General features: G+C 29.4%; 91 protein-coding genes and 1 tRNA gene. 49 read left to right on the top strand and 43 right to left on the bottom strand.

Annotated elements, in window-relative coordinates:
• The first annotated feature begins 175 nt into the window (after positions 1 to 175).
• The 4 genes from ACKTTQ_RS06380 (at position 176) to ACKTTQ_RS06365 (ending at position 5,020) form a co-directional block, all read left to right on the top strand.
• Positions 176 to 1,705 (top strand): SulP family inorganic anion transporter, encoded by a 1,530-nt coding sequence (locus ACKTTQ_RS06380; protein WP_093869323.1) that lies wholly within the window; start codon positions 176 to 178, stop codon positions 1,703 to 1,705.
• A gap of 2 nt (positions 1,706 to 1,707) precedes the next feature.
• Positions 1,708 to 2,409, top strand: a complete 702-nt coding sequence (locus ACKTTQ_RS06375; RefSeq protein ID WP_093869324.1) for a universal stress protein — start codon at positions 1,708 to 1,710, stop codon at positions 2,407 to 2,409.
• A gap of 105 nt (positions 2,410 to 2,514) precedes the next feature.
• A complete protein-coding gene (locus tag ACKTTQ_RS06370) occupies positions 2,515 to 4,377 on the top strand; it encodes a SulP family inorganic anion transporter (RefSeq protein ID WP_408048707.1) in 1,863 nt (620 codons plus the stop codon).
• A gap of 13 nt (positions 4,378 to 4,390) precedes the next feature.
• Entirely contained in the window at positions 4,391 to 5,020 is a 630-nt protein-coding gene (locus tag ACKTTQ_RS06365; RefSeq protein ID WP_408048706.1) for a carbonic anhydrase family protein, read from the top strand.
• Between the two features lie 175 nt (positions 5,021 to 5,195).
• On the opposite strand, the gene infB is transcribed toward ACKTTQ_RS06365, so the two are convergent.
• From infB to rimP, 3 genes are all read right to left on the bottom strand, one after another.
• Complete coding sequence (gene infB, locus ACKTTQ_RS06360; RefSeq protein WP_093869327.1) at positions 5,196 to 8,147, bottom strand: translation initiation factor IF-2; 2,952 nt, start codon at positions 8,145 to 8,147, stop codon at positions 5,196 to 5,198.
• Between the two features lie 120 nt (positions 8,148 to 8,267).
• Positions 8,268 to 9,524, bottom strand: coding sequence for a transcription termination factor NusA (gene nusA / locus ACKTTQ_RS06355; protein WP_113786441.1), 1,257 nt, complete (start codon positions 9,522 to 9,524; stop codon positions 8,268 to 8,270).
• 13 nt (positions 9,525 to 9,537) lie between these two features.
• The gene (gene rimP / locus ACKTTQ_RS06350) at positions 9,538 to 9,999 is read right to left on the bottom strand and encodes a ribosome assembly cofactor RimP (protein ID WP_093869329.1); all 462 of its coding nucleotides are present in this window, start codon (positions 9,997 to 9,999) and stop codon (positions 9,538 to 9,540) included.
• A gap of 160 nt (positions 10,000 to 10,159) precedes the next feature.
• Between rimP and ACKTTQ_RS06345 the strand changes: the two genes are divergently transcribed.
• The gene (locus ACKTTQ_RS06345; RefSeq protein WP_093869330.1) at positions 10,160 to 10,987 is read left to right on the top strand and encodes a universal stress protein; all 828 of its coding nucleotides are present in this window, start codon (positions 10,160 to 10,162) and stop codon (positions 10,985 to 10,987) included.
• A gap of 36 nt (positions 10,988 to 11,023) precedes the next feature.
• Here the strand turns inward: ACKTTQ_RS06345 and ACKTTQ_RS06340 are convergent.
• A tRNA-Leu gene (locus ACKTTQ_RS06340) sits at positions 11,024 to 11,105 on the bottom strand.
• Between the two features lie 480 nt (positions 11,106 to 11,585).
• On the opposite strand from ACKTTQ_RS06340, the gene ACKTTQ_RS06335 reads away from it, so the two are divergent.
• From ACKTTQ_RS06335 to ACKTTQ_RS06300, 8 genes are all read left to right on the top strand, one after another.
• Complete coding sequence (locus tag ACKTTQ_RS06335; RefSeq protein WP_093869331.1) at positions 11,586 to 12,974, top strand: dipeptidase; 1,389 nt, start codon at positions 11,586 to 11,588, stop codon at positions 12,972 to 12,974.
• Positions 12,975 to 12,982: 8 nt separating this feature from the next.
• Positions 12,983 to 15,310, top strand: a complete 2,328-nt coding sequence (locus ACKTTQ_RS06330) for a S9 family peptidase (RefSeq protein WP_408048705.1) — start codon at positions 12,983 to 12,985, stop codon at positions 15,308 to 15,310.
• Positions 15,311 to 15,425: 115 nt separating this feature from the next.
• On the top strand, positions 15,426 to 15,797 hold the full coding sequence (locus ACKTTQ_RS06325; protein ID WP_176974349.1) for a BlaI/MecI/CopY family transcriptional regulator: 372 nt from the start codon (positions 15,426 to 15,428) through the stop codon (positions 15,795 to 15,797).
• Entirely contained in the window at positions 15,794 to 18,031 is a 2,238-nt protein-coding gene (locus ACKTTQ_RS06320) for a M56 family metallopeptidase (RefSeq protein ID WP_408048704.1), read from the top strand. The genes ACKTTQ_RS06325 and ACKTTQ_RS06320 overlap by 4 nt, the downstream gene beginning before the upstream one ends.
• Positions 18,032 to 18,113: 82 nt before the next feature.
• Positions 18,114 to 19,214, top strand: a complete 1,101-nt coding sequence (locus tag ACKTTQ_RS06315; protein WP_408048703.1) for a DUF4407 domain-containing protein — start codon at positions 18,114 to 18,116, stop codon at positions 19,212 to 19,214.
• 83 nt (positions 19,215 to 19,297) lie between these two features.
• Complete coding sequence (locus ACKTTQ_RS06310) at positions 19,298 to 21,208, top strand: DUF3857 domain-containing protein (RefSeq protein WP_408048702.1); 1,911 nt, start codon at positions 19,298 to 19,300, stop codon at positions 21,206 to 21,208.
• A 9-nt stretch (positions 21,209 to 21,217) separates the two neighbouring features.
• Positions 21,218 to 23,224, top strand: coding sequence for a DUF3857 domain-containing protein (locus ACKTTQ_RS06305; protein WP_408048701.1), 2,007 nt, complete (start codon positions 21,218 to 21,220; stop codon positions 23,222 to 23,224).
• Between the two features lie 151 nt (positions 23,225 to 23,375).
• Positions 23,376 to 24,029 carry a lysoplasmalogenase family protein gene (locus ACKTTQ_RS06300; protein WP_408048700.1) on the top strand — a complete coding sequence of 218 codons (654 nt, stop codon included), beginning with the start codon at positions 23,376 to 23,378 and terminating at the stop codon, positions 24,027 to 24,029.
• Between the two features lie 21 nt (positions 24,030 to 24,050).
• On the opposite strand, the gene ACKTTQ_RS06295 is transcribed toward ACKTTQ_RS06300, so the two are convergent.
• The 6 genes from ACKTTQ_RS06295 to ACKTTQ_RS06270 form a co-directional block, all read right to left on the bottom strand.
• Positions 24,051 to 24,917, bottom strand: a complete 867-nt coding sequence (locus ACKTTQ_RS06295; protein ID WP_408048699.1) for an acyl-CoA thioesterase — start codon at positions 24,915 to 24,917, stop codon at positions 24,051 to 24,053.
• 9 nt (positions 24,918 to 24,926) lie between these two features.
• Positions 24,927 to 26,132, bottom strand: coding sequence for a GNAT family N-acetyltransferase (locus ACKTTQ_RS06290; RefSeq protein WP_408048698.1), 1,206 nt, complete (start codon positions 26,130 to 26,132; stop codon positions 24,927 to 24,929).
• A gap of 62 nt (positions 26,133 to 26,194) precedes the next feature.
• Positions 26,195 to 27,154 carry a hypothetical protein gene (locus ACKTTQ_RS06285; RefSeq protein WP_093869340.1) on the bottom strand — a complete coding sequence of 320 codons (960 nt, stop codon included), beginning with the start codon at positions 27,152 to 27,154 and terminating at the stop codon, positions 26,195 to 26,197.
• A gap of 111 nt (positions 27,155 to 27,265) precedes the next feature.
• The gene (locus ACKTTQ_RS06280; RefSeq protein WP_408048697.1) at positions 27,266 to 30,259 is read right to left on the bottom strand and encodes a leucine--tRNA ligase; all 2,994 of its coding nucleotides are present in this window, start codon (positions 30,257 to 30,259) and stop codon (positions 27,266 to 27,268) included.
• 308 nt (positions 30,260 to 30,567) lie between these two features.
• Positions 30,568 to 30,987, bottom strand: a complete 420-nt coding sequence (locus ACKTTQ_RS06275) for a hypothetical protein (protein ID WP_408048696.1) — start codon at positions 30,985 to 30,987, stop codon at positions 30,568 to 30,570.
• 155 nt (positions 30,988 to 31,142) lie between these two features.
• Positions 31,143 to 32,237, bottom strand: a complete 1,095-nt coding sequence (locus ACKTTQ_RS06270; RefSeq protein ID WP_113786433.1) for a LytR/AlgR family response regulator transcription factor — start codon at positions 32,235 to 32,237, stop codon at positions 31,143 to 31,145.
• 154 nt (positions 32,238 to 32,391) lie between these two features.
• Here ACKTTQ_RS06270 and ACKTTQ_RS06265 point away from each other — a divergent pair, with 154 nt between their 5' ends.
• From ACKTTQ_RS06265 to ACKTTQ_RS06250, 4 genes are all read left to right on the top strand, one after another.
• Positions 32,392 to 32,829, top strand: coding sequence for an OB-fold protein (locus tag ACKTTQ_RS06265; RefSeq protein WP_408048695.1), 438 nt, complete (start codon positions 32,392 to 32,394; stop codon positions 32,827 to 32,829).
• Positions 32,822 to 33,379 carry a YceI family protein gene (locus tag ACKTTQ_RS06260; RefSeq protein WP_408048694.1) on the top strand — a complete coding sequence of 186 codons (558 nt, stop codon included), beginning with the start codon at positions 32,822 to 32,824 and terminating at the stop codon, positions 33,377 to 33,379. The genes ACKTTQ_RS06265 and ACKTTQ_RS06260 overlap by 8 nt, the downstream gene beginning before the upstream one ends.
• Positions 33,360 to 34,271, top strand: coding sequence for a DUF5777 family beta-barrel protein (locus ACKTTQ_RS06255; RefSeq protein ID WP_408048693.1), 912 nt, complete (start codon positions 33,360 to 33,362; stop codon positions 34,269 to 34,271). The genes ACKTTQ_RS06260 and ACKTTQ_RS06255 overlap by 20 nt, the downstream gene beginning before the upstream one ends.
• 553 nt (positions 34,272 to 34,824) lie before the next feature.
• Positions 34,825 to 35,325, top strand: coding sequence for a hypothetical protein (locus ACKTTQ_RS06250; protein ID WP_408048692.1), 501 nt, complete (start codon positions 34,825 to 34,827; stop codon positions 35,323 to 35,325).
• Positions 35,326 to 35,358: 33 nt separating this feature from the next.
• Here ACKTTQ_RS06250 and ACKTTQ_RS06245 read toward each other — a convergent pair whose 3' ends face one another.
• The 8 genes from ACKTTQ_RS06245 to tyrS all read right to left on the bottom strand — a co-directional run bounded on the left by ACKTTQ_RS06245 (position 35,359) and on the right by tyrS (position 44,750).
• Entirely contained in the window at positions 35,359 to 35,901 is a 543-nt protein-coding gene (locus ACKTTQ_RS06245; RefSeq protein WP_408048691.1) for a DUF2911 domain-containing protein, read from the bottom strand.
• 87 nt (positions 35,902 to 35,988) lie between these two features.
• Entirely contained in the window at positions 35,989 to 37,233 is a 1,245-nt protein-coding gene (locus ACKTTQ_RS06240; RefSeq protein ID WP_408048690.1) for a PepSY-associated TM helix domain-containing protein, read from the bottom strand.
• Between the two features lie 8 nt (positions 37,234 to 37,241).
• On the bottom strand, positions 37,242 to 39,593 hold the full coding sequence (locus tag ACKTTQ_RS06235) for a TonB-dependent receptor (protein WP_408048689.1): 2,352 nt from the start codon (positions 39,591 to 39,593) through the stop codon (positions 37,242 to 37,244).
• 5 nt (positions 39,594 to 39,598) lie between these two features.
• On the bottom strand, positions 39,599 to 40,594 hold the full coding sequence (locus ACKTTQ_RS06230; RefSeq protein WP_408048688.1) for a transporter family protein: 996 nt from the start codon (positions 40,592 to 40,594) through the stop codon (positions 39,599 to 39,601).
• On the bottom strand, positions 40,557 to 41,588 hold the full coding sequence (locus ACKTTQ_RS06225; protein ID WP_408048687.1) for a cytochrome-c peroxidase: 1,032 nt from the start codon (positions 41,586 to 41,588) through the stop codon (positions 40,557 to 40,559). Before ACKTTQ_RS06225 ends, ACKTTQ_RS06230 begins: the two co-directional genes overlap by 38 nt.
• A gap of 99 nt (positions 41,589 to 41,687) precedes the next feature.
• On the bottom strand, positions 41,688 to 42,482 hold the full coding sequence (locus ACKTTQ_RS06220; RefSeq protein ID WP_408048686.1) for an MbnP family protein: 795 nt from the start codon (positions 42,480 to 42,482) through the stop codon (positions 41,688 to 41,690).
• A 182-nt stretch (positions 42,483 to 42,664) separates the two neighbouring features.
• Positions 42,665 to 42,982 (bottom strand): hypothetical protein, encoded by a 318-nt coding sequence (locus ACKTTQ_RS06215; RefSeq protein ID WP_143032754.1) that lies wholly within the window; start codon positions 42,980 to 42,982, stop codon positions 42,665 to 42,667.
• Between the two features lie 463 nt (positions 42,983 to 43,445).
• On the bottom strand, positions 43,446 to 44,750 hold the full coding sequence (gene tyrS, locus ACKTTQ_RS06210; protein ID WP_113786422.1) for a tyrosine--tRNA ligase: 1,305 nt from the start codon (positions 44,748 to 44,750) through the stop codon (positions 43,446 to 43,448).
• Between the two features lie 197 nt (positions 44,751 to 44,947).
• On the opposite strand from tyrS, the gene ACKTTQ_RS06205 reads away from it, so the two are divergent.
• A complete protein-coding gene (locus ACKTTQ_RS06205) occupies positions 44,948 to 45,949 on the top strand; it encodes an SDR family oxidoreductase (protein WP_408048685.1) in 1,002 nt (333 codons plus the stop codon).
• Here the strand turns inward: ACKTTQ_RS06205 and ACKTTQ_RS06200 are convergent.
• The 3 genes from ACKTTQ_RS06200 to ACKTTQ_RS06190 are packed head-to-tail and all read right to left on the bottom strand — an operon-like array spanning position 45,940 to position 48,477.
• On the bottom strand, positions 45,940 to 46,419 hold the full coding sequence (locus tag ACKTTQ_RS06200) for a DUF4296 domain-containing protein (RefSeq protein ID WP_299132336.1): 480 nt from the start codon (positions 46,417 to 46,419) through the stop codon (positions 45,940 to 45,942). The two genes, ACKTTQ_RS06205 and ACKTTQ_RS06200, sit on opposite strands and share 10 nt — an antisense overlap.
• Positions 46,419 to 47,753, bottom strand: a complete 1,335-nt coding sequence (locus ACKTTQ_RS06195; RefSeq protein WP_299132339.1) for a dihydroorotase — start codon at positions 47,751 to 47,753, stop codon at positions 46,419 to 46,421. Before ACKTTQ_RS06195 ends, ACKTTQ_RS06200 begins: the two co-directional genes overlap by 1 nt.
• Position 47,754: 1 nt before the next feature.
• Positions 47,755 to 48,477, bottom strand: a complete 723-nt coding sequence (locus ACKTTQ_RS06190; protein ID WP_408048684.1) for a polyprenol monophosphomannose synthase — start codon at positions 48,475 to 48,477, stop codon at positions 47,755 to 47,757.
• A gap of 78 nt (positions 48,478 to 48,555) precedes the next feature.
• On the opposite strand from ACKTTQ_RS06190, the gene ACKTTQ_RS06185 reads away from it, so the two are divergent.
• The 9 genes from ACKTTQ_RS06185 (at position 48,556) to ACKTTQ_RS06145 (ending at position 56,568) form a co-directional block, all read left to right on the top strand.
• Positions 48,556 to 49,197 (top strand): DUF4271 domain-containing protein, encoded by a 642-nt coding sequence (locus tag ACKTTQ_RS06185; RefSeq protein ID WP_408048683.1) that lies wholly within the window; start codon positions 48,556 to 48,558, stop codon positions 49,195 to 49,197.
• An 11-nt stretch (positions 49,198 to 49,208) separates the two neighbouring features.
• The gene (locus tag ACKTTQ_RS06180; protein WP_093869361.1) at positions 49,209 to 49,955 is read left to right on the top strand and encodes a uroporphyrinogen-III synthase; all 747 of its coding nucleotides are present in this window, start codon (positions 49,209 to 49,211) and stop codon (positions 49,953 to 49,955) included.
• A 109-nt stretch (positions 49,956 to 50,064) separates the two neighbouring features.
• Positions 50,065 to 51,060, top strand: coding sequence for an inorganic phosphate transporter (locus ACKTTQ_RS06175; RefSeq protein WP_408048682.1), 996 nt, complete (start codon positions 50,065 to 50,067; stop codon positions 51,058 to 51,060).
• A 60-nt stretch (positions 51,061 to 51,120) separates the two neighbouring features.
• On the top strand, positions 51,121 to 52,002 hold the full coding sequence (locus tag ACKTTQ_RS06170; protein WP_113786415.1) for a sterol desaturase family protein: 882 nt from the start codon (positions 51,121 to 51,123) through the stop codon (positions 52,000 to 52,002).
• Between the two features lie 53 nt (positions 52,003 to 52,055).
• Complete coding sequence (locus tag ACKTTQ_RS06165; RefSeq protein ID WP_093869364.1) at positions 52,056 to 52,694, top strand: TIGR04282 family arsenosugar biosynthesis glycosyltransferase; 639 nt, start codon at positions 52,056 to 52,058, stop codon at positions 52,692 to 52,694.
• Positions 52,672 to 53,490 carry a purine-nucleoside phosphorylase gene (locus ACKTTQ_RS06160; protein WP_093869365.1) on the top strand — a complete coding sequence of 273 codons (819 nt, stop codon included), beginning with the start codon at positions 52,672 to 52,674 and terminating at the stop codon, positions 53,488 to 53,490. Before ACKTTQ_RS06165 ends, ACKTTQ_RS06160 begins: the two co-directional genes overlap by 23 nt.
• Positions 53,490 to 53,921, top strand: a complete 432-nt coding sequence (locus tag ACKTTQ_RS06155) for a DoxX family protein (protein WP_093869366.1) — start codon at positions 53,490 to 53,492, stop codon at positions 53,919 to 53,921. The genes ACKTTQ_RS06160 and ACKTTQ_RS06155 overlap by 1 nt, the downstream gene beginning before the upstream one ends.
• Complete coding sequence (gene arsM / locus ACKTTQ_RS06150; protein ID WP_113786414.1) at positions 53,918 to 54,886, top strand: arsenosugar biosynthesis arsenite methyltransferase ArsM; 969 nt, start codon at positions 53,918 to 53,920, stop codon at positions 54,884 to 54,886. Before ACKTTQ_RS06155 ends, arsM begins: the two co-directional genes overlap by 4 nt.
• A 230-nt stretch (positions 54,887 to 55,116) precedes the next feature.
• Complete coding sequence (locus ACKTTQ_RS06145) at positions 55,117 to 56,568, top strand: FAD-dependent oxidoreductase (RefSeq protein WP_408048681.1); 1,452 nt, start codon at positions 55,117 to 55,119, stop codon at positions 56,566 to 56,568.
• Between the two features lie 57 nt (positions 56,569 to 56,625).
• On the opposite strand, the gene ACKTTQ_RS06140 is transcribed toward ACKTTQ_RS06145, so the two are convergent.
• The 12 genes from ACKTTQ_RS06140 to ACKTTQ_RS06085 all read right to left on the bottom strand — a co-directional run bounded on the left by ACKTTQ_RS06140 (position 56,626) and on the right by ACKTTQ_RS06085 (position 72,345).
• The gene (locus ACKTTQ_RS06140; RefSeq protein WP_408048680.1) at positions 56,626 to 57,531 is read right to left on the bottom strand and encodes a 2OG-Fe dioxygenase family protein; all 906 of its coding nucleotides are present in this window, start codon (positions 57,529 to 57,531) and stop codon (positions 56,626 to 56,628) included.
• Positions 57,497 to 60,259: an AAA domain-containing protein gene (locus ACKTTQ_RS06135; RefSeq protein WP_408048679.1), complete on the bottom strand. Its 2,763-nt coding sequence runs from the start codon at positions 60,257 to 60,259 to the stop codon at positions 57,497 to 57,499. The genes ACKTTQ_RS06140 and ACKTTQ_RS06135 overlap by 35 nt, the downstream gene beginning before the upstream one ends.
• Before the next feature lie 8 nt (positions 60,260 to 60,267).
• The gene (locus ACKTTQ_RS06130; protein ID WP_408048678.1) at positions 60,268 to 62,166 is read right to left on the bottom strand and encodes an AAA family ATPase; all 1,899 of its coding nucleotides are present in this window, start codon (positions 62,164 to 62,166) and stop codon (positions 60,268 to 60,270) included.
• A 516-nt stretch (positions 62,167 to 62,682) separates the two neighbouring features.
• Complete coding sequence (locus ACKTTQ_RS06125; RefSeq protein WP_408048677.1) at positions 62,683 to 64,035, bottom strand: hypothetical protein; 1,353 nt, start codon at positions 64,033 to 64,035, stop codon at positions 62,683 to 62,685.
• 11 nt (positions 64,036 to 64,046) lie between these two features.
• On the bottom strand, positions 64,047 to 65,294 hold the full coding sequence (locus ACKTTQ_RS06120) for a hypothetical protein (RefSeq protein ID WP_408048676.1): 1,248 nt from the start codon (positions 65,292 to 65,294) through the stop codon (positions 64,047 to 64,049).
• A gap of 10 nt (positions 65,295 to 65,304) precedes the next feature.
• A complete protein-coding gene (locus ACKTTQ_RS06115) occupies positions 65,305 to 66,687 on the bottom strand; it encodes a hypothetical protein (protein ID WP_408048675.1) in 1,383 nt (460 codons plus the stop codon).
• 56 nt (positions 66,688 to 66,743) lie between these two features.
• The gene (locus tag ACKTTQ_RS06110) at positions 66,744 to 67,553 is read right to left on the bottom strand and encodes an ABC transporter ATP-binding protein (RefSeq protein ID WP_408048674.1); all 810 of its coding nucleotides are present in this window, start codon (positions 67,551 to 67,553) and stop codon (positions 66,744 to 66,746) included.
• Positions 67,554 to 67,555: 2 nt separating this feature from the next.
• Complete coding sequence (locus ACKTTQ_RS06105; protein WP_113786407.1) at positions 67,556 to 68,527, bottom strand: ABC transporter permease; 972 nt, start codon at positions 68,525 to 68,527, stop codon at positions 67,556 to 67,558.
• Positions 68,527 to 70,074 (bottom strand): phosphate ABC transporter substrate-binding/OmpA family protein, encoded by a 1,548-nt coding sequence (locus ACKTTQ_RS06100; protein WP_408048673.1) that lies wholly within the window; start codon positions 70,072 to 70,074, stop codon positions 68,527 to 68,529. The genes ACKTTQ_RS06105 and ACKTTQ_RS06100 overlap by 1 nt, the downstream gene beginning before the upstream one ends.
• A 21-nt stretch (positions 70,075 to 70,095) precedes the next feature.
• Positions 70,096 to 71,103, bottom strand: coding sequence for a PspA/IM30 family protein (locus ACKTTQ_RS06095; protein ID WP_093869378.1), 1,008 nt, complete (start codon positions 71,101 to 71,103; stop codon positions 70,096 to 70,098).
• A 1-nt stretch (position 71,104) separates the two neighbouring features.
• Complete coding sequence (locus tag ACKTTQ_RS06090) at positions 71,105 to 71,776, bottom strand: hypothetical protein (protein ID WP_299132382.1); 672 nt, start codon at positions 71,774 to 71,776, stop codon at positions 71,105 to 71,107.
• 65 nt (positions 71,777 to 71,841) lie between these two features.
• On the bottom strand, positions 71,842 to 72,345 hold the full coding sequence (locus tag ACKTTQ_RS06085; protein ID WP_408048672.1) for a hypothetical protein: 504 nt from the start codon (positions 72,343 to 72,345) through the stop codon (positions 71,842 to 71,844).
• A 102-nt stretch (positions 72,346 to 72,447) separates the two neighbouring features.
• Here ACKTTQ_RS06085 and ACKTTQ_RS06080 point away from each other — a divergent pair, with 102 nt between their 5' ends.
• Together ACKTTQ_RS06080 and ACKTTQ_RS06075 are read left to right on the top strand one after the other, a co-directional pair.
• Complete coding sequence (locus ACKTTQ_RS06080) at positions 72,448 to 73,161, top strand: DUF6503 family protein (protein ID WP_093869381.1); 714 nt, start codon at positions 72,448 to 72,450, stop codon at positions 73,159 to 73,161.
• 7 nt (positions 73,162 to 73,168) lie between these two features.
• Positions 73,169 to 74,944, top strand: a complete 1,776-nt coding sequence (locus tag ACKTTQ_RS06075) for a chloride channel protein (RefSeq protein ID WP_408048671.1) — start codon at positions 73,169 to 73,171, stop codon at positions 74,942 to 74,944.
• A gap of 10 nt (positions 74,945 to 74,954) precedes the next feature.
• Here ACKTTQ_RS06075 and radA read toward each other — a convergent pair whose 3' ends face one another.
• The 4 genes from radA to panC are packed head-to-tail and all read right to left on the bottom strand — an operon-like array spanning position 74,955 to position 78,545.
• Complete coding sequence (gene radA, locus ACKTTQ_RS06070) at positions 74,955 to 76,316, bottom strand: DNA repair protein RadA (RefSeq protein ID WP_093869383.1); 1,362 nt, start codon at positions 76,314 to 76,316, stop codon at positions 74,955 to 74,957.
• A 35-nt stretch (positions 76,317 to 76,351) separates the two neighbouring features.
• Positions 76,352 to 77,254: a lysylphosphatidylglycerol synthase transmembrane domain-containing protein gene (locus tag ACKTTQ_RS06065; protein WP_408048670.1), complete on the bottom strand. Its 903-nt coding sequence runs from the start codon at positions 77,252 to 77,254 to the stop codon at positions 76,352 to 76,354.
• A gap of 44 nt (positions 77,255 to 77,298) precedes the next feature.
• Positions 77,299 to 77,649 (bottom strand): aspartate 1-decarboxylase, encoded by a 351-nt coding sequence (panD, locus tag ACKTTQ_RS06060; RefSeq protein ID WP_028888691.1) that lies wholly within the window; start codon positions 77,647 to 77,649, stop codon positions 77,299 to 77,301.
• Positions 77,650 to 77,699: 50 nt separating this feature from the next.
• Entirely contained in the window at positions 77,700 to 78,545 is an 846-nt protein-coding gene (gene panC, locus ACKTTQ_RS06055; protein WP_408048669.1) for a pantoate--beta-alanine ligase, read from the bottom strand.
• A 96-nt stretch (positions 78,546 to 78,641) separates the two neighbouring features.
• Between panC and ACKTTQ_RS06050 the strand changes: the two genes are divergently transcribed.
• From ACKTTQ_RS06050 to glmS, 3 genes are read left to right on the top strand one after another with little or no spacing between them, the layout of a single operon-like run.
• A complete protein-coding gene (locus tag ACKTTQ_RS06050) occupies positions 78,642 to 79,460 on the top strand; it encodes a glycogen/starch synthase (protein WP_113786402.1) in 819 nt (272 codons plus the stop codon).
• 2 nt (positions 79,461 to 79,462) lie between these two features.
• Positions 79,463 to 81,157, top strand: coding sequence for a DUF4270 family protein (locus ACKTTQ_RS06045; RefSeq protein ID WP_408048668.1), 1,695 nt, complete (start codon positions 79,463 to 79,465; stop codon positions 81,155 to 81,157).
• 9 nt (positions 81,158 to 81,166) lie between these two features.
• Positions 81,167 to 83,023 carry a glutamine--fructose-6-phosphate transaminase (isomerizing) gene (gene glmS, locus ACKTTQ_RS06040; protein ID WP_408048667.1) on the top strand — a complete coding sequence of 619 codons (1,857 nt, stop codon included), beginning with the start codon at positions 81,167 to 81,169 and terminating at the stop codon, positions 83,021 to 83,023.
• A gap of 39 nt (positions 83,024 to 83,062) precedes the next feature.
• On the opposite strand, the gene ACKTTQ_RS06035 is transcribed toward glmS, so the two are convergent.
• Positions 83,063 to 84,031, bottom strand: a complete 969-nt coding sequence (locus ACKTTQ_RS06035) for an endonuclease/exonuclease/phosphatase family protein (protein ID WP_408048666.1) — start codon at positions 84,029 to 84,031, stop codon at positions 83,063 to 83,065.
• Positions 84,032 to 84,367: 336 nt separating this feature from the next.
• Between ACKTTQ_RS06035 and ACKTTQ_RS06030 the strand changes: the two genes are divergently transcribed.
• Complete coding sequence (locus ACKTTQ_RS06030) at positions 84,368 to 84,691, top strand: hypothetical protein (RefSeq protein WP_093869390.1); 324 nt, start codon at positions 84,368 to 84,370, stop codon at positions 84,689 to 84,691.
• Between the two features lie 47 nt (positions 84,692 to 84,738).
• Here ACKTTQ_RS06030 and ACKTTQ_RS06025 read toward each other — a convergent pair whose 3' ends face one another.
• Positions 84,739 to 85,173: a LexA family protein gene (locus ACKTTQ_RS06025; protein ID WP_408048665.1), complete on the bottom strand. Its 435-nt coding sequence runs from the start codon at positions 85,171 to 85,173 to the stop codon at positions 84,739 to 84,741.
• Position 85,174: 1 nt separating this feature from the next.
• Complete coding sequence (locus ACKTTQ_RS06020) at positions 85,175 to 86,428, bottom strand: Y-family DNA polymerase (RefSeq protein ID WP_093869392.1); 1,254 nt, start codon at positions 86,426 to 86,428, stop codon at positions 85,175 to 85,177.
• 35 nt (positions 86,429 to 86,463) lie between these two features.
• Between ACKTTQ_RS06020 and hflX the strand changes: the two genes are divergently transcribed.
• From hflX to ACKTTQ_RS05985, 7 genes are all read left to right on the top strand, one after another.
• Entirely contained in the window at positions 86,464 to 87,660 is a 1,197-nt protein-coding gene (gene hflX, locus ACKTTQ_RS06015; RefSeq protein WP_093869393.1) for a GTPase HflX, read from the top strand.
• Between the two features lie 331 nt (positions 87,661 to 87,991).
• On the top strand, positions 87,992 to 88,723 hold the full coding sequence (locus ACKTTQ_RS06010; protein ID WP_093869394.1) for an energy transducer TonB: 732 nt from the start codon (positions 87,992 to 87,994) through the stop codon (positions 88,721 to 88,723).
• 311 nt (positions 88,724 to 89,034) lie between these two features.
• Positions 89,035 to 89,778 (top strand): energy transducer TonB, encoded by a 744-nt coding sequence (locus tag ACKTTQ_RS06005; RefSeq protein WP_093869395.1) that lies wholly within the window; start codon positions 89,035 to 89,037, stop codon positions 89,776 to 89,778.
• Positions 89,779 to 89,817: 39 nt separating this feature from the next.
• Positions 89,818 to 92,610 carry a TonB-dependent receptor gene (locus ACKTTQ_RS06000; protein WP_408048664.1) on the top strand — a complete coding sequence of 931 codons (2,793 nt, stop codon included), beginning with the start codon at positions 89,818 to 89,820 and terminating at the stop codon, positions 92,608 to 92,610.
• Positions 92,611 to 92,834: 224 nt separating this feature from the next.
• Positions 92,835 to 93,680, top strand: a complete 846-nt coding sequence (locus tag ACKTTQ_RS05995) for an MBL fold metallo-hydrolase (protein ID WP_093869397.1) — start codon at positions 92,835 to 92,837, stop codon at positions 93,678 to 93,680.
• Between the two features lie 10 nt (positions 93,681 to 93,690).
• Positions 93,691 to 95,370: a S8 family serine peptidase gene (locus tag ACKTTQ_RS05990; RefSeq protein ID WP_408048663.1), complete on the top strand. Its 1,680-nt coding sequence runs from the start codon at positions 93,691 to 93,693 to the stop codon at positions 95,368 to 95,370.
• 71 nt (positions 95,371 to 95,441) lie between these two features.
• Complete coding sequence (locus ACKTTQ_RS05985; RefSeq protein ID WP_408048662.1) at positions 95,442 to 97,289, top strand: M1 family metallopeptidase; 1,848 nt, start codon at positions 95,442 to 95,444, stop codon at positions 97,287 to 97,289.
• Positions 97,290 to 97,346: 57 nt separating this feature from the next.
• Here the strand turns inward: ACKTTQ_RS05985 and ACKTTQ_RS05980 are convergent, their stop codons facing one another.
• Positions 97,347 to 98,186 carry an AraC family transcriptional regulator gene (locus tag ACKTTQ_RS05980; RefSeq protein WP_113786390.1) on the bottom strand — a complete coding sequence of 280 codons (840 nt, stop codon included), beginning with the start codon at positions 98,184 to 98,186 and terminating at the stop codon, positions 97,347 to 97,349.
• A 102-nt stretch (positions 98,187 to 98,288) separates the two neighbouring features.
• Here ACKTTQ_RS05980 and ACKTTQ_RS05975 point away from each other — a divergent pair, with 102 nt between their 5' ends.
• The 5 genes from ACKTTQ_RS05975 to ACKTTQ_RS05955 all read left to right on the top strand — a co-directional run bounded on the left by ACKTTQ_RS05975 (position 98,289) and on the right by ACKTTQ_RS05955 (position 103,564).
• Positions 98,289 to 98,852 (top strand): YceI family protein, encoded by a 564-nt coding sequence (locus ACKTTQ_RS05975; protein WP_093869401.1) that lies wholly within the window; start codon positions 98,289 to 98,291, stop codon positions 98,850 to 98,852.
• Between the two features lie 101 nt (positions 98,853 to 98,953).
• Positions 98,954 to 99,994, top strand: a complete 1,041-nt coding sequence (locus tag ACKTTQ_RS05970; RefSeq protein ID WP_093869402.1) for a helix-turn-helix domain-containing protein — start codon at positions 98,954 to 98,956, stop codon at positions 99,992 to 99,994.
• Positions 99,995 to 100,081: 87 nt separating this feature from the next.
• A complete protein-coding gene (locus tag ACKTTQ_RS05965) occupies positions 100,082 to 100,930 on the top strand; it encodes a hypothetical protein (protein WP_093869403.1) in 849 nt (282 codons plus the stop codon).
• Between the two features lie 15 nt (positions 100,931 to 100,945).
• Positions 100,946 to 101,788, top strand: coding sequence for a hypothetical protein (locus tag ACKTTQ_RS05960; RefSeq protein WP_408048661.1), 843 nt, complete (start codon positions 100,946 to 100,948; stop codon positions 101,786 to 101,788).
• A gap of 81 nt (positions 101,789 to 101,869) precedes the next feature.
• A complete protein-coding gene (locus ACKTTQ_RS05955; protein WP_408048660.1) occupies positions 101,870 to 103,564 on the top strand; it encodes a glutamine--tRNA ligase/YqeY domain fusion protein in 1,695 nt (564 codons plus the stop codon).
• 53 nt (positions 103,565 to 103,617) lie between these two features.
• Here ACKTTQ_RS05955 and ACKTTQ_RS05950 read toward each other — a convergent pair whose 3' ends face one another.
• Positions 103,618 to 105,213, bottom strand: a complete 1,596-nt coding sequence (locus ACKTTQ_RS05950; RefSeq protein WP_408048659.1) for an Ig-like domain-containing protein — start codon at positions 105,211 to 105,213, stop codon at positions 103,618 to 103,620.
• A gap of 53 nt (positions 105,214 to 105,266) precedes the next feature.
• The gene (locus ACKTTQ_RS05945; RefSeq protein WP_408048658.1) at positions 105,267 to 105,959 is read right to left on the bottom strand and encodes a ComF family protein; all 693 of its coding nucleotides are present in this window, start codon (positions 105,957 to 105,959) and stop codon (positions 105,267 to 105,269) included.
• 52 nt (positions 105,960 to 106,011) lie between these two features.
• Here ACKTTQ_RS05945 and ACKTTQ_RS05940 point away from each other — a divergent pair, with 52 nt between their 5' ends.
• The 4 genes from ACKTTQ_RS05940 to ACKTTQ_RS05925 all read left to right on the top strand — a co-directional run bounded on the left by ACKTTQ_RS05940 (position 106,012) and on the right by ACKTTQ_RS05925 (position 110,043).
• Positions 106,012 to 106,572: a class I SAM-dependent methyltransferase gene (locus ACKTTQ_RS05940; RefSeq protein WP_299132476.1), complete on the top strand. Its 561-nt coding sequence runs from the start codon at positions 106,012 to 106,014 to the stop codon at positions 106,570 to 106,572.
• A 50-nt stretch (positions 106,573 to 106,622) separates the two neighbouring features.
• Positions 106,623 to 107,504 carry a hypothetical protein gene (locus ACKTTQ_RS05935; protein WP_408048657.1) on the top strand — a complete coding sequence of 294 codons (882 nt, stop codon included), beginning with the start codon at positions 106,623 to 106,625 and terminating at the stop codon, positions 107,502 to 107,504.
• A 20-nt stretch (positions 107,505 to 107,524) separates the two neighbouring features.
• The gene (locus tag ACKTTQ_RS05930; RefSeq protein WP_093869410.1) at positions 107,525 to 108,403 is read left to right on the top strand and encodes a hypothetical protein; all 879 of its coding nucleotides are present in this window, start codon (positions 107,525 to 107,527) and stop codon (positions 108,401 to 108,403) included.
• A 98-nt stretch (positions 108,404 to 108,501) separates the two neighbouring features.
• Positions 108,502 to 110,043 carry a glycine--tRNA ligase gene (locus ACKTTQ_RS05925; RefSeq protein ID WP_408048656.1) on the top strand — a complete coding sequence of 514 codons (1,542 nt, stop codon included), beginning with the start codon at positions 108,502 to 108,504 and terminating at the stop codon, positions 110,041 to 110,043.
• The last annotated feature ends 499 nt before the right edge of the window (positions 110,044 to 110,542 follow it).

Genomic DNA, 110,542 nt, shown 5'->3' with positions numbered 1-110,542 from the left:
AAAAAAAAAAAAAAAAAACAAAACACTCATTTAAAGTGACTTATTCTTGGTTTTAGCTAGGAAATGCTAATAAATAAAACTGAGTAAAAATCTTTTGATTGAATTAATTTATCTTAAATAATTTATAATTCGTCAATTCTTAAAATATAAAAAGAGTTGACTAAAAAAATATTTCATGTTCAAAACAATTAAAAATGATTTGCCCGCTAGTGTAGTGGTGTTTTTTGTCGCTTTACCTTTATGTTTAGGTATAGCATTAGCTAGTGGAGCTCCTTTATTTGCTGGTCTTATAGCAGGAATAATTGGAGGTACTATTGTAGGAGGCTTAAGTGGGTCTAAAATTGGGGTAAGTGGTCCTGCTGCAGGATTGGCTGCTATTGTATTATCTGCCATTGGTACATTAGGTGGTTACGAAAACTTTCTTGTAGCCGTAGTATTAGGAGGTGTAATACAAGTTTTACTAGGTGTTCTTAAAGCTGGGGTAATTGGTTATTATTTTCCTTCTTCAGTTATTAAAGGAATGCTAACTGGTATAGGAATTATAATTATAATAAAACAAATACCTTTCTTTTTTGGGTATGATAAATCTGCAGAAAGCATATCTCTAGATGCTATCAATTTAGGATCTACATTAATTGGTGTTCTAGGTTTAGCTATATTATTACTTTGGGATAAAGTATTATCAAAAAAAGGAAAAATATTTCAAATAATTCAAGGACCTCTAGTTGCTGTTGTTGTAGGTATTATTTTTTACGTAATCACTCAAGGTAATGATCAAATTGGTATCAATGCTGCTCAATTAGTAAGTGTACCTGTACCTGATAGTTTTGATACTTTTTTAGGTCAATTTAGTTTTCCTAATTTTGATGCAATTACAAATAAAGATGTTTGGGTTATAGCATTTACCATTGCTTTGGTTGCAAGTTTAGAAACCTTATTATGTGTTGAGGCAACTGATAAATTAGATCCAGATAAAAATGTTACTCCTACTAATAGAGAATTACTTGCACAAGGTACTGGAAATATCATTTCTGGTTTAATTGGAGGTTTACCAATTACTCAAGTAATTGTTAGAAGTTCTGCTAATATTCAATCTGGAGGTAAAAGTAAATTATCTGCCATTATTCATGGTTTCCTTTTACTTATTTCAGTAATATTAATCCCTACTCTTTTAAATAAAATACCATTATCAGTTTTAGCTGCAGTTTTATTAATTGTTGGTTTTAAATTAGCAAAACCAGCGTTATTCTTTAAAATCTACAAACAAGGACTAAAACAATTTTTACCTTTTATTGTAACGGTTTTAGGTATTGTTTTTGCTGATTTACTTATTGGAATTGGATTAGGTTTATCGGTTGGTATTGTTGTTATTTTATATAAAAGTTACCAAAACTCTCATTTCTTACATATTGAAGATAAAAGTAATGGTTTACATAAAATAAAAATGTCATTTGCTGAAGAAGTTACTTTCTTTAATAAAGGTGCAATATTAAAAGAATTAGATAGCTTGCCAGAAGACACTTATTTAGAGTTAGATGTAAGAAAAACAAGGTATTTAGATAATGATATTATTGAAATTTTAGAAGACTTTGCTTTTAAAGCTAAAGAGAAAAATATTGATATTAAATTAATTTCTGAACGAGGTGTTGTTGAAAATCCTTCAAGTTTTATTGAATTTTTTAAGTTAAGACCAAAAGCCTCATAAGTATGAATACATCAAAACATAAGATTGTCGTACTATCTAATTTAAAAGATAGTACGGCAACATCTTTGAATACAGCTATTAGCTTAGCAAAGAAAACTAATGCTAGCATTCATTTATTTCACGTAAAAAAACCTAGTGATATAGTAAGTACTGATAATCAATTATCAGCAAACAGAGCTATTAACACTAACTTTACTAAAATTAACAAGGATATAAATGAGTTAGTTTCTACTTATTCAAAAAAGTATAATATCGATATCACTTCTTCCTTTACTTTTGGTAATATTAAAAATGAAATTGATACTTTTTTAGAAAACTCGAATCCAAACATTATTGTAATTGGAAAACGTAGAAATAAAAGTATAGTTGCTTTAGGTGATAAGATTAGTAGACATCTATTAAAGAAAAAAGGCAAAACAATTATTATAGCCTCTTCAGAAAATAATCTTACACCTGAAAATGAAATTTCTTTAGGTATTTATAATGAGTTAGAACAAAGAAGCAATGATTTTATTACTGAAATCATTGAAAATTCTAATAAACCTTTAAAAAACCTTAAAGTAGATAAAAAAGACATTAAATCTTTAGAAACAAAAGACATTAACTTATTACTAGTAGATAGAGAAAATGTAAAACCTAAATCTACAAAATCATTTAATAAACTACTTAGAAAAATAGACATTTCTTTAGTAGTGGCTAATTAAAAATGTTAATTTCAAAATAACCCAAATTAATAAATCGGTTTTGAACACGAGTATTAATAAATTACAGTTTTTTTAGTATATTTATTCCTACTCAACTCGAGAAATATGAAAAAACTATTTTCAAATCTTAAAGGAGATCTCTTTGGAGGGATTACAGCAGGAATTGTAGCATTACCACTAGCCTTAGCTTTTGGTGTTTCTTCAGGACTAGGACCAAGTGCTGGTTTATATGGAGCTATTTTTATTTCCTTTTTTGCAGCTCTGTTTGGAGGAACAGACACACAAATATCTGGACCAACTGCTCCTATGACAGCTGTAAGTATGGTTGTTATTGCTAGTATTCTTGCATCAAATGATGGTGATATAAATAAAGCTTTACCAACTATCTTGATTGTTTTTCTACTTGCAGGTTTCTTCCAAATTGGTTTAGGAATATTAGGTTTGGGTAAATACATCCGCTATATTCCTTATCCCGTTGTGTCTGGTTTTATGACTGCAATTGGAGTTATCATTTTAGTAACACAAGTATTACCTTCTGTAGGGTATTATGCAAAAGAAGATACTCAATTTGTTGAGAAATTTAAACCTTTAGCTGAAGAAATAATATTAGAAAATATTTTAAAAGATGAAGCAGGTGAAGGAGTATTAGTGTTAGAAAATTTTAAAGAAACAATAAATAGAGCTCAGAAAACTACACAAGCTGACATTTTAAAAGAAAGTAAAACATTAGCAGGTAAAGAGGCTTCTGGCGTTTTAGGAACCTTAAAAGTATTACCAAGAGCCTTAAAAAATATTAATTGGTTAGAATTAATTTTAGCTTTAGGTACTATTTTCATTATTTATGGTTTTAAACGAATTACAACTGCAGTTCCTAGTACGTTGGTTGCATTAGTAGTTATGACCTCTATAGCTTTAGGTTTTAGTTTAAACTACAGGCCTATTGAAGAAATACCTGGAGGATTTCCTTTACCAAATCTAGAAATATTTACTAACTTTAATTTAGGTAGCATAACTCCATATATATTTACGGCATTAACACTTTCTTTATTAGGTGCAATTGATTCTTTGTTAACATCAGTTGTAGCTGATAATATGACCAAAACTAAACATAAACCTAATAAAGAATTAATCGGTCAAGGAATTGGTAATACAATTGCTGCTGTTTTTGGAGGAATTCCTGGAGCTGGTGCAACTATTCGTACCGTTGTTAATATTAACTCAGGTGGTAAAACCAAACTATCTGGTATGATAGCAGGTATAATGCTTCTTGTAATTTTATTAGGCTTAGGGCCTATAGCTTCAAAAATACCAGCTGCTGTTTTAGCCGGTATTTTAATAACAGTAGGTATTGGAGTTATGGATTATAAAGGATTGAAAGCAATTCCAAACCTTCCTAAAGATGCTAAAATTGGTCCTTTTAAGGTGAGCTCGGAAGTAATTATTATGATCGTAGTATTACTTTTATCTACCTTTTGGAATTTAGTTTATGCCGTTGGTATTGGTTTAGTAATTGCTTCTTTAATGTTTATGAAAAAAATAGGAGATTTAACGGGTAAATATTCTGATGTTAAACCTTTAAAAGAAGAATCGTGGGCAGATGAAAAAGATTTTCCAAAAAACTTATCTGAAGAAGTATTTATTAAACATATAAAAGGTCCTTTGTTTTTTGGGTCAACTAGTGATTTTCAACAATTAGTTAAGCAAATTCCTAATACAGCATCTACCATTATTATAAGGATGGAAAAAATGCAGTATATAGATCAATCTGGACTTTACGCACTTGAAGATATTTTGGTTGATTTGAAAAAAGATGAGAAAAATGTACTTTTAGTTGATCTACTTGATCAACCCCGCTATATGATGGAACGTATTGATATTATTCCTGATTTAATATCAGAAGAATCAATATTTACAACATTTGAAGATTGTTTAACATGGGTAAAACAAAACGTAAAAGATAAATTTTAAAAAATATTTAAAAATGAGAAATACAGCTATTACAAAAAGCAAACAAGATACGTTAACTCCAAATGGAGTATTACAAGATTTATTAGAAGGAAATAAAAGATATACTGAAAATAACTTAACAGCATCTAATGTAACTGAATTAGTTAAGCAAACAACAAGTGGACAATTTCCTAAAGCAGTTATTTTATCATGCATCGATTCAAGAGTGCCAGTAGAGATGGCTTTTGATCAAACTATAGGTGACGTTTTTGTTGCTCGTGTTGCAGGTAATTTTGAAAATACTGATATTTTAGGTAGTATGGAATACTCATGCGCTGTTGCTGGAAGCAAGTTAGTTTTAGTATTAGGTCATGAAAGCTGTGGAGCTGTTAAAGCTGCTTGTGATGGAGTAGAACTTGGAAATATTACTGCAATGCTTGATAATATTGCTCCAGCTGCTAAAATGGCTTCGGATCAAGTTGAAGGTGTTACTAACTCATCAAATGATGAATTTGTAGCAAAAACTGTAGAAAATAATGTAAAATTAACCATTGAAAGAATCCGTGAAAAAAGTAAGATTTTACAAGAAATGGAAGATAATGGTGAAATTGCAATTGTTGGTGGAGTATACTCTTTAAAAACAGGAGCTGTTACAATGCTTTAAACAATAAATACATATTTCTTTTTATAGAGATTTTAAATTCGAATGGTTTTTCAAATAAAAACCATTCGAATTTTATTTTAAACTAATTATTAGTAAAGAATGACTTTCTTTCAAAGAAAAAGCGACTTCAGTATATTTTACAGAAGTCGCTCTTTTTATTTATGTTAACTTAAAATTATTTAAGTTTCTTTTTAACTGCTATTTCAGTATATGCTTCAATAGTGTCACCTTCTTTGATATCATTATATCCTTTAATTTGAAGACCACAGTCATAACCTTTCTTAACTTCTTTCACATCGTCTTTAAAACGTTTTAATGAAGTTAATAAACCATCATGAACAACTATTCCTTCTCTAATGATACGTATTTTAGCATCTCTTGTTATTTTACCAGACATCACCATACATCCAGCAATATTTCCAACTTTAGAAATTTTATAAACCTCTCTTATTTCAATATTACCAAGAACTTCTTCTTTCATTTCCGGAGATAACATTCCTTCCATTGCGTCTTTCAAGTCATTAATAGCATCATAGATGATAGAATAAGTTCTAATATCTACCTCTTCTCTATCAGCAACTAAACGAGCATTACCTTGAGGACGTACATTAAACCCAACAATAATTGCATCTGAAGCAGTTGCTAATAATACATCAGATTCAGTAATTGCACCTACTCCTTTATGTAAAATATTAACTTGAATTTCTTCAGTTGATAATTTTTGGAATGAATCTGTTAAGGCTTCAACAGAACCATCAACATCACCTTTTAAGATTATATTTAACTCTTTAAAGTCACCTAATGCAATACGACGTCCAATCTCAGCTAACGTTAATGTTTTTTGAGTTCTTACAGATTGCTCACGTTGTAATTGAGATCTCTTAGCAGCAATTTGTTTTGCTTCACGTTCATCATCAAATACATTAAACTTATCACCAGCTTGTGGTGCACCATCAAGACCTAATATTGATATTGGTGTAGATGGTCCAGCTACTTTAACTTTATTTCCTTTATCATCAAACATAGCTCTTACTTTACCACTATGCTTACCTGCTAATAAATAATCTCCAATTTTAAGTGTTCCTGCTTGTACTAAAATAGTAGATACATATCCTCTACCTTTATCTAATAGAGCTTCTACTACAGCACCGTTTGCATTTTTATCAGGGTTAGCTTTTAACTCTAATACTTCAGCTTCTAACAATACCTTTTCTAATAACTCATCAACTCCTTGACCAGTTTTTGCAGAAATTTCTTGTGATTGAATATTACCACCCCAATCCTCAACTAATAAATTCATCGCAGATAATTGCGTTTTAATATTATCAGGATTAGCGTTCTGTTTATCTATTTTATTTATTGCAAAAATGATAGGTACTCCAGCTGCTTGCGCATGCGAGATTGCTTCTTTTGTTTGCGGCATTACATCATCATCAGCTGCTACAACAATAATAACTAAATCGGTAACTTGAGCCCCACGAGCACGCATCGCTGTAAAAGCCTCGTGACCAGGTGTATCTAAAAATGCTATTTTTTGATCTCCAACATTTACTGAATAAGCACCAATATGTTGTGTAATTCCTCCAGATTCTCCATCAATAACATTCGCTTTACGAATATAATCTAATAATGAAGTTTTACCATGATCTACGTGACCCATAACAGTAATGATTGGTGCACGCGTTATTAAATCTTCTGGTTTATCCTCAATTTCTTCAATTGATTCTTCTACCTCAGCTCCAACAAACTCAACTGTATAATTAAATTCTTCTGCTACTATAGATAGTGTTTCTGCATCTAAACGTTGATTCATTGTAACCATCATACCAAGCATCATACAAGATGATATAATGTTTGTTACTGGAACATCCATCATTGTAGCTACTTCACTAACTGTAACAAACTCTGTTACTTTTAGTATTTTACTATCTGCTTGTGCAGCTTCTAACTCTGCTTCACTTTGTTGACGGTGAGCATCTCTTTTATCTCTACGATATTTAGCTCCTTTTCCTTTTTTAGATTTACCTTGAAGTTTTTCAAGAGTTTCTCTAACTTGTTTTTGAATTTGAGCTTCAGTAAGTTCTTCTTTTTGAACAACAGGGCGTCTTCCTCTTTGGCCTCCTCTGTTAGGACCTCCGGTTCTTGCTCCACCTCTATTAGGACCTCCAGTTCTATTTGGTGTTCCTGGTCTGTTAGGACCTCCTCCACGGTTGTTTCCTTGTCCTTGCGTTCTAGTATTTCCAGTTCCAGTACCTCCAGCGTTAGGTTTACTTATCCTCTTACGCTTTTTCTTATCTCCATCTTTAGCTTTAGGATCTGGTTTTTTCTTTTTAGGTCTTTCAAATTGCTTTAAATCAATTTTTTGACCAGTTATTTTAGGACCATCAAGTTTTTTATACTGAGTTTTAATTTTTTCAGCATTTTCAGTATTAACCTCTACTGGTTGTTCAGTTGATTTTGGTTTATCTGCTTTTCTTGCTCGGTCTGTTTTAATTTGCTCAACAGCTTTATCAATACCTTTTTTAGTAAAAGTAGTTGTACTTTTAGGTTCTTCTACTTTCTTAACAGGTTGTGCAACCTTAACAGGTTCTTCTACCTTTTTCTCTACAACAGGTTTCTCTTCTTTTTTAGGCTCTTCAACTTTTATTTCTTTAGGTTGAACAACTTCTTTTTTTGGAGTTTCAATAACTTCTTCAACTTTATTCTCTGTTGATTCAGCAACTGGCTTTGGTTCTTCTTTTTGAACTTTAGGTTCTAAACTTTTACCAGTTTCAATATTTATTTTACCAACAGTTTTAAGTTCTAATTTTGCTGCCTTGGCTTTTAAAACTTCTTGTTTTTTAGCTTCGTCTTCTATACGTTTCTTCTCTTGCTCTACTTCTACTTGTTGACGAATTGCTTCCTTTTCTTTTCTCTTTTCTTCGCTTACCTCTTTAGAAGCAACCTTTTTAGATTTATCTGTTTGAAAACCATCAAGTAATATTTGATACTCTGCATCAGAAATCTTTGTCGTAGGACGCCCCTCAACCTCATAACCTTTTTTAGCTAAGTGTTCTACAGCTCTATCTAAAGAAATGTTTAATTCCCTTAAAACCTTGTTTAGTCTTAATTTGTTGCCTTCAGCCATAAATTATTTTATACTTTTTATTAAAGAACACACTTTATAATATTGCAATAGTTACGCTCTCTTTCTTAATTTTGCTAGTTTTAAACTTAAAAGTAAGGTAACTAACATCCTTATAATATTTTACTCTTCGAATTCTTCTCTTAAAACTCGTTGAACATCTAAAATTGTTTCTTCTTCAAGGTCTGTTCTTTGAACTAACATTGAAACATCTTTCTCAAGAACACTCTTAGCAGTATCTAAACCAATTTTCTTGAATTCAGCTATTACCCATGCTTCTATTTCATCAGAGAATTCTGTTAACTCAACATCTTCTTCTTCAATACCTTCTCTTTGAACATCTATTTCATAACCAGTTAATTCACTAGCTAAACGAATATTTACACCAGATCGTCCAATTGCTTTTGACACTTCCTCTGGTTTTAATAATACATTTACTCGACCTTTTTTACCTCCTTTTTCTTCTTCATAAGCTTCTATAGTAACAGAAAGAACTTTCGCAGGACTTAGCGCTCTAGAAATGAATAATTGCTCATTTTTAGTATAATTAATAACGTCAATATTTTCATTACCTAATTCACGAACAATACCGTGAATACGTGATCCTTTAACACCAACACAAGCTCCTACAGGATCAATACGATCATCGTAAGAATCTACAGCGATTTTTGCCTTATCACCAGGTATTCTTGCAACTCTTTCAATAGTAATTAAACCATCAAAAACCTCAGGTATTTCTTGTTCGAATAATTTAACTAAGAATTGAGGTGCAGTTCTTGACAAAATAATTACTGGTTTATTTCCTCTTAATTCAACCGTTTTAATTACTCCTCTAACAGTATCTCCTTTTCTAAAAAAATCAGAACGTATTTGTTCACTTTTAGGTAATACAATTTCATTACCTTCATCATCAAGCAAAATTACCGCATTATGACGAATATGGTGCACTTCAGCACTATAAATATCTCCTTCTAACTCTTTAAATTGTTTAAAGATATTAGTACTATCATGCTCATGGATTTTAGATATTAAATTTTGACGTAAAGCTAAAATAGCTCTTCTTCCTAGGTCAACTAATTTAACTTCTTCAGATACATCTTCTCCTATCTCAAAATCAGGTTCTATTTTTCTTGCTTCAGTTAATTCAATCTCTTCATTATCATCTTCCGACATTTCATCTGCAACAACAACTCTGTTTCTCCAAATTTCTAAATCACCTTTATCAGGGTTTATAATAATATCAAAGTTTTCATCAGACCCAAATCTACGTTTTAAAGCAGCTCTAAAAACTTCTTCTAAAATAGACATTAGTGTTACTCTGTCAATACTTTTATTATCTTTAAATTCTGAAAACGACTCAATTAACGCAATATTTTCCATCTCATTATCTTAATTAAAATATAATCTTCACTTTTGCACTTTTAATATCTTCATAAAGTAGAGTTTTTACCTTTTCTACTGTATGCTTACCTTTACCTATAGGTTTTGGCTCTCTAACTTTCCAATGTAACGTTATTTCTTCATCTGTTACATTTGTTAATGTACCTTCAAACTCTTCGGTTTCAGTTTTTACTTTTAATATTCTATTAATATTTTTCTTATACTGTCTTTTAACCAATAAAGGGTGTGCTATATCTGGTGTTGTTACTTCTAAAGAAAAATCTTCTTCTTCTCTATCAAGGTTATGCTCAATATTTCTACTAATACGAACACATTCACTCAACGGCACTCCTTCATCTCCATCAACTATTACTTTTATTTTACTATTAGCAAGAAATTCTAACTCTATTAAAAATAGCGATTCATTCTCACTTAATGCTTCCTGTAATAATTCTTTAACTCTCTCTTTATTCATTCTAGGTATAAAAAGAGGGGACAAACGTCCCCTACATCACTTAACTCTTTTAAATTCCCTGCAAATATACTAACTTATTAGTTAATACACAAGTAGCTTTTATCTAAAAAAATTGGTATATTTAAAGAGTATTTGTTTCTCTTAAATCCCCAAGAAAATTATGAAAAAAATATTAATACCCATTGATTTCTCTAAACACTCAGAATACGCATGTGTACTTGCTTCTAAAATAGCAAAAAAATCTAATAGCGAAGTTCACTTACTTCACATGGTCGAACTCCCCTCAGGTATAGTTGACATGGGAGCTGGTAATAATTTCAGTATTCCTGAAAGCATGCTTTATATTAGAAAAGTTAAAGACAAATTAATGAATCTAAAAAGTGCTTTCTTTTCAAAAATACCAAATGTTCACCACGCTATACGATTTCAAAATCCTTATGAAGGGATTAGAGATTATTCAAAAAAAATAGATGCCGATTTAGTTATCATGGGTTCAAAGGGACATACTGCTTTAGAAGAGATTTTGATTGGATCTAACACGGAAAAAACAGTTAGAAGCCTTGATATACCTGTTTTAATAACCAAAAAGGAAAGTGATAATTTTAAATTTAAAAAATTAGTTTTCGCATCAACTTTTGAGAAAGATGAAGCTAGAGCTTTTGAAGGGTTTCTTGATTTCTCCACTAATTTTAAAGCCAAAATACACTTACTTAAAATAAACACTCCTCAAAAGTTCGAAAACACTTCTAGCTCTAAGAAAAAAGTTGAAACATTCATAGAAAAATACAATCTCGACAATTATTCAATTCACATATACAACGACAATTCTGTTGAAGAAGGAATTTTAAATTTTTCAGACGAAAAGGACGTAGATTTAATCTCTTTAGCAACTCACGGAAGAAGTGGACTTTCCAGGTTTTTTAACGGTAGTGTTTCTTTAAACCTATCTAAGAATGTATTAAAACCTGTCTTAACTTTTAAAGTATAAAAAAACAAAAGCGCAACTTAAATGTTACGCTTTTTGTACGGGCGGAGAGACTCGAACTCTCACACCTCGCGGCACTAGATCCTAAGTCTAGCGTGTCTACCAATTCCACCACGCCCGCTTATTTTTAATTTGTGCCTGCAAATATACACAAAGTATTCAATATACAAGCTCAAATTTTTATTTTTTCATTTTTTTAATTAACTAAATTTATCATTTAAAATTTATGAAAAAATATTACTATATAGATTAAGAGCTCTCCGAAGAGAGCTCACAATTAATCATCCTATGTTAAAACCCTTCTAAAAATTCTAAATAGAACACAAATGAGCGGCAAAAATCAACATTTTTTACCAATTTTTAAGTTAATAAATTATTAATTATTATTAAAAATAAACAACTGTTTGATTTTAAACAGAAACCGTTATTTTATAGATAAATCTAAACAATTAAAAAACATAATTTACCCATTATAAAAAAACATATTCTTATTAAGGTTAATTAACAAACAATCAATAATACTTAACAACACTCTTAGTTTGTGTTAAAAAAAATAAATTTTACGAAAAATAGTTAACTTAGCGTACTTAATTATTTTTCAATGCAAACTATTCAAGAATATATAGCTCAACACAAAGAGCGTTTTTTAAATGAACTTATTGATTTATTAAAAATACCATCAGTTAGCGCTGATCCAGCATACAATCAAGATGTATTAAATACAGCTGACATGGTAAAACTACAGCTAGAAAAAGCTGGGTGTGATAAAATAGAAATTTGTGAAACTCCTGGGTATCCAATTGTTTATGGTGAAAAGATCATTGACCCAAAATTACCTACAGTTTTAGTATATGGACACTACGATGTGCAACCAGCTGACCCAATTGATTTATGGGATTCTCCACCATTTGAACCAATTATTAAAAAAACAGAGACTCATCCAGAAGGAGCTATTTTTGCTCGGGGTGCTTGTGACGATAAAGGTCAAATGTATATGCACGTAAAAGCATTAGAATACATGACTAACACTGGTAATTTACCTTGTAATGTAAAATTCATGATAGAAGGTGAAGAAGAAGTTGGCTCAGAAAGTTTAGCCTGGTTTGTACCTAGAAACAAAGAAAAATTAGCTAATGATGTTATTTTAATTTCTGATACTGGTATGATAGCTAACTCTATTCCTTCTATAACAACGGGACTAAGAGGATTGAGCTATGTAGAAGTTGAAGTAACTGGACCAAACAGAGATTTACATTCTGGTTTGTATGGTGGAGCTGTTGCAAATCCTATTAATGTATTAACAAAAATGATTGCTTCTTTACATGATGAAAACAATCATATAACCATTCCAGGTTTTTATGATAAGGTAGAAAACCTTTCTAGAGAAGAACGTGATGAAATGGCAAAGGCTCCGTTTTCTTTAGAAAATTATAAAAAATCTCTAGAAATCGATGCTATTTACGGTGAAAAAGGATACACTACTAACGAACGAAACTCTATTCGTCCAACTTTAGATGTAAATGGTATTTGGGGAGGATATACTGGAGAAGGTGCTAAAACAGTGATCGCAAGTAAAGCTTATGCTAAGATATCAATGCGACTGGTACCAAACCAAGAATGGAGAGAAATTACTGAATTATTTAAAAAACATTTCGAAAGCATTGCTCCTAAAGGAGTTCAAGTAAAAGTTACACCTCATCATGGTGGACAAGGATATGTTACACCTATTGATAATATTGGATACCAAGCAGCAAGCAAAGCATATCAAGAAACATTTGGTGTTACTCCAATACCTCAACGAAGTGGAGGAAGTATACCTATTGTAGCTTTGTTTGAGGAAGAACTGAAAAGTAAAACTATTTTAATGGGATTTGGGTTAGATAGCGATGCTATTCATTCACCAAACGAACATTTTGGTGTATGGAATTATTTAAAAGGTATTGAAACTATACCATTTTTTTACAAATATTTTACTGAATTATCAAAATAAGATAAACCATGCAAGCATATTCAAGTAAAATAGCTTTGGCCATAATAATACTGTTTATTAGTTGTTCAAAAAACCAAAAACCAAAACAACGAACCGCTGAAGAATATAAACAAGCCTCTAAACTTATGAATAGAGGTTTGTCTAATTTAGTTTATAATCAAGTTTTTGGAAGTACTTTTGTTAATCAAGACTATTTAGTATACGCTACTAAAACTAAAAATGGTAAAAAATTTATTTTAGTTGACATAACTACTAAAACTAAAAAAGAAGCTTTTAATCATATTAAACTTGCTAAAAGTTTAGCAAAAGAACTTGGTCGAGAAATAGAACAAAACAACTTGCCTATTTCTAAAGTCTCTCTATCTGATGATTTAAAAACTATTCAATTTATTATAAATAAACAAAGATATTCTTGCAATTTAGAAAACTATTCTATTTCTAAAGTTACTTCACAAAATGCAGAAGTTACTAGAAACGAACATGTTTCTCCAAATAGAAAATTAGCGGCTTACATAGATAATCACAACCTTTGGGTAAGAGATTTAATAACTAACAAAAAAACACAACTTACATTTGATGGTAAAAAAAACTATGGATACGCAACAAACAATGCTGGTTGGACTAAAAGCAATGGAGCTGTTTTAAAATGGTCTCCTAATTCTGATAAAATTGCTACTTTTCAACAAGACTCACGTGAAGTAGGAATGATGTACTTAACCCCAACTAATGTTGGACATCCTAAACTTGAAGCTTGGAAACACCCATTACCTGGAGACAAAACCATTTTTACAATTGAACGTGTAATTATTCATCTAGGAACAAAACCTAAAACTGTTCGTCTAAAAATGGATAAGGATTATCAAAGAGGGACTACTACCGATCACATAGCTGACCGGAATAATGAACTACTAGATGCGCAGTGGAAAAAGGATGGCTCTCAATTTGCTTTTGTTTCAGGCTCTAGAGATCATAAAATAGCTCATTTACAAATTGCTGACACGAATACTGGTGAAGTAAAATCTATTTATAAAGAAGAAGTTGACACCTATTATGAATCTGGTGTAAATGTTGAAAACTGGAAAGTTTTATTTGATTCAAACGAGTTTATATGGTACTCTGAAAAAACAAACTGGGGACATATTTACTTATATGATTTATCTACAAAACAATTAAAAAGTCAAATCACTTCAGGAAACTGGATTGTAAAACAAGTAAAAAAAGTAGATGAAATTAATAAGAAGGTTTATTTTACTGCTGGAGGAAAAGAAACAGGAAACCCGTATCACAATTATTATTATAGTGTTAATTTTGATGGATCAAACCTAAAAAACTTAACTCCTAGTAAAGGAACTCATTCAGCTACCTTCTCAAGTGATTACTCATATTTAGTAGACACATATTCAACAACCACATCTCCGCCTGTTTCTGTTTTAAGAAATAATAAAGGAGAAAGTATATTAGAATTAGAAACTGCAGACATTACTGCTTTAAAAGAAAAAAATTGGAAAGAGCCTATTGAATTTTCAGTAAAAGCTCGTGACGGGAAAACTGATATTTACGGAATCATGTGCACACCAAGCCATTATGATGAACATAAAAAATACCCTGTATTAAACTACATATATCCTGGACCTCAATCTGGAAGTATTGGTAATTATAAATTCAGGCCTGTTTGGAGAGATTTTCAAGCAGTAGCAGAATTAGGTTTCGTAGTGGTTGCTGTTGATGCAATGGGAACACCAATGAGATCTAAATCTTTTCATGATGCCTATTACGGAAACATGGGAGATAATGGTTTACCAGATAATATTGCAGCTATTAAACAGTTAGCTAAAAAATATAAAGGTATGGATATTGAGCGCGTAGGTATTTGGGGTCATTCTGGAGGTGGATTTGCCTCAACTCGTGCTGTATTTGCTTATCCTGATTTTTATGATGTAGCAGTTTCAGGTGCCGGAAACCATGACAATAGGAATTATGAAGCTGATTGGGGTGAAAAATGGCAAGGCCTTTTAAAGAAAGGAAAAATAGAAGAAAAGGGAGATGGAACTACAAATTATGACAACCAAGCAAATCAATTAATTGCTCATAATTTAAAAGGTAAACTATTAATAACTCATGGAAGCATGGATAATAATGTTTCTCCTTCAAACACAATGTTAGTTGTTGAAGCCTTAATTAATGCTAATAAAGACTTTGATATGATTATATTTCCAAACAAAAGACATGGTTACGGAAATATGACGAAGTATATGACTCGAAAAAGGTGGGATTATTTTGTAACTCATTTACGAAAAGAAATCCCTCCAAAAGAATTTGATCTATCTAATTTCTAAAAAAAACGCTCGTTATGAGCGTTTTTTTAGTTTAAAACACAAAAAAAACACTTCTACATTTGTAGAATTAAAAAAACACCTCTACATTTGTAGAGTTAATTATAATTAAAAGATTATGCAATTATCAAAAACCGAAGAACAAGTAATGCAATATTTATGGAAGTTAGAAAAAGCTTTTATGAAAGATATATTAGCTGAATTTCCAGAACCTAAACCAGCCAATACGACAGTTGCAACACTATTGAAAAGAATGTATGATAAAGGTTTTGTTAATTACAAATTACATGGAAAATCGAGAGAATATTTTCCTTTAGTTAAAAAATCAGATTATTTCTCGAAACATGTAAATGGGCTAATCAAAAACTTTTTTAACAACTCTGCAAGTCAATTTGCTTCATTTTTTACTTCCGAAACAAATCTTTCTGTTTCTGAATTAGAAAATTTAAAAAAACTGATAGACAACCAAATTAAAGAGCAGAAAAAATGATAAGCTATTTACTAAAATCTACAAGCTGTTTAGCATTATTACTTTTCTTTTATCATATTATATTAGAAAGAGAGAAAATGCATAATTTCAATCGTTTTTACCTGTTAGGAAGTATCTTATTTTCTTTTCTTGTTCCACTAACAACGATAACTGTAGCTAACACAGCAAAAATTATAGAAGCTACACAGAATTTTCATCAATTAACAATAGCACAAAATAATACACCAATATTAGTTGAAAACAGCTTTAGCTATACTCAATTACTTGTTGTAGTATATCTCATTATATCAACTCTATTTCTGTTTAGGTTTTGTATAAACTTATACAAGATTACTCAAAAAATAAGCTCTAATAATAAAATAAAATATCAAAAAGCAATATTAGTTTTAGTAAATGATGAAATTCTTCCTCATACTTTTTGGAACTATATATTCATCAACAAAAAAGAATATTTAAATGGTAAAATTGAAGAAGAACTATTTACTCATGAACTAACACATGTAACACAAAGACACACACTTGATGTTATTATAATTGAACTACTACAAATTTTATTTTGGGTAAACCCATTATTTATTTTCTTAAAAAAAGCAATACAATTAAACCATGAATTTTTAGCTGATGAAAAGGTTATTAATCAACATAAAAATACATTCCAATACCAGCATTTATTACTAAATAAAGCTGCATGGAGAAACGAATATTACTTGGCCAGTAATTTGAATTACTCACTTACAAAAAAAAGATTAAAAATGATGACAACAAAAAGTTCGTACACAAAAATCTTGTTAAAAAAACTGGCGGTAATTCCGCTAATAACAGGATTCGTTCTTCTCTTTGCAGAAAGAATTGAAGCACAAGAAAATGATCCTAAAAAAAAATCGACTGTAACTATTACAAAAAATGATGGCGAACAGTATCGAGATTTCACCTATCAGAATGCTAAACTTACTTACACCAACGAAAATGGAAAGAAAATAACAAAAAAGTTTTCAGAATTAACACGTGAAGAAAAACAAAAATTTTTACCACCACCTCCTCCTCCAATGGTTGCTAAAAGAAATACTCCTTCAAAAAAACTGATTGAAGACTTAAAGAATTCAAAAAAATATGCACTTTGGATTGATGGAAAGGTTGTAAACAATAAAGTTCTCAATAATTACAAAAACTCTGACTTTTCAAACTTCTTTGTAAGCTTAGTTCACAAAAATGCAAGAAGCAAACGATTCCCTCAAAAGTACCAAGCTACTTTAAACACACGTGAATATTTTGATTATTTACAAAAAAAGAAAATAGCTAGGTTTAACAAATGGAAGAAAGGTAAAAATATGTTACCACCACCTCCTCCAACTAGTAAAGTTATTAAAAAAGGTGAAAAATCGGTTATTCCACCTCCTCCACCTAAAAAAACAATAGCTGAAAATGTTATAATTGAAGAAGTTAATGAAATTGAAACAATTAGAGAAATTGAAAAAGTTCATGAATCTAGCAATAACGCTTTAATAGAAGTAATTGAAGAAACTCCTAATATTCATTCTGCTCCAGGAGAAATCGAAATCATAGAAGAGATTTCTAACATTGAAAGAGTAGCACAAAAAAACGAAGAAAAACCAAAAACTGGATGGATTAACATTAAAGGAAAAACTTACTATTTTGTTAAATACAAAACCAAAACAAACTATTACAATCGATGGGGGCAAAGAGTCAATAAAGATGGGAAAATAATTAATGGTGAGAGAACAAAATCTAATAACGTCATAAAAGGACAAAATATTAGCAAGGTTTATAAAGATGATAAAGTTGTTGTTGAATTTCAAAACACTAATTTATCAAACATTCCACCACCTCCACCACCAATGTCTCCTTTAGAATTTATAAAAAAACATAAAGGAAAAAATGTAAGTTACTTATATAATAATAAAAAAATTAACTATAGAAAGGCTATTAAATTACTGAAGAAAAATCAATCATTAAACATTGATGCTAGAAAGATTGATGGAAAACACGTGATTAAAATTTCACAAGAGCCAATTACAATTGATAAAATCAGTTCATTAACTAATGAGCAAATAATTAAGCTTTCTAAAAACAAAGATGTAAAGGCCACCTATTATTTGGATGGTAAAGTCATAACCAAAAATAAATTTGATAAAATTAACCAAGAAAATGTCAAAACAATATATGTAAAGAAAAATAAAGATGGTTCAAACTCAATATACATTACCAGTAAATAAAAAATAATTTATTTTTTCTGTTAAAAGCCTCATAAATGAGGCTTTTTTTGTAACATTTTATAAAAAAAATCGTTTTACTAATATGTTAAAGCAATTTTTCCTCATTTGCTCTGGTGTAGACTTACATTTAATAGATAATTGTTCTAATGGAGAACAAAATAAATATGTAGGCATTGGTGCAACAGTTTTTTTTACAGCACTTATGGCAACCATAGCTTCTAGCTATGCACTTTTCACTGTTTTTGACAATATATTTACCGCTATCTTTTTTGGTTGTGTATGGGGATTGTTAATTTTTAACCTAGACAGGTTTATTGTTTCGACCATCAGAAAAAAAGAAAAGTTTAGTTCTGAATTTTTACAAGCCTTACCTCGCTTAATTTTAGCTATGATTATTGCTATTGTTATCTCAAAACCCTTAGAATTAAAAATTTTTGAAAAGGAAATCAACCAAGTGCTATTAGAAGAAAAAAATCAAATGACACTTAACAATAAACAACAAATAGCTCAACAATTTACTCCTGAAATAGAAAAAACTCAATCAGAAATTAATAAATTAAAAGAAGAAATTAATACTAAAGAGAATGAAGTAAACAACCTATATAACACTTATATAGCTGAAGCAGAAGGACGAAAAGGTACTAAACGTGTAGGTAAAGGCCCTGTATATAAAGAAAAAAGAAAGAAACACGATAAAGCACTTGCTGATTTAAATTCACTTAAAGAAGAAAATTCAAAAAAAATAACTCAAAAAGAAGAAGCAATAAGCACTCTTTTAAACCAACAAAAGAACATTGAAACATCAACTCAACCCATAATTAATAATGTTGACGGTTTAATGGCAAGAATAAATGCACTGAATAAATTACCTTGGCTTCCTTCATTTTTTATTTTTCTATTATTTTTAGCTATAGAAACCTCTCCAATTTTCTCAAAGTTAATTAGTTCTAAAGGAGAATATGATTACAAGTTTGAAAACCAAGAATCTATTGTTAAAACGTGGATACAACAACAAACACATCAAAGAAATATTCTTCTAAAAACTGACACAGATCTAAACGACAAGGTGTATTCAGATATAAAAGACGAAGAAGAATTGTATAAATACAAACAAAAAATAGCTCGTGACTTATTAAAGCTTCAAGCAGACACTTTTTATAAAAATCAACAAAAAATATTATAAATTTACTCACTAATATCTAATACTTATATTTTTATAAGCCATTTTTTTTATAAATTTGCAGTCTATTTAAATTTAAAAATTGCATGAAAAATTTAAGTCGTACATTTGCTATAGTTGCACTTTTTTTTTCACTAAGTACTTTTTCACAAGAATTAACAGATTTCTCTTCTCTTCTAATTTCTAAAGAGTTGAAGGAGAATGCTAATGCTATTGTGAGGCTAAGTGAAAAAACAATTGAAATTAAAAACGTTGATAAACTCATTGTAAAAGAAAAAAGAATAGTTACTGTTTTTAATGAATTAGGAAAAAAACACATTAAAGCATATCAACACTACAACAACGACACTCGAATCACCAAATTAACTGCTACTATTTTTGATCTTTTTGGTAAAAAAATAAAAAAATATACTAAAAGTGATTTTGAAGATGTAAGTGCTGTTGCTGGTGGAACATTATATTCTGATGCTAGGTTAGTATACCTTGAACACACTCCATCTTCATACCCTTATACAGTTGTTTTTGAATCTGAATACAAGAATAATACTACTGCTTTTATTCCACAATGGTTCCCTATGGAAGGTTATAATGTATCCGTTGAAAAAAGCACCTATACCTTAGTTAACCCCTTGAATATTGAGTTTAGAAAAAGGGAGCTAAATTTTGAAGGGTATTTAATTGAACAATCTACAATTAACTCAGATTTGATTTATCAGTTAACAAATCAACCAGCAATTAAATACGAAAGTAATACCATACGTTTTAATGAATTTACTCCTAACTTATCAATTGCTTTAAATTTATTTGCTTTAAAAGGTGTTAAAGGAGCAGCAAAAGATTGGAATGAATTTGGTAAATGGATGTACAATAGCCTACTTCGTAACAGAAATGAGTTATCTCCTTCAACTAAAGCAAAAGCTAATGATTTAGTTAAAGGAATAGAAACACAAGAAGAAAAAATAAAAAAAATTTATGAGTTTGTTCAAAATAAGACTCGGTATATCAGTGTACAAGTTGACATAGGTGGATGGGAACCAATTGATGCTAACAAAGTTGATGCTGTTGGTTATGGAGATTGCAAAGGATTAACCAACTATACAAAAGCTCTTTTAGATGCAATTGGAATTAAATCACATCATGTAATTGTGTTTGCTCAAGGCAAAAGAGATATAGATAAAGATTTCACATCGATGCAAGGAAATCACATGATTTTAAACATCCCTAATAATGGAAATGATATCTGGTTAGAATGTACAAGCCAAACAAATCCTTTTGGTTTTTTAGGTGACTTTACAGATGATAGAGATGCACTAGTTGTTACCCCTGACGGTGGTATTATTAAAAGAACTCCTAGTTTTAAAGAAAAAAGCCTACAACTAATTAATGCTAATATTGACCTAAAAGTAAATGGATCACTGAATGCATCTTTAACAAGAAAATCATACGGAATTCAGTATGATAATAAATTTCATATTGAAAAACACAGTCAAAAAGAGCTAGAAAAACACTACAAATCTTATGTATGGGATTATAACAACAACTTAGAACTTAATAAAATATCAATAACCAATAATAAAGATGACCTAGAGTTTACTGAAAAAATAGAGTTATCTGTAAATGAGTTTGCTACTATTAGTAATACCAATTATTTATTTAGAGTAAATTTATTAAACCGAACAACACATATTCCTAAGCGTTATAGAAAAAGGAAAAGACCTTTAAAAATTCATCGTAGTTTTATAGATAAAGATGAATACAACATAAAATTACCAACTGATTATAACATAAGTACCCTACCTAATAAAAAAGAAATCAAAACTAAATTTGGAACCTATAAAGTAACTATTGAAAAAATAAATGATAGGTCTATTATTTACAAAAGAGAGTTTTCTTTACAAGAAGGTGTTTACCCAAAAGAAGACTATAAACCTTATAGAAAATTTATAAAATCAATTGCTAAATACGACAACCTAAGAATTGAACTAATCAAACAATAAAAACTAATTATGAAAAAGTTAATCATCATCCCTTTTTTATTTCTAAGTATCGTTTTAAACTCTCAAGAAATAAAATTTGGTAAAGTATCAAAAGAAGAATTAACAGAAAAAACACATCCTATTGATTCAACAGCTGACGCCGCTTATTTATTTAAGAAAAGAAGGACTTTTTTTGAATATAATACAGATAAAGGTTTCATCGTTGTTTCTGAATATCATGAAAGAATAAAAATTTATACTAAAAAAGGATTTGAATATGCTACAAAAAAGATAAGGTATTACAATCCTAAATCTGGAAAAAAAGAAAAAATAACTGCTTTAAAAGCTTATACCTTCAATATTCAAGAAGGAAAAGTAGAGAAAAGAAAAGTGTCAAGTAAAAATATTTTTGATGAAAAATTAAATAAATATAGAAGTCAGAAAAAAATTACTTTTCCTGAAATTAAAATTGGCTCTGTAATTGAACTAAAATATAAATATGTTTCTCCATTTTGGGATATTGAAACTCTAAATTTCCAATACGGTATCCCCGTTAATAAATTAGATTATAAAGTTGAAACCCCTGAGTATTTTTATTTCACTACTAAACCTAAAGGGTATTATCATGTTCCTTTTAAAGAAAGTACTGGTAATAGTTCCATTAATTTTAAAATAAAAAATACAACAGGGTTTTATGTTAGAAAAACTAGGTATGAATTTAAAAAAGTTAACTATAAGACTAAAATATTTAAATTTGGTACTAATAATATTCCTGCTTTAAGTAAAAGAGAACCATATACTGGAAATATAAACAATTACAGAGGAGGTATGAGTTTTGAATTATCAGGAACAAGATTTCCACAATCTATTTATAAAAACTATGCAACCACATGGAAGGATGTTAGTAAACAAATCTTTAAATCATCTAGTTTTGGAGGAGAACTTAGTAAATCTAGTTATTTTGAAGATGACTTAACAGAGATAATAAAGAGTGCTGAAAATGACATTCAGAAAACTCTTTTAATATTTCAATATGTTAAAAGTAAAATCAAATGGACCGGTTACTTTGGTAAGTATATCGATAAAGGAGTAAGAAAAACCTATAAGGAAGGAGCAGGAAATGTAGCAGACATTAATTTAATATTAACAGCAATGTTACGTAAAGCCGGAGTAAGTGCAAACCCAGTTTTAGTAAGCACAAAAAGCCATGGAGTATCTATTTTCCCTACAATTGATGGTTTTAATTATGTAATTACTAAAGTTTTATTTAAAGATAATAAATACATATTATTAGACGCCACTGAAAAATATACTATCCCCAATATATTACCAGCAAGATGTTTAAATTGGAATGGTAGAGAAATATTTGAAAACGGCTCCTCTAATTGGGTTAGTCTTCTTCCTAAAAAACATGCAAAAAAAACGAATACATTATATATAAAAGTAAATGACAATTTCTCAGTAAACGGAATGTTAAGAACTACTTATTCTGATCATGTTGCAATGTTTTACCGACAAAAAAATAATGTTAAAAAGGAAGAAGACGTAATTATAAACCTTGAAGAAAAAAATAATATTGAAATTAATGATTTCAAAGTCATTAATGAAACTGATCTTTCAAAAAACATTGTTCAATCTTTTAAATTTGATGGAGATGATTTTATAGAAGGAATTAATGGTAAATTATACTTTAACCCTCTGTTTTTCTTAGCTATAAAAGAAAACCCTTTCAAATCAAATGAACGTAACTTCCCAATTGATTTTGTCTTGCCATGGCAAGACAAACATACAGTATCTATAAATGTGCCTAAAGGATATATTATGCAATCTATTCCAGAACCTTTAGCTATAGGTTTACCTGAAAACTTAGGTGTTTTCAAATTCCACATAACACATAAAGGCAACAAAATTAAAGTAATGTCAGTATTGCAGATTAATTCAAATATAATCTCACCTCAATATTATTCAATTTTAAAAGATTTTTATAAGCAACTTGTTTCGAAACAAAACGAAAAAATTGTTCTCATAAAAAAATAAAACATAGTAAAAACAATGTTTGCATTAATCTTCGAAAGCTATAGCTTTCGAAGATTTTTTGTGTAATTTCATTTGATTTGAAGCTTCTTATAGAACACAAATAGAATATTTTAACATTTCATATTATAAAAATTCTATATTTACATTTCTTATGAAATCTATAACTAACAAATATTCAACACTTTATTTCATAGCTTCGCTATTATCCCTATTTTTTATAGATAATGACGCTATGATAGAATTAGTTTTAAAACTACTTTCTTTGATTTTCTTATCTTTTTTATACTTAAGCACTTCTAAAGAAATAAACTATTGGTATGTATTAGTGCTTCTTTGTTCAATAGCTTCAGATGCTTCTTTAATATTTGACAGTGATTTATTAATGCTTGGCACTGGACTTTTAATAGCAAATAGAGTTTTATATATCATTATATCAAGAAGGGCTCTATTTAGAACTAACCTAAAAACACTTGTTTTTTACTTTACGGTTTGCTTACTTGTTTTTGTAGTTATTTATGTTATTTTAAAACCTTATTTACAAGAAATTTCATACATATTTATATCGCTAGGAATAACATCAGCTATTATGATATTATTCGCTTTTCTTAACTACTTAAATAAAATGAATACCCAAAACAAACTCTTTCTTTTTGGGTTGTTCTTAATAATTACAGGAGATATATTAATGGCTTTTAATAAGTTTTTAGATTATAACATGGCTTATGTACTAATTTATACGATAATTTATTACATAGCTCGTTACCTTATTTGTGAATCTATGATTGTTAATAAATTAAAAAAATAGCCAATATCAATAAACAATCCTTTATTTTCTCATAGGCCTCATTAACCCTTCTTGAGCCACAGAAGCAACCAAAACACCATCTCTTGTGTAAATATTACCACAGGCAAAACCACGAGCTCCAAAAGAATTTGGGCTTTCAACAGAAAACAGCATCCAATCGCTAAAATCAAAATCACGATAAAACCACATTGAATGATCTAAACTAGCCATTTGTGTATTTCCAAAATGAGCTTTACTCGCATTTGGATACAAACAAGCTGTTAAAATATTATAATCTGAGATATAGGTTAAAATTTGTTGCTTTACTGCTAATTCTAAATCTTCGACCTCTCCTTTTAGCTTAAACCAAACATCAACAATAGGAGGTAAATCTTTTTGATCTAACGGATTTACAATTTGTACAGGCTTAAAGTCTATAGGCCGTTCAATACTTAAAAAAGATCTCATTTTCTTAGGTAAGAATGCTCCAAACTGATCTAACATATCATTCCAACTTAACAATTCTTCTGGTTGTTTTATGTCTTTCTTAATTGGCATTTGATGCTCATGCCCCTCTTCTACCTTATGAAAAGAACAAGCTAATATAAAAATAGTTTTATCATTTTGATGAGCAGTCACACGCCTAGTAGAAAAACTTCCTCCATCACGAATTGTTTGTACATTATAGGTAATTGGAACTTCTAAATTTCCCGCTTCTAAAAAATAAGAATGCAACGAATGTAAAATACGTTCTTTAGGAGTAGTTCTATAAGCTGCATTTAATGCCTGAGCTAATACTTGCCCTCCAAAAACATTAGGGCTTCCAATATCTTTACTTATTCCATTAAAGTTTCCTTCTCCTACATCTTCTAATATTAATATATTTAATAACTCCTGAGTATCTTTCATCTTTTTATTCTACTTTTCTATCAACGTTTTATCTTTGAACGGGTACTTTTGTTTAAATTCTGTTGGTTTTATTTTATTTAAAAACAAACTTAATATTTTATTAGGTATTGTTTTTTTATGACGCAAATAAATTGTCATTTCTTGAGGAACGGCACCTACTGAACTTTTAATTTCACTTGCAGTTCTACCAAAGTTTAAAGTAGTTAGTTTTTTAGTAATTGCCATAGAAACATAATCATACAACATTCTTTGATAAACAGCATATTGTCTATTCAAACTATAATCTATACCCACAAAATGAGCATCTAATGAATTTTGATTAACAATTCCTGATAAAAATCCAACTAATTTATTTTCTAACCAATATCCTTTTAAAATGTAATTATCTCCTAAATTTTCTTTGAGAACTTTATATGTATTTAAATTAAAATCTCCCAAATTAAAACTAGCACTACTTGACACTTTTTTATATAATTTCGTCATCTCAGGTAGTAAGCTATCTATATTACTTTCAGAAATATCTTTCACTTTTAAAGCATTACTTTGCTTTAATGCTTTCTTCGCCTTAACCCTAAACTTTGTTCTCATTGAAGCTAAATAGTCTTCAAAAAGTACCCAGTCTTTATCTAGTTCCAATACCATATTGGGTTCTACTTTAAAAGAATAATAGCCTTCATTGTGTAAATCATCAGTAATAACAAGTGACTCTTTAATGAAATCTTTTATCATAAAAGCGTCAATATCATTTTTTAATGATGTGTTTTGGTTTACAAAATGTAATAATGCTTTCACAAACTGTTGTAAAACATCCTTTTTATTTTGATTTGGGTGAATAAAAATACCATGCTCTCCAGTTACAAATGTATTTCCACAAGTAAGTATTTTAAATGGTTTTTCAGAAGATAAAACTTTTAATTTTCTACCCATACATTTTACCCACTCAACAATTGACTGCATTTCATTTTGAACACTATCTAAATAAAAATCTATAATTTGTATGGTAGAAAACCCTATTGCTTTTTTATCATCATCCAATAAAACAATATAAAAAAACTGAATTTGTGTATTGCTTTTCTCTAAAGCTTCTAAATATTTGGGATTAAAATATAAGTTATCTAAGCACTGTAACTCTTTATAAATTTCATCTGGGATTTTATTTATTGATGAAAAATAACGAGCATTAGGGGCATTATTATTACAAGATAAAATGTTCACTAATATTTTATAATTTGAGTGTAAAATACTAAAAGTTTAGCATATATACCATCTTTAATGTATTATACAACTCCTGCATTCCAAACAGGAACATTTAACAATTTACTTATTTTAATCATATCACTCAATAAGTATTGTTTATCCCCATGATTTAACAAATTAAACCTATCTCCTTTATTCGTTACTAAATTTAACTCATAAGAAAAGTAACTTCCTGAAGAACTGCTGCCTTCTGTGAATTTCTGCAGCACTTGCAAGGCATACACTTGCTGGAAAGGCAGAATTTCGCCACCTACAATAATTTTTCTTTTACGCGTATGAATATGCACTTTAGGTGAAAAAAGTAATGCTAAAAAACAGCCTATCAATAAAAATGGCCCTCCAGAAGTAAAAAAAAGCTTACCACCCTTCATAAAGGTAAGTGGACTAGTATTAAACTGATAATATTCATAAAAAGAAAACACTACATAATTTAAACCTATTAATAAAAAGCTCCATGCAAAAATCTTTGTAAAAGAACTAGACGTTATTTTATACCCTTTTGGAGTTTTCTTAAATGTTTCACTTGCAAAATTACTACCAGAACTTTCTACAGCTTCCCATGAAATTTGCTCGCCTATAACATCATTTGTATAATCATCAAAAGTAAAGTTTACTTGCTTGTTTTTAGAGGAAGTTTTATTTCTATTAGAAATATAACTTGTTGTAACCATCCCAATACCCATAAATGCTAAAACAAGTAACATTCCACCAGTTTTAAAATAGAGAAACTTTTCTTTCCCATATACTTTTGTGTGTATTGGAACCGTAATTTCTAGCTTTTTTAGCAGATGTTTATCTTTAGAAGTAGGATGTTGCAACTGCCTTAAAGAGTCTAACTTATAAATATCTTTTTGAAGTGTTAATTGTTTTTCTGCATACTTTTTATATTTACCTTCAAACTCAGGTACAAGTACAAAAAAAACAATACCTAAAGGTATTAATAAAAACAACCAAGAGCTTTTATAGGACAACTTTTTCATAGAATATTTTTTGTGCAAATTTGAGAATATTTTTAGTTTTAATCACAAAAAAACACCTTAGTTTAATTAAATAAACCAAGGTGTTTTACTACTTTGTAGTTCAGTGTTTTACTATCCTACTATATTAATAATTTTTCCAGGCACAATAATTACTTTCTTAGGAGTACGTCCTTGCAATTGAGCTTTCGTTTTTTCATATGCCATTACAGTTTTCTCTATCTCTTCTTTAGACATATCTAAAGGTAACTCTAACGTAAAACGCATTTTTCCATTAAATGAAACTGGGTAATTTTTAGAACTCTCAACTAAATGAGAAGCTTCAAATTTTGGAAAGTTAACTGTTGAAATAGATTCAGCATGTCCTAATTTACTCCATAATTCTTCTGAAATATGAGGTGCATACGGAGAAATTAATGTTAGTAACGGCTCTAAAATAGCACGTTTATTACATTTTAATGCAGTTAATTCATTCACAGCAATCATAAAGGTAGAAACTGAAGTATTAAATGAGAAATTCTCAATATCTTCTTCTACTTTTTTAATTGTTTTATGTAACGTTTTTAACTCATCTTTTGTTGGTTCATCATCAGAAATAGTAATTCCATTTTCACCAACATATAATTTCCATAATTTTTTTAAGAAAGAATACACTCCTGAAATACCAGAAGTTTTCCAAGGTTTAGTTTGCTCTAACGGCCCTAAAAACATTTCGAATAAACGCAATGCATCTGCTCCGTATTCTTCACAAATTAAATCTGGATTTACTACATTGTATTTCGATTTCGACATCTTCTCAACCTCTCGATGTGTAATATACTCACTATTTTCATCTAAAATAAAAACAGCATCTTTAACAAAGCTGAATAAACTATCCTTCTTTAAACTTTCTACATCCAAAACATCTGTAGTGCCTTTCAAATGATTTAAACTAACTCTAAAAGGGGTGAAAGTTCCACTAAACTCATCTCCTACATACTTAATATTAAATCCTTTTGATTTATAATCTTCAATTATCTCATCAACAATACCTTTAGTTACTTCATCTAATTCACCTTTAACTCCTTTGTCATAGGAACTTTTAGGAATTACATACTTTTTATTTACAATTCCTGCTTTGACTGCTTCGATCATGTCTTGTGGTTTCTCATAAGATAAACCTGGACCAAAACCATAAGCAAAAGCACTCGTTCCTAAGATCATTCCTTGGTTAATTAGTTTTTTAGCAAACTCATCAACTGGTAGAAGTCCTTTATCAAACAAGAATTTTTGCCAAAAACGTGCGTATAATAAATGTCCTGTTGCATGTTCAGAACCACCAATATATAAATCAACCTCTTTCCAATAATCAACCGCTTCTTTACTTACAAACTCTCCATTATTATTCGAATCCATATAACGGTTAAAATACCAAGAACTTCCTGCCCAACCTGGCATAGTATTTAGTTCTAATGGAAACACAGTTTCGTTATTAATTAAATCATTACTAACAACCTTTGCGTTTTCGCAGTCCCATGCCCAAACCTCAGCATTTCCTAAAGGTGGTTTTCCATCTTCAGTAGGTAAATATTTTTCAACTTCTGGTAAAACAATTGGCAAATGTTTTGCTTCAATCATTTGAGGCATTCCATTTTTATAATATACTGGAAATGGTTCTCCCCAATAACGTTGACGGCTAAATACAGCATCACGTAAACGGTAATTTATTTTTCCATACCCAAAACCGCGTTTCTCTAGCTCATAGATTACGGTTTTCATTCCTTTTTTATAATTTAAACCATCTAAGAAATCAGAATTCGCTAACTTAATTCCGTCTTTAGCATCGTTTGCTTTTTCAGAAATATCAACGTTTGCAAAAATATTTGGAATTTCTAATCCAAAATGATTTGCAAAATCATAATCACGCTGATCACCACATGGAACAGCCATAACAGCACCAGTTCCATAACTTGCCAATACATAATCACCAATCCAAATAGGCACTTGTTTACCAGTAAATGGATGCAAAGCATATGCACCAGTAAATACCCCAGATATTGTTTTAACATCTGCCATACGATCACGTTCAGAACGTTTAGCTGTTGCTTCTATATAAGTATCAACTGCCTTTTTTTGTTCAGCTGTTGTAATTTTTGCTACTAAATCATGTTCAGGAGCCAATGTCATAAAAGACACTCCAAAGATTGTATCAGGTCGTGTTGTAAATACATCAATTTTAGCATCGTACCCATCTACATCAAAAGAAACCATTGCACCTTGACTTCTACCAATCCAATTTGTTTGGCTATCTTTTAAAGGTTGTGGCCAATCTATATTTTGAAGTCCATCTAATAAACGTTGTGCATATGCAGAAATTCGCATAGACCATTGCGTCATTTTTTTACGAACCACTTCATGTCCTCCACGTTCTGAAACTCCATTTACAATTTCATCATTTGCCAAAACAGTTCCTAAAGCAGGACACCAGTTTACCTCGGTATCAGATAAAAAGGTTAAACGATATTGTAATAGTATTTCTTGTTGTTTTTCTGATGAGAAACTTTTCCATTCATCCACAGAAAAAACATCAATATCTTCATCTGAAACTGCATTAATATTTGCATTTCCTTCTGCTTCAAATTTTAAAATTAAGGTTGAAACATCTTCTGCTTTATCGGTATCTTTATTATACCAAGAATTAAATAATTGAGTAAAAATCCACTGAGTCCATTTATAATACTCTGGACTAGAGGTACGCACTTCACGAGACCAATCAAAAGAAAAACCGATATTATCTAATTGACGACGGTATGTTTTTATGTTTGTTTCTGTAGTAATTGCAGGGTGTTGTCCTGTTTGAATTGCATACTGCTCAGCTGGTAACCCAAACGAATCATATCCTTGTGGATGCAATACATTAAATCCTTTATGACGTTTATAACGTGCATAAATATCACTTGCAATATACCCTAAAGGATGTCCAACATGCAGTCCTGCTCCTGAAGGATAAGGAAACATATCGAGTACGTAATATTTTGGTTTATCAGAAGTGTTACTGGCTTTAAAAGTTTGGTTGTTTGCCCAAAATTGTTGCCATTTTTTTTCTATTTCTTGATGATTGTATTGCATTCTTCTTATTTATTCCTATCGTTATAATTAACAAAAGAATGCAGTAATCTATTAATTAGATTTTAACAACAAACTCGTTACTATTACTACGATATTTATTTAAAGGTGCAAATTTACGTTTATTTGAGGATTATAAAAGTTTTATGATATTCAATTCTAAGTAAGTACTGAATTTTATAACAGTATTAAATCTATATTTTCTTTTTTATCCTAAAAAGGTTGACAAAAGTAGACGTCTCTACTATTGTCAACCTTACTCATGAAAGACAATCACATTGAATTAAAAATATTTTCCCTTAAAATTATTTTTACTCTATACATGTTTTATAATTAGACCCTTCCTTATATAATACTTGTAAAACCTCTTTATTAATAAAAAAAGATACAATCGTATTCTCACAACTAAACTCAACCTCATAACTCTTAATATTACTACCTCCATAATTGATTGTTAATTTTTCATTTGTTTTATAGTAATCGAATGTTCTTGGAATCGGAGTTGTAAACACTCCATCAATTCCATAAAATGTTGATCGTTTACCACTTTTAAAAGTATGCTTAACATTTTTCTCAAGCCCTTTCAACAACCAATCACCTTTTTCTAACAATTCAATTTTATCTTCTATTGTTAGTTCTTTGGATAATTCATCTTCATTAGAACTACAGCTTGAAAACCCAAGGAGTATTATAATTCCTATAAAAACAATTAGATTATATAAACTTTTCATAATTTCTGTATTTTGGATTAGTGATTTAAGACACTTCGAAATACGTATTATTTATTAAGTTATACAGCCTAAAACTTAGCTAAGAGGGTTAAAAAAGAATTAAAGAGGAAAAAAAAGAGTTAAACTTTTAAGTAATTACTAATAAAGTAATACTATTATATGTTAAGCCATTGTTTAAATTCAGCTGCTTTATTTTTACTAATAATAATTGCTTCAGGAGTTTCTGATTGTAAAACAATTTTTAATTGACTCTTTCCATATTTAATTATTTTATCAATAGAAGCAATATTTATAATAAACTGCCTATTCGCTCTAAAAAACAAGGATTCATCAAAATTAGTATACATATCATCTAAACTTGCATTAGATGTAGATTTTTTTCCATCAAAACAAACTACATAAGTAATTGTGTTTTCTGTATAAACGTAAGCAATGTCTTTAATTAGCACAGGTACTAACTCATTTCTCATGTACGTTAAAATTCTATTTTTATTTTTTTCTGAATTTCCTTCTGTTTTATCTTGCTTAGTTACTTTTATTACTTTTTCCTTATAAGATACAAGATCAGTATTTAGCTTTGATAAATTCATTACTTCAGAAGTCAAATTAGAGTTTTTTAGTTCTAACTGTTTTTCATAACGACTACCAATTATCCTTACTGCAAATGAAGATAAAACAATAACTAAAATACCCATAATTAAAAAAATTAGGTAAAAATTTCGTCTTAGCTTTTTCATTTGAATTTTAATGCTATTCACATTAACATTTGCCGCTACAATAAGATCGGACGTTTTAGTTGGTGCAATATGAATTACTTCCGAAGTTAATTGAGCTGTATTTGATGAATTTGTAACAAGCAGTTCATACAAATCATCAGAATTATTCTTTCCTTTTAAAGATGATAACAAGTTTGAATTAGAGTTAATACTTTGTCCGATTTTAGTTATATCTGGATGACATACCTTTTGCCCAGACCAATTAAATACACTAATAAACCAACTATCTGAGCTAGTTTCAGTAATTGTTTCTTGAAGATTGTTAATAGCTTTATTCTTATCTAAGTTGTTAGATAATTGAAAATCTAACATCCTAGCTATTTCATTTGCTTCTCTTTTACTAGATTCAACTTGAACCTCTATAAGTTGATTAGCACTAGCTTTTATAAAATAATTAGAGGCAACAGTTGCCACTATTAAAAAGACAAATGCTATTGACAAAATCGTTAAAAAATACAATCTATCTTTTCTCATGTTTTACTTTTCAAAAAACGAAATATACTACTATTATTGGTTTTTTAGTGTTTATTTTTTCTTCTTCAACTTTTAATATTACCTTTTCACGTAGATTTGTTCTGTAATTTTGAAATAATTCTTTTTCTTTGAAAAAGAATTAACTTTTGAAAATGTGATTACCAAAAAGACTTTCTTTTTCGCTATTATTTTCTTATTCCTATTATTGATTGGAATAATTACATATCAGTTTTTGATTGTTAATAAAAAGCATTCAAGTACTTCAAAAGTTGAAATCAGTATTCAGTCAACTAAATTAGTAGAGGCTTTTATACATAATGAAACTAAAGCTGATGATTTATACATCAATAAACTAATACAAGTTACTGGAATTATTAAAGAAATAAATTTTTTAAACGATAAAACTACCCTCATTTTAGAAGGTAACAACTCTAATAATTCTGGAATTATTTGTGACATTCATAAAAGTCAAACAAAAAAACTAACCAACATAAAAAAACATCAAAAAGTAACTTTAAAAGGAATTTGCAAAGGTTTTTTAAAAGATGTAATACTTTTAGATTGTTATATAGATTTTAAAATTAATGAATAAATTACTTGTTTTCTTCTTATTCAGTGCTCTTTTTTTTACTCAAATAAGTGCACAAAATCAATTTATTGCTCGGCAGGGGCAAGTTTCATTTTTCTCATATGCTTCTGTTGAAAATATAGAAGCTAAAAACAATCAAGCTTTAAGTATTTTAGATATTGAAAAAAAAGAAATAGCTGTAAGTATGTTAATGCGTGCTTTTGTTTTTAAGAAAAACTTGATGCATGAACATTTTAATGAAAGTTATATTGAATCGGATGTTTTCCCAAAAGCAACTTTTGAAGGACAGATCATTGATTTTGATCCATTAGCTTCTGGAGTTCAAACTAAATTAATAAAAGGTACCATTACCATTCGTGGTATCTCTAAAGAGATTTCTATAAAAACATCAATTAGTAAAACTCCAAAAGGATTTTATCTAGATGGTGAATTTAGTTTAGTTGTTAAAGATTTCGAAATTAAAATACCTCCAATTTTATCTAATAATATTGCCAAAATTGTTTCAGTTAAAATCAAAATCCAATACCTTCCTTATGAAGAAATCAATCGTTAAATATTTATTCTCTTTTTCTTTTATAGCAGGTTTGTTTTCCATGAATGCTCAAAGTTTATTAACTAAACTAGAAAAAGAATACCAAACAAAGCCAGTAAACGAAATAGCCACTTTTAAAACTACAAGAATTGGTTTAGGTCATTCTATTGAAACTAGAAAAAAGGGAGCTTTAGAAATCTCTCTTTATAGTAGATATTGGAATCATAAAGAGGGGAACACGCAACGTTTTTTAGCAGATGAAGTCAGTGTACGCTTTGGTTTAGACTATGCTATTACTGATGATTTTACAATTGGTGCTGGCTATACAAATTTTAATAAGGTTACGGATGGTTTTCTAAAGTATAAAATTATTAAACAAAAAAGAAACACTAACAAATCCCCATTTAGCATTGTTCTATTTCAAGGAGCTTCTATTAGAAAGAATAAAAATGCTACATCTGGATTATACGGAAGTAGTACTTTAGGTTCAAACATCTATAGTTTTACAAGTCAAGTTTTAATTGCCAGAAAATTTAACAGAAAGTTTTCTATGCAGTTAACGCCAACTTTAATTAATCGTACTAATAGTGTTTTTGAAGGTCAACCCAAAAGCCAATTTGCTTTAGGGCTTGGAGCAAGGTATAAAGTAGGAGGACATGTTTCTATTGTTTCTGAATACTATCATGTAACCAACCCTGTAAAATCACCTATAAAAATTTACAACCCTTTTATGGTTGGAGTTAACTGGGAGCTAAGTCATTTACTTTTACAATTTCAAATTACAAATGCTCGAAGTTTTTCTGAGGATGCTTTTATTACACAAACTCAAAATAATTTCAACTTTCATGATGGTAATTTCCATTTTGGTTTTAATGCAACATTTGTATTACATTTAAGTAAAAACAAACTTTAAATTAAGTTTTCAATACTATAAAAAATCGTCTAAAAGTAAATTCTAGACGATTTTAAATAAAAGTAGTTAGTTGATTTTGATAAATCATAAAAGGTAGTACTATGTTTAAATTTAATATTACCTATAAAATATTTCCCCTTCCAGTTATACTGGCTCATCAAATATCTATTTAATTATTAATTGTTTTTCACAAAATTCCTTAAGCGTATTATTTTTAGTCATAAACGAAAGTAATAGAATAGAAATATTTTATCTATTCTTTCTTACATTATAGTAACAGGGAGTAAACTAAAAGGTTTAATGCTCAATGGCGATTCCCATTGAGCATCAAGGGGTAAAATTGTAAGTTAAGTAGTTCTTATAAATGTTTCTTTTTAGTGACCTCTTTCTTATATGGTGAGATTTACTTTATGTTTCATTTATCTAGTAAATGTATTTGTTACTACTTACACTATTATGACACGTTTTAAAACAATAAGTCACTGATTATCAAAATATTTTAACAATTTTTATTTTTATAATCCATAAGCTTTATATTAGCTAAAAAACTGTTATGAAATACTTTTATCTATCATTTTTACTTTTTATTCTATTAAGTTGTTTTTCAACTCATAAAATAGTGTTTGAAAAATTTAATTTTATCCATAAAAGTGATACAACTTCTTATAACGAAATACGCTTTACAGGAGGTTCACCACTTGATAATCATAAAGTAATGTATGATAAGTTTGGAAAATGGAGTAAAAAAACATATTCAAATAATATAAAGCACCCCATTTTAATATGGGAAAATATAGACTTATTTTCAAATGGAAAAAAGTATACAATTATAACTAATGGTTATGAAGCGTTTAAATATTCTTACTCTTCGATTATAATATTAGATAAAAACGAAACAGATTTACTATCTGAATCATCATCTGAAAAAAAAGTCTTAGCTAATTTATTTTCACGTCTTATAAATAAAAACAATCTGAAAAAAAGAGATTTTTATGAACCCTACTGGAAAGAAGTAGATCCTGAAAAATATAAACGCATAAAAAAAAGGGGTTAAAATAAATTTTAACCCTTTTTTTTTCTACAAAAATTATCCTTTAACAGGAACTGTAACTATCGTTTTTCCCCAACCTAAATTCATGGTAAAGTTATCGCCTTCACCACTAAAAGCTATTGAAAAAACTTCTAATTTTTCTTTTGCTGTTGAAACCTTTCCGGTTACACGAACTACATCTTCACTTTCTTTATAAAAATATGATCCCCAAACATTTTTAGCTGTACTTAAAATTACAGTCCATTTAGTTGCTCCTGGAATTGTAAATAAAGTGTATGTACCTGCCTTTACTTCTTTACCACCAAAATTCACATTTTTATAAAAAGTAATTTCTGCTGCTTCATTAGCTCCCGTTCTCCATACTTTACCTGCTGGCGCTAATTTATCTAAACCTCTTCCTTTTAACTGAGGGCGACTATATATTACTTTTACCTTCTTATTAGAAACTCTATAGCTTGAAGGGTATGACGCTGCATCCATAGGACTTTTATCTAATCCTGGAAATTCTTGCGCATTTATTTCATTTGAAAACACTAGCGCTATTGTAAATACAATAATTGATAAAATTGATTTTTTCATTATTCTGTGTATATGTGATTATTTCGTATTCGTCTACAAATCTAAATATCCTTACGTTAAACTTTTATTAATTTTAAAAAAATATTTTTACTTTTTAGCTACTAAAAATCTTCTTTGCTTCATTAACTCATATATAAACAATAACAATACACTTAGTCCAAAAAGAGGTAATAAAACTGCTAAGAACACTATAAATAATATAACTACTGCCCCCACTTTAAAATCTTTTTTTACTTTAGGTATTCCCCAGTTTCCTTTTTGCTTTCTTAATAAATATGAAAAAACAGCTCCAATACTCATTAATGTTAGTGCAATGGCTACCCCAAACATTAGCCACCAATTCCATACTCCAAACTGTCCTTGATGAAATACCATAACCCACATTCTTCCTCTCATTAAAATACCTACATCACTCCAGTTGTGCGCCTTTAGTAATTGACCAGAATATTGATCAAAATGTAACATTTTTTGAGCTTCTAAGTTACTTGTTTTATTAGATACACTAAATGTGCTTTTGGACGATTTTGGTAGTCCTATACTTATTGTACCCTCTAAATTTTGCTGTTTTGCTATAAAAACCATTTTATCTAATGTTAATGATTTATTAGCAATCGCTGAAGATAACCCTCTTCCATTCCATGTTTTTGGATATCCTGTATTGGTTACTTTCTGCACCCATTTAAAATTACCTCCAAAAACATCTGTCCATGGTAAACCACCTGCTAAGGTTAGTAATAACAAACCTGAAATCCAAAACCCTAACACTGCATGTACATCTCTAAAAAGAATTCTTTTTCCTTCTTTGTATCTAATTGTAAAAACACCTTTAATACCTCTTTTAAAAGGCCACCAAATATATAGACCTGTAATAATAAGTACAATCATCCAACTTGCAATTAGTTCAATAATTTTTGTTCCTACTTTACCTCCTAATAATTCTCCATGTAGTTTTCTAACGCTATACATCCATGTGTCTTTTGATGAAAACTTTCCTGATACTTCATTAGTATATGGATTTACAAATAGTGATTTTTTATGACTAAATCTACCTGAAACAAACTCTGTACTTTCTTCACTATTTACAGGTAAAACCATTGCAATTGGTTTCTTTTTCATATGCCTTATAGCAACATCCCATTGTTGTTGAAAGGAGTGTTTTATTTCACCTTTTCCTACTACATGTTGAATATTCTTTTTTACCTCCTTTTCTACTTTAGGATTAAACAAATAAATAGCCCCCGTCACCGAAAGCACTAATACGAAAGGTAATGATATTAAACCAGCAATAAAATGCCACTTCCACAACCATTGATTCAAATTTCTATTTTTCATTTCATTCATTAAAAATTATACTTCACTCCAAAATGAAATGCTCTTGGGTTTCCAATACTGTACGTATTTTGTTTACCCCATTTACTATAAGAAGCTCTTACTGCATACAGCTTATCAAAAACATTTAAGGCTTGCCCCCAAATTTCAAACTGTTTGTACGTATAATTTGCTCTAAAATTAAAAACTTGATGACCATCATAAGTAGAAGTTCCAAAAACTGAATTCCCTAATCCATCTTTACCAACAACGGCTTGCCCTTCAAAACTAGTATTATATTTTCCTATTTGCTCATGTTCAAGTGTTACTAATAAATTATTAATAGGTTTATAATTCAAAGAAGTTGTTGCTATATATTTAGGTGCAGTTTGCATATCAGTATTAGAATAATCTACATTATTATCAAAAAAAGAACGATACTTATGAGTTGCATAACTACCACTATAATTCACCCATAAATTATGAATAAAATTATATTTAACTCCTAATTCAATTCCTTTTGAACGTGTTTTTCCAGCATTCTTTTGAACAAAATCTCCGTTATCATTTCTAATAGAAATCAACCTATCAATTCCATCTAATTGATAAATAGCCACATCTACTTTTAATTTTGAAGGAATCATAAAGTACCCTCCAATTTCATAATTATGAAATTTAGCAGGTTGTAAAGAAAATGCATTTCCAGTTGTATTTTTTCCATTTCTAAACAAAGTTCCAACTTGTGGTGGCGTAAATCCTTTAGAGTAATTAGAATATATTCCCGCATTTTTACTTAAATTCAAGTTAACACCTAACTTCGGTGAAAAATTAGTATAGGTTACATTTGTATCTTGTACTCCTGAATTCCCTTCATCTTTGTTATCATACTTATATTTAAAACCATCATAACGAATTGCACCAGTTAACTTAACATTTTGTAAAGGTGATATTTCAAACTGTGTATACCCTGCATAATTAAAAATATCTGCTTCGTACTTTAAAATATAATCTCCTTTTTTAATAGAATAATATATATTTTTAGCAGATGCAACATCAACAGTTACATCAATATTTTCTGCTTGATAAGTTTGTGGTGAAAAATCAGTTGTAGCACCAACTATTAAACTTGAATTAGCAAAATTAAAATCTATTTTATGCTGAATTAAACCAACATAACTTTTAAATTTATTAACGTTAATTTCTCCTTTTCCTGTACCATCTAAAACTCCCCCAACTCTGTTTTGTTTAATTCTATAAGATGGTAATTGGTTCATTTCATTATTTCTGTATATAAAATTAAAAGAAGTTTTATTTCGATCATTCCAAAATTTATCTAACGTAGAACGAAACCTATAAGCTTTTGCCTTACGCTCAGTAAATGTTTGATTGCTTTTATAATTTCCATCTGTATAATTTTTCTCAGAAATTGATCCTGACATATCAGAGCGATAGTTTATATATGTTAAACTATTTGTCCATTGTAAGCTCTCAGAAAACTCATTTGTATTTTTAAATGAAACAGCCGTTTTTTCATAATCAGAATGCCCTACAATACCATTATCTCTTCGTACATGATGCCCTCCAATATAAAAACCATGCTTTTCTTTTAGTGTTGTTGAAGCTTCAAGCTCATATCTTGTTAACCCTAAATCATTAATTTGAAAACCTATGGAACCACCAAACTCTTTACTAGGGTTTTTAGTAATAAAATTAAAGCTCCCTCCAATAGCTTCACTTCCATAAATACTAGAAGCTGGCCCTTTCAATACCTCAACTCTATTAAAGGTCGTATTATTCATTTCTAACAAAGCATTATGATTAAACACTGCTACTGGACGTATTGGCAAACCATCTTCAACATATAAAAACAATGATTTTGTTGATATTGGAGATCGAGTAGCCATAAAATGTTGCTCATTACTTGATGCTTTTGAAGTACTCATAAAAACTCCTGGAACTTGATTTACCAGCTGCTCTATTCCAAATGCTTTCGTTTCCTTTATTTGGTTCGCTGTTAATAATCCAATAGAAGCCGAAACCTCTTGTCTTTTTTGTGTTTCTCTACTTGCCGAGATTATTACTTCCTCTAAGTTTTCAATGTCCTCGTCTAAAACAATAGTATTGTAACCCTCTTTTAAAATTACTTGTTTTGTTTTATAACCTATAGCTGATACTTGTACACTTTCATTTTTTAACTTTATAGAAAAGTTACCATCGAAATCGGTAATTGTTCCTTTCTTTCTATTCTCTTGTGATATAATTGTAGCTTGTACAATAGATTCTTTTTGCTTTGTAACTACTTTTCCTTTAAAAATAGTTTGAGCTGAAGTATTTATTACAACAAATAGCATTGTAATACATACCATTAAATATGTTTTCTTCATTCTTTTTAAAAATTGTAATTTAAATAGATGCTTGATCTATATTTTATTTTAATAGTTCCTTGCGCTAATTTTTGTTGTACTGGATACATTGCTAATGCTCCTATTGTTAGCTTATTTGTATTATACTCAGCTCCAAAACTTGTAAATAAAGCATGCCCTTTTGTATTTTTAATTGGTACATTAAAAACTTTATTACTATCATAAAACTCTCCTGATACTCCCACAGATGGAACAAAATTATATTTGCCGACATCTTTGAACATATAAAAAAAAGTACTACTAAAGTTAAACTGGTTACCAAATTGGTACTCTTTGCTATTAGCAGTTTTTAAATAATAATTAAGATAGTTTGTTACTCCCCAGTTATTATGTTTATATACATATTGTACGTTGGTAATTACATCAATACTACCAGTACCTAACTGAAAACTTGGGTTAATTGAATTATTAACTGTTTCGTCATAATTTCCAGTAGGAAGCTTTATACCTCCTCCTACTTTTAGTAAGTGATTAGATGTTGAAATCGCATCTTTTTTTTCATTATAACTACTCTTTTTTTTATTTAAAACAGTGTAATTAATTAAAAAAGAGAGATCTCCCAACCCTTCAATTCTTGTTGTTTTTTTTACATAATCTCTTGAGTGAAAATGAAAAGGAACAAAAATTTGAGTCTCTAAATACCCTTTGATTATTGGAATTCTAGACCACACCTGTATTGTATTAAAAAATTCATTTATTATTGGTGAATTATTAAAAATACCATCTTTAGATTGGTACTTTTGATGTAGGTATCTTACCCCTATGAAATTATTATCAATGATTCCTCCCAGCCCTAAACTTCCTCCATTGTTACTACACCCACAGGCATCACAATCATCTAAAAATGAAGTATAATATTTAGGAAAAGGATTGTTTGCTTCTAATTTCACTGATAAAAGACACATTAAAAGCGCTACTATTATTTTATTCTGTAAACCTCTTATCTGTAATAAATTCTTCATCTGTTAATGTTTTTAAAAAAACAATTATTGCTGTCTTCTCCTCTTGTTTTAATTGAATTCCAACGATGCCTTTTGTGCTTTTAAGAATAGGATCTAAATTTTGTGTTTCTTGAATTCCATTAGAATAAAAATTAAGTACTGAAACTAATGAACCAAACCTTCCATCATGCATATAAGGAGCAGTTAGCTCAATATTTCTAAGACTGGGAACTTTAAACTTGTATTTATCTTCTTCTAATAAAGTAACTGTCATTCTTCCTAAGTCATTCAAATATGGATTAATAGGTAGTCCATTATTCCTAAAAGCATCATTGGTAAATAAATCTGAAGTATGACATGAAGCGCATTTTTCCTTAAAAAGCGCTAATCCTTTTTTTTCTTCATTTGAAAAATCTCCACCCTTTTCCTTTCTAACATATTTATCGTATTTAGAATTCGATGAAACCATCATCAACATAAATTGTGACAATGCTTTAAATGTATTGTCTGCATTTATTTTACCATCTTCAAAAGCTTCACTAAACAACTGTTTATATACTTTATCCTTTTGTAACTTCCCAATAACATTCGTTACAGTTTCATCCATTTCATCTGGATTAGTAATTGGTATTATCGGAAAGAGATCTAAATGAAAAGCTGCTCCATCCCATGAAAATTGTTTTTGAAAAGCTACATTTTGAATAGGCTGAGTATTTCTTTTACCCTTTCTATCTTCAACACCATGACTAAACTGATGACCATGATGGGTAAAAGCAAATTTTTGTTGATGACAAAAAGCACAAGAAACCACACCATCACTAGACAATTTCCCATCATGATACAATTTCTTCCCTAATTCAAACCCTTTCTCAGTAATAGGATTTGATTTCAAATCATAATGTGGCTCAGGAAAATTACTGGGCTTTTCAAATACAAGTTCTACATTAGTATATACCTCATCTTTTTTACAACTAAGAAAAGTACATACCAATAATACTATCAATATTTTTTTCATTACGTATTATTTTTACAATTGATTAAGCTTAATCAATATCAATTAGTATAACAATTCAAAAGAATGGTGTTAAATACCATTCTTTTGAATTACGTAATGTTAATGATGAGTTGCATTATGAACATGATGCACCATGAACATATCTGTATAATTTTCAGATATATTTGAAGCTTTATCACCTCCCATAATAGTTGAGCCCTCAGATAATTTAATCTTTGTTTTTCCGTCTAGCATTTTGTTAGCATCAACTTTAATATGCAATTGAGGAGACGTTTCTTTGCCTACAATAGCAATATCCATAGGTAGGGTTACCTCCTTGTATAAGTCTACCGTAGTTCCTCTACTTGCTATATGTAGCATAAAAGGAGACGCTGTAGCTTGAGTGTTTTCTTTATAGTTCCCTTCTAAAACAACAAATTTATACCCAGCTTGCCAACTCCAAGTTAAATTATAACCTTCAGCTAAAGTCCAAAAACCTTGTTGCACAGCTTGACCTTGCTTAAAACGCTCTTGATCTACACCTATTCCAAACTTAATTTTGGTATATCTCCCGGCAGGTACATCTTTAAGTGAAATTTGAACTTTTTTAGTTTTATTAGTTCCTCCTTCACTTATTATAAAGTAGCTATTATCTTTCGGGTAAACTACTTCTTTGCCTTCTTCAGTTATAAGTACAAAATTACTAACGATATAATCAAAAGAATTAATAGTTAATATTTCACCGTTTCCATTAGTATATGTTGAAGTTCCTAATAACAATTTATCATTTGAAAATCCGTTATCAAATTCAATTGCTACTTCATTTTTTCCTTCTAATTTTTCATTTCCTATTTCGTCATCACTACACGAAACAAAAGCCATAGCTAGCGCTATGAAAGTTATTATTTTTTTCATCTTTTATATTTTTTTACAGCAAATTTTAACATACATATTGTTATACTCTTCCATAATAGCTTTGATCATAGAAGAGGCTTCTTACTGTAAGAATTGTATTAAATAAGTTTAAATTATGTGAATAACTACCCTAACCTACTATTAAAAAAAGTAAGCCAGTTAGTTAAAAAAGTATGTAAAAATTAAACTGTAGGTGGATGAAAAATTTCTTTATTAAATAAGTAGTAGTACCCTTTTTTATAGGAAAATTGTTGTGTTTTTTTATAGAAACCTTCTCTTTCACTTTTAACCTTTAAAATACTAACAAATCCTATAGGATATTCTTCCATAGATATTCGTAAAGAGTTAAAATCATCTTCTTGCTGCTGTTCAAGTTTTTTCATAAGCTGACATTTTCCTTTACAGCTCATCTCAGGTTTATCTTTATTTATACATAATATTTTTGATATGTAATCATAATTAATTACATACTCTACAAATGGAGCAATTGGTCTTAACATTGCCACCATATATAAAATAACAAAAATGTATATGTTTATTTTTTTTAACAAACCTTGATTATATTCGGCGCAAAGATAATTTTAGTTTTTTAAAAAGAATATGATATTTAACATATTTCTTTATCTATTAAGAACCTGAACCTTTTAACAATTAATGATTTTCACAAGAATGAGATTCTCTAATTATTAGAAAAAGAATGCTTTGTAACTGCTATTTTAATTTATTCTAAATAAATTACTATATTTGCACTTTATATTAAAAGAATATGATTGTTTTTTACGTTGATAATAAAAAAGTTACGCCTATAGTATCTCTAAATAATGAGAAAACTATCTGTGACTCTATTTGCTCATCAAACTGCATAAAACCAAAAGGTAAATGTTGCAATAAGTACCTAAAAAAAGGCATCAACTGTAAGCGATGCCCTTTAACTTTTGATTTAAAAGCTGTATCTTAAACTAATTATTCAACTTTTAATAAGAAATAGTTTTTCTTACCTCTTTGTAATAACACGTATTTATCAGCTATTAAATCTTTTTCTGTAATTGTAAAATCTTCTTTTACTTTTTCTTTATTTACAGAAATTGAATTTTCTTTTAAAGCTCTTCTAGCATCTCCATTTGACTTTAAAAAATTTGTTTTAGCTGCTAAAGCTCCTATCATATCTAACCCCTCATTGATATCAGAAGTACTAACTGAAGCTTGAGGAACCCCATCAAATACATCTAAGAAGGTTTGCTCATCTAAACTTTTTAAATCTTCCGCTGTTGATTTTCCAAACAATATATTTGAAGCCGCTATTGCTTTATCTAATTCTTCTTTAGAGTGTACAAAAACAGTAACCTCTTCCGCTAATTTTTTCTGTAATACTCTCTGATGTGGTGCTTCTTTATGTTCTTCTATTAAAGAGCTAATAGTTTCTTTATCTAAAAATGTGAAAATTTTGATGTACTTTTCTGCATCTTCATCAGAAGTGTTTAACCAAAATTGGTAGAATTTATACACTGAAGTTTTATCAGCATCTAACCAAACATTTCCTCCTTCAGACTTTCCAAATTTAGATCCGTCAGCTTTAGTTATTAATGGACATGTAGCTGCATATGCTTTTGCATCTTCACCAACATTCATTCTACGTACTAATTCAGTACCTGTAGTTATATTTCCCCATTGATCAGAACCTCCCATTTGTAATTTACAGTTGTAGGTTTTATATAAATGGTAAAAATCGTACCCTTGAATTAATTGGTATGTAAATTCAGTAAAACTCATCCCTCCACTACCTTCTCCAGAGATACGCTTCTTTACAGAATCTTTTGCCATCATATAGTTAACAGTAATACGCTTACCAACATCTCTAGCAAATTCAATAAAAGAAAAACTCTTCATCCAATCGTAGTTGTTTACTAAAATAGGTGAGTTTTCACTGCCATTATCAAAATTTAAAAAACGCCCTAAAGTTCTTTTAATTCCCTCTACGTTTTTAGCAAGTGCTTCTTCATTTAATAAATTACGCTCATCAGATTTCCCAGATGGATCACCAATCATTCCAGTAGCGCCTCCAACTAAAGCAACAGGTTTATGCCCTGCTTTTTCAATATGAACCAATAAAATAATTGGAACCAAACTACCAATATGTAATGAGTCTGACGTTGGATCAAAACCTATATAAGCCGTTGTCATTTCTTTTTGCAATTGCTCTTCGGTTCCAGGCATCATATCATGTATCATACCTCTCCATTGTAATTCTTCAACTAAATTCTTGGTCATTATTATAATCTTTTTTGGTTTACAAATATAGTGTTTCGAAATTTTTTAACATCATCCACATTATGTCAATTTAATTTTAACCATAGAATTAATATTTACCAAACAAGGAACATGAAATCATTTTATATAAAAAAAACTTTTGAGCTTATTTAACAAGGTTGCTTTTTTTATATTTGATAGTTTATATTTTATCATATATGATTTTAGTTACAGGAGGAACAGGCTTAGTAGGATCGCACTTACTATATCATTTAACTCTAAAAAATGATACGGTTTTAGCTATTTATAGAACTGAGGAACGAATAAAGAATGTAGAAAAAGTATTTTCTTATTATACAAATGACACTAATTCTTTATTAAAAAAGATTCGTTGGATCCAAGGAGATATAACTGACATTCCTTCTTTAAAAATTGTTTTTTCTAATCTTATAACTCAAGTGTATCATTGCGCAGCATTAGTATCATTTAACCCTAAAGATTATAAAAAAATGCGTAGAGTTAATATTGACGGGACTGCAAATATTGTTAATTTTTGTATTGATAACACCATAAAAAAAATATGCTTTGTTAGTTCAATTGCCACAGTAGGTGATAGTATTAACGATAAAATTATAACTGAAGAAAATGAATGGCAAGATAGTAGTAATAACCATGGTTATGCTATCACAAAATATGGGGCTGAAATGGAAATTTGGCGCGCAAGTCAAGAAGGAGTAGAGGTAGTTGTTGTAAACCCAGGTGTTATTTTAGGTAGTGGTTTTTGGAAAGAAGGCTCAGGGAAATTGTTTACTCAAGTATTCAATGGTTTTAAATTTTACACTGAAGGGGTTACTGGTTTTGTTGGTATTAAAGATGTTGTTAAGATCATGATTATGCTTGCAGAATCTAGCATTAAGAATGAACGTTTTATTCTAGTTTCTGAAAATAAATCATTTAAAGAAGTTCTCTCTATAATAGCCAAAGGATTTGATAAAAAAGGACCTACAATAAAGGTGAATAAGCTTGCTACAAAAATATTTTGGCGTATTGATTGGCTAGTAACAAAACTTACTGGAAAAGAACCATTACTAACAAAGAACTCTGCTAAATCATCTCATAATAAATCGTACTATTCATCGCAAAAAGTAAAAGACGCTTTAACTTTTGATTTTGAACCTATTCCTAAAGTTATTAACGGAGTTTGTAAAGATTACCTATGATTTCCTTTATCTAATTCTTCTAATTTCTCTGGTAATTCTTTTCCTTTTAATAATAGTTTTTTATCTATTTCTTTTTCTGTTTCAGTTCCTGTTAAATTAAGAACATTTGGTCTGTCTAATGAATCTTGAATTCGTTGTTTAGTAATATAAATATCATACAGGCTATCAATATTTTTCTTTACTAAGTTTAACATTTCAGAATACTCATCTATTCTTGAAGTATAATATTTATTACTTGTATCAAACCTAACAGTATCTATTTTATATTTTTCATATACAACTACCATATAATTCGATAGCTTTTTCAAGTTTTTATTCTTAATATTCTTTGCCGACGATGCCAAATACATATCGGTTAGCAAATTAACCATAGAATCTTTTGGAATCAAATCTTTTGGTTTCTTGTAGATAGTATTACTAGTACAAGAAACCAAAAACATTAGTATAAAAAAATATAAAATTTTATTCATTATCTATTAAAAACTAGACGTTCACCTTTAATTTCTTCATTAAATTCTCCTTCATTATACATCAAATTTCCGTTAACAAAAGTATGCGTAATTTTGTTTGAAAATTTTTGACCTTCAAAAGGAGACCATCCACATTTATATAAAATATTTTCTTTAGAAACTTCCCAATTTTGAGCAGGATCAACTATAACAAGATCAGCAAAAAAACCTTCTTTTATAAATCCTCTTTTTTCAACACTAAACAATTTAGCAGGATTATGACACATTTTCTCTACTGCTTTCTCAATAGGTAATACTCCTTCTTTAACTTTTTCTAAAACAGCAGTTACAGCATGTTGTACTAAAGGACCTCCACTTGGAGCTTTGGTGTACACATTATCTTTTTCTTCAAGAGTATGAGGAGCATGATCTGTAGCAATAACATCTATTCTATCGTCTAATAAAGCCTTCCATAACCCATCTTTATCCTTTTGAGTTTTAACCGCTGGATTCCATTTAATATGAGTTCCTTTGACATCATAATCAGCATCTGTAAACCATAAATGGTGCACACATACTTCCGCTGTAATTTGCTTTTCTTCTAACGGAATATCATTTCTAAATAAATGAGTTTCCTTTTCAGTAGACAAATGAAATATATGTAATCGAGCTCCTGTTTTCTTTGCTAACTCTATTGCTTTTGATGAAGATAAATAACATGCTTCTTCACTTCGAATAATTGGATGATATTTAACTGGAATATCATCACCATACTTTGCTTTATACTCTTCTGTATTTTTTCTTATAGTTGCCTCATCTTCACAATGAACAGAAATTAAAAGCTTCGTAGATGAAAATATTTTTTCTAAAACATCTTCATTATCAACTAACATATTTCCTGTTGAAGAACCTAAAAACAACTTAATTCCTGCAACATTTTTAGAATCAGTTTTTAATAGTTCTTCTAAATTATCATTAGTTCCACCAAACATAAAAGAGTAGTTAGCATATGATGTTTTTCTTGCTACTTCAAACTTCTCTTCCAGTAATTCTTGAGTTGTTGCTTGTGGAACAGTATTAGGCATTTCAATAAATGACGTAATTCCTCCAGCAATTGCTGCTTTACTTTCTGTTGCAATATTAGCTTTATGAGTTAATCCTGGTTCTCTAAAATGAACCTGATCATCAATCATACCTGGAATTAAATACTTTCCTTCAGCATTAATAATTGTTGCTGTGGTTGCTTCAATATTAGTTGCTATTTGTTTTATATATCTATCTTCAATTAAAACATCGCCTGTAAAAACCTTGTTTTCGTTAACGATTTTGGCATTTTTTATTAAATATGATTGCATATTATTTTGGTAATCCGTTTAGTCTCATTTTTATAACTCCAGAAAGCGCTTCGTATACTATACCTCCACTCATTTTGGATTCTCCTCGAGTTCTATCAGTAAAAATTACTGACACTTCTTTTATTTTAAATTTATGCTTCCATGCTTTATATTTCATTTCTATTTGAAAAGCATATCCAACAAATTTAACTTTATCTAATTGTATTGTTTCTAAAACATTTCGCTGCCAACAAACAAATCCTGCAGTAGTATCATGTACTGGTATTCCCGTTATAAAACGAACATATTTAGAAGCAAAGTATGACAATAATACCCTATTCATTGGCCAATTAACAACATTAACTCCTACAGAATATCTTGACCCTACTGAAACGTCTCCTCCCTCAATTGCACATGCATTATACAACCTTATTAAATCTTTAGGATTATGAGAAAAATCAGCGTCCATTTCTATAATATAGTCATACCCTTTATTTAAAGACCACTTAAATCCATGAATATAAGCAGTTCCTAAGCCATTCTTTTCTTTTCTGTTTTCTATATATAATCTATCAACAAATTCTTTTTGTAATTCTTCAACAATTGAAGCAGTTCCATCAGGAGAATTATCATCAACTACTAAAACATCAAAAGCCTTTTCTTGATCAAATGTAGCTCTTATAATTGCTTCAATATTTTCTTTTTCATTGTATGTAGGAATAATGACTATGGTGTCTGACCTCATAATTTTCATCTAAATAAGGGCAAATATACACTAATTTATCACTAATTTTGTGTTAATTAAGAGCTCAAAACACCAATTTTGCAAGCAATAGAACTTATTAATAACTCTGATAGTTGGTTTACCTTAGTAATTCTTTTTACTATCGTATTACTTGCTATACTTAAACTTATAAAACCAAATTATTTGTTGGGGTATACATTGGCTTTTTTTACACCTGGTTTCTTTCAGAAAAAAGCTGAAGAGAATATGTATCTTTTCTCACCTTTTAAATTTATTTTGTTTTGCTATAGTTCAATTTCTATTTCTTTAGTTTTTTACTTAATCGTACAACCATCAACAACTAACAAAAATAATTTCATAACATTTCTAATTATATTGGCTTCTGTATTTTGTTATTTACTTATTAAGTATTTTATAGAAAATATGATTGCTAGCATCTTGGCTATAAAAGGAAACATTAATTATTTTTTGTATGTTAAATATGGTTATTTATTTACTGTAGGTTTATGGATTTTACCTTTAATTATACTCTATAAATATAGTTTACACAGTAGCTATTTTTTATTTACTGGACTAATTACATTACTTATTTTCAGAGCCTTTTTAATAATAACCAACAATAAAAACATAGTTATAGGTAAGTTGTTTTATTTTATTTTGTATTTTTGCACCCTTGAAATAGCACCGCTATTGATTCTTTATAAAACAACAACTACGTAAAGAGAAAATTTATGAAAGTGAAAACTATTTTAGTATCTCAACCAGCACCAAAAACTGAAACTTCTCCATACTTTGATTTGGCAGAAAAACAAAAAGTCAAAATTGACTTTCGCTCGTTTATTCATGTTGAAGGTATTCCGGTAAAAGAGGTAAGGGCTCAAAAAATAGATTTAAATAACTATACCGCTATTATTTTAACAAGCAGAAATGCTGTTGATAATTTCTTCAGAATAGCAGAAGAGATGCGTTTTACGGTTCCTGATGATATGAAATATTTCTGTCAGTCAGAAGCTGTTGCTTATTACCTACAAAAATATGTAGTTTACAGAAAACGTAAAATTTATGTTGGTAACAGAACTTTTCCTGAGTTAACAAAGTTAATTAAGAAGCATAAAGATGAAAAGTTTTTATTACCTTCTTCTGATAAGTTAAAAGCATTAATTCCAGCTGAATTAGATAAGTTAGGAGTTGATTGGAAACGCGCTGATTTATACAGAACAGTAGTAAGTGATTTAACGGATTTGGAAAATGTTTTTTATGATGTATTAGTATTCTTTAGCCCTTCTGGTATTGATAGCTTATTTAAAAATTTCCCAAACTTTAAACAAAACGATACTCGAATTGCTGTGTTTGGAAATTCAACTATTAAAGCTGTCGAAAAAAGAGGTTTGCGTGTAGATATTTCTGCACCAACTCCAGAAACTCCATCAATGACAATGGCTTTAGATAAATATATTAAAGAAGTAAATAAAAAGTAATTTTTATTTTAAAATATTTAAACCCCATCAGAATTAATTTTGATGGGGTTTTTCTTGTTCGTAAGTTTCACATAAATACTTCGTCAGAATTGTAACACAAAATATTTTTATGATACTAATTCTTCTTTTTATTTCTGCTTGTTTTTTAGCATATACAAATGGTGCAAATGATAATTTTAAAGGTGTTGCCACATTATTTGGAGCTGGCATAACTGATTATAAAAAAGCTATTAATTGGGCAACTTTAACAACCTTTGCCGGTTCAGTTACTGCTATTTTTCTAGCCAAAGAATTAGTTAAAAACTTTTCAGGAAAAGGGTTAGTTCCTAATGAACTAATACAATCTCCTACTTTTGCTATTTCAATTGCATTAGGAGCTGCAATTACAGTTTTTACAGCTACAAAAATAGGAATGCCAATTTCTACTACACATAGTTTAGTGGGTGCTCTTTTTGGAACCGGAGTGATGGCAGTTGGTTCACAATTTAATTTTGGGAAGCTAGGCAATACCTTTTTAATGCCACTTATAGTAAGCCCATTAGTTGCTACCACTTTAAGTTTAATCGCTTATTTACTATTTAAATATATAAGAAAACAAATTCCAAGTTTAAACACAAAAAAACCAACTCTAATTGGTATATCTTCTCCTAAGATTTTAGACGGATTACATTATTTAAGTTCTGGAATTGTAAGTTTTTCTAGAGGGTTGAATGATACTCCTAAAATAGTTGGTTTATTAATTATCATTAACACAATAGACATTAAATGGAGTATGATTTTTATTGCTGTAATTATGGCTTTGGGTGGTTTAATAAATGCTAAAAAAGTTGGTGAAACAATGAGTGAAAAAATTACAAAAATGAATTCTGGTCAAGGTTTTACTGCAAATATGATTACTGGTTTATTAGTTACAACTGCCAGTATACATGGATTACCCGTATCAACCACCCATGTTTCTGTTGGCTCTCTATTTGGTATCGGTATAGTAACTAAAAAAGCTAACTATAAAACAATTGGAAAAATAATATTATCTTGGGTACTTACCCTTCCTATAGCTGCAATTATGAGCGCAATTGTTTTTAAAACATTAGAATTATTAATGTAACTTCTGATACAAATTTAATTGAAACAATTAGTTATTTTTGAAATAATGTAAATACTATTTATGAATAAATACCTGGAAATTATCAAAAATTCTTATACAGGATATTGGAATTACTTAAAACAATCTGTACTCTTTGAATTAAATTGGGAGAATTATTTTTATGGGTTGATTCTAATATCATTTGTTGTTTGGGGACTGGAACTAATATTTCCTTGGAGAAAAAAACAACCCATATTCAGAAAAGATTTTTGGCTAGATATTTTTTACATGTTTTTTAATTTTTTCATATTAAACTTGATTGTTTTAATTGCTCTATCCAACACCTCTGAGCAATTACTAAATGATTTTTTAAGTATATTTAATCTATCTGTATCTAGTTTTCAATTATTTGAAATTAATAGTCTTCACTACATATTAAGACTTTTTATATTCTTTATAATTATTGATTTCATCCAATGGTTTACGCACACCTTATTACATAAGTATGAATTTTTATGGAACTTCCATAAAGTACATCATTCTGTAAAAGAAATGGGGTTTGCGGCGCACTTACGCTATCACTGGATGGAACCTGTTGTTTATAACTCTATGAAGTACATCCCACTTGCTATAATGGGAGGGTTTACCGCTAAAGATGTAGCTATCATTCATTTTTTTAACATTACTATAGGTCATTTAAATCATGCTAACATTAATTGGGATTATGGTTTTTTAAAGTATATACTAAATAATCCTAAAATGCACATATGGCATCATGCTAAAGAACTTCCTAAAGAAAGAAAAAAAGGAGTTAATTTTGGAATTACCTTAAGCATATGGGACTACTTATTTAAAACTAACTACATACCTCATAACGGAAGAGATATTGAAATTGGCTTTGAAGGTGATGATACATTTCCTAAAGATTTTATTAGCCAAGAATTATACCCGTTAAAAAAATAAACACTTCTTTTTCCTTGTAAGTATTCAAAGAAAAAATCGATTAAAAACTGAATATGAGTAAAAATCTTTTAATAATTTTTGTAAAGAACATTAAGCTAGGAAAGGTCAAAACTAGACTAGCAAAAACTATTGGTAATGAAAATGCCTTTGAAATATATAAAGAGCTTGTAAAAATTACTGAAGATGTAACAGAAAAACTGACCATTGATAAACGTATTTACTTTTCTGATACTATTATTGATTCGAAATGGCAAAATCATACTAAAAAAATTCAAAAAGGTATTGATTTAGGCGAACGAATGAAGAATGCTTTTCTTGAAGGCTTTGAAGAAGGCTATGAAAACATCATTTTAATTGGATCAGATTTACCTGATATTTCATCAGAAGTAATTACCAAGGGATATGAAAACTTACAAAAAAATGAGATTGTTTTTGGTCCAGCCGAAGATGGCGGGTACTATTTATTAGGCTTATCAAAAATGATTAATACTATTTTTGATAATAAACCATGGAGCCAATCTAACTTATTAAAAGTAACTTTACAGGAATTAAAAACAACCCAAGAAAAAATTTCCTTTTTACAGGAATTAAACGATATTGATACTATTGAAGATTTATTAAAATCAGATTTTTACAAGAACAATATCCATATTCAAAAGCTAACTAAAAATGACGAAACAACAACAACTTAAAGAGACTAAAGAGTATCTTCAAAATAAAGGAATTACAAACCCAGAAATAGGAATTGTTTTAGGAACTGGTTTAGGTAAACTAGTAGATGAAATAGCCATTGAACAAGAAATTCCATATTCAGAAATCCCTCATTTTCCTCAGGCAACTGTTGAATTTCATTCTGGAAAACTTATTTACGGAGTACTATCTGAGAAAAAAGTAGTCGTTATGTCTGGTCGTTTTCATCTATATGAAGGTTATAATCTTTGGGAAGTTACCTACGGAATACGTACCATGCAACAATTAGGAATCAAAACTTTATTAGTTTCAAATGCTGCAGGAGCTATCAACTTAAACTTCAAAAAAGGTGATTTAATGCTTATTGATGATCATTTAAATTTACAAGGAGGTTCACCTTTAGCATTTAAAGGTGCTGGAGAATTTGGTGATTTATTTGCTGATATGCTTGAGCCATATTCAAAAAAATTAAACACCAAAATGAAAGCTATTGCCAAAACAAACGACATAGATTTGAAAGAAGGTGTGTATGCTAGTGTTGTTGGTCCGCAATTAGAAACTAGAGCAGAATATAGAATGTTACAAATTTTAGAAGTTGATGCTGTAGGTATGAGTACCGTACCCGAAGTAATAGTAGCCAAACACTTACAATTGCCTTGTATAGCTATCTCTGTTTTAACTGATGAATGCGACCCAAAAAACCTTCAACCTGTTAATATTCAAGAAATTATTGAAGTAGCAGGAAAAGCAGAGCCAAAAATGATAACATTATTTAAAGAATTGATACAACAATTATAATGATTAGAAATCAACAAATAGCGGTCTTAACAATTCGATTGTTATTAGGATTTATTCTTTTTTTTCAAGGTTTTGGAAAAGTCTTTACGTTTGGTTTAGATAACGTTTACAAAAACTTCTTTCAAGCAAGTTATTCAGAATTATTACCTGATTTTTTATTATTATTTACTTCTTATTATACATCTTTAGTAGAATTAATTGGAGGTTTTTTATTAATTATCGGTTTTAAAAGAGATTATACTTTATATGTTTTAGCATCAGTTTTAGTTATTGTTACTATTGGTCATGGTCTAAAAAATCCTATTTGGGATTTATCACATGTAATGTATAGAGCTATTTTATTAATAAGTTTATTACTATTACCCAAGAATTTAGATATATTTTCAATTGATAATTATTACATCAATTACAAATCAAAAAAACAAAGATGAGTTATTTAGAAACCACACATAATGTATATAAAGAAGCAGCGCTAACACCTGATGTTGGTTTATGTTGTACTACTAATCCTATTTGGGAATTACCTGGATTAAAAATTCCACGAATCATGCAAGAAATGAACTACGGTTGTGGTTCTACTGTTCATGCTCGTGACTTAACTAACAACCCTAAAATGCTATATGTTGGTGTTGGTGGAGGTATGGAATTATTACAATTTGCTTATTTCAATCGTTCAAAAGGTGGAGTTATAGGACTAGATGTTGTAGATGAAATGTTAGAAGCTTCTCGTAAAAATTTTGTAGAAGCTGAAGAAATGAATCCTTGGTTTAAAAGTGATTTTGTTGATTTACGAAAAGGGGATGCGATGAACCTTCCTGTTGAAGATAACTCAATAGATGTAGCTGCTCAAAACTGCTTGTTCAATATTTTTAAATCAGACGATTTGAAAAAGGCTATTGCTGAAATGCATAGAGTATTAAAGCCTCATGGACGTTTAGTAATGAGTGATCCCACTTGTGAACAGCCTATGAATGATGAATTACGAAATGACGAACGTTTACGTGCTTTATGTTTAAGCGGAAGTTTATCAATTGCTGATTATGTAAAAGCATTGACAGATGCTGGTTTTGGAACTATTGAAATAAGAGCTAGGAAACCGTATAGAATTCTAGATCCTAAAAACTATCCAACAGACGAACTAATTTACATAGAATCTATTGAAGTTGCTGCTATTAAAGATCCAATGCCTGAAGATGGGCCTTGTGTTTTTACAGGTAAAGCTGCAATTTATTTTGGTGATGAAGATTTCTTTGATGATGGCTTAGGGCACACTTTATTAAAAAATCAACCATTAGCTATTTGCGATAAAACTGCTGCGGCTTTAAAAGCTTTAGGCAGAGATGATATATTTTTCTCAGAATCAACTTACCATTATGATGGAGGAGGATGTTGTTAAGAATAAAATTTAAAAAAGTAATAAACCCTCGCATTTTGTGAGGGTTTTTCTTGAATAAATTTAACTTGATTCTTAAATTGTTTTCTAATAATTTCGCTAACTCCTGATATAATGAATTAAAACTCGACATATCAATAAAATTAGCGAAAACATTTTGTAATCTTATACCAAATTTGTTTTATACCAAAATGAAAACACTTAGAAAAGTATACCTTCAATTTAACTAAGAAATGAAAAATAAAAAAACTTATTGGTCTGTTTGTAAAGAGTGTAAAGGAGAAGGTAGAAAAAAACTAAAAATCAGTGAAAAAACTAAACTACGTTACCAAAAAACGCTAGAAAAACACGAAAAATCAAAAGAAGAAATAACAGTTCCTTCTCCTCCTAAAAACGGAATTTCTTTATGCTCCAATTGTACAGGTTCTGGATTAACCTCTACTGCTAATCGTCCTATTGCTGATAAAGAAAGTTATCCACACATTGCTATTATTGGTGGCGGAATAGGTGGTGTTGCTTTAGCTGTTGCTTGTTTACATCGTAAAATACCTTTTACGCTTTATGAGCGAGATAGTAGTTTTGATACAAGGTCGCAAGGTTATGGATTAACATTGCAACAAGCTAGTAAAGCTATTCAAGGTTTTGGTATTACTTCACTAAAAAAAGGGCTTGTTTCTACAAAACATGTTGTACACAAAACAAATGGAGAAATTATTGGAGAATGGGGTGCTAAAAAATGGTTAGCAACCGACACAAAAAAGAACACTAAACGTACAAACGTACATATATCTCGACAATCTTTACGTTTAGAATTACTTGAACAACTTAATAGCTATAATGCCGTACACTGGAACCATCAATTAATAGATTTTAAAGAATCTGAAAACAACGGCATTCAACTTAATTTTAACGTAAATGGTGAAGTAAAAAATGTAACAGCTGACCTTGTAGTAGGAGCTGATGGTATTCGCAGTACGATGCGAAAAATATTAATTGGCGAAAAGAAAACACCTTTACGTTACTTAGGCTGTATTGTAATATTAGGTATTTGTCCTTTAAAAGATGTAGAAAACCTTAATAGCCCATTATTAGATTCATCTACCGTATTTCAAACAGCAAATGGTATTGAACGAATTTATATGATGCCTTATGATAAAGACACTATAATGTGGCAACTTAGTTTCCCTATGACTGAAAAAGATGCTATAAAACTAAGTAAAGAAGGTAGGCAGGCTCTTAAAGAAGAAGCATGTCGTAGAACGCAATGGCATCACCCAATTCCTCAAATTTTAGCAACAACTCACGAATCAAAAATTTCTGGTTATCCTGTTTACGATAGAGAATTACTTACTCCTGATTTATTAGAAAAAGGAAAACAAATAACACTTATTGGAGACGCAGCACACCCTATGAGTCCGTTTAAAGGTCAGGGAGCAAATCAAGCATTATTAGATGCGTTATCGTTAGCTCGAAAAATATTTAAAAATTGTGGTCCTTTATCTAAATGGAAAGAAATTGGAATACGAAAAAGTGTATTAACTGCCTTTGAACTTGAAATGTTAACACGTAGCGCTTCAAAAGTAAAAGGTTCTGCCGCCGCCGCGTCCTTTTTACATTCAGATATTGTACTTCAAAAAGGGAATAAAACAAGGGGAAGCTTTTTAAAAGAAAAAAAAGCGCAATAATGATTATTAGAAAATTTGTGTTTTTTTAGTTTAATGAATGTATTAAAAAACAACCCATCATTTTATAATTTCAATATCAAATCCAATAATATCTCTAATACCTTGTTCAGTCATGTCTACTGGCTGAATAGGTGTTACATAATGCCACAAATCATTACCAAAAGTTTTTTCTTCACCAGTGTCAGCCTGAAAAGCAAATTCTCCCAATTCTAATTCTTTATTAAAAATCAGTTCTCTTACCTCATCTTTTTTCTCAAATATTTGAGTTTCTCCTCCAAGTATATTTTTTCTATTTACAACCAATGCTGAAATAATATATTGTGCTCCATCTTCATGCATCCCTTCTGGAGAATTCTCGCCTTTCACTTCTCCTTTTGTTAGGGTTCTCATAAAATGACTTGTAATTTTTAGTTTATAAATTTCAGGGTGGATACTAGCTACTAATTCAAACGCCTTTTGAAGTAACTGATAAAACAATTCATTTTCAACAGCTTGTTCTGTTGCTTGTTTAAACTCTCGCTTCCAACTTCTAAAATCATTTACCTTTTGTTCAAAACTATCAGCTTCAACTCGTTGAATTTGATATCCCTCTTTAACTTTTTCAATCGTAAACGTTGAAATATTTCGCTGCCTTGTTACTGTAGAAATTTGTGAAAATTGTTTTTTCTGTTCAATTGTTAATCTAGAAATCCAAGGCTCTAAAACCTCTACACCGACTTGTTTTTCAAAATAAGATTTATGAATACTACTTATAGATTCAATATCTTCAGAAAAATTGTTTTTTAGAAACGTTATTTGATTTTCTTTCACCAAATATTCATCGTTTTCTAAGTTTTCAAACAACGGCTGAAAATAGCTTAGAAACGCTTCTCTATTAATTTGTAACTCTGTTAAACTTCCTATGCGAATAGGAGATTTAATTTCTCTATTAATTACTGCCGATATGTTTTTTTCGGTAACCATTTCCTAGTTTCTTTAATATATAATCAACACATGCTTTTTTATTTAACAACCAATAAGCATATGGTATTGTTATTATTTGCGTACGAATTCTAAACAATGTTTTATACTGTTCTATTGAAAAAGATTTTTCCATTTCTCCAGGGTAACCTATTAAATCTACACAAACTGTTTTATTATTATACGGTAGAACAATATCAAAAAAGTACCCAGCAACAGCATGATGAAATAATACCTCTTTTTTACTAATTCCTATATGCATTAACTCTTTAAATACTTCTTCAGCAAAATCATCTATAAAAAAATCTTCATTTCTAGTAGATACATTTTGATTTGACCTTGAATAATAATCAATTAATAAATTAGTATTACTAAAGCTTTTAGGTGAAAAAGAATAGTATAAATTTTGCTTTGATTTTGCTCTAGTGATACTTACATTAAATACATCTTCTCTATTTAAGTATTGAAAAACCATATTACTTGTGTTATCATCTATTGCAAAAGAAATAAACATAACATCTCTTTCTTCTCCTTGAAAATCAAATGGAGTTCCTACACTTATTTTATGTTTTTTAATTGTACTTATGTCAAACTCTTCTAATTTCTTTTTTAAATAATTTACCTGATCTCTAAAAGGTGATAGGATTCCTATACTAGTACAAATGGCACTTTGAAGTTCTCTTTCTTCTTCTATAATTATCTCTATATCTTTTAATAGTTGTGAAGCTTCTTCAATATTAAATCCTTTTTTATCTTTTATACCTTTTACATAATGCCAATGTACAGCCGTTTTAGTCTGATGTATTTTTATATCAGACATCACTTTTAGTTTCCCATCATAAAATTTGTCATTGCTATAATCTATAATACTAGGTACACTTCTATAATGTTCATCTAAAAAATGAATATTAGCCTGTGTATTTACACGTTGAATAACATAATCAAGAAAGCTGTTTTTTCTATAATTAAACACATCAATATCATGAACTAAACCTAAATCAAGTGCTACATTTTCCATTGATGATGATGACAGAAAAGAAACATGTTTTAATTGTTTTGGATCTCCAACTACCACTACTTTTTTTGCCCTAGCAATAACAGGAATCATAGTAGCAATATCACTTTGAGAAGCCTCATCAATAATTACAACATCGAAAATATCGTTTTCTAAAGGTAGGGTATTACTAATATCTGTACTTTTAGAAATCCAAATTGGCAAACATTCTAATAGGTATTTAAAACTGATAGATTCAAATAGTTGTTCTTTAACTTCTGGATCAGTAGATTTTGTTAATTGCAACAAGTCTTTAAACATTTGTCTATTATAATTAATAGATTGTTGATTTTTATAAGACATAGAATAGGTTACAATCTTTTTTATTGTACTATTTTTTTTCTGTATGTAATTATTTAAAAGCTCAACAAGTTGCCAAAATGGGACTTCTTTTAATATTTTTTTAGAAACGTAGGTTTTCTTTATTCTTTTAAAAAATGAAGGATTATAGTCCAAAAATAGTTGCGCATTTTCTATTTCTTTTATTTCTCTTCTTGTAATTTCTTCTTCAATTTCTTTAATTTTTTCTTCTACTACTACCAATTCTTTTTCATAAAAAGAAATAGTTTTTTCATTAATATTTTGACGAGTAGAAAAATTTAAAATTGATTCTAATTTTTTTCTTAACCTAGAATTATAGCCTCTACCTTTACCAATTCTTACTGTTAAACCTTTAATTCCTAAATCGTTTACAATTTTCTCATTTACAACATCTACAGCTTGATCAGATTTAGCACAAATTAACACACTCTTATTATTGTAAACCATATCTATAGCCAATGAAGCTATAGTATACGATTTCCCAGTCCCAGGAGGACCTACGACAACTGTAAATGGAGATCCAGACTTTACTTCATGAACAATTTCTTTTTGAGCTACACTCAAATTAGAAGGCACATAAATTGTTTCTTTTTTATTCTTTTTAGGAACATCATAAACTGAATTTCTATTTCTAGAAAATAAGGCTTCTAAAGCATCATTATATAAATGACCCTCTTTTATTCTATCAATTTCAAACAAAACATCTCTGCTTGATTTTGTTTTATCTACAATTCCTAAGGCTACTGAATTATGTATTTCTAATGATGCAACTTTTTGTGCTTTTTTTAAAGAAACATCAGTAGTAAGTACAGGAAGCTTATTTAGTTCATCAGTATTTATAGGAATAATCTCTTTTAACTTATTAGCTAAATCAATACTATTTTTTTTATCTAAACTATGCTTAGTTACCAATGATTTTAGCATTAAAATAAAAGCTTCATCGATACTAAAGTTTTGTTTTAAAACATTAACTAAAGCTTCATTTAACCTATTTTCTTCAAATTTATAATCAAAAAAATAAACTCCATCACTATTAATTTTCAGCTCTACAGGGGTAACAATTAATGGTGCACAAATAGTTCTTTTTTTACCTAAGAAATTAAGTTTTCCTGTAATAAAAAAACTATTAGTAATAAGTGTTTTATTTTTTTTGTGAATTTCAAGATACCTATACAACTCTTCTCCTAAATCAAAATCAAGTAATGTACTTTCTTCTTCTCTAAAAAGATGATTTATATTTTGAAAGAATAATCGTTTATCAACAGCACTTCCAAAAAAACTTAATACATCATTCTCTCTAAATTCTTGTTTGTAGCAATTTTGATAATATGAAATTACCTTTTCAATATGCATCATGTTCTCCTCTAATTTTCCTCTTCTTGAAATTGTAAATACTCTTCTACTGTTTTATTTACTGGCGGAATATCTTCTTCAGCAATTGTTTTTAAAATCTCAATTGTTATTGGAGCAATACTCACAATTCTATTTGCTTGGTATTCTATTATTTTTTCGAATAAGTTTCTTGCCACACGCGCATTTCCAAAGTTTTTATCTTTCTTTCCGTAAAACTTATCAAAAATAAAATGTAATTTCTCTTTCGCATCCTCAGTTAATACAAAATCATTCTTCCTACAAAACAATTCGAAAATTCCAATTAATTCACTTGGTTTATAATGATCGAAGGTAAAGTATCTATTAAAACGCGATTGTAGCCCAGGGTTAGAAGTAATAAAATCTTTCATTTCATCAGGATACCCGGCTACAATAACTACCAACTCTTTTCGGTGATCTTCCATTTTTTTAAGTAACACCTCTATAGCCTCATTTCCAAAATCTTGTTTATTATCTTTTGATAATGCATACGCTTCATCAATAAATAACACACCGTTTAAAGAGGTATCCACAATCTCTTCAACTTTCAATGCAGTTTGACCAACATACCCAGCTACCATACCACTTCTATCCGTTTCTATTAAATGCCCTTTTTCAAGATATTCAAGGTGTTTATATATTTTAGAAACCAAACGAGCAACTGTCGTTTTTCCTGTTCCAGGAGGTCCCATAAAAACAGAGTGTAATGAATTATTTACTGATTTTAGCCCTTCTTTTTCTCGTAGTTTTTGAACTTTTAAAAAGTTTGCTAATTCTTGAACAGCAATTTTAATAGTATCTAACCCTATCAATTCATTCAATTCATCTAATACATCTTGCAACGTTTCATTTTCATCTACTTCAGTTTGTGTTACTCCTTGTAATTTTTGTTTAGGATGTGATACACTATTATTAATTTCTTTCAATGCTTTTTCTTCTTCTTCAGAAATAGTTCCGTCAGCTTTTGAGATTAATGTTGCTATACGGTATAAAAAAGCTCCAGAATTGGTAAAGTATTTATTGTCTAGTTTTTTTAATATTGAAGGTAATAGAAACTCATTTTTATAATCTTCTCCCAGGTCAAACAATGAAGCGCTTTGTATAATTTCAATATTTTTATCAAAACTATTAGACGTTACAAATTTGTTAATTCGTTCAATTGTTAAACTACTAATAATATCATTTCCCTGAAGTTTTTCAAACAGAAAAGCTAGTAAGAATTTCACTTTTAATGTTGCTTCCTCATTGCTAGCATCATGTAATCCATATGTTTTATTATATACTTTTATAATGTCTTGTAAAATCACATGTTCAGCTTTAAACTCTATAGCATCATCTGTTTTATTTACAATAGTATTGATTACATTAGAAAAATGTTTATTTCTATTTAAATCTTCAGCTAATTCTTGTATTTTTTCTCCTTCTTCTTTTAAAATTTCTAAAAAATCATTCGCTATTGCATAATCTTTATCTCCATTCTCTTTTTGATTTACAAAATCTTTAAACTTATTTGTAAAATACTCTAAATTCTTTTTTTCTTCTTTTTGTTGTAAATGAAGATTTTCTATTAACTTTTTTAAATAGGCTATATGCTCTTTAGGAAAAAAACTAAATGCAGAATGATCTAAAGAGTTTATTGTTAATGGCAACACCAAGTTTTTAGTATGTATTTTTTTTGATGTTACAATAAAATCTAGCTGACTTTGATCTTTTTTTGTAGAGTATAACAACAATAAATCTTCTTCTTTTAATTTTAATGAAGAAAAAACATTCGATAAACTTACTATTTTAATTGGATTTACTGTTTTTCCTTTAAAAAAATACAACTGATCGGTTTCGTTTAATAGCAAAAAAAAACGATCAACAATTTTATAGTGTTTTGAACTGTACATAGCTTTGTTTATAATAATTTTACAGAAATTAAATAAATCTATTTAGATTTAGCTAACATAATTTTATGTAAATAAAAATTGAAAAGTTTAAATATATAAAAAAGGTTGCATAAAAAGATGCATCTATTTTTAAAAACACATTGCTCTTTATACAACCTTTACTTATGAAGGCTACAAATAGTATATTTTAATTACTTTAAATATATTTTAACTTCAAACTTGAAAGATTACTTCGTCGTATCTCCTCCTCGTAATGACCAACAAAATTGTCACTAAGCGCGTAAAGAAGTGAAATAAAGTAGTCTTTATATTCATTACTAAACTATAAATTTAAACTAGTAAACAACAGATTACTTCGTTGTTCCTCCTTGTAATGTCATTTAAAATCCTCACTACGAATGAAACGCAGTGAAATAAAGTAGTCTATTTATTTTTTATTCTAAACTTAACTTTTCAACTCTCTTTAATAAGTTTACTTCGTCGTGCCTCCTCGTAATGACGTTTTATTATAGTGAATTACTTCTTTATCGCCTTCTCTAATTTAGTAACTCTTTCTAACAGTGATTTTAATATTATGTTTTCTTTTTCTAACTTTTCAATTTTAGAATTCTGTTCTTTTAATTGCTTAACTTCTTTATCTTTTTCATTTAATCTCTTCTCTTGCTCCAATGTATACAAGGTTAGTTCTTCAATTTTTTGTAATAACTTAGCATCCATTTCACCTAAAAAGAATCCATTTTTTTCTACATCCTTAGCACTAGGGATATCTTTTAAGTGTCCTTTTTCTTTAATGTGTTTTTCTACTTCAGTAAGTGTTGGTAAATTATAGTTTTTTTCAAATACAAAGTCTGGCCAATTTTCTCTTAATTGAACCTTAACTTCTTCTGTTATTGTTTTCCCTGCTACTGCAAGTTTATATTCAGAAGGAATGTTTTCTGTTCCAATTCCCACTTTTCCTCCTTGAGGATTTATTAAAAATGTTCTATTTTGGGAATAATTAATTGGATTTTTAGCTTGTATGTATCCAGCATAATCTTGATTATGACTATTAATTATACCTGATAAAATTTCAGTTCCACCCCAGCTTCTATCTGTAAAACCAATTCTTAAAAAACCATTTGGTGAACTACCTGAAGTTGCTGGTAATCCAAATGAATTGGATGCCACATCCAATTTAGTACTTGGATTTATTGTTCCTATACCTACATTACCTTTTGTATCAATTCTTAATTTAATATTTTGGTTAGAATTAGCAACTTCGTCAAGAGTTACATTTCCTTCTTTTCCAAAAAAATCAATTTGCCCATTTTGTCCCATTTTTATTCCTGAAAAGCCATCAGTTTTTGTTTTACCAACTCTTGCAACAAAATTATCATCTCCTCCATTATATCTCGTATAAATATTTTTTCCTAAAACTAAACCACCATCAGAACGTGTTGAGCCAATTGATGAATATCCTTTTCCTCCTCCAAGTGTAATTAAACCATTTAAAGTTCCACTACCTATTTGTAAATTCCCTTCTGGAGATGTCGTTCCAATTCCAACCCTACCATTGGCGTTCAAATAAAATTTAGCAAAACTTTTTTGAGCAACTGGGTCAATACCGTCACTTTTGTTACTTACCCCAATCATAAAACTATTTGCATGATCAGTATAAGGGTTTCCTATAAACCAATTATTGGTTTGCCCTAAAGTAAACAGTCCAGTACCTCTGTCATTACTATGACTTTTTAAATAAATTTTTGATGCGACATATCCATTTGAATTGTCTGCATTAACTTGAAAGTAAGTACTGACTTCATTTTGTGCAGTAACCCCCATGCACATCCCTACTATTGTTACAATAGTAATTTTCATTCTTGTTTTCATAAAAATATTTTTTATTTTTCTAATAACCTTTTAACCAAAATTTTTAGTTCTTTTAGTTCTTTTTCTTGTTTAGCTATTTTAGAATTTTGCTGTTTTAACGCCTTAATTTCTTTGCTTTGTGAGTTTAATTTTTTCTCTTGCTTAAGAGTATACAACGTTAACTCTTCAATTTTTTGTAATAACTTAGCATCCATTTCCCCTAAAAAGAATCCGTTTTTTTCTACATCCTTAGCACTAGGGATATCTTTTAAATGTCCTTTTTCTTTAATGTGTTTTTCTACTTCAATAAGTGTTGGTAATTTATATTCTTTTTCAAATACAAAGTCTGACCAATTAGCGTAGGATGCTACTTTTACTTCTGTAGCTGCGACTCTTCCATCCACCCCTAATTTAAACCCTTTTGTATCTGCTGTTCCAATCCCCACATTACCATTAGAGAGAATTGTCATTCTATCCTTCACTTTATCAGGAGTATAACTATTAACATCTTGTAATGAAAAAACCATTTTGGGGTTTACAGACCCAGGATTAGAAATAGTGTTTTCCAATCGAATACTCCCTGAATAAAAATCAGAATTAATCTCTCCAAAAATCAATTCAGCTTTATCTCCTTGAGTTCTTGCATTTCCAGATTTTAAAATTTTAATCTGACTATTTACCGTTAATTGTTTATCAGGGCTTGTTGTTCCTATTCCCACATTACCTCCATTACTCCCATAAAACCATGTTTTTCCATATGTTTCTTTAATTTCAAAAGGTAAACTATTTTGTGCTTGTAATTGTCCTTTAGTTGTAAAACCTCTAAATGTAAAAGAGTTATTTCCTTGTGTATTTCTAATATGTAATGCTATCCCGTTTGTATCATCGGTTGCATTAAACACTCCATCCCCTTTTACTTCTAATTTAGCACTTGGTGTTGTTGTTCCTATCCCTACTTCACCATCTTTGTTTAAATAAAATTTAGCAAAACTTTTTTGAGCAACTGGGTCAATACCATCACTTTTGTTACTTACCCCAATCATAAAACTATTTGCATGATCAGTATAAGGGTTTCCTATAAACCAATTATTGGTTTGCCCTAAAGTAAACAGTCCAGTACCTCTGTCATTACTATGACTTTTTAAATAAATTTTTGATGCGACATATCCATTTGAATTGTCTGCATTAACTTGAAAGTAAGTACTGACTTCATTTTGTGCAGTAACCCCCATGCACATCCCTACTATTGTTACAATAGTAATTTTCATTCTTGTTTTCATAATTTTTTTTTTATTTTTCTAATAACCTTTTAACCAAAATTTTTAACTCTTTTAGCTCTTTTTCTTGTTTTTCAAATTTTTTATCCTGTTCTTTTAACCTTTTTTCTTGCTGTAATGTATACAACGTTAACTCTTCAATTTTTTGCAATAATTTAGCATCCATTTCACCTAAAAAGAATCCATTTTTTTCTACATCCTTAGCACTAGGGATATCTTTTAAGTGTCCTTTTTCTTTAATGTGTTTTTCTACTTCAGTAAGTGTTGGCAAGTTATAGTTTTTTTCAAATACAAAATCTGACCAACCACTTGCTTCTACTTTTATTTCTCTTGCTCCTATTGATCCTTCTACAGCTAACTTGTGATTTCCTGTAGTAGTGGTTCCTATTCCTACTTTACCATCTGAATTAACAATAAAATCAACATTAGCTGTACCTCCAGTTCTTATAGCAATTGCTCCACCTACATGATTATTATCTATATAAGAATAACCATTTCTAGAAAACTGTAATATATTACTATTAAGTTTAGATGTATGATCACTACCAATTACAGAGAAAAAACTTGATTGCACTTTTCCTTTAAACACGCCAGAACCATCAGCTAAGTTAAAATTCACCATTGATGAACCTCCTGTATTTCTGAAGTTAATATTTTGACTACCAAAAGCTCTCATGTAACTTCCATTAGTATCTGATGACATAAAAAGGACGTTTCCATTATTATCAGATGTTTTTATAATCCCTTTAACATCTAAAGGAGTTTGAGGGTTTGTGTTTCCTGTTCCAATTCCAACATAACCATTAGTTTTAATTGTCATTCGGGCAACATTCCTTGTCATAATTCCAAAATCATGATTTGATATAGTTCCTACTTTAGAATTCCCTCCCATATGTGACCATAGAGCTGTTTGAACACCTGTCTGTCTCTCTTCTATTAAAATTCTTGAATGTACATTATCATCAATATTAATAGTTTGTCCCCAACTACCTGGATTTGAAAAAGTCTCATCCCCAACATAAAGGTGTCCATTTCTAATATCTAATTTAGCTTTTGGATCTGAAGTTCCTATACCTACTTCACCATCTTTGTTTAAATAAAATTTAGCAAAACTTTTTTGAGAACTCGCTGTATTTAGCTCATTATTATTACTTACACCAATCATAAAACTGTTTGCATGATCGGTATAAGGGTTTCCAATAAACCAATTATTTGTTTGCCCTAAAGTAAATATTCCTGCTCCTCTATAGTCGGAATGACTTTTTAAAAATATCTTAGAGGCAACATACCCACTTCCATTATCTGCATTAACTTGGAAATAACTACTTACTTCGTTTTGTGCTTTGGCATTAACGCAAATAGCCATCATAGCAATGGCTGCAATTTTTATTTTCATACTATTTTTATTGATAATTAATTTACCGCAAAAATATATAATTGTAAAATAATCACCTAATTTCCAGCATCAATTTGCATCATAGCATCTTCAACATGATGTACTAACTCATCAAAATGTGCTAACCTCTTCGTTTCTCTAGTTCTATTAAAAGGTAGATCAACATTTATATGCTTTACAAAATTTGAAGGTGCATGCTTCATTATATAAATATCATCTGCTAAATACACTGCTTCTTGAATATCATGTGTTACAAACAAAATAGTTGGACTAAATTTTTCCCAAATACCAATTAATAAATCTTGCATTTGTAAACGTGTTTTCACATCTAATGCACCAAAAGGTTCATCCATTAATAAAATTTCTGGATTCGACATTAAACTTCTAGCAATTGCTACACGTTGTAATTGTCCGCCAGATAAGTTTGGATACTGAGCATACTTTTTTTGATGCCCATCTAAACCTACTAGTTGAATCATTTCCATTGCACGTTCATCTCTTTCTTTTTTAGAAACTCCTTGAAACTGCAATCCTAAACCCACATTGTCTAGCACCGTCATCCATGGTAAAGAAGAGTATTGTTGAAACACCATACTTACTCTATTTTCTTTACTTACAGGTTTACCTTTTACCAATACAGAGCCAGAAGTAGGTTCTTGCAGTCCAGCTATATACCTTAGTAAGGTTGATTTTCCGCAACCTGACATTCCTAAAATTACACCAAATTGCCCCTGCATAGGTTTGTCTTCAATTAATAAATCTAAATTTTCAATTATTTGAGTTTTTCCGTTATTATACGATTGATGTATGTTGCGTAACTCAATAATATTTCCTGTAGTAGGATTATCTATAAATTCTAATGCCATAGCTAATGTTTGTTACCTTTATTTACATGCTTAAACGGAAATAATACTTTATCAATCATTACAAAAATCTTATCTTGTAATACTCCAATAACTACAATAATTATTAGAATAGCAAAAGCTTTATCTATTCTACTTTGTCTTTTCGCTGTCCATATTAACTCACCAATTCCACCACCTTTATTTAACATTTCAACAATAGTAATGTAGGTCCAAGAAATAGCCGTTAGCACTCGAATATCATCAATTAATTTAGAAAGTACATAAGGAATGTAAACCGTTTTTATTGTTTGCCAAGGCGAAGCTCCTAAAGTAAATACCGTATTTAAATATACTTTTTGAACCTCATCTATTCGTTGAACAACTACCGGAATTAAATATACAACTATACCAAAGGCTAAAAACGACACTTTCATCTGACTTCCTAAACCTAACCACATAATAAAAATACCGGTTACAGCTGTTAATGGAATAAAACGATACGAGTCTATAATTTTACTAAATAAGCCTCTAAACAAAGGTACTAACCCTAATAAAAAACCAATAGGAATAGCTACAACTATTGCTAATAAATAACCAAAAATATTTAATTTTATAGAAAAGAATGTATTTCCAATTACATCATCATCTCTATTTAATTCAGGAAATGCTTTAATTACTTTTATAGGAGAAGGTAACAATGGGTATACCTTATTTTTTATCAATCCATATTGCTCTAATTCTTCTTTATTTAAAAGTTCTAATTTATCATAACTAGCAACTAATATAGAATCATTTTCATAATACAGTTTATTTTCTTGCTTTAACGTTGAAACGTTTATGGATCCATTTTGTGTGATAACAGAATTTGATAAAACTTCTGCCATTAAGAACCATATTAAAACAAGAATTACGCTTCCCAAAATGGTAAGCGTAATTTTTTGTTTTGAGTCTAGTTCTCCACGTAACTCAAATAATTTTTTAAAATCAGTACTCATTAGTCTACTACTAATTCAAAGTCCGTTCTTCTATTCTTTGCCTTACAATTATCATTTTGATTCCTTTCACATCCAGCAATAGGCTTATCAGGACCATTACCAACAATAATAAATCTATTTTTTGGCATATTATGTTCGCTTATTAAATACTGAGCAACAGAATTGGCTCTTCTTTTAGAAAGCGCAATATTAGAAGATCTTCCTCCTACATTATCAGTATTCCCTTCAATTCTAATACGAGCATTGGCAAACGCTCTTGCAATTGGGGTAAATTGAACATCTATTAATTGCTTTGCATTATCACTTAACTGATATTCTCCAGTTCTAAAAGTGATACTTACTTTTTTAGAAGAAAGTGATTCTTTTTTAGCTACAGTTTCACTTGCTGCCGTAAATTCTTTTTGTTTTTCAGAAGTATGATTTGCACCTGTTAATGATTTTGTTTTAGATACTAAATCTCTTGTAGATAATAACCTCCAGCTTTTTGCTCCTGAAGTATTATATCCTAAGTTATTATACTTCACTTTCATTTTGTTGTATAAATCTTCTCCAGTAACACCATTATAATTTTGATTCATACCAAAAAAGTTTTCATTATCTCCATGAGTTGCTAAACGTACATTATTAATTGCATCATAACAAAAATCTTCTGGTTGTGATAAACCTTCAGCTAAAATTTTCGCTGCTTTTCTTTTATTCGCATCTGAATTATTAAGTTCAGAAGCTCCAATCATCCAACCTTCATATAAGTCACGAAGTTGTTCTTTATTTTTTTCAATAAAATTTTTCTTAGAAACAAATACATCAGCAATGATATGTGTTGCATTTTTAGTACTTTCTAACACACGTGCTCCAGCAACTTTACTAACACAATCAGCATCATCTGGACTCCAAACTACTGCTGCATCAACTGTTCCACTTTTAAAAGCGTCTGCAGCATCAATAGCACTTGGTACCTCTACAATTTTCACCTGACTTGTTTTAATATCTCCAGCTTCTAATAACCAAATTAAAAACGAATGAGAAGGCGTCATAGGCGCTACTGCAATTTTCTTACCTTTTAAATCACTAACCTTACTAATTCCTCTTCTTGCAACAATTGCATCACCACCACGACTCCAGTCTGCTTGAAAAACTACTTGTGGTTGGTATTGTGATAATCCTTCAACTTCAGTAGGAAAAGCATCAATTGTTGCCCACATTAAATCAATATCTCCATTTTTAAATGCATCTCTTGAAGCATCAAAATCATCAATTACCTTAAAGTTTACCTTAAAGCCATAATCCTTGTAAAATCTAGAGTTCGTATTTGCTTCAAATCCTTCATTAAAATATTGTCCACCTGCATAACCACCCCAAGTTACTACACCTACATTAATAACATCTTTGTATCCATCTTTTGATTTAGAACTAGATGTTGAAGTAACTTCATTTATTTTTTGCTTTACTTTAGGGTCACGTAATTTATTTAATAGGTAATACACCCCTCCAATTATTGCTAAAACAATAAGTATTTTTGAAAATGGAGTTAGTCTTTTTCCTGCCATAATTTATAATTTGATTTGTTGTTAAAAGTTGAATAAATCTGAATATTGATTATCTTGATTTCCTCTATTATTTTTTAATATTGGTGCATCTAAATCTACACTATGACTATCATTTACCAATATATCTTTTTGGTTTCCTAATATTAAAGAAACTCCTTCTTTTTCCCATTTTTCTAATAATTCCAGTCCCTCTTCTTCAAAAATACCGTTCTGTAAATCAATAGAATCCATGAAATTATTTGACATTTCCATAAAACGCTCCATTTCACCAATTTTCATACTTACATCATCTGCAATTGCTTCCAAAGCTCTATCGAACATTTCTTTTTTATCAGAATTTCCAGCAATAATATCCATAGCTGATTTCATAGCTGAATGGCTTGCTCGTATTGCTTTTCTTTCTTGTTCCTTAACAGTTACCTGATCTTCAATATCTTCTACTAAAATTTCAGAATTTTCATACATTTTGGTTAATACTCTATATAAAATTTCTAATTTTCTATAGAGTTCATCCAATCGTAAATTAGATTCTTTTAAACGACCTGCTTTTCTAGACTTCAAAATCATTATTCCTTTCTTGTCTTTCTGCTTAGCTGCGTTTGCAAGTTTTAAATTACTATTTATACTTTTCTTATTTTCGTTAATAATTTGTTGTAAACGTCTCATCTGTCCTTTTAAAACAGCAATTTGTTTATTCATTTTTTTCAAATTGCTTTTTAAATCGTCTACATAACTTTTTAAAATACCAATTGGATCAATCTGAATAAATATACCAGTTATCCAACGCATAAATGATTTATACATATAGAAAATCAAGTTTCTCATTTTAGGATCTAAGATCATGTAAATAACAGCTCCCAAAACAGCTAATAAAACTCCTAAATACAAAGTATTTTCAACAATAGTTATTAAATATGGAAGTACTTTATACAACCCGTATAAAGCTCCTGCTCCTAATAAACCTGTAAATAACATTCCTGTTTTTCCTTCAGGTCTTTCCCAAAAAGATTTTGGTTTTAAATTTTCCATATTACTTTAAATATTGTTTCATTTTTTCTACATCTTGCTCTAATTGTGTTCTTAGATGGTGATAAGAAAGCTTAAAATCATTTTTAGTCTTATCTATTTTCGCTTTACTCTCATCAACAACCTTTCTTAATTCAGAAATTTGTGCCTGATGTTTTGTTATTTCTTCAGTAAGTTGTTTTATTTTTTGTGATTTTTCTTTAATTATAGCATCAAATTGAACAATCTCTTTTTCTTTGTCTCCAACCTTAGTGGTTAACTGTCCTTCAAAAGCTTTTGTAAAAGAGTTGTTTTCATTATCTAAAACACTAATATAATGTTTTGTTGAATCGATTAACTTACTTAATGTAACTCCCATTGTTGATGCAGTTGCATAAGTTGATCTGTATTTTGTTGCTTCATCCATTGGGATTTTTTCTAAAGCCTTTAATGCTTTTTTAAACTCCAAATAGTCAAATCCTTCTAAATTATTTTTCTCTATAGCTTGTAGTAACTTATCAATAATAGCATTATCAACGGCTCCCTTACTTGTAGGAGGTACATTTACAGTAGTTTTATTTTTTGCAGGTTGTTCTGTCTTTTTTACAGCAGTCTCTTTTCCTTCTTTATTTTCAGGCTCTTTCTTTTCATCTGATGAATCATCTACTATAAATAGTGATTTTAAATTTTTTAGCATAAATAATCAAATTTTAACAAATTTAAAAAAAATAACGAATTATAAGGTATACAAAGGCATTGTTATTACTTAACAAACCTACTCCAACCTATTTTTAACACAATAAGAAGCACTATAAAAACACCTATCAAGTGTATAAAGCTCCCAATAAAAAAGATACCTATAAAAATTCGTTGAATAAAATAGGTAACAATAAATGCTATGAAAATCATAATAAATAACCCTGACAATCTACTAAAACCAGGTATTCGTTGTAACGGGATTGTTTTTTTTATGATTAATAACAATACAATCATAGCTATAATTGGCAAATAATAAGTTACCACTTGAAGAGTTATCAAGTTTTGGCCTAAGAAGAAAAAATTATAAACCACTAAAATTATCGATAACAATCCTGGTATTACAGCTGCATATATTAAAATTGTGTATAAATAATTGATCGGAGCTTTAAAATCCTGTGCCTTAACAAACAGCAACCCACATAAAGAAATAATAAGTAATGTAACGTAGTAATTAATAATTATATTAGATTTATTACTAAGTAAGTTTATAATATCTTGTACAGTCATTTGAAGTAATTTACTTGTGTTTTATAGCTCTATTAAGGTTAAAAAAAATGATTCAGCAATATACTTATAAAAAAATTAGGGAATATTTGTTACTTTTAATCTATGAAAAACGCAATCACACTTCTTGCTTTACTTTTATCAATTTTATCTTTCTCCCAAGAATTAACTGGACTCGAATTACTAGAGAAATCTATTCAATATCATGATCCAAATAATAAATGGAAAACATTTAAGGGCACATTATGGGTGAATATGGTTACTCCTAATTCTCCAATTCGAAATAGTGAAATTACAATTGACCTACCGTCTGATTATTTTTATTTAAAAGCTTTTAAAAATAAAAATACTACAGAGTATTCTATCAACAAAGGTATTTGTAAAATCGAATTTAACAAGAAAATCAACCTCTCAGAAAAAACAAAAAAAGAACACAATCTAAGCTGTAAACGAGCTAATCTTTATAAAAATTATTACACCTACTTATATGGTCTTCCTATGAAACTAAAAGATAAAGGAACTATAATTCACAATAAAACAACGCGAAAAAATTTTAAAGGACAAGACTATATCGTTTTAAAGGTTACTTATGAAAAAGACGTTGGCAAAGATACTTGGTATTTCTATTTTAATCCTACAACGTATTCCATGGAAGTTTATCAGTTTTTTAAAAACACTAAAGATAGTGGTGAGTATATATTATTGTCAGAAGAAGAGATTATTAATGATATTAAAATGCCTAAAAATAGAGCTTGGTATTACAATAAAAACAACAAGTATTTAGGAAGTGATATTTTAGAAAAAAGCAACTCGATTTAAATTAACTATGCCTAATACTAAAACGTTATTTAAAAAAATACTTATTTGGAGGTACAAAAATATTTCTGAACGTCAATTCATTTATATTTTAAGTATTTTAGTTGGTTTTTTAGCAGGAATTGGTACATTAATTCTAAAAAACCTAACCTACTTTTTTCAATATATTTTAGAAGGAAAGTTTATAAAAGATATTCATTATTCTTTATATTTTATCTTTCCAATTATTGGATTATTTTTGGTTTACTACATTAAAAATAAAATTATTAAAAAGGAAATTGGTCATGGCATTTCAACAACTTTACATGCTATCTCAAAGCGTAGTGGAATTATTGAACAATATAAAATGTACGCTTCGCTTATTACAGCACCAATAACTGTTGGCTTCGGTGGTTCTGTTGGTTTACAAGGCCCTTCTGTAAGTACTGGAGCAGCGTTAGGATCTGGAATAGCACAGCTATTTCATATGAATACCAAAACCAGAATGCTATTAATTGGATGTGCAACAGCGGGAGCCGTATCTTCTATGTTTAAAGCCCCAGTTGCCGCTATCATTTTTGCTGTTGAAATTTTTAGTTTAGATTTGGCTTTTGCCTCTCTTGTACCTCTTTTATTAGCTTCAGTTTCAGGAGTTATTGTTTCTTACTTTTTCTTAGGTAAAGATGTTTTACTCGGGTTTAAACTTCAAGATGACTTTTTAATTAACGATATATTTTTCTATATATTATTAGGTTTAGGAACAGGAATTGCTTCTGTTTATTTTTCTAAAATTTACTTTAAAATCACTCATTTTTTTAATCGTTTCAAGAGTGATTTTCACAAATTGATTATTGGTGCTTTTGCTATTGGTTTTATGTTATATTTAATACCACCTTTGTACGGTGAAGGTTATAATATAATTAATAGTTTATTAGAACACAATGCTCAAGAAGCACTTAGTGACCTTCCTTATGAAATTGATTTTAACAACGTTTGGATAGTTGTTCTTTTTTTACTTTTAATAACAGTCTTTAAAGCTATTGCAATGACCACTACTTTTGCTGCTGGTGGAGTAGGAGGAATTTTTATACCTACCTTAGTAATGGGGAGTGCACTAGGTAATGTATTTGCTAAAATTATAAATGAGTTAGGTGGTCAAGTTTCTGAAAGTAACTTTACATTAATTGGAATGAGCGGCCTAATGGCAGGCGTACTACATGCTCCTTTAACTGCTATTTTTTTAATTGCAGAAATTACTGGTGGTTACGATCTTTTTGTCCCTTTAATGCTTGTAGTTGCTATATCTTTCGCCTTAACAAAATACTTCGTTTCAAACTCAATATACACAATAGAACTAGCAAAAAGAGGGGAACTTATTACGCATAATAAAGATAAGAATGTGATGATGATGATGCGTATCGATAAATTAATTGAAAAAAATTTTAAAATAATTCACCCAGAAATGACACTAGGGAAAATGCTAAAAGAAGCCGTTGCAAAATCATCAAGAAACATTTTTCCTGTTTTAGACAATGAACATCGTTTTTTAGGTATTGTTTTATTAGACGATATTCGTCCGTTAATGTTTGAACAAGAAATGTATGACACGCTAACAATTCAAGTACTTATGAAAAGTGCTCCAGCTATTATTTTTCATGATGATAGTATTGAAAAAGTAATGCAGAAATTTAAAGAAAGCGGCGCATGGAATTTACCCGTTATCAAAAACAAAAAATATATTGGTTTTATTTCTAAATCTAAACTACTATCTGCGTACAGAACTAAATTAATTGAACTTACTGTTTAATAGAAAATAACTAAGCAAACAATGTTGCAAAAGCCTCTTCAATCTTCCCTACTAAAACAAGCTTAATATTATGATTTTTTAAAGTGATTTTATTATATTTTGAAGCAACAAAAGTTTTATATCCTAATTTTTCTGCCTCTATAATACGTTGATCAATTTTAGATACTGGTCTAATTTCTCCAGCCAAACCAACTTCAGCCGCAAAACATACGTTCGGATTAATAGCTAAATCTTGATTTGATGATAAAATTGCCGCAACTACTGCCAAATCAATTGCCGGGTCATCTACTTGAATTCCACCAGTTATATTTAAAAATACATCTTTAGCTCCCAATTTAAAGCCAGCTCGTTTTTCTAATACTGCCAAAATCATATTTAAGCGCTTTAAATTATATCCTGTTGTAGAACGTTGTGGCGTTCCATAAACAGCCGTACTCACCAATGCTTGAATTTCTATCATAAGTGGACGAACACCTTCTAATGTAGAAGCTATTGCTGTTCCACTTAAATCAGCATCTTTTTTTGAAATTAATATTTCTGAAGGATTTGAAACTTCTCTCAACCCAGTAGATAACATTTCATAAATTCCTAATTCAGCTGTAGACCCGAAACGGTTTTTTTGCGAACGTAAAATCCTATAAGTATGATTCCTATCACCTTCAAATTGCAATACCACATCTACCATATGTTCAAGAATCTTTGGCCCAGCTATATGCCCTTCTTTATTTATATGACCAATCAATAAAACTGGGGTAGCAGTTTCTTTAGCAAATTTAATTAACTCTGCTGATGTTTCTCGTATTTGTGAAATACTTCCTGGAGAAGCTTCAATAGAATTTGTATGTAATGTTTGAATAGAATCTATTACCAAAACATCGGGTTGTACTTCTTCGATATTTTTAAAAATCTGTTGAGTTTTGGTTTCTGTAAGAATTAAACAGTTAGAATTTTTCATATCTAATCGTTCTGCTCGCATTTTTATTTGCGATTGACTTTCTTCACCTGAAACATACAAAACTTTCTGTGGAATTTGCAACGCAATTTGTAATAACAAAGTAGATTTACCAATTCCTGGTTCACCTCCTAATAACACAACTGCACCTTTTACCAATCCACCTCCTAAAACTGTATCTAACTCTTTATTTTTAGTACCAAAGCGCTCTTCAGGGTTCAACTGTATTTCTTCAACTCGTAATGGCTTTGAAACCCTTCTTTGAGTGTTATCAGTTGTCTTCCAACTTCTTTTCTCTTCTTTTTGCAGTACTTCTTCTACAATTGTATTCCATTGTTTACAAGTATTACATTGCCCGACCCATTGTGCATGTTGGGTTCCACAATTTTGACAGAAAAAAGTAGTTTTGGTTTTGGCCATTCTAGTCCTAAGATTTACCTACAAAGAAAAGAAAACTATTTGTTTTTATTATAAATCGGTAATAGTAAAAATGCCAATCCTCCAAAAACAATAATCATGGCAGTTTGAGCAGTCCACATAATCCACCCAAATGCATTGGCTGGTTCTTCAGGAATACCGAATAAAGCAAAAGCACCTGCTACAGCTATAGGATATAAACCTACACCTCCATTGGTAGCAGCAATACTAAACCCTCCTGCTATAAAACCAATCAGTATAGCTCCAAACGGAACATTTAAACTTTCTATTGCAGGAATCGTAGCCCAAAACATAGCCACATACATTGCCCAAATAAAAACAGTATGAAAAATAAATGCCCACTTATCTTTCATTTTAAAAATACTAGTGGCTCCTTCAACCAAACCAGTAACAAAATTCTTGATTTTTAAACCAATTCCTGAATTTGCTTTTTTAACAAACTGTGAAAAAATTAGAAAACATATTATTAAAACACTAAGTAGTATTACAATTTTTACTGGTGAAAAATTCTTTGTGAGTAATTCATAAATAAAATCAAACTGAACAAACAAAGTAATGCAAATAATTAATAACATCATTATTAGATCAGCTATTCTCTCAGCCACAATAGTTCCAAAACCTTTCTCAAATGGTATTTTTTCATAGTTTGCCATCACTGCAGCCCTAGAAACCTCGCCTGCTCTTGGCACTGCGTAATTCACTAAATAAGCAACCAAAACCGCCATGGTACTATTACCAAAATCAGGTTTATACCCCATTGGCTCTAGTAAAAACTTCCACCTATACGCTCTAGATAAATGGCTTAATATTCCAAAAAACAACCCTAAAGCAATCCACCAATAATTTGCACTTTTAAAATACTCCAATAAAGTATCTATAGACACTTTAGATAATGAATACCAAACTAAAAAACCTCCCAAAACGAGAGGTATTATAACTTTTAATATCTTTTTTAAACCCACTTCTAATTAAGTAAATTAGTTTCTTCATTTGGAAAAACTAATTGCGGTTTGAATTTTTTAGCTTCTTCTAACTCTAAAAAACCATACACAATTAAAATTAACACATCTCCTTTAGCAACTTTTCTTGCAGCTGCACCATTTAGAGTAATCTCACCACTTTTTCTTGGCCCTGGTATTGCATAAGTTTCCAAACGTTCACCATTATTATTATTAACAATCTGAACACGTTCTCCTTCTATAATACCTGCAGCATCCATTAAATCTTCATCAATGGTTATGCTTCCTATATAATTTAAATCAGCACCTGTAACTTTTACACGGTGGATTTTAGATTTTACTACTTGTACTAACATACTACAAAAATAGTTGTTTTTAATGATTAACGATTTGTTTTCTAATGAATTTATTTTAGTCCTACATTATCAATCAACCGAATATCCCCAGCAAAAACAGCTATAAACGCTCTGTATTTCTTCTTCGCCTCGATCTTTTTCGGAGTTTGTAACGTTTTTTCGTCAGCAATAGTGAAATATTCTAACTCTAATAAAGGCTCTTTTTTAAATTGCTTTTTCACCCACTTTGTTAACTCTTCAATATTTTTTGCTCCAAATTTTTTCTTTGCTTTCTTTAAAGTCTTGTATATAAAAGGAGCTATTTCTCGATGTTCTTTAGTTAACCTTGCGTTTCTAGAGCTCATGGCTAAACCATCATTTTCTCTATAAATAGGTCTTCCTTTTATCTTTACAGGAAGATCATATTTTTCTGCAAGTTTTTTAACTATTTGTAATTGTTGAAAATCTTTTTTTCCAAAATAAGCTGTATTTGGCATTACTATTTCAAGAAGAGCTTTTACTATGGTTCCCACACCGTCAAAATGACCTTCTCGAAATTTACCTTCCATTTCATGTTCCAAACCGTCAAAATTGAATTTCTCAGAGCTTATATTGTTATCATAAATCTCTTCCACTGAAGGCACAAATAAAACATCACAGGCTACACTCTCAAGTAATTCCTTGTCATTCTTTAATGTTTGTGGGTATTTTTTCAAATCTTCATTGCTATCAAACTGAGTTGGATTTACAAAAATACTTACCACAACTAAGTCGTTTTTTTCTTTCGCTCTTTTAACAAGTGATAAATGCCCTTGGTGTAAAGCACCCATTGTAGGCACAAATCCAATTGACTTGGCCCTTTCTTTTTGTTCAGCTAAAAACGCTTTTAATTCTAATTTTGTGTTAAATATATTCATTGCCTATTCATTGAAATGCATGCAAAATTAGCAATTTAACATCATTTTAGCATAAAAATTCGTATTTTTGCATCCTCATACAAAGAGTTCGATTTAATGAAGGATAAGAGAATATTATATGTTTCATCTGAGGTGATACCATATTTACCAGAAACAGAATTATCGTCAACTGCATTTAACGTTGCAAAACAAGCACATTCTAAGGGGGTTCAAACACGTATTTTTATGCCTCGTTTTGGGGTAATCAATGAACGAAGACATCAATTACATGAAGTTATTCGTTTATCTGGTATGAACTTAATCATTAATGACATGGATATGCCATTAATTATAAAAGTGGCTTCTATTCCTAAAGAACGAATGCAAGTTTACTTTATTGATAATGATGAGTATTTCAAGCGTAAAGCCGTTTACTCTGATGAAGATGATCAATTATTTAATGATAATGATGAGCGTATGATCTTTTTCGCCAAAGGCGTTATTGAAACTGTAAAAAAATTAAATTGGGCACCTGACATTATTCATGTTCATGGATGGATGGCTTCCTTACTACCATTATATTTAAGAGAATTTTATAAAGAAGAACCATTATTTACTGAAAGTAAGATTGTAACTTCGCTTTATAATAATGGTTTTAAAGGTGAACTAAATAACGAACTTGCAAAAAAAGTTTGTTTTGACAAAATTAATAAAGACAAAACAACCGTATTTGAAACACCTAACCATATTAACATACTAAAAAGTGCTATTGAAAATTCAGATGCAATAGTAAAAGGTAGTGAAACATTACCTAGTGAAATCGAAGACTTTATTGGAAACAATGATACAAAAGTTTTAGAATTTCAATCTGAAGAAAATTTAACAGAAGCATATTTAGAATTTTATAAAGAAAACGTTTTAGAATTAAGCGAATAAGAATGGTTAGAAAAATTGGTATTTTAGGTGTAAGCTTACTTTGTTTAGCTTCTATTATCTCGTGCGAAAAAGATCTTAATGATATTGGTACTGGTATTGTTAAAAACACAAAATTTAATACAAATCAAATTGACTTGGAGCTAGAAATTACTCCAATCGATTTAGAAGTTGACTCTAATGGTAATCCATCTGCTATTAGAGCAGACAACATTAACACACCTGTTTCTGAGTATTGGCTAGGAGTCTATAACAGTAAAGATTATAAAACTGTAGAATCATCATTCATTAGTCAGTTAGGTTTTGTAACCGACCTTAAAACGGCAGATGTTAAACCTGTAGAAAAAGACGGTGATATTGATTCAGTATTTATTTTAGACAAGGTATTATTAAAACTTCCTTATAAATCTACTAGTAAAGGAAAAGAAAGTGACGGAAAACCTAAATTTCAATTAGATTCTGTTCTTGGAGATCCAACTATAGCTACAAGCTTGAAAATTATCCGAAATGGTACATTTTTAAATACTTTTGACCCAACAAATCCATCAAAAAACAACTCTTTTTTATCTAATCATACATATATAGAAGATGAAGTATTAAACGAAGATCCTGGTTTTAGTTTTAAACCAAACCCTGTAGATACTATGTTTATTTTCACAAGATCTTCTAGTACTGGTGTCACCTTTAAAGACACTATAAAATTAAGTAACAAAGCTCCTTTCTTAACAGTTCCTTTAAAAATGAACAGAATGAAAGAACTTTTTTGGGACAAATTTAACGATAGCGAGTTTTCTTCATCACAAGCTTTAAATGAATACTTCAGAGGTATATATACAAAGGCCGAAGGAAATAATGGATCAATGGTTCCATTAAGCTTATTAGGCACTAGTGAGTCAGCAAGTTTAGAGTTTTATTACACAATTACTCGTTTTGAAAAGAAAGAAGGAATTACAAATTCTGTATACAAAGATACTGTTCCAACCAAATTTTCTTTTCCTTTAACTGGTCTTCGTAATGCAAAGTACAAAATGTCACCCGCAACTAATAACATTCCTTCTGATAACTTTGTTATTCAAGGAACTACAGGTTCTATGTCAAAAATTAAAGTTTTAGGTGTTAATTTAGCTAAATTAAAACTCAATGACCCTAACAATACAATTTTGAAACATGAAGCTAAAGACAAAAACAATGATGGTTATTTAGATTTAGAAGAATTAGCTGATATTAAAGACCTTGCTAATGATCAATATGGATTATTAGTTAACGATGCTGTTTTATCTTTTTACATAAACCAAACTGTTAATACAGACAAAAATATTTTACCTCAAAAACTACACCTTTATCTTAATAAAGATAATGGGAATGGAGGTATTACCCCAACTCAAATTTCAGATACCTATAAGGAGTCAAACACTTATGGAGGTAACTTAACTTTATCTGATGATAAACCAGAAAGATACACTTTTAGAATTACTGATTATGTAGCTAGTTTGTTTGACAAATCTTCTACAGATTTCGCACCTCTTGTTTTAAAAGTTTACAACAACCCCACTGATGCTACCGTTAAAAATAGAGCAGTAGATCTTAATGTTGAATCTTACAATTGGAACCCTAGAGGGGTTACTCTTTTAGATGAAAACGAAGCTGCTAACGGAACAAAAAGAGCGGTTTTAAAAATTTCATATTCAGAAAAAAAATAAAGAATTGATATGTGTGGTATAACAGGTTACATAGGCTATAGAGATGCTTATCCAATAGTTATTAATGGTTTAAAAAGACTAGAATATAGAGGGTATGATAGTGCTGGAATTATGATGTATGATGGTGAGAAAATGCATTTATCAAAAACCAAAGGTAAAGTTTCAGACTTAGAGGTAATTACTAATAACGATGACTCTAAAAAAGAAGGAAAAATAGGAATTGGACACACTCGTTGGGCAACTCATGGAGTTCCTAATAATACAAATTCTCACCCTCATTTTTCACAATCTGGAAATTTAGTTATCGTTCATAATGGTATTATTGAAAACTATGATACTATTAAAAAAGAATTAATCTCTCGTGGATATAGCTTTCAAAGCGATACTGATACTGAAGTTTTAGTTAACTTAATTGAAGAAGTTAAGAAAAATGAAGGTTGTAAATTAGGAAAAGCGGTTCAAGTAGCATTAACAAGTGTTATTGGAGCTTACGCTATTGCTGTTTTCGATAAAACAAAACCAAACGAATTAATTGTTGCAAGATTAGGAAGCCCAATAGCAATTGGTGTTGGGAAAGATAATGAAGAGTTTTTTGTTGCTTCTGATGCTTCTCCATTTATTGAATACACCAAAAACGCTATTTATCTAGAAGATGGTGAATTAGCTATTATCAAAAAAGATAAAGGTATTAAAGTTCGTAAAATTGACAACGATAAAGAAGTTGATACCGATATACAAGAACTTCAATTAAACTTAGAGCAAATAGAAAAAGGTGGCTATGACCACTTCATGCTTAAAGAAATTTACGAGCAGCCAAAAGCAATAACAGATACTTATAGAGGTAGAATGTTAGCGAATGAAGGTGTAATTCGTATGGCTGGTATTGATGATAATATTTCTAAGTTCTTAAACGCTGATAGAATTATTATTATAGCTTGTGGTACTTCATGGCATGCTGGATTAGTAGGTGAATATCTTTTTGAAGATATGGCTAGAATACCTGTAGAAGTTGAATATGCTTCAGAATTTAGATACAGAAACCCTATAATTACTCCAAAAGATGTGGTTATTGCAATTTCACAATCAGGAGAAACCGCTGACACTTTAGCCGCTATAAAATTAGCAAAAGCAAAAGGTGCTTTTGTTTTTGGTGTATGTAATGTTGTAGGTTCATCAATTGCTAGAGAAACTCATGCTGGTGCGTATACACACGCAGGGCCAGAAATAGGTGTTGCTTCAACAAAAGCATTCACTACTCAAATCACTGTGCTTTCTTTAATTTCATTAAAATTAGCAAAAGCAAAAGGAACATTATCTACTTCTACTGTTAACAATTACTTACAAACACTACAACAAATCCCATCTCAAGTTGAAAAACTTTTAGAAATTGATCCTGTTGTCAAAGAAATTGCGTCTGTATATAAAGATGCTAAAAACTGTTTATACCTAGGTAGAGGGTTTAATTTCCCTGTTGCTTTAGAAGGTGCTTTAAAGTTAAAAGAGATTTCTTACATTCATGCTGAAGGTTACCCTGCTGCTGAGATGAAACATGGACCTATTGCTTTAATTGATGAAAATATGCCTGTTTTTGTTATAGCAACAAGTAAAGGACACTACGAAAAAGTAGTTAGTAATATTCAAGAAATAAAATCTAGAAGCGGTAAAATTGTAGCTATTGTCACTGAAGGTGATGTAACAGTTAAAGAGATTGCTGATCATGTTATCGAGATTCCAGATACTGAAGAAGCATTTACTCCTTTACTAACCACTATTCCATTTCAATTACTGTCTTATCACATAGCAGTAATGTTAGATAAGAATGTAGATCAACCTAGAAATTTAGCAAAGTCGGTTACTGTAGAGTAGTTCACTTTCATTAAAAAAATAATTAAAAGTCTCAGAATTCTATTTTCTGAGACTTTTTTTATTGAAAGTTAAATACACAGGAAAATGATCTGAAAAACCACCTTCATACCATGGACCAATATATGTTCTAAAGGGACTACCTTTAAATTTACCTTTATAAATCCTCATCCAAGGTTTCTTGAAAATTTTAGCCTTCGAAAAAATTAAGCTACTTTCATCATTATCAAAATTATTTGATATAATTATCTGATCAAATAAGTGCCATTCGTTATAAAAAGTTGAAGTTCCATTATTTTTTTTATGCATAGTATACATAGGGTTGTAAAATTCATTAGTTACAAGATGTTTTTTAACACTCTCACTTGATGGATCATCATTAAAATCTCCCATAATAATAAACTTAGATTCAACTTTTTCTTCACTCTTTATTTCTTCTATAACTTCATGAACTAACTTTGCTGCCTTAATTCTTTTATGTTGAGTTTTATCCTCTCCGTCTCTCCTTGACGGCCAATGATTAACTAAAACATGCACTAAATCACCGTTTAAAACTCCTTTAACCACTAGTAAATCCCTGGTGTAATCATGATTTCTATCAGTATCGCTTAAATGTAATGGATGCGTTTTTGATGATAAAACAGTAAATAAGTCATTCTTATATAGCATTGCAACATCAATACCTCTTTCATCAGGTGAATTGTAATGTATATAACTATAATTATGATTTATAAGATTTTTATGCCTTATTAAATCTTTCAACACTTTAGCATTTTCAACTTCTACTAAACCAATTATAGCTGGAGCATACTTTGATTCTTGAGCACCTAAAAGAGGTAATATTGAGCTAATTTTTTTTATTTTATGTCTATATCTATTTTTATTCCATTTCTTCTTTCCTTTTGGAGTAAAGTCATTATCCATTGTTAATGGATTATCAATGGTATCAAATAAATTTTCAACATTATAAAAAGCAACTGTAAGAGTGTTTTTTCGTTTATTTCTAGACATTTAACCAAAAAAATTTCATCTAATTTACAAAGTAAATATTACAATTAAACATTGTGATAACACAAAGTATTGAAAAATTTTTATTAATTTTTTTTAAAAAAATATCAAATCAATAAAACTATACAACAACAATTTAATTATTAACTATAAATGTAAATAAAAAACAAGCATAACTCAATGTTAAGTAATTGTTATGCAACACTATAAAGAGTATTAAATAACATAAAAAACATTTTTACATAACACAAAAAAAAACTATAAACAACTAATACACAGTATTTTTACACCATAAAATAAACAGAATATTTAACCCTCTATTTATAAAAACCAAGAAAGATGAGAAAATTTGTTTTATTAGTATTTGTTGCTTTGATGAATGTCTCAGCATTTGCAATTAATGAAAATCCAGTAAAAGAAGAAATCAGAACCAACATTGTAAAATTATTAGGAAAAGTAGATTTTACTATTGAGAAAGATGTTAAAACTACTATAGATTTCTTAGTAAACAAAAAAGGTGAAGTAGTTATTTTAGACGTAGATTGTGCTAGTCCAGAAGTTTGTGCTTACATTAAAAGTAAACTAAATTACAAAAGAGTGTATAAAAACATAAAAAAATCAGTACAAATATATAAAATGCCTTTAAAGATCGTTAGAAGTTAATTAATGAAAGTTGTGTATAATTAAAACCTCGCAAAGTCGAGGTTTTTTTATACTTTTTTTATAACGCTAGTTACCACACCCCATATAACAAAATTATTTTCCTTTGTTATTTTAATAACAGGATAGTCAGGATTCTCTGGTTGTAGCCATACATTGACTCCCTCAACTCTTAATCGTTTAACAGTAAATTCACCATCTAAAAAACATACTGCTATTTTGTTATTTGTTGGTTCAATACTTCTATCAATAACCAATAAGTCATTATCATCTAATCCTGCCCCTATCATAGATTGACCACTAACTCTCGCAAAAAAAGTTGCTTCTTTGTTCTTAATTAATTCTTCATCTAAAGAAATACGAGTCTCTTTAAAATCATCAGCGGGCGAAGGAAATCCTGCAGAAATCCCTATATCTATGTACACTGAACCCTCATTTTTCAAGTCTTTAATAGAAAAAAAAGTTAATGCTTTAGATGCTTCCATATTATTTTACTTTAATAATTTGATTAATATTCGTTGTAAACTTTGGAGACAAATGTTCTTGACGCATTTTCCAAGTACGTTTTAAATCTTGACTAGCTAATTTTATTGCATCTGATTTAAACTTTCTATTTACAGTATCTATTACCTTCATTAAAGGTTTATGTTTTGGGTTCTCCATTTCAAAAAAGTTTAATTGAAAATTTTCATCTGGTACTAGACCTGTAACTATAACGCCAGCTCTTTTATAATTTACACCTTTTTTAAAAATTGTCTCAACAGCGTTAACAGCCTCTTTGCTAATTATTAAAGATGAATTTGTTGGATGCGAAAAAACAATTGACTTACTAGCCCGATATCTTTCATTTTCTTTTTCATGTTTATTACTATTTAAAGATACAATAACCATATGACAACATGAATTTTGCTTTCGTAATTTTTCAGAACAAGACATTGCAAAAGTAGCAATACGCTCTTTTATATTGGCCAAATCAGAAAAGGTATATTCAAAACTTCTTGTAGTAGCAATAGCCTTTTTATTTAACACATCCTCTAATTTCAAAACAGATTTACCTCTTAAATCTTGCTGTAACTTCCACTCAGTTATAGAAAAATTTTTTCGCACCCATTCACTATCTAATTCTGCAAAATCTAATGCCTTAAAACAACCTTTCTCTTTTAGCCTTTTTTGAAGACGATAACCTATTCCCCAAACTTTTTCTATAGGCATCCATTTTAAAGCCTTCATCCTTTTCTCTTCAGAATCTATAACATAAACACCATTCGTTTCTTCAGGAAAACTTCTTGCTATTTTATTAGCCACTTTACTCAAAGCTTTTGTAGGAGCTATACCAACACAGGTAGGGATTCCTGTCCACATTGAAATTCTTTGTTTTATTTTTGTCCCATAATCATTGAAATTAACTTTATCAAAACCTTTAAACTCTAAAAAAGCTTCATCAATTGAATATACCTCAATATCTGGCGTAAAATTGGATAAAATATTCATTACACGTTCACTCATATCTCCATACAAAGGATAATTTGAAGACAAAACAGTAACATTATAACTTTTAAATTCCCTTTTAAATTTAAAAGCCGGTGCTCCCATAGGAATAAACTTTTTAGCCTCATCACTGCGTGAAATAACGCACCCGTCATTGTTACTTAACACAACCACAGGTTTATGAAGTAAATTCGGATTAAACACCCGCTCACAAGAAGCATAAAAATTATTACAATCAACTAAAGCAAACATCGTGTAAAGATAAGAAATTCGTACTTTTGCACTCTATGATAGAAACACGTAAGGCCATATCTGAAAAAGCGGTTTTAATTGGTATTATAACCCAACAGCAAAATGATAAACAATCTGAAGAATATTTAGATGAATTAGAATTTTTAACATCTACTGCTGGTGGTGTTACAGTAAAACGTTTTGTTCAAAAACTAGAAAAACCAAATCCTAAAACATTTTTAGGTACTGGAAAATTAGATGATGTAAAAGCATACATAGAAACTCATAATATTGGTACTGCTATTTTTGATGATGAACTTTCTCCTGCACAATTAAGAAATATAGAGAAGATTCTTGATTGTAAAATATTGGATAGAACAAATTTAATTTTAGACATCTTTGCAAACAGGGCACAAACCAGCTCCGCAAAAACTCAAGTAGAACTAGCTCAATATCAATACCTTTTGCCTAGGCTAACAAAAATGTGGACTCACCTTGACAAACAAAAAGGTGGTATTGGAATGCGCGGTCCTGGTGAAACTGAAATAGAAACAGATCGTCGTATAATTAGAGATAAAATTACCCTTTTAAAAAAGAAATTGACCACCATTGATAAACAAATGGCCGTTCAACGAAAAAACAGAGGTAAAATGGTTCGTGTAGCTCTAGTTGGTTATACCAACGTTGGAAAATCAACTTTAATGAATGTTATCAGTAAAAGCGATGTTTTTGCTGAAAATAAATTATTTGCAACACTTGATACAACTGTTAGAAAAGTAGTAATAAAAAACATTCCTTTTTTAATGACTGACACCGTTGGTTTTATAAGAAAGTTACCTACGCAATTAGTAGAGTCGTTTAAATCTACTCTTGACGAAGTTAGAGAAGCTGATTTATTATTACATGTTGTTGATATATCACATCCAAATTTTGAAGATCATATTTCTTCTGTTAATCAAATTTTAGATGAAATTGACAGCGCAGACAAACCTGCTGTTATGGTTTTTAATAAAATTGATGCTTATACACATGAAACAATAGATGATGATGATTTAATTACAGAAAAAACTAAAGCGCATTATACTCTTGAGGATTGGAAAAAAACTTGGATGAATGATTTACAGAAAGAAAGTATTTTTATTTCAGCACTCAATAAAAGTAATTTAGAAGAATTTAAAGAGAAAACATATAATGAAGTTAAAAAGATTCATATTGAACGCTTTCCGTATAACGATTTCTTATACTTAGAGTAGTTTTTTTCTTTTAACTCAACATCATATTATTAACATAAAACACCTGAAATTAGTTTTTTTAATTATTTTTCTATATCTTTAAATTATTATTTTAATATAATATTAACATTTTAAGCCCCCTAAAAATGAAAACGCTCATAAATTTAACACCTTCACAAAAAAAAGAACATCAAAAAAGTAATTTTTTAGTTTTTCAAATACAAACATATAATTATTAAAAAACTTCCTAACTAATAATTAGCAAACTAAAATACCCCCTTTTAGAATTAGTGACTATACACTAAATCTATTTTTTTAGTAAGCAAAATTTATAGGATTTAATTATAAACGTATGAGAAAACTAACCCTATTATTACTAGCCCTACTCGGTTTTCAAGTAGCATTTTCTCAAGAAGTGTGTACTTCAAAATCTGATGTAGAATCCATTAATGAAATTTCTAATGTAACAAAGTGCATAGTTACTGGCACTAACAAAATAGATGGTTCAAAAAAAGCATCTAAAGTTATTGTTGTATCTAATAGAAGTAGACATAAAAGACGTCTATTTGAAAATAAAGAAGTTCATACTGCCAACCAATTACACGCTGCTAATATCAACATCAAAGCAGAAAACAGCAACAACCAATTAAAAATAAACGACTTAAAAAGCAGAATAGCTAAAATAAACAATGCAATAGAAGAGGAAAATTCACGTAGAAAAATATCTTTTGACACTGTTGATCAAATACCACAATTCCAATCTTGTTCAGACAGTTCTTTAAGTATTGTTGATTGTTTTAATCATGAAATGCAAAAACACTTAGTTCAAAACATTGTGTACCCAGAAGACGCAATTAGAAAAAAAATTACTGGTGATATTTGGATAAGCTTTGTAATTACAAACAAAGGAACAATAAAGAATATTATTACTACTGGACCTAAAGACAGCGACTCTTTAGAAAAAGAAGCCATTAGAGTAGTTTCATTATTACCTAAATTTATTCCTGGTAAACAAAATAATAAAGATATCAATGTTACATATACATTTCCTATAAGCTTTAACCTTGATAATTCACTAGATTAAAGTTATTGAATATAATATTAAACAGAAAAGAGTCTAGTTTTTTTAATTAAAAAAACTAGACTCTTTTCTGTTTAATTAGTGAACAAGAGAATAAAAACTCATAATAAAACCTATAACACCCTATTGTAAAACCAACATAAACAACACCTTACCTATTTAGACTTTATACAAATAGCGAAATAAAGTTAAAAAAATAACTTGATTTAATTTTTTTTCATAAATTTGCACCCGCTAAAAACAGCTAACTAACTAACAAGCTACTAACAAGTATATTACAATTTTAAGGTTATTAATTTTTGAACTCCCCTTTTATGAAAAAAACACTTTTACTCGTAGTATTAGTAATGATTTCAGTTTTTAGTACTACAGCTCAAGAGGTCTGCGCATCTCCAGAAGATGAATCATTAGATTTAAATAGTATCACAAAATGTACTATTAAGCCATCTAAAAATTCGAAAGACAAAAAAACTAGACAAATTACAGTTAAAGTTTCAGCAAGAAGACGTTTTCTAAAGAAAAGAGAACCTATAAAAAAGCGTGCAGCTTCTAGTCTTGGAACATTAAACACAGCTGGTGTTAGTAAAATTGAAACTACTCCTAGTATTCAAAATGAAAAAATAAAAACTAAATCAGTTAGTTTAAAAAACAATATCGAAAGCTTAAAAGAAAAGTTATCTAAAGAAGAAGTTAGGAAAGCTTCAAGATTTACTGCTGTTGATAAAATACCTTCTTTTGACACTTGTAATAGTGCAAAAAAAGAAGATAGAATGAATTGTTTTAACACAGAAATGATTAAACATATTCAAAAGTATTTTAGATATCCTAGTGAGGCTGTAAGAGATCAAATTCAAGGTGAAGTTTGGGTTCGTTTTATTATTGACAAAAATGGATATGTAAGAAATATAAAAACTCTAGGGCCTAAAAATGGAGAAATCCTAAATGAAGAAGCTAAAAGAGTTGTAACCAAACTTTCACGTTTTAAACCTGCAAGAAGAGAAGGAGAAAAGGTATCTGTTAAATACGGCTTCCCTATTAACTTTTCTTTAGAAGAATAATTCCCAATCACTTTTATATTATAATTAAAATTAAAAAAAATGTTTAAAAAACAGTTAGCAATGATTGTTTTTACTTTATGCGTTATGGTTAGCTATGCGCAAGTAAAAATTAATGGAGTCGTTTACGATGAGTATTTAGAGCCGTTTTACAATGCTAAAATTACAAATGGTAAAAACTATGCATTATCTAATGAAGATGGAGAGTTTTCTATTACTATTAGTAACAAATTACCTCAAACGATAATTGTTTCTTCTTTTGGCTACAGAACTGAAACAATAGAAATTACTTCATTAGATCAAGAGGTAAACGTAATTCTTAAAGAAAATTTATTATTAGATCAAGTAGTTATTTCTGCTTCTAGAGTTCCGGAAAGAATTATAGAATCACCAGTAACTATTGAAAGATTTGGTCTTAATGATATAAGAAAGAACACTTCAAATTCTTTTTATGATGGTTTAACAAACTTAAAAGGAATTAGCTCAAGAGAAGGTAGTTACGGTTTTAAATCTATTAACACAAGAGGTTTTGCTGATTTTAGCAACTCTCGTTTTGTTCAATTAGTAGATGGAATGGATACAGCTGCTCCTGCATTAAATTTTAGTGCGGGTAACTTATCTGGTGTATCTGAATTAGATATAAAAAGCGTTGAAATTTTACCTGGTGCGGCTTCTGCTTTATATGGAGCAAATGCATATAATGGTATTATGCTTTTAAATACTAAAAGCCCTTTTGATTTTACAGGTATCAACATACTTCTTAAAAGCGGGGTGATGAGTCAAGAAGCTGCAGGAAACAATACATTTTATGATGTTGCAGTAAGAATGGGTTACAAGTTTAGCGAAGCGTTTGCAGCAAAAGTTAACTTCTCATATTTTGAAGCTGAAGAATGGCATGCTAATGACTCTAGAAATAGAGAAGTAGATACAAACAAATTAATTGATGGATCACTTAACTCAACTCCAAACTATGATGGAGTTAATACTTATGGTGATGAATTATTTTATGGTTTATCTAATTTTAATGCATTTTTACAATCTGTTAGACCTGGAAGTCCAACGATACCAGCAGATCTTCTTCTTAGAAGAACTGGGTATGCTGAAAAAGATTTATTAAATAGCTATAAATCTAAAAATTTAAAATTTTCAGGTTCTTTACACTACAGACCTTTTAAAGATGAATCATTAGAAATTCAGTTAGCAACTAGACTAGGTATGGGAGACAATCTTTTCCAAGGAACTAGTAGATTTGCACAACGTAATTACTATATAGGACAATCAAAATTAGAAGTTAAAGGAGATAATTTTTATGTAAGAGGATATTACACAAGAAATGATGCAGGAAATAGTTATGATTTAACTAGAACAGGTATATACCTTACTGAAGCATCTACTCCATTTGGATCATATATCAATGATTATTTCATTCAAAGATACCTTAATAATCAAACTGTTGAAGCTTCAAGAAATTATGCTGACAGAAACAGATTACAGCCTGGCACGACTGCTTTTAATAGTGCTTTTAATAAAATAACAACTACTTTAATAACTGAAGAAGGTGGTAGTGCTATATATGACAAAAGTTCTTATCAACATTTAGAAGGTAACTATAACTTTAGAAGTTTATTAAACGATTGGGCTGATGTTCAAGTTGGTGGATCATTTAGAGAATATAATCCAGAATCAAAAGGTACTATCTTTAATGATAAAGATGAAGCAATAAGCGTTCAAGAATATGGTGTATACACCCAAGTTCAAAAGAAATTAATGGATGAAAGGTTAAAATTAACTGCTTCTCTTCGTTATGATAAATCAGAAAATTTTAAAGGAAATGTTTCTCCTCGTTTTGCAGTGAATTACTCTTTAGGTCAAGATAAAGATCATATCTTAAGAGCATCATTTCAAACTGGTTTCCGTAATCCTACGATACAAGAACAATATTTATTTTTAAACACAGGTGTTAAAACTAATGTTGGTTCTACTGCTGACAACTTAAGAAGAATTCAATATAGAAATGAGAATTTCTTCCCTGGTTTTGGTACTGTTATTACTGAAACAACTGGTAGTGATATTATAAACAATGCTTTATTAACAAGATCTGTTTATGACACAAACTTTATAAATGCGAACGGAAGCTTAATTAAATCTGATTATAAAGAAATTCAAGCTGAAGTTGTTAAAACTTTTGAACTTGGATATAGAAGCATACTACGTTTAAATAACAACACTAATTTAGATATTGATGTTAATGGTTTCTATAGTCAACATGATGATTTTGTGTTTTTTCAAGATGTAGTTGTTCCAAACTATGGAACAGTGATTGCAACTGGTCAATTAGATGCTGATGCTAATTTAGCTTTAAACCAAGGACACGTTCGTGAGTTTTACTTAATTACAAATAGTAAATCACAAGTAAAATCATACGGTTTCGGATTAGGAATGCATACTAAGTTCTTTAGAAATTATGACTTCGGAGTAAACTATAACTTTATTGATTACTCTTTCGAAGATGCTGATTTTGGTTCATTTGAACCTAATTTCAATACTCCAAAACATACAGTAAAAGTTCAGTTAGGTAATGATAAACTTTTCAAAAACTTTGGATTTAACATTAACGGTAGATGGTTAGATAGTCATAAATGGGTTTCACCTTTTGCTAAAGGAGATGTAGAAGCTAGAACTGTTCTTGACGCTCAATTAAACTATAGAATTCCTTCGTTAAAATCTAAATTTAAAATTGGTGGTACTAATATCTTTGGAAAAGAATATTTAGTTGCACCAGGATCTGGGAGAATTGGTAAATTATATTACATTTCTTGGACAATCAATAATTAAATCTCAATATTGTAACAACTTTTAAAAGTTACATATAAATATACTAAAGGTAGCAATTTAATATTGCTACCTTTTTTCATTTTACGAATTCATAAAAAGAGAATAATCAAAATTAAAACATATTTACAACTACTTCTCTTTCTAATTCAAAACATTAAATGCAACTAAGTTTTTTTTGTTTTTATTAACAAAAAATATAGTTAAAATTCTGCATCTTTGTAGTTATGCGAATATATCCTATAGAAACAGGAAATTTTAAACTAGATGGTGGAGCCATGTTTGGTGTTGTTCCTAAATCCATTTGGCAAAAAACCAATCCTGCTGACAGCAAAAACATGATTGATATGAGTTTGCGTTGTATGCTTATTGAGGATGGAGATAGACTTACACTTATTGACACTGGACTTGGAAACAAACAATCAGATAAATTTTTTGGTTACTATTATCTATTTGGAGACTTCTCTTTAGACTCTTCATTAGCTAAATATGGATTTCATAGAGATGATATTACGGATGTTTTTTTAACGCACTTACATTTTGATCATTGTGGTGGTGTTATTCAATGGAACAAAGACAGAACAGGATATATGCCTGCTTTTAAAAATGCTAAAGTTTGGAGTAATGATCGTCATTGGCAATGGGCTACTGAGCCCAACCCAAGAGAAAAAGCTTCCTTCTTAAAAGAAAATATATTGCCAATTGAAAAAAACGGACAGTTAAATTTTGTTCATAGAAACACGAAAGATCAAGTAGGATTTGATGTTGTTTTTGTTGATGGACATACAGAAAAACAAATGCTTCCTAAAATAATGTATCAAGGAAAAACCATTGTTTTTATGGCTGATTTACTTCCTACAGTTGGACATATACCACTTCCTTATGTAATGGGTTATGATACTAGACCATTACTTACAATAAAAGAAAAACAAGTGTTTTTAAACGAAGCAGCAGATAAAGATTTTTATTTGTTTTTAGAGCATGATGCTCATAATGAACTTTGTACTGTACAACATACAGAAAAAGGAGTTCGTTTAAAAGAAACTTATAAATTTATAGACATTTTTAATTAAGACAAAGATTATGAGAGTTTTGAAGCCAGTATTTTATTCGGCAATGGCAATTACAACCTTAGTAGGTTGTTCATCGGTAAGCAAAATGGCTGTACCAACAGGAGCTAATACTGTTATTAATATTCCTGCTAAAAAAGCCCCATTAACAGATTTCCAAAAAGACAATTGGCAACACTTAGATTTAGCTACTGATAGTATTCCTGGAATGAGTGTTGACAAAGCGTATACATTTTTACAAGGAAAAAAAAGTATTGAAGTTATTGTTGGTGTTGTTGACAGTGGTACAGATTTAAAACATGAAGATTTAAAAGATGTAGCATGGGTGAATAAAAAAGAAATTGCGGGTAACGGAATTGATGATGACAAAAATGGATATGTAGATGATATTAATGGATGGAACTTTTTAGGAAAATCATATAAAGAACATTTAGAATATGAACGTATTTTAATGAAACCTTCAGTTGCAGATGCAGCAACATTAGCAGAAGTAAAAGCATATCAAGAAAACAAAGTTAATGAAGCTAAAAAAGCACAAGAAAAATTAATCCAAAATAAAACTAGATATGAACAATTATTACAAGGTGTAAAAAATGCTGACGAAGCATTTAAAAAGCATTTTGGGAGAGACAACTACAGTAAAGAGGAAATTTTCGCTTTAAATGATAATAATTTAAAACAATATGTAGAGATTTCAAAACAAGTATTTGGTTTTGGTTTACCTAATTTAAAAACTGCTAAAGACGAATTAAAAAGAGGTGTTGAGTACTTCATTAAAAGTATAGAAAGTGGTAAAAAGACAATCAACGGAGATAATTTAAAAACAGACTACAGAACTGTTGTTGGTGATAATGCATATGACATTAACGACAAACCAGGTTCGGGTGATGGAAACACAGGTCATTCTAAAAAAGATGAAGCACATGGTTCACATGTGTCTGGAATTATAGGAGCTACTAGAAACAATGGTAAAGGTATGAATGGTGTTGCTAATAATGTTAAAATTATGGCAGTACGTTCAGTATCGGATGGTGATGAGTATGATAAAGATGTTGCTTTAGGTATTCGTTATGCTGTTGATAATGGTGCTAAAGTAATTAACACTAGTTTTGGTAAAGCGTTTTCTCCAAATAAAGAATGGGTATATGATGCTTTAAAATATGCTGCCAAAAAAGATGTGTTAATCGTAAACGCTGCTGGTAATGATGGGGCAAACATTGACATCAAAAAAACATTCCCTAATGATGCTCCAGATTTAGTAAATGAAATTTCCGACAATGTATTAACTATTGGGGCTATGACAGCAAATTATGATGAAAACTTACCAGCTAGTTTTTCTAACTATGGTAAAATAAATGTAGATATTTTTGCTCCAGGTTATAACATACACTCTACTTTCCCAGATAATACATATCAAAAAATAAGCGGAACCTCAATGGCTGCTCCTTGTGCGGCTGGAGTAGCTGCTTTAGTTCGTTCATACTACCCGCAATTATCTGCTAGTCAGGTAAAACATATTTTAATGAACTCAGGTACTAAAATTGACTTAACGGTTACAAAACCAGGTTCAAAATCTAGAACAAATCCAAAAGGAGAATTAGTTCCTTTTTCAAGCTTATCTGTATCAGGTCGTGTAGTTAATGCATATAATGCTTTAAGAATGGCAGACAGAATGGTAAATGGAAGAAAATAATTACCAGAAAATAAGTATATTTGAAAAGAGCATTTTAAAAAATGCTCTTTTTTTATAAATAATTAAATAGAATGAAAAAATTATTTTTAGGGGTTTCATTAATATCGATGTTAGCTTGCGCATCAACCAACAAACAACAAACAATTTCAACTCCTCAAACAACTAAAACAAGCAGTAGCACATATTGGCAACAACGTGTAAACTACACAATGGATATTGATATGAATGTTAAAACATATCAATACAAAGGAATACAAAAATTAGTATACACCAATAACTCTCCTGATGTATTAAACAAAGTATTTTATCATTTATACTTTAATGCATTCCAGCCAAATTCTCAAATGGATGTTCGTTCTAGAAACATTAAAGATCCAGATAAAAGAGTTAACGACAGAATTAGCAAATTGTCTCCTTCTGAAATTGGGTATATTAAAGTTAATACATTAAAACAAAATGGATCTGCAGTAAAACATGAAACTGTGGGTACTATTTTAGAGGTTACCTTAAACCAACCTATTCAACCAGGTGAAAGTGTAACTTTTGATATGGTTTTTAACGCTCAAGTTCCTAAACAAATTCGTCGTTCTGGAAGAGGTAACAAAGAAGGGGTTGCTTTATCAATGACACAATGGTATCCTAAAATGGCTGAATATGATTTTGAAGGATGGCATACGCCTCCATATTTAGGTCGTGAATTCCATGGTGTATGGGGTGACTTTGATGTAACTCTTCATATTGACAAAAATTATGTTGTTGGAGGTACTGGTTATATTCAAAACCCTCAAGAAGTAGGTCATGGTTACGAAAACAAAAAAGAAGAACTAAACATTCCTTCAGGAAAAAAATTAACTTGGAAATTTAAAGCTCCTAATGTACACGATTTTACTTGGGCTGCTGACCCTGAGTATATTCATGATACGTATACTATGAAAAATGGTATTGATTTACATTTCTTATACAAAAAAAACTTATCCGCTTTTTATCAAGAAAACTGGAAAAAATTACAACCTAAAACTGCTGAACTAATGAATTACTTTAGCAAACATATAGGAGCATATCCATACAAACAGTACTCAGTAATTCAAGGTGGTGATGGCGGAATGGAATATGCTATGTGTACTTTAATTACTGGTAAACGTAAATGGGGTAGTTTATTTGGTGTTACAGCCCATGAATTAGCACATACTTGGTTTCAATTTTTACTAGCAACCAATGAAAGTAAGCACCCATGGATGGACGAAGGATTTACAACTCACATTTCAAACAAAGCTACCAATGAAATTTTAGAACAAGGAAGAGAAAATCCTCAATCAGGTTCATACAGGCATTATAACTATGTTGTAAACAACAATGCAGAAGAACCTTTATCAACTCATGCTGACAGATACCATACCAACATGGCTTATAGCATGGGAAGCTATTCTAAAGGAAATATCTTTTTAACACAACTTCAATACATTATTGGAGAAGAAAATGTGGCTAAAACTTTAAAAAAGTATTTTACTGATTTTTCTTTTAAACATCCAACACCAAATGATATTAAAAGAACTGCCGAAAAAGTATCTGGAATTCAATTAGATTGGTATTTGAATGAATGGACACAAACTACTCACACTATAGATTATGGAATTAAATCTGTTACTGGTAAAGAAATTACTTTAGAACGTATTGGACAAATGCCGATGCCTATTGATGTTACCGTTACTTATACAGATGGAACTAAAGAATCATTCAATATTCCATTACGTATGATGAGAGGTAAAAAACCAACTTCGGCAAAAACTCTTGAAGACTGGACATTTGCTCACCCAACTTACAGTTTTTCTACATCAAAAAATATTAAATCAGTTGAAATTGATCCATCAAAGTTAATGGCTGATATAAATCAAGAAAACAACGTATTTCAAACTAAATAACTTTTGAAATTAAAAAAGAATAAAAAAGGCGAAGAATATTCAATTTCTTCGTCTTTTTTATTCTTTTAATAATTCCTTTTGAAGATCAGTTGGAGATAACCCTGTGTTCTTTTTAACAAACAAGCTAAAATTTGAAGGACTATCAAAATTATAATTATAAGAAATCTCTTTAAGGTTAGTGTCTTTAAACATTAAATCTCTTTTTATTTCTAAAAGAACTGCATTATGAATAAACTTTAAAGGTGTAATACCATATTTATTTTTCACAATATCAGTTAATTTTTTAGACGTAATATTTAATTTCTCAGCATATTCATTAACCGTTTTGGTATTCAAATTTAGATTTACCAATTCAGTAAACTTAATTAAAGAACGATCATTTGTATTTTTAAACTTTCCTTTTTTAATTGTGCATTCTTCTAATTCATAAAGTAACGTAGATAATAAGTGAATAGATTTTTGTTTCAGAAAAACACTTTCTTCTTTTGTAATATTCCTTATAAGATTTAAAAAGGAAATACCTTTATTTATTAATAACTTATCGTTTTCAAAGATCACTTTAATATCTGAATGGTATTGAAGTGTTAATAATGAACTAACTTCTTCTGAAAAAATAGAGGTATTAAAAAACTGAATTAAAAAACCATCAGCCTCCTCTTCTCTTTTTACTAAATGTACTTGCCTTGGTTTAATTAAATAACAACTATTATCTACTATTGGAACTTTATCAAAATCAATTAATTGGTAGCCTCCTCCTTTAACAAAAAACATAATTTCATAATAATTATGCCTATGAACAACATTATAATCATAGGTGTTTTTATGTGAAATAGGTTCAATATTTATAGTGAACTCATCTTTAATATTATGAAGAGGTATTTGATTGTTTAGCTTCATTAAAAAAAGGGGGTTAAATTAATAAGAAAAACGCTTTTTTTCATAACTCAGTGCCACTAGCACCAAGTTACTTTTGCTAAAAGTATAAATTTAATAGTAATTATGATGAAAAAAATATTTATTACACTTATTCTAATATTTTCTATAAATGTAGTTAGCGCACAAAACACATGGAAAGTTGACAAAGCACACTCTTCAATAACTTTTTCAGTATCTCATTTTATGATTTCTGAAGTTACTGGTAATTTTAATAGTTTTGACATCGATGCTGAAACAAATGAAAAATTTGAAAAACCAGTTTTTAAAGTATCAATAAACGCTGCCAGCATAAATACAAATCAAGAAGGTAGAGATAACCATTTAAAATCTCCTGATTTTTTTAATGTTAAAAAAAATCCTACAATTACATTTAATAGTAGTTCTTTTAAGGATTTAAATAATGGAAACTTCGAAACTAGTGGTACCATTACTATTAATGGAATTGCTAAAGAAATTACTTTTAAAGGAAAATTAAATGGTATTATTAAAGCACGAAGTGGAAAAAATAAAGCTGGATTAAAATTAACCTCAACTATTAAAAGAGAAGAGTTTAATTTAGGTAAAGGAATGTCTCCAATTGGTAAAGATGTTACTGTTACTATTAATATAGAAATGAACCAGCAATAAAAACTCCCTTATCCCTCTTTATTAAAGAGTGATGTTTTTTAAAGTCAAAAACTTGCATAAGTTTTTGACTTTTTTAATTATTTGAATGTATTTTTATACATATGAATCAAATAACAATAGACTTTTCATTCTACAGTATTTTAGATATTCTTTCAATATCTACAGCTTTTATGCTTGGTTTACTTTTTATAACTTCAAAATCAAACAATAAAAAAGCCAATATTTTTTTAGGTTTATTTCTCTGGTCATTAACTATTGAAATATTTGGTTCTTTTAGTCAATCAGTTAATGAACTTGAAAATTACAATAACATTCAATCATCATTATTTACAATCCCTTTTTTACTGTTATATACCATACAAACCTTAAATGAGAAGATTAAAGCTTATTGCTATTTATTATTCATACCCGGGTTTATTTTAAACTTTGTTCCTGTAGAAAATATAGTCACAAAATATTTTGAATATTTATTTAATATTCTGCTCTTAATTAATATTACAATAATTCTTAAGAAAAATCAAAATAGAATTGGTGATTTTTACTCTAACATAGAAAATAAAACATTTGTATGGCTTAAAGCAATAGTATACATATTTTTCACCTTTCATGTTCTTTGGGTTTCAGAAGATATTATCGAGTTAAAAAGTATAAAACTTACCCAATACTTTGCTTTTTTATCAACCATTTTAACCTTTATTATGATTTACTGGATAGGCTATAATGGTTTTACTCAATCTGATTTATTTAAGTTCTCTCTATTTATTAATGACAAAGCCTCTTTAGAAAAAACATATTCAAAAGAATCTTTTAGTATAATCTATGATAAAATTGAAATGGATAAGCTTTTTTTAACTTCTAATCTCACATTAAAAACATTGTCTGAAAAATTAGATATTAGAGAAAAAGAATTATCAAAACTTATTAATACCCACACAAATAAAAACTTTTACAATTTTATAAATCAATTTAGAGTGAATGAATTTAAAAAGCTTCTTTTATCACCTAAAGCTAAACAACTTTCAATTTTGGGTTTAGCAGAAGAAGCTGGTTTCTCCTCTAAATCAACTTTTTATTCTGCTTTTAAAAACCTAGAAGGAATAACCCCAAAACAATACCAAAACAATGTAAAAATGTCCGAATAAGAGTTATTCGGACTCATACTAATACTTCTAATACACTTTTGGTGATAGTTTTGTAGTTAAACCAAAAAACATATAAAATTAGAAGTTATGATTATCACAGTTAATAAAATTATTACTTTTTCACTACTATTCTTTTTTATCTCTTGCTCAGATAACAATCAGGTTAATAGCAATTCAACTTCGTTAGAATCATATTTAAAAGCTAATGCAGATTATGTACATAATATTAATGGTTTTTTCATAGTAGCTAGTGCAGTTAAACCAACATCAAACGAAACAACACCAGGAACAACTGGTAAAGATATTTTTGAGCATAGCGTTCGTTTATTTAGTAATTTCTTAGATCAAAATAATGACGGTTTAGTTGATGATGATAAAAAGGAATTAAACAAATGGTTAGCTCAAAAACTAGTTTTCATATCTGGTCCTTTAACTATGGTTGATAAAATATCAGCAGCAAACCTAGTTGAAGGGAAAGGGTTATACGGAATGAGTATGCAGACAGACAACTGGCCATATGTTAAAAACTATAACGGTAAAGGCTGGGAGTTTGCCAAACTAAACTCTTCCACTTGGCGACCTGAAATTTTTAATGCTCTTTGGGAAGAAACATTCCATACAATTACTGAAGCTTTTAGTAGAACAGACAGCGAGTTTAAATTTACCGAAGGAGGTACTTTAAGAAAGTATATGGATGATGATATTTTAGCAAAAACATATGATATTTCAGAGCAAAATGCTGCTGAAAATGGTAATTATGATAAAGTAACGGCAGTAAATGAATATATCCATCAAATTTGGGCAATCAACTTTGCAGGTCATGGTGACAAATTAAATTCCCACCAAAAAAAAGCATTAAATTTTATGGTTAAAAAAAATGTTCCCATGAAGTTATCAGCATCTTATAAACACATATTAGGTAATAGAGTAAAATAAAAAATAATTAAAAAAATGAGAAAAATCATATATATATTCGCTTTAATCAATGTTATAGCTTGCTCAAGAAATAACATAAACTCAACATTAAATACCAAAATTTCGGTAGGAAATGACCCTAATTTTAAAATCATTAAAAATGATGATTCAGAACTTGCTAGTTTCAATAGAAAAGTAGTTGTATTTGGCATCGATATTTATGCAGCTCCGAAAGTTGAAGATAAAAAACTATTACACGCAGCAAATTTAATGGCACAATATTTAGATAATAATGAAGATGGTATAATTGACAACAAACTTGTAGTAGATAAAATGAAAGAAAATAAAGCGTTTCTTTTTTTATGGAAAACTCAAAATGACATGCCTTCAAACCAACCAGATGGAAGGCTTGGTCAAGATTTAGGTAATGACGAAACAATTCCTGAATGGCACACCAACGGCTATACAGGAAGGTTTGATGCTGCAATCGAAGAGGTTTGGCATATTATAACTCATGCTGGCTATGCTAAAGCGTATCCTTCAATTTTTGGAGAGAACTCGGGAACATCATTAAGTAATGCTATGGATATAGCTAGAGGAGGCAAATTTAATAGTATTCCAAATAATTATCCTACGAATGCTTGGTATACCTATGACGATACTACATGTACTTACGATTGTCAATCTACCGAATACATTTATTGGGCGATGACATCAATTTTAGGAGCGCAAAAAAACAGATTAAATGCTATTCAACATGAATGGAAATTAAACACAAAAGAAAAAGTAAAAACTACTGACAATACTATTTATACCTTATTAACAAATCCAGTTTACAAATTTCCAACAGTTCTGCCTGATGGTACTTATAAAAGGTAAAGTGCATTAAATTAAGGTTTTTAATGAAATATAAATCACCTCAACATTTTTACGTAATTTTGCACTTCAATTTTAGAGAAAATGTCAGAAGAAAAGAAATCATTAAACTTTATTGAACAAATAATTGAAGAAGATTTGGCTAATGGAATGCCTAAAGAAAATTTACGTTTTCGTTTTCCTCCTGAACCAAATGGATATTTACATATTGGACATACAAAAGCTATTGGAATTAGCTTTGGTTTAGGTGAAAAATATAATGCTCCTGTGAATCTTCGTTTTGATGATACAAATCCAGCAAAAGAAGAACAAGAGTATGTTGATGCCATTAAAAAGGATGTAACTTGGTTAGGGTATCAATGGGAAAATGAATTATACTCATCTGACTATTTTCAACAATTATATGATTGGGCAATTCAATTAATTAAAGATGGAAAAGCATATATAGATTCTCAATCTTCTGAAGAAATGCGTATACAAAAAGGAACTCCTACAGAGCATGGAGTTGCTAGCCCATATAGAAATAGAAGTGTTGAAGAGAATTTAGATTTATTCAAACGAATGAAAAATGGAGAGTTTGAAGAAGGCACACATGTTTTACGTGCAAAAATTGATATGACTTCTCCTAATATGTTAATGAGAGATCCATTAATGTATCGTATTCTAAAGAAAGCGCATCACAGAACAGGAAATGATTGGGTTATTTATCCTATGTACGATTGGACACATGGAGAAAGTGACTATATAGAACAAGTTTCACATTCATTATGTTCTTTAGAATTTAAACCTCATAGAGAATTATATAATTGGTTTCGTGATAATGTGTATGAATATAGTAAATCAGCATACCCAAACCCTCCTAAACAAAGAGAGTTTTCTCGTTTAAACTTAAGCTATACTATTATGAGTAAGCGTAAGTTATTAAAACTAGTTGAAGAAGGTGTTGTAAACGGATGGGATGACCCTCGTATGCCTACTATTTCTGGCTTACGCCGAAGAGGATACACGCCAGCTGCTATTCGTAATTTTATTGAAACTGTTGGAGTATCTAAACGTGAAAACATTATTGATGTTGCTTTACTTGAATTTAAAATACGTGAAGATTTAAACAAAACTGCCAATAGAGTGATGGGGGTTTTAGATCCTGTAAAAGTAATAATTGATAACTACCCTGAGGATAAAGAAGAAATTCTAATTGCAGAAAACAATCCTGAAGATGAAAACTCAGGAACAAGAATAGTTCCTTTTTCTAGAGAAATTTATATAGAACGTGAAGACTTTAGAGAAGAGGCTAACAAGAAGTTTTTCAGATTAAAACTAGGTAAAGAAGTTCGTTTAAAAAATGCTTATTTTATTACAGCTACTAGTTGTGAAAAAGATGAAAACGGAAATATTACAGTTATTCACTGTACCTATGATCCGTTAACAAAATCTGGTAGTGGTACTGAAGAGAGCAAACGTAAAGTGAAAGGAACATTGCATTGGGTCTCTATAAAACATGCTGTAAAAGCTGAAGTTAGAGCATATGATAGATTATTCTCTGATGAAGCACCAGACTCTCACAAAGACAAAGATTTTATGGAGTTTATCAATCCAAATTCTTTAGAAAAAATAACCGCTTTTGTTGAACCTAGTTTACAAACTTCAAAAATTGGAGATCGTTTTCAATTTCAACGCCTAGGGTATTTTAATGTAGATGATGATTCTACACCTGAAAATTTAGTGTTCAATAAAATTGTTGGATTACGTGATAATTGGGCAAAAACAAATAAAAAATAAGAATTACACATTTTTAATAAAATAAAAAACACGCTAAATAAAGCGTGTTTTTTTTATTCTATTACAAAACTTTCATTCTGTATCCAATTGGCTCTTAACTTAAATTCCTTAGGAAAATAAATAATACGTTCAGGGTGAATTCTTTTTAAGAAGTTACCAGTATCCCATTTATTATTATTGTTATCATCAATAATTGCTTTTACAGTATATTTTTTAGGCTCTAATAAGTTAAAAGTTATTTTTTTAGAATCTTTAATATATCGCGTTTTTATAACCTTGTTCTTTATCAACAATTGAATAATAACGTTCTTCTTAGTCTTATTTTGAATATCTAAAATTATACTACCATAGTCCTCTACTTCTTTTGTACTAAATTGATAATTTAATGAATCATTTTTTGTTTCATATATATCTTTAAACCCAGCAGGTAAAACACTAAAATCGTAATCCATTTTAGGTTTTTTCTTAAATATTAAAGCTAATTTATTAATGTCCATTCTTTTTAATTGATAAGGTACATTAATAGTGTCTTTATCTACAAAAGAAATTTTTGATGTATCAATAGCTACAATAGGATTATTCCCTTCTAAAAATAATGTATCGTTTAAATGTAAAATTCCACTTACATTCGAATTAATTAGTAGCGAATCAATTTTCTTTTTTCTTAAACGAACAGTAATTGTATCAACAAAATCTTTATTACTAACAATAAAATTTAAAGAGTCTTTTTTTAATGGAGTATACCAATATAACAGCGTGTCTTTCTCCTTTTCATATTGAAAATAAGACTTAAAATTAGCTGGCACTTTTGATAGTAATGATACTTTTAGGTTTTTTCTTTCACCATTAAAACCAAATTGAATTTTTCCTTTAAAAAGCTCTTTTCCTCTTTTAAATTTAAAAGGTTGTTTTTCTTTAAAAATCCTAATATCTTTTTTAATAATACTATCTCTAGGTAACATGATTGTATCTTTCAAAAAACCAATTTTATCAGTCTTAGCATTAAAAATATAATCATTATTTGGTTCTTTTAAAGCCAATAACAAATATTTCCCTTTTTTAATATTTGAAAAGTTAAAATTAGTAGAATCTAGGGTACTAGTAACATAGTCGGGTTTTCTCTTGTAAATAATTGAATCGTTAAAGCTACTATCAATTTTATATAATAAAACACCTATACTATTTGCTGTTTTCTTCTTAAAAGCATCTGATATATTTCCTTTAATTTTTAATGAATCGATATATTTTCCAGTAGACAAAACATATTTAAAACTTTCTAGTTTATTATTCTCATTATTATCTTGAACTGCATTACCAAAATTAAATGTATACGTAGTATTAGCTTTTAAAGTATCTAAAATTTTAATATTTATATATTTACTTGGAGTACCCTGAGGAGTTATTAATGGAGGATTTTTTAAAGGTGGTGAAACCACTAATTGTTTTGTTAATTCTTTTAAAACAATATACTCATCAAAGTAAATACGTATGTTATCTTCCTTAAACTCTATACTTTCATAGGGTGGATTAGCAGTAACCATTATTGGTGCATCTTCATCTTTAGGGCCTCCTTCAGGCCTTCCTTTACGGGCACAACTTGTTATGAAAATAACTAGTAAAAGAATGTAAACTTTAATTATTTGCTTCACAAAATAAGTTTTTAATTCAACATCAAAAGTAGTAAAATAACATAAACGAATGTTTATCCTTTTTCAGTATATGCAATGGTACAAATACTAATACTTATATGCGCTGTTTTTAACAATTCATTACAACATGCTTCCAGTGTAGCACCAGTAGTAACAACATCATCTACTAATAATACATGTTTATTTTTAAAAATCTCAAGGTCGTTCAATTGAAATTTAGTATTATTTTTAGAAAAACGCTCAAACCGCTGATGTAATGTTTGTGTTTTAGCTTTTGATGTACGTAAAAGTTTGTTTGGAATATAAGTAATTTCTAAATCAGTACTTAACGTTTTAGCAAATTTTGTAACTTGGTTATACCCTCTTTGCTTTTCTTTTGAAATATGTAAAGGCACAGGAATTATATAATCAACATTAGAAAAAATGTTTTCCTTTTTTAATTCATAGGCAAACCAACTTCCAAAAAAAACGCCAATGTTTTCTTGATTTTTATATTTTAGTTCATGTATTATTTTTTGTGTAATACCCCCTTTATTATAATATAAAAAAGAGTGTATGCTGTTTATAGGAACTCTACCATAAAAAATAGTTTGTAACATTTGTTGTGTTACCTCGTTATTATTTATAATTGGTAAGCTATGTTTACAACTTGTACATAAAAACAATTCTGTTTTTAATAAGTTTGTTGAACAATTTATACATAAATTAGGAAAAAATAAATAGAATATATCTTTTAAAAATTGCATCTTTACTGGCAAGTTTTTAAGAGAAAGATACAAAAAATTATAACACTTTATTTTGGGGAGAAAATTCAAGTTTTTTAAAGAGGCCGTAAAAAATTATAAAACTTCTGGTACTGTAGTTCCAAGTTCTAAATATTTAGCAAACAGAATGACAACTACAATAAATTTTGAAAAAGCAGATGTTATTGTTGAACTAGGTTCTGGTAATGGAGCAATTACTAAAAATATATTACAAAAAATACAACCTCATACTACTTTAATTTGTTTTGAAATAAATGATGCTTTTTATAATGAATTAAAGAAAATAAATCACCCACAATTAATTGTATTAAAAGAATCTGCCGAAAAAATTGACGAACTACTTAAAAAATTAGGATTTAATGATGCTAGTTATATCATTTCTAGCTTACCCTTAACAATTATTCCTAAAAAAATATCTAATACTATTTTACAAAAAAGTTATACTGCTTTAAATAAAAACGGATTATTTATTCAATATCAATATAGCCTTTCTTACTACAAAAAACTTAAAGATGTTTTTGGAAAAAACATTACTTTAAGTTTCGAAACTTTAAATTTTCCTCCTGCTTTTGTATACAAATGTGCTAAAAAATAGTATTTTAGCGCAGAACACGTTATATTGTTCATCATAATTTCCCCTTAGTGATGGCTGTAAAAAATTTTAAAAACAAAGGTTTAATCGCCTTTTTGCTTTTTTTAATAATTGCAATAGGTTTTTTAGCATATCAAAATGCTAGAGATTTCTCGCAACTTAAAGGCGCCTTTGACTCTGAAAAACAAGAGTTAGAGGGAGAACTAGATAATGTTATTAAAGACTATCAAAGCGCTATTGACAGAAATGACAACTACACTTTAAATCTTAATAAAGAATTACTAAAAGTAGTACTACTTAAAGATACTATTAAAAACTTAAAAACATCCAATTATAGTTTATTAAGGTTTTACAGAAAAAGAATTACTACTTTAGAAGAGGAAAATAAAAAACTATTAGGTAAATTAGACTCTTTAAACTCTATAAACAAGGATCTATTCACTGAAAATGACAGTGTTAAAGGTGTTTTAACAAAAAAAGAACATTTAAATTCAAGACTCTCTAGAAGTAATAGAATTTTAACTAAAAAAGTAGCTTCAGCAGAAGTTTTAGAAGTTGAAAAAGTAGTTATTGATGCCATGAAAAAGAGAAGTAGTGGAAAAATGACTACTACTTATAGATCGTGGAAAGCTTGTGGTTTTAAAATACAATTTGATTTACTTGAAAATAAAATAATTGACAAGGGATCTAAACCAATTCACATACAATTAATTAACCCTAAAAATGAAATAGTTGCTATAAAAGGAAAAGTAAAACTAAAAAATGGTAAAAGAATTATTTTTAGCGACTTTATAAGTGCTGATTACTATAATAAAAAGTTATCTGTAATGTCATTTATTAAAGTTAATAAAGATAAATTAGAAAAAGGAATCTATAAAGTAAACATATATGTAAATAAGATATTTATAAAAAAATCAACTATTAAACTAAAATAAACTTTTAAATCCCCCTTAACATGAATTCAAGAACCATTAAAAATATCGCTTTAATCGTTTTATTAATCTTAATTCTATTTTTAACTCTAAATTCTTTCAAAAAATCTAGTGATCTAAAACATTTACAAAATGTTTTTACAGAAGAAAAAGCTGATTTAAAAAACAATTTAGATGAGATGATTAAAGATTACACTGATGTGGTTATCAGAAAAAAAAGTCTTTCTAAAAGGTTACGTGTAGAAATACAAAAAATGAAAGATTTAAGAGATTCTGTAGCAAACTTAAAAGGAGATAACTATAACTTAATAAGACGCTATAGAAGTAAAATAAGTAGCCTTGAAAGAGAAAACAGAAGGTTATTTATTAAAATCGATTCTCTTAATACAGCAAATGAAGTATTAGCACAAGAAAACGTTATAACAAACGAAATTCTTAGTCAAAAAGAAACAATTAATACTGAATTAACTGAAAAATATAAAAAACTAGAAGAAAAAGTAGCAGTTGCCTCAAAAATTGACATAAGTCCTTTAAAAGCTATTGCTATGAAAGAAAGAAGTAGTGGAAAACTAACTTCTACTTCAAGGTCTAGTAGAACTGATGCTTTTAGAATAAATTTTGATTTACTTGAAAATGAAGTTACAAAATCAGGTAAAAAGATGGTTTATATTCAAATAATTGATAAAGACAAAAAAGTAATTACACCTAAAGGTAAAGCACGTTTAAACAATGGAGCAAGAATTATGTATAGTGATTCTGTTACTGTTAACTATAACAATGACAAACTTAGCTTAGTATCATTTGTATTGGTAAATAGAGATGATATTAATAAAGGGAAGTATACTATTAGCGCTTTTGTTGATGGTGAATATTCTGGTAACTCAGTCGTAAGTCTTAGATAAAAATCTTTAAAAATGAAAAAATGAAGTGAAGATTAAAAAATCTTCACTTTTTTTTATGTAATTAACAATAGTTTAAAAGCTTATTATATTTTTGCAGTATGGCAAAACAAGAAGATCAATTTAAAAAGGTAATATCACACGCTAAAGAATATGGTTATATTTTTCAATCATCTGAAATTTATGACGGATTAAGTGCTGTATATGACTACGCCCAAAATGGAGTAGAATTAAAGAAAAATATTCGCGACTATTGGTGGAAAGCAATGGTACAAATGCATGAAAATATTGTAGGTATAGATGCCTCTATATTAATGCACCCAACCACATGGAAAGCTTCCGGCCACGTAGATGCTTTTAATGACCCTTTAATTGATAACAAAGACAGTAAAAAGCGTTATAGAGCTGATGTTTTAATTGAAGACTATTGTGCTAAAATTGAAAACAAAATTGAAAAAGAGGTTAAAAAAGCTGAAAAACGATTTGGCGACTCTTTTAATAAAGAAGAATTCGTTACAACTAACGGACGCGTTTTAGGATATCAAGAAAAAATTAATACCATTTTAAGTAGGTTAGGTAAATCATTAGAAAATGAAGATTTAGCCGACGTAAAAACTTTAATTGAAGAGTTAGAAATTGCTGACCCTTTAACAGGAAGTAAAAATTGGACAGATGTTAAACAATTTAATTTAATGTTTGGAACCAAATTAGGTGCTTCTGCTGAAAGTGCCATGAATTTATATTTACGCCCTGAAACAGCACAAGGTATTTTTGTTAACTTTTTAAATGTTCAAAAAACTGGACGTATGAAAATACCTTTTGGAATAGCACAAACTGGTAAAGCTTTTCGTAATGAAATTGTAGCTCGTCAGTTTATATTTAGAATGCGTGAATTTGAGCAAATGGAAATGCAATTTTTTGTAAAACCTGGAACTCAAAAAGAATGGTATGAACAATGGAAAGAAAACCGTTTAAAATGGCACTTATCTTTAGGTATAAACAAAGATAACTACCGTTTTCACGATCATGAAAAATTAGCTCATTATGCTGATGCTGCTGCTGATATTGAATTTAAATTCCCTTTTGGTTTTAAAGAGTTAGAAGGTATTCACTCACGTACTGATTTTGATTTAAAAGCACATGAAGAGCATTCTGGTAAAAAATTACAATACTTTGACCCTGAAGAAAACAAAAACTATGTGCCATATGTAGTTGAAACTTCTATTGGATTGGATAGAATGTTTTTAGCTGTTTTTTCAAATTCTTTACAAGAAGAAGAATTAGAAAATGGAACTACAAGAACTGTTTTAAAATTACCTGCAGTTTTAGCTCCTACAAAAGCTGCTATTTTGCCTTTAGTTAAAAAAGATGGATTACCAGAAGTGGCTCGTAAAATTGTTGAAGATTTAAAATGGGACTTTAATCTAGCTTATGATGAAAAAGATGCTGTAGGACGTCGTTACCGACGTCAAGATGCTGCTGGTACTCCTTTTTGTATTACTGTTGATCATGATACTTTAGAAGACAATATGGTTACCATACGTCATAGAGACACCATGGAACAAAAACGTGTTAAAATTGAAGAGCTTAGAGCTATAATTAAACAAGAAGTTGATGTACGTTCTTGGTTAATGAAAATGTAAGTTTTCTACTATATATATTAAAAAGCCTATCATTAATTTGATAGGTTTTTCTTTTGTAGGTTTTAAAGAAAAAAGAGTTCAACAATTGTACTTTCGGTATATTTAACAAACTATAAGAAGTTCGTCATTAGGAATGAAACCTAGTGAAATAAAGTAATCTGATAATTGATTTACAGATAGCTTCTTTCGTTCTCTAGTTTCCGATAGTTTGCAACTAGTGGCCAACAAGTTTAGTTTTATTAAACTAATTTATAAAACTTATAGTATAGATCTGTATCTTCTTTGTCAAAATTCTAATCCTTAATCTTTAAGTTAGTTTTATTGCAAAAAAGCCATAACATTTTACTGTTATGACTTTATATTTTAATATTCTTACCGCTTACTCGTATACGCCACTAGTTAAAAACTAGCCTTTACTTTGTGATAAGGTAACTTATTAAGATATAAGTTATATTTAAAAAGAAAAGTAAAAGTGAACTATGAATGCTAGCTAGTTAGT

Origin of the sequence: Tenacibaculum halocynthiae, from assembly GCF_964512825.1 — a bacterium.
Taxonomy (GTDB): Bacteria; Bacteroidota; Bacteroidia; order Flavobacteriales; family Flavobacteriaceae; genus Polaribacter; species Polaribacter halocynthiae.
This window is presented reverse-complemented; position numbering and strand designations above follow the sequence as displayed.

Excerpts from the sequence above, each read along its gene's own strand:
- ACKTTQ_RS06380 (WP_093869323.1), top strand. The coding sequence starts at position 176 with ATGTTCAAAACAATTAAAAATGATTTGCCCGCTAGTGTAGTGGTGTTT.
- ACKTTQ_RS06375 (WP_093869324.1), top strand. The coding sequence starts at position 1,708 with ATGAATACATCAAAACATAAGATTGTCGTACTATCTAATTTAAAAGAT.
- ACKTTQ_RS06370 (WP_408048707.1), top strand. The coding sequence starts at position 2,515 with ATGAAAAAACTATTTTCAAATCTTAAAGGAGATCTCTTTGGAGGGATT.
- ACKTTQ_RS06365 (WP_408048706.1), top strand. The coding sequence starts at position 4,391 with ATGAGAAATACAGCTATTACAAAAAGCAAACAAGATACGTTAACTCCA.
- infB (WP_093869327.1), bottom strand. The coding sequence starts at position 8,147 with ATGGCTGAAGGCAACAAATTAAGACTAAACAAGGTTTTAAGGGAATTA.
- nusA (WP_113786441.1), bottom strand. The coding sequence starts at position 9,524 with ATGGAAAATATTGCGTTAATTGAGTCGTTTTCAGAATTTAAAGATAAT.
- rimP (WP_093869329.1), bottom strand. The coding sequence starts at position 9,999 with ATGAATAAAGAGAGAGTTAAAGAATTATTACAGGAAGCATTAAGTGAG.
- ACKTTQ_RS06345 (WP_093869330.1), top strand. The coding sequence starts at position 10,160 with ATGAAAAAAATATTAATACCCATTGATTTCTCTAAACACTCAGAATAC.
- ACKTTQ_RS06335 (WP_093869331.1), top strand. The coding sequence starts at position 11,586 with ATGCAAACTATTCAAGAATATATAGCTCAACACAAAGAGCGTTTTTTA.
- ACKTTQ_RS06330 (WP_408048705.1), top strand. The coding sequence starts at position 12,983 with ATGCAAGCATATTCAAGTAAAATAGCTTTGGCCATAATAATACTGTTT.
- ACKTTQ_RS06325 (WP_176974349.1), top strand. The coding sequence starts at position 15,426 with ATGCAATTATCAAAAACCGAAGAACAAGTAATGCAATATTTATGGAAG.
- ACKTTQ_RS06320 (WP_408048704.1), top strand. The coding sequence starts at position 15,794 with ATGATAAGCTATTTACTAAAATCTACAAGCTGTTTAGCATTATTACTT.
- ACKTTQ_RS06315 (WP_408048703.1), top strand. The coding sequence starts at position 18,114 with ATGTTAAAGCAATTTTTCCTCATTTGCTCTGGTGTAGACTTACATTTA.
- ACKTTQ_RS06310 (WP_408048702.1), top strand. The coding sequence starts at position 19,298 with ATGAAAAATTTAAGTCGTACATTTGCTATAGTTGCACTTTTTTTTTCA.
- ACKTTQ_RS06305 (WP_408048701.1), top strand. The coding sequence starts at position 21,218 with ATGAAAAAGTTAATCATCATCCCTTTTTTATTTCTAAGTATCGTTTTA.
- ACKTTQ_RS06300 (WP_408048700.1), top strand. The coding sequence starts at position 23,376 with ATGAAATCTATAACTAACAAATATTCAACACTTTATTTCATAGCTTCG.
- ACKTTQ_RS06295 (WP_408048699.1), bottom strand. The coding sequence starts at position 24,917 with ATGAAAGATACTCAGGAGTTATTAAATATATTAATATTAGAAGATGTA.
- ACKTTQ_RS06285 (WP_093869340.1), bottom strand. The coding sequence starts at position 27,154 with ATGAAAAAGTTGTCCTATAAAAGCTCTTGGTTGTTTTTATTAATACCT.
- ACKTTQ_RS06280 (WP_408048697.1), bottom strand. The coding sequence starts at position 30,259 with ATGCAATACAATCATCAAGAAATAGAAAAAAAATGGCAACAATTTTGG.
- ACKTTQ_RS06275 (WP_408048696.1), bottom strand. The coding sequence starts at position 30,987 with ATGAAAAGTTTATATAATCTAATTGTTTTTATAGGAATTATAATACTC.
- ACKTTQ_RS06270 (WP_113786433.1), bottom strand. The coding sequence starts at position 32,237 with ATGAGAAAAGATAGATTGTATTTTTTAACGATTTTGTCAATAGCATTT.
- ACKTTQ_RS06260 (WP_408048694.1), top strand. The coding sequence starts at position 32,822 with ATGAATAAATTACTTGTTTTCTTCTTATTCAGTGCTCTTTTTTTTACT.
- ACKTTQ_RS06255 (WP_408048693.1), top strand. The coding sequence starts at position 33,360 with ATGAAGAAATCAATCGTTAAATATTTATTCTCTTTTTCTTTTATAGCA.
- ACKTTQ_RS06250 (WP_408048692.1), top strand. The coding sequence starts at position 34,825 with ATGAAATACTTTTATCTATCATTTTTACTTTTTATTCTATTAAGTTGT.
- ACKTTQ_RS06245 (WP_408048691.1), bottom strand. The coding sequence starts at position 35,901 with ATGAAAAAATCAATTTTATCAATTATTGTATTTACAATAGCGCTAGTG.
- ACKTTQ_RS06240 (WP_408048690.1), bottom strand. The coding sequence starts at position 37,233 with ATGAAAAATAGAAATTTGAATCAATGGTTGTGGAAGTGGCATTTTATT.
- ACKTTQ_RS06235 (WP_408048689.1), bottom strand. The coding sequence starts at position 39,593 with ATGAAGAAAACATATTTAATGGTATGTATTACAATGCTATTTGTTGTA.
- ACKTTQ_RS06230 (WP_408048688.1), bottom strand. The coding sequence starts at position 40,594 with ATGAAGAATTTATTACAGATAAGAGGTTTACAGAATAAAATAATAGTA.
- ACKTTQ_RS06225 (WP_408048687.1), bottom strand. The coding sequence starts at position 41,588 with ATGAAAAAAATATTGATAGTATTATTGGTATGTACTTTTCTTAGTTGT.
- ACKTTQ_RS06220 (WP_408048686.1), bottom strand. The coding sequence starts at position 42,482 with ATGAAAAAAATAATAACTTTCATAGCGCTAGCTATGGCTTTTGTTTCG.
- ACKTTQ_RS06215 (WP_143032754.1), bottom strand. The coding sequence starts at position 42,982 with ATGTTAAGACCAATTGCTCCATTTGTAGAGTATGTAATTAATTATGAT.
- tyrS (WP_113786422.1), bottom strand. The coding sequence starts at position 44,750 with ATGACCAAGAATTTAGTTGAAGAATTACAATGGAGAGGTATGATACAT.
- ACKTTQ_RS06205 (WP_408048685.1), top strand. The coding sequence starts at position 44,948 with ATGATTTTAGTTACAGGAGGAACAGGCTTAGTAGGATCGCACTTACTA.
- ACKTTQ_RS06200 (WP_299132336.1), bottom strand. The coding sequence starts at position 46,419 with ATGAATAAAATTTTATATTTTTTTATACTAATGTTTTTGGTTTCTTGT.
- ACKTTQ_RS06195 (WP_299132339.1), bottom strand. The coding sequence starts at position 47,753 with ATGCAATCATATTTAATAAAAAATGCCAAAATCGTTAACGAAAACAAG.
- ACKTTQ_RS06190 (WP_408048684.1), bottom strand. The coding sequence starts at position 48,477 with ATGAGGTCAGACACCATAGTCATTATTCCTACATACAATGAAAAAGAA.
- ACKTTQ_RS06180 (WP_093869361.1), top strand. The coding sequence starts at position 49,209 with ATGAAAGTGAAAACTATTTTAGTATCTCAACCAGCACCAAAAACTGAA.
- ACKTTQ_RS06175 (WP_408048682.1), top strand. The coding sequence starts at position 50,065 with ATGATACTAATTCTTCTTTTTATTTCTGCTTGTTTTTTAGCATATACA.
- ACKTTQ_RS06170 (WP_113786415.1), top strand. The coding sequence starts at position 51,121 with ATGAATAAATACCTGGAAATTATCAAAAATTCTTATACAGGATATTGG.
- ACKTTQ_RS06165 (WP_093869364.1), top strand. The coding sequence starts at position 52,056 with ATGAGTAAAAATCTTTTAATAATTTTTGTAAAGAACATTAAGCTAGGA.
- ACKTTQ_RS06160 (WP_093869365.1), top strand. The coding sequence starts at position 52,672 with ATGACGAAACAACAACAACTTAAAGAGACTAAAGAGTATCTTCAAAAT.
- ACKTTQ_RS06155 (WP_093869366.1), top strand. The coding sequence starts at position 53,490 with ATGATTAGAAATCAACAAATAGCGGTCTTAACAATTCGATTGTTATTA.
- arsM (WP_113786414.1), top strand. The coding sequence starts at position 53,918 with ATGAGTTATTTAGAAACCACACATAATGTATATAAAGAAGCAGCGCTA.
- ACKTTQ_RS06145 (WP_408048681.1), top strand. The coding sequence starts at position 55,117 with ATGAAAAATAAAAAAACTTATTGGTCTGTTTGTAAAGAGTGTAAAGGA.
- ACKTTQ_RS06140 (WP_408048680.1), bottom strand. The coding sequence starts at position 57,531 with ATGGTTACCGAAAAAAACATATCGGCAGTAATTAATAGAGAAATTAAA.
- ACKTTQ_RS06135 (WP_408048679.1), bottom strand. The coding sequence starts at position 60,259 with ATGATGCATATTGAAAAGGTAATTTCATATTATCAAAATTGCTACAAA.
- ACKTTQ_RS06130 (WP_408048678.1), bottom strand. The coding sequence starts at position 62,166 with ATGTACAGTTCAAAACACTATAAAATTGTTGATCGTTTTTTTTTGCTA.
- ACKTTQ_RS06125 (WP_408048677.1), bottom strand. The coding sequence starts at position 64,035 with ATGAAAACAAGAATGAAAATTACTATTGTAACAATAGTAGGGATGTGC.
- ACKTTQ_RS06120 (WP_408048676.1), bottom strand. The coding sequence starts at position 65,294 with ATGAAAACAAGAATGAAAATTACTATTGTAACAATAGTAGGGATGTGC.
- ACKTTQ_RS06115 (WP_408048675.1), bottom strand. The coding sequence starts at position 66,687 with ATGAAAATAAAAATTGCAGCCATTGCTATGATGGCTATTTGCGTTAAT.
- ACKTTQ_RS06110 (WP_408048674.1), bottom strand. The coding sequence starts at position 67,553 with ATGGCATTAGAATTTATAGATAATCCTACTACAGGAAATATTATTGAG.
- ACKTTQ_RS06105 (WP_113786407.1), bottom strand. The coding sequence starts at position 68,527 with ATGAGTACTGATTTTAAAAAATTATTTGAGTTACGTGGAGAACTAGAC.
- ACKTTQ_RS06100 (WP_408048673.1), bottom strand. The coding sequence starts at position 70,074 with ATGGCAGGAAAAAGACTAACTCCATTTTCAAAAATACTTATTGTTTTA.
- ACKTTQ_RS06095 (WP_093869378.1), bottom strand. The coding sequence starts at position 71,103 with ATGGAAAATTTAAAACCAAAATCTTTTTGGGAAAGACCTGAAGGAAAA.
- ACKTTQ_RS06090 (WP_299132382.1), bottom strand. The coding sequence starts at position 71,776 with ATGCTAAAAAATTTAAAATCACTATTTATAGTAGATGATTCATCAGAT.
- ACKTTQ_RS06085 (WP_408048672.1), bottom strand. The coding sequence starts at position 72,345 with ATGACTGTACAAGATATTATAAACTTACTTAGTAATAAATCTAATATA.
- ACKTTQ_RS06080 (WP_093869381.1), top strand. The coding sequence starts at position 72,448 with ATGAAAAACGCAATCACACTTCTTGCTTTACTTTTATCAATTTTATCT.
- ACKTTQ_RS06075 (WP_408048671.1), top strand. The coding sequence starts at position 73,169 with ATGCCTAATACTAAAACGTTATTTAAAAAAATACTTATTTGGAGGTAC.
- radA (WP_093869383.1), bottom strand. The coding sequence starts at position 76,316 with ATGGCCAAAACCAAAACTACTTTTTTCTGTCAAAATTGTGGAACCCAA.
- panD (WP_028888691.1), bottom strand. The coding sequence starts at position 77,649 with ATGTTAGTACAAGTAGTAAAATCTAAAATCCACCGTGTAAAAGTTACA.
- panC (WP_408048669.1), bottom strand. The coding sequence starts at position 78,545 with ATGAATATATTTAACACAAAATTAGAATTAAAAGCGTTTTTAGCTGAA.
- ACKTTQ_RS06050 (WP_113786402.1), top strand. The coding sequence starts at position 78,642 with ATGAAGGATAAGAGAATATTATATGTTTCATCTGAGGTGATACCATAT.
- ACKTTQ_RS06045 (WP_408048668.1), top strand. The coding sequence starts at position 79,463 with ATGGTTAGAAAAATTGGTATTTTAGGTGTAAGCTTACTTTGTTTAGCT.
- glmS (WP_408048667.1), top strand. The coding sequence starts at position 81,167 with ATGTGTGGTATAACAGGTTACATAGGCTATAGAGATGCTTATCCAATA.
- ACKTTQ_RS06035 (WP_408048666.1), bottom strand. The coding sequence starts at position 84,031 with ATGTCTAGAAATAAACGAAAAAACACTCTTACAGTTGCTTTTTATAAT.
- ACKTTQ_RS06030 (WP_093869390.1), top strand. The coding sequence starts at position 84,368 with ATGAGAAAATTTGTTTTATTAGTATTTGTTGCTTTGATGAATGTCTCA.
- ACKTTQ_RS06025 (WP_408048665.1), bottom strand. The coding sequence starts at position 85,173 with ATGGAAGCATCTAAAGCATTAACTTTTTTTTCTATTAAAGACTTGAAA.
- ACKTTQ_RS06020 (WP_093869392.1), bottom strand. The coding sequence starts at position 86,428 with ATGTTTGCTTTAGTTGATTGTAATAATTTTTATGCTTCTTGTGAGCGG.
- hflX (WP_093869393.1), top strand. The coding sequence starts at position 86,464 with ATGATAGAAACACGTAAGGCCATATCTGAAAAAGCGGTTTTAATTGGT.
- ACKTTQ_RS06010 (WP_093869394.1), top strand. The coding sequence starts at position 87,992 with ATGAGAAAACTAACCCTATTATTACTAGCCCTACTCGGTTTTCAAGTA.
- ACKTTQ_RS06005 (WP_093869395.1), top strand. The coding sequence starts at position 89,035 with ATGAAAAAAACACTTTTACTCGTAGTATTAGTAATGATTTCAGTTTTT.
- ACKTTQ_RS06000 (WP_408048664.1), top strand. The coding sequence starts at position 89,818 with ATGTTTAAAAAACAGTTAGCAATGATTGTTTTTACTTTATGCGTTATG.
- ACKTTQ_RS05995 (WP_093869397.1), top strand. The coding sequence starts at position 92,835 with ATGCGAATATATCCTATAGAAACAGGAAATTTTAAACTAGATGGTGGA.
- ACKTTQ_RS05990 (WP_408048663.1), top strand. The coding sequence starts at position 93,691 with ATGAGAGTTTTGAAGCCAGTATTTTATTCGGCAATGGCAATTACAACC.
- ACKTTQ_RS05985 (WP_408048662.1), top strand. The coding sequence starts at position 95,442 with ATGAAAAAATTATTTTTAGGGGTTTCATTAATATCGATGTTAGCTTGC.
- ACKTTQ_RS05980 (WP_113786390.1), bottom strand. The coding sequence starts at position 98,186 with ATGAAGCTAAACAATCAAATACCTCTTCATAATATTAAAGATGAGTTC.
- ACKTTQ_RS05975 (WP_093869401.1), top strand. The coding sequence starts at position 98,289 with ATGATGAAAAAAATATTTATTACACTTATTCTAATATTTTCTATAAAT.
- ACKTTQ_RS05970 (WP_093869402.1), top strand. The coding sequence starts at position 98,954 with ATGAATCAAATAACAATAGACTTTTCATTCTACAGTATTTTAGATATT.
- ACKTTQ_RS05965 (WP_093869403.1), top strand. The coding sequence starts at position 100,082 with ATGATTATCACAGTTAATAAAATTATTACTTTTTCACTACTATTCTTT.
- ACKTTQ_RS05960 (WP_408048661.1), top strand. The coding sequence starts at position 100,946 with ATGAGAAAAATCATATATATATTCGCTTTAATCAATGTTATAGCTTGC.
- ACKTTQ_RS05955 (WP_408048660.1), top strand. The coding sequence starts at position 101,870 with ATGTCAGAAGAAAAGAAATCATTAAACTTTATTGAACAAATAATTGAA.
- ACKTTQ_RS05945 (WP_408048658.1), bottom strand. The coding sequence starts at position 105,959 with ATGCAATTTTTAAAAGATATATTCTATTTATTTTTTCCTAATTTATGT.
- ACKTTQ_RS05935 (WP_408048657.1), top strand. The coding sequence starts at position 106,623 with ATGGCTGTAAAAAATTTTAAAAACAAAGGTTTAATCGCCTTTTTGCTT.
- ACKTTQ_RS05930 (WP_093869410.1), top strand. The coding sequence starts at position 107,525 with ATGAATTCAAGAACCATTAAAAATATCGCTTTAATCGTTTTATTAATC.
- ACKTTQ_RS05925 (WP_408048656.1), top strand. The coding sequence starts at position 108,502 with ATGGCAAAACAAGAAGATCAATTTAAAAAGGTAATATCACACGCTAAA.